Origin of the sequence: Streptococcus salivarius (genome assembly GCF_009738225.1) — a bacterium.
Classification (GTDB): Bacteria; Bacillota; Bacilli; order Lactobacillales; family Streptococcaceae; genus Streptococcus.
In genome coordinates this window covers 762,605-877,947 of the sequence record NZ_CP018187.1, presented here as the reverse complement: position 1 = coordinate 877,947, position 115,343 = coordinate 762,605, and the positions used below count along the sequence as shown (strand labels likewise).

108 protein-coding genes, 2 pseudogenes and 1 other annotated feature (2 of these 111 running past the window's edge) are annotated in these 115,343 nt (G+C 40.0%); of the genes and pseudogenes, 19 read left to right on the top strand and 91 right to left on the bottom strand.

The features are described 5' to 3' along the window. The 3 genes from BSR19_RS04495 to BSR19_RS04485 form a co-directional block, all read right to left on the bottom strand. Positions 1 to 264, bottom strand: the beginning of a protein-coding gene (locus BSR19_RS04495; RefSeq protein WP_156246644.1) for a glycoside hydrolase family 70 protein. It extends 4,212 nt beyond the left edge of the window; only the first 264 of its 4,476 coding nucleotides appear in the window; the start codon lies at positions 262 to 264; its stop codon lies beyond the left edge, outside the window. 266 nt (positions 265 to 530) lie between these two features. After that, positions 531 to 1,553 carry a glycosyltransferase gene (locus tag BSR19_RS04490; RefSeq protein WP_156246643.1) on the bottom strand — a complete coding sequence of 341 codons (1,023 nt, stop codon included), beginning with the start codon at positions 1,551 to 1,553 and terminating at the stop codon, positions 531 to 533. Between the two features lie 33 nt (positions 1,554 to 1,586). Further along, positions 1,587 to 2,861: a carbohydrate-binding domain-containing protein gene (locus BSR19_RS04485; protein WP_148512640.1), complete on the bottom strand. Its 1,275-nt coding sequence runs from the start codon at positions 2,859 to 2,861 to the stop codon at positions 1,587 to 1,589. 381 nt (positions 2,862 to 3,242) lie between these two features. Here BSR19_RS04485 and BSR19_RS04480 point away from each other — a divergent pair. Together BSR19_RS04480 and BSR19_RS04475 are read left to right on the top strand one after the other, a co-directional pair. Beyond that, positions 3,243 to 4,022: pseudogene (locus BSR19_RS04480) on the top strand (polyphosphate polymerase domain-containing protein). Further along, a complete protein-coding gene (locus tag BSR19_RS04475) occupies positions 4,015 to 4,698 on the top strand; it encodes a DUF4956 domain-containing protein (protein ID WP_156246642.1) in 684 nt (227 codons plus the stop codon). Before BSR19_RS04480 ends, BSR19_RS04475 begins: the two are co-directional and overlap by 8 nt. Before the next feature lie 137 nt (positions 4,699 to 4,835). On the opposite strand, the gene BSR19_RS04470 is transcribed toward BSR19_RS04475, so the two are convergent. From BSR19_RS04470 to cdaA, 32 genes are all read right to left on the bottom strand, one after another. Continuing rightward, on the bottom strand, positions 4,836 to 5,630 hold the full coding sequence (locus BSR19_RS04470) for a hypothetical protein (protein ID WP_060972717.1): 795 nt from the start codon (positions 5,628 to 5,630) through the stop codon (positions 4,836 to 4,838). A 207-nt stretch (positions 5,631 to 5,837) separates the two neighbouring features. Continuing rightward, positions 5,838 to 6,152 carry a phosphoribosyl-ATP diphosphatase gene (gene hisE, locus BSR19_RS04465; RefSeq protein ID WP_002884043.1) on the bottom strand — a complete coding sequence of 105 codons (315 nt, stop codon included), beginning with the start codon at positions 6,150 to 6,152 and terminating at the stop codon, positions 5,838 to 5,840. An 8-nt stretch (positions 6,153 to 6,160) separates the two neighbouring features. Further along, positions 6,161 to 6,499: a phosphoribosyl-AMP cyclohydrolase gene (hisI, locus tag BSR19_RS04460; RefSeq protein ID WP_060972718.1), complete on the bottom strand. Its 339-nt coding sequence runs from the start codon at positions 6,497 to 6,499 to the stop codon at positions 6,161 to 6,163. Next, positions 6,496 to 7,254: an imidazole glycerol phosphate synthase subunit HisF gene (hisF, locus tag BSR19_RS04455; protein ID WP_002890735.1), complete on the bottom strand. Its 759-nt coding sequence runs from the start codon at positions 7,252 to 7,254 to the stop codon at positions 6,496 to 6,498. The genes hisI and hisF overlap by 4 nt, the downstream gene beginning before the upstream one ends. Before the next feature lies 1 nt (position 7,255). Next, the gene (gene hisA, locus BSR19_RS04450) at positions 7,256 to 7,975 is read right to left on the bottom strand and encodes a 1-(5-phosphoribosyl)-5-[(5-phosphoribosylamino)methylideneamino]imidazole-4-carboxamide isomerase (protein ID WP_060972719.1); all 720 of its coding nucleotides are present in this window, start codon (positions 7,973 to 7,975) and stop codon (positions 7,256 to 7,258) included. A gap of 48 nt (positions 7,976 to 8,023) precedes the next feature. Then, positions 8,024 to 8,632, bottom strand: a complete 609-nt coding sequence (gene hisH, locus BSR19_RS04445) for an imidazole glycerol phosphate synthase subunit HisH (RefSeq protein ID WP_060972720.1) — start codon at positions 8,630 to 8,632, stop codon at positions 8,024 to 8,026. Then, a complete protein-coding gene (gene hisB / locus BSR19_RS04440; protein WP_002888923.1) occupies positions 8,629 to 9,213 on the bottom strand; it encodes an imidazoleglycerol-phosphate dehydratase HisB in 585 nt (194 codons plus the stop codon). The genes hisH and hisB overlap by 4 nt, the downstream gene beginning before the upstream one ends. A gap of 19 nt (positions 9,214 to 9,232) precedes the next feature. Further along, positions 9,233 to 10,516, bottom strand: coding sequence for a histidinol dehydrogenase (gene hisD / locus BSR19_RS04435; protein WP_060972721.1), 1,284 nt, complete (start codon positions 10,514 to 10,516; stop codon positions 9,233 to 9,235). Beyond that, on the bottom strand, positions 10,513 to 11,163 hold the full coding sequence (gene hisG, locus BSR19_RS04430) for an ATP phosphoribosyltransferase (protein WP_021144333.1): 651 nt from the start codon (positions 11,161 to 11,163) through the stop codon (positions 10,513 to 10,515). The genes hisD and hisG overlap by 4 nt, the downstream gene beginning before the upstream one ends. Further along, positions 11,156 to 12,136 carry an ATP phosphoribosyltransferase regulatory subunit gene (locus BSR19_RS04425; protein ID WP_037601023.1) on the bottom strand — a complete coding sequence of 327 codons (981 nt, stop codon included), beginning with the start codon at positions 12,134 to 12,136 and terminating at the stop codon, positions 11,156 to 11,158. Before BSR19_RS04425 ends, hisG begins: the two co-directional genes overlap by 8 nt. Then, the gene (hisC, locus tag BSR19_RS04420) at positions 12,133 to 13,185 is read right to left on the bottom strand and encodes a histidinol-phosphate transaminase (RefSeq protein ID WP_156246641.1); all 1,053 of its coding nucleotides are present in this window, start codon (positions 13,183 to 13,185) and stop codon (positions 12,133 to 12,135) included. Before hisC ends, BSR19_RS04425 begins: the two co-directional genes overlap by 4 nt. Positions 13,186 to 13,933: 748 nt before the next feature. Further along, the gene (locus tag BSR19_RS04415; RefSeq protein ID WP_155124278.1) at positions 13,934 to 14,323 is read right to left on the bottom strand and encodes a hypothetical protein; all 390 of its coding nucleotides are present in this window, start codon (positions 14,321 to 14,323) and stop codon (positions 13,934 to 13,936) included. Continuing rightward, positions 14,304 to 15,227 (bottom strand): phosphodiester glycosidase family protein, encoded by a 924-nt coding sequence (locus BSR19_RS04410; RefSeq protein ID WP_156246640.1) that lies wholly within the window; start codon positions 15,225 to 15,227, stop codon positions 14,304 to 14,306. Before BSR19_RS04410 ends, BSR19_RS04415 begins: the two co-directional genes overlap by 20 nt. Positions 15,228 to 15,388: 161 nt before the next feature. Continuing rightward, entirely contained in the window at positions 15,389 to 16,123 is a 735-nt protein-coding gene (locus BSR19_RS04405; protein WP_156247080.1) for a PHP domain-containing protein, read from the bottom strand. Positions 16,124 to 16,131: 8 nt separating this feature from the next. Further along, on the bottom strand, positions 16,132 to 16,776 hold the full coding sequence (locus BSR19_RS04400) for a TIGR01906 family membrane protein (protein ID WP_156246639.1): 645 nt from the start codon (positions 16,774 to 16,776) through the stop codon (positions 16,132 to 16,134). Then, complete coding sequence (locus BSR19_RS04395; protein WP_156246638.1) at positions 16,766 to 17,539, bottom strand: TIGR01457 family HAD-type hydrolase; 774 nt, start codon at positions 17,537 to 17,539, stop codon at positions 16,766 to 16,768. Before BSR19_RS04395 ends, BSR19_RS04400 begins: the two co-directional genes overlap by 11 nt. Before the next feature lies 1 nt (position 17,540). Next, the gene (locus BSR19_RS04390; RefSeq protein WP_156246637.1) at positions 17,541 to 18,284 is read right to left on the bottom strand and encodes an acyl-ACP thioesterase domain-containing protein; all 744 of its coding nucleotides are present in this window, start codon (positions 18,282 to 18,284) and stop codon (positions 17,541 to 17,543) included. Continuing rightward, a complete protein-coding gene (gene hemW / locus BSR19_RS04385; protein WP_004182690.1) occupies positions 18,285 to 19,421 on the bottom strand; it encodes a radical SAM family heme chaperone HemW in 1,137 nt (378 codons plus the stop codon). A 95-nt stretch (positions 19,422 to 19,516) separates the two neighbouring features. Next, complete coding sequence (locus BSR19_RS04380) at positions 19,517 to 20,257, bottom strand: hypothetical protein (protein WP_156246636.1); 741 nt, start codon at positions 20,255 to 20,257, stop codon at positions 19,517 to 19,519. A 208-nt stretch (positions 20,258 to 20,465) separates the two neighbouring features. Then, positions 20,466 to 21,581 carry a hypothetical protein gene (locus tag BSR19_RS04375; protein ID WP_156246635.1) on the bottom strand — a complete coding sequence of 372 codons (1,116 nt, stop codon included), beginning with the start codon at positions 21,579 to 21,581 and terminating at the stop codon, positions 20,466 to 20,468. 64 nt (positions 21,582 to 21,645) lie between these two features. Further along, positions 21,646 to 22,692 carry a dTDP-glucose 4,6-dehydratase gene (gene rfbB / locus BSR19_RS04370; protein ID WP_002884100.1) on the bottom strand — a complete coding sequence of 349 codons (1,047 nt, stop codon included), beginning with the start codon at positions 22,690 to 22,692 and terminating at the stop codon, positions 21,646 to 21,648. A gap of 202 nt (positions 22,693 to 22,894) precedes the next feature. Next, the gene (locus BSR19_RS04365; RefSeq protein WP_014633275.1) at positions 22,895 to 23,488 is read right to left on the bottom strand and encodes a dTDP-4-dehydrorhamnose 3,5-epimerase family protein; all 594 of its coding nucleotides are present in this window, start codon (positions 23,486 to 23,488) and stop codon (positions 22,895 to 22,897) included. Next, positions 23,488 to 24,357, bottom strand: coding sequence for a glucose-1-phosphate thymidylyltransferase RfbA (gene rfbA / locus BSR19_RS04360; RefSeq protein WP_002883992.1), 870 nt, complete (start codon positions 24,355 to 24,357; stop codon positions 23,488 to 23,490). Before rfbA ends, BSR19_RS04365 begins: the two co-directional genes overlap by 1 nt. Positions 24,358 to 24,569: 212 nt before the next feature. Further along, on the bottom strand, positions 24,570 to 25,916 hold the full coding sequence (locus BSR19_RS04355) for an acyl-CoA thioester hydrolase/BAAT C-terminal domain-containing protein (RefSeq protein ID WP_156246634.1): 1,347 nt from the start codon (positions 25,914 to 25,916) through the stop codon (positions 24,570 to 24,572). A 186-nt stretch (positions 25,917 to 26,102) separates the two neighbouring features. Then, positions 26,103 to 27,191 (bottom strand): NAD(P)/FAD-dependent oxidoreductase, encoded by a 1,089-nt coding sequence (locus tag BSR19_RS04350; protein ID WP_156246633.1) that lies wholly within the window; start codon positions 27,189 to 27,191, stop codon positions 26,103 to 26,105. 66 nt (positions 27,192 to 27,257) lie between these two features. After that, positions 27,258 to 28,085, bottom strand: a complete 828-nt coding sequence (locus BSR19_RS04345) for a ZIP family metal transporter (RefSeq protein WP_156246632.1) — start codon at positions 28,083 to 28,085, stop codon at positions 27,258 to 27,260. A 12-nt stretch (positions 28,086 to 28,097) separates the two neighbouring features. After that, complete coding sequence (locus tag BSR19_RS04340) at positions 28,098 to 28,886, bottom strand: Nif3-like dinuclear metal center hexameric protein (protein ID WP_156246631.1); 789 nt, start codon at positions 28,884 to 28,886, stop codon at positions 28,098 to 28,100. Then, positions 28,876 to 29,562 carry a tRNA (adenine(22)-N(1))-methyltransferase gene (locus BSR19_RS04335; RefSeq protein ID WP_156246630.1) on the bottom strand — a complete coding sequence of 229 codons (687 nt, stop codon included), beginning with the start codon at positions 29,560 to 29,562 and terminating at the stop codon, positions 28,876 to 28,878. Before BSR19_RS04335 ends, BSR19_RS04340 begins: the two co-directional genes overlap by 11 nt. Before the next feature lie 98 nt (positions 29,563 to 29,660). Next, positions 29,661 to 30,101 carry a GtrA family protein gene (locus tag BSR19_RS04330; RefSeq protein ID WP_156246629.1) on the bottom strand — a complete coding sequence of 147 codons (441 nt, stop codon included), beginning with the start codon at positions 30,099 to 30,101 and terminating at the stop codon, positions 29,661 to 29,663. A gap of 2 nt (positions 30,102 to 30,103) precedes the next feature. After that, entirely contained in the window at positions 30,104 to 31,456 is a 1,353-nt protein-coding gene (gene glmM / locus BSR19_RS04325) for a phosphoglucosamine mutase (protein ID WP_048790754.1), read from the bottom strand. Between the two features lie 220 nt (positions 31,457 to 31,676). Then, positions 31,677 to 32,642 (bottom strand): CdaR family protein, encoded by a 966-nt coding sequence (locus BSR19_RS04320; protein WP_064520533.1) that lies wholly within the window; start codon positions 32,640 to 32,642, stop codon positions 31,677 to 31,679. Beyond that, positions 32,639 to 33,490 carry a diadenylate cyclase CdaA gene (gene cdaA, locus BSR19_RS04315; RefSeq protein WP_156246628.1) on the bottom strand — a complete coding sequence of 284 codons (852 nt, stop codon included), beginning with the start codon at positions 33,488 to 33,490 and terminating at the stop codon, positions 32,639 to 32,641. Before cdaA ends, BSR19_RS04320 begins: the two co-directional genes overlap by 4 nt. 101 nt (positions 33,491 to 33,591) lie before the next feature. Here cdaA and murT point away from each other — a divergent pair, with 101 nt between their 5' ends. Together murT and gatD are read left to right on the top strand one after the other, a co-directional pair. Then, complete coding sequence (gene murT, locus BSR19_RS04310; RefSeq protein WP_013990772.1) at positions 33,592 to 34,935, top strand: lipid II isoglutaminyl synthase subunit MurT; 1,344 nt, start codon at positions 33,592 to 33,594, stop codon at positions 34,933 to 34,935. After that, positions 34,935 to 35,723, top strand: coding sequence for a lipid II isoglutaminyl synthase subunit GatD (gene gatD / locus BSR19_RS04305; RefSeq protein WP_037600521.1), 789 nt, complete (start codon positions 34,935 to 34,937; stop codon positions 35,721 to 35,723). The genes murT and gatD overlap by 1 nt, the downstream gene beginning before the upstream one ends. A 54-nt stretch (positions 35,724 to 35,777) precedes the next feature. Here gatD and mprF read toward each other — a convergent pair whose 3' ends face one another. From mprF to udk, 5 genes are all read right to left on the bottom strand, one after another. Then, complete coding sequence (gene mprF / locus BSR19_RS04300) at positions 35,778 to 38,333, bottom strand: bifunctional lysylphosphatidylglycerol flippase/synthetase MprF (RefSeq protein ID WP_060972741.1); 2,556 nt, start codon at positions 38,331 to 38,333, stop codon at positions 35,778 to 35,780. Continuing rightward, positions 38,330 to 39,049: an alpha/beta fold hydrolase gene (locus tag BSR19_RS04295; RefSeq protein ID WP_002884019.1), complete on the bottom strand. Its 720-nt coding sequence runs from the start codon at positions 39,047 to 39,049 to the stop codon at positions 38,330 to 38,332. The genes mprF and BSR19_RS04295 overlap by 4 nt, the downstream gene beginning before the upstream one ends. Positions 39,050 to 39,244: 195 nt before the next feature. Beyond that, positions 39,245 to 39,505 (bottom strand): YiaA/YiaB family inner membrane protein, encoded by a 261-nt coding sequence (locus BSR19_RS04290; protein ID WP_002883990.1) that lies wholly within the window; start codon positions 39,503 to 39,505, stop codon positions 39,245 to 39,247. Positions 39,506 to 39,594: 89 nt separating this feature from the next. After that, positions 39,595 to 41,514, bottom strand: a complete 1,920-nt coding sequence (locus tag BSR19_RS04285) for an ABC-F family ATP-binding cassette domain-containing protein (protein ID WP_155198171.1) — start codon at positions 41,512 to 41,514, stop codon at positions 39,595 to 39,597. Between the two features lie 36 nt (positions 41,515 to 41,550). Next, positions 41,551 to 42,186, bottom strand: coding sequence for a uridine kinase (udk, locus tag BSR19_RS04280; protein ID WP_002884073.1), 636 nt, complete (start codon positions 42,184 to 42,186; stop codon positions 41,551 to 41,553). 91 nt (positions 42,187 to 42,277) lie between these two features. On the opposite strand from udk, the gene BSR19_RS04275 reads away from it, so the two are divergent. Beyond that, a complete protein-coding gene (locus BSR19_RS04275) occupies positions 42,278 to 43,360 on the top strand; it encodes a DEAD/DEAH box helicase (RefSeq protein ID WP_060972743.1) in 1,083 nt (360 codons plus the stop codon). A gap of 52 nt (positions 43,361 to 43,412) precedes the next feature. On the opposite strand, the gene BSR19_RS04270 is transcribed toward BSR19_RS04275, so the two are convergent. From BSR19_RS04270 to acnA, 9 genes are all read right to left on the bottom strand, one after another. After that, positions 43,413 to 44,576, bottom strand: a complete 1,164-nt coding sequence (locus BSR19_RS04270; protein WP_022495748.1) for an ATP-grasp domain-containing protein — start codon at positions 44,574 to 44,576, stop codon at positions 43,413 to 43,415. Between the two features lie 46 nt (positions 44,577 to 44,622). Continuing rightward, positions 44,623 to 45,363, bottom strand: coding sequence for an esterase family protein (locus tag BSR19_RS04265; RefSeq protein ID WP_002884014.1), 741 nt, complete (start codon positions 45,361 to 45,363; stop codon positions 44,623 to 44,625). Between the two features lie 46 nt (positions 45,364 to 45,409). Continuing rightward, positions 45,410 to 46,237: an alpha/beta hydrolase gene (locus BSR19_RS04260; RefSeq protein ID WP_060972744.1), complete on the bottom strand. Its 828-nt coding sequence runs from the start codon at positions 46,235 to 46,237 to the stop codon at positions 45,410 to 45,412. Positions 46,238 to 46,352: 115 nt separating this feature from the next. Further along, complete coding sequence (locus BSR19_RS04255) at positions 46,353 to 47,786, bottom strand: NADP-dependent glyceraldehyde-3-phosphate dehydrogenase (RefSeq protein ID WP_002884060.1); 1,434 nt, start codon at positions 47,784 to 47,786, stop codon at positions 46,353 to 46,355. 218 nt (positions 47,787 to 48,004) lie between these two features. Further along, positions 48,005 to 49,738, bottom strand: coding sequence for a phosphoenolpyruvate--protein phosphotransferase (gene ptsP, locus BSR19_RS04250; protein ID WP_002890681.1), 1,734 nt, complete (start codon positions 49,736 to 49,738; stop codon positions 48,005 to 48,007). 4 nt (positions 49,739 to 49,742) lie between these two features. After that, positions 49,743 to 50,006 (bottom strand): phosphocarrier protein HPr, encoded by a 264-nt coding sequence (locus BSR19_RS04245; protein ID WP_045772118.1) that lies wholly within the window; start codon positions 50,004 to 50,006, stop codon positions 49,743 to 49,745. 261 nt (positions 50,007 to 50,267) lie between these two features. Next, positions 50,268 to 51,443: an NADP-dependent isocitrate dehydrogenase gene (gene icd, locus BSR19_RS04240; RefSeq protein ID WP_060972745.1), complete on the bottom strand. Its 1,176-nt coding sequence runs from the start codon at positions 51,441 to 51,443 to the stop codon at positions 50,268 to 50,270. Positions 51,444 to 51,456: 13 nt separating this feature from the next. Continuing rightward, entirely contained in the window at positions 51,457 to 52,581 is a 1,125-nt protein-coding gene (locus tag BSR19_RS04235; protein WP_002890679.1) for a citrate synthase, read from the bottom strand. A gap of 1 nt (position 52,582) precedes the next feature. After that, on the bottom strand, positions 52,583 to 55,246 hold the full coding sequence (gene acnA / locus BSR19_RS04230) for an aconitate hydratase AcnA (RefSeq protein ID WP_060972746.1): 2,664 nt from the start codon (positions 55,244 to 55,246) through the stop codon (positions 52,583 to 52,585). A 333-nt stretch (positions 55,247 to 55,579) separates the two neighbouring features. Here acnA and nrdH point away from each other — a divergent pair, with 333 nt between their 5' ends. The 3 genes from nrdH to nrdF all read left to right on the top strand — a co-directional run bounded on the left by nrdH (position 55,580) and on the right by nrdF (position 59,175). Next, a complete protein-coding gene (nrdH, locus tag BSR19_RS04225) occupies positions 55,580 to 55,804 on the top strand; it encodes a glutaredoxin-like protein NrdH (RefSeq protein ID WP_004182714.1) in 225 nt (74 codons plus the stop codon). Between the two features lie 94 nt (positions 55,805 to 55,898). Then, positions 55,899 to 58,058 (top strand): class 1b ribonucleoside-diphosphate reductase subunit alpha, encoded by a 2,160-nt coding sequence (gene nrdE, locus BSR19_RS04220; RefSeq protein WP_002890676.1) that lies wholly within the window; start codon positions 55,899 to 55,901, stop codon positions 58,056 to 58,058. Between the two features lie 157 nt (positions 58,059 to 58,215). Beyond that, positions 58,216 to 59,175, top strand: coding sequence for a class 1b ribonucleoside-diphosphate reductase subunit beta (nrdF, locus tag BSR19_RS04215; protein WP_002890675.1), 960 nt, complete (start codon positions 58,216 to 58,218; stop codon positions 59,173 to 59,175). A gap of 91 nt (positions 59,176 to 59,266) precedes the next feature. Here the strand turns inward: nrdF and ileS are convergent, their stop codons facing one another. The 17 genes from ileS to BSR19_RS04130 all read right to left on the bottom strand — a co-directional run bounded on the left by ileS (position 59,267) and on the right by BSR19_RS04130 (position 76,755). Beyond that, the gene (gene ileS, locus BSR19_RS04210; RefSeq protein ID WP_156246627.1) at positions 59,267 to 62,065 is read right to left on the bottom strand and encodes an isoleucine--tRNA ligase; all 2,799 of its coding nucleotides are present in this window, start codon (positions 62,063 to 62,065) and stop codon (positions 59,267 to 59,269) included. Positions 62,066 to 62,112: 47 nt separating this feature from the next. After that, positions 62,113 to 62,325, bottom strand: a binding site (T-box leader). Beyond that, positions 62,312 to 63,187 (bottom strand): DivIVA domain-containing protein, encoded by an 876-nt coding sequence (locus BSR19_RS04205; RefSeq protein WP_002884119.1) that lies wholly within the window; start codon positions 63,185 to 63,187, stop codon positions 62,312 to 62,314. Its footprint overlaps the feature before it by 14 nt. Positions 63,188 to 63,239: 52 nt before the next feature. After that, positions 63,240 to 64,043, bottom strand: coding sequence for a YlmH family RNA-binding protein (locus BSR19_RS04200; RefSeq protein ID WP_073685362.1), 804 nt, complete (start codon positions 64,041 to 64,043; stop codon positions 63,240 to 63,242). Then, on the bottom strand, positions 64,043 to 64,300 hold the full coding sequence (locus tag BSR19_RS04195) for a YggT family protein (RefSeq protein ID WP_002890670.1): 258 nt from the start codon (positions 64,298 to 64,300) through the stop codon (positions 64,043 to 64,045). The genes BSR19_RS04200 and BSR19_RS04195 overlap by 1 nt, the downstream gene beginning before the upstream one ends. 3 nt (positions 64,301 to 64,303) lie before the next feature. Next, positions 64,304 to 64,903 carry a cell division protein SepF gene (locus BSR19_RS04190; RefSeq protein WP_037600934.1) on the bottom strand — a complete coding sequence of 200 codons (600 nt, stop codon included), beginning with the start codon at positions 64,901 to 64,903 and terminating at the stop codon, positions 64,304 to 64,306. A 4-nt stretch (positions 64,904 to 64,907) separates the two neighbouring features. After that, a complete protein-coding gene (locus BSR19_RS04185) occupies positions 64,908 to 65,591 on the bottom strand; it encodes a YggS family pyridoxal phosphate-dependent enzyme (protein ID WP_073685361.1) in 684 nt (227 codons plus the stop codon). 2 nt (positions 65,592 to 65,593) lie between these two features. Further along, positions 65,594 to 66,916: a cell division protein FtsZ gene (gene ftsZ / locus BSR19_RS04180; protein WP_002884133.1), complete on the bottom strand. Its 1,323-nt coding sequence runs from the start codon at positions 66,914 to 66,916 to the stop codon at positions 65,594 to 65,596. Positions 66,917 to 66,944: 28 nt separating this feature from the next. Beyond that, entirely contained in the window at positions 66,945 to 68,321 is a 1,377-nt protein-coding gene (gene ftsA / locus BSR19_RS04175) for a cell division protein FtsA (RefSeq protein WP_002884067.1), read from the bottom strand. Positions 68,322 to 68,447: 126 nt separating this feature from the next. Beyond that, a complete protein-coding gene (locus BSR19_RS04170; RefSeq protein ID WP_156246626.1) occupies positions 68,448 to 69,590 on the bottom strand; it encodes a cell division protein FtsQ/DivIB in 1,143 nt (380 codons plus the stop codon). 9 nt (positions 69,591 to 69,599) lie between these two features. Then, the gene (locus tag BSR19_RS04165; RefSeq protein WP_156246625.1) at positions 69,600 to 70,670 is read right to left on the bottom strand and encodes a UDP-N-acetylglucosamine--N-acetylmuramyl-(pentapeptide) pyrophosphoryl-undecaprenol N-acetylglucosamine transferase; all 1,071 of its coding nucleotides are present in this window, start codon (positions 70,668 to 70,670) and stop codon (positions 69,600 to 69,602) included. Between the two features lie 3 nt (positions 70,671 to 70,673). Beyond that, entirely contained in the window at positions 70,674 to 72,026 is a 1,353-nt protein-coding gene (murD, locus tag BSR19_RS04160) for a UDP-N-acetylmuramoyl-L-alanine--D-glutamate ligase (protein WP_002884010.1), read from the bottom strand. Positions 72,027 to 72,153: 127 nt separating this feature from the next. Next, positions 72,154 to 72,423, bottom strand: a complete 270-nt coding sequence (locus tag BSR19_RS04155) for a DUF3165 family protein (protein WP_156246624.1) — start codon at positions 72,421 to 72,423, stop codon at positions 72,154 to 72,156. A gap of 19 nt (positions 72,424 to 72,442) precedes the next feature. Beyond that, positions 72,443 to 74,293, bottom strand: coding sequence for a translational GTPase TypA (gene typA, locus BSR19_RS04150; protein WP_002884130.1), 1,851 nt, complete (start codon positions 74,291 to 74,293; stop codon positions 72,443 to 72,445). 140 nt (positions 74,294 to 74,433) lie between these two features. Next, on the bottom strand, positions 74,434 to 75,402 hold the full coding sequence (locus BSR19_RS04145; protein WP_156246623.1) for an ROK family glucokinase: 969 nt from the start codon (positions 75,400 to 75,402) through the stop codon (positions 74,434 to 74,436). Beyond that, positions 75,395 to 75,601 (bottom strand): YqgQ family protein, encoded by a 207-nt coding sequence (locus BSR19_RS04140; RefSeq protein ID WP_002890657.1) that lies wholly within the window; start codon positions 75,599 to 75,601, stop codon positions 75,395 to 75,397. The genes BSR19_RS04145 and BSR19_RS04140 overlap by 8 nt, the downstream gene beginning before the upstream one ends. 107 nt (positions 75,602 to 75,708) lie before the next feature. Beyond that, positions 75,709 to 76,146, bottom strand: coding sequence for a Fur family transcriptional regulator (locus BSR19_RS04135; RefSeq protein WP_002884117.1), 438 nt, complete (start codon positions 76,144 to 76,146; stop codon positions 75,709 to 75,711). An 87-nt stretch (positions 76,147 to 76,233) separates the two neighbouring features. Beyond that, entirely contained in the window at positions 76,234 to 76,755 is a 522-nt protein-coding gene (locus tag BSR19_RS04130) for a Dps family protein (RefSeq protein ID WP_049545835.1), read from the bottom strand. Between the two features lie 109 nt (positions 76,756 to 76,864). Here BSR19_RS04130 and BSR19_RS04125 point away from each other — a divergent pair, with 109 nt between their 5' ends. Further along, positions 76,865 to 77,521 carry a prepilin peptidase gene (locus tag BSR19_RS04125; RefSeq protein WP_073685358.1) on the top strand — a complete coding sequence of 219 codons (657 nt, stop codon included), beginning with the start codon at positions 76,865 to 76,867 and terminating at the stop codon, positions 77,519 to 77,521. Positions 77,522 to 77,550: 29 nt separating this feature from the next. Here BSR19_RS04125 and BSR19_RS04120 read toward each other — a convergent pair whose 3' ends face one another. The 6 genes from BSR19_RS04120 to BSR19_RS04095 all read right to left on the bottom strand — a co-directional run bounded on the left by BSR19_RS04120 (position 77,551) and on the right by BSR19_RS04095 (position 84,705). Next, positions 77,551 to 78,942: a serine hydrolase gene (locus BSR19_RS04120; RefSeq protein ID WP_156246622.1), complete on the bottom strand. Its 1,392-nt coding sequence runs from the start codon at positions 78,940 to 78,942 to the stop codon at positions 77,551 to 77,553. Positions 78,943 to 79,040: 98 nt separating this feature from the next. Further along, positions 79,041 to 79,646, bottom strand: coding sequence for a superoxide dismutase SodA (sodA, locus tag BSR19_RS04115; protein ID WP_156246621.1), 606 nt, complete (start codon positions 79,644 to 79,646; stop codon positions 79,041 to 79,043). Between the two features lie 95 nt (positions 79,647 to 79,741). After that, a complete protein-coding gene (gene holA, locus BSR19_RS04110; protein ID WP_156246620.1) occupies positions 79,742 to 80,776 on the bottom strand; it encodes a DNA polymerase III subunit delta in 1,035 nt (344 codons plus the stop codon). A gap of 67 nt (positions 80,777 to 80,843) precedes the next feature. Next, the gene (gene ppc, locus BSR19_RS04105) at positions 80,844 to 83,666 is read right to left on the bottom strand and encodes a phosphoenolpyruvate carboxylase (RefSeq protein ID WP_073689706.1); all 2,823 of its coding nucleotides are present in this window, start codon (positions 83,664 to 83,666) and stop codon (positions 80,844 to 80,846) included. A gap of 173 nt (positions 83,667 to 83,839) precedes the next feature. After that, complete coding sequence (locus BSR19_RS04100) at positions 83,840 to 84,235, bottom strand: DUF4430 domain-containing protein (protein ID WP_002890648.1); 396 nt, start codon at positions 84,233 to 84,235, stop codon at positions 83,840 to 83,842. Further along, positions 84,232 to 84,705 carry a membrane protein gene (locus BSR19_RS04095; protein WP_037597654.1) on the bottom strand — a complete coding sequence of 158 codons (474 nt, stop codon included), beginning with the start codon at positions 84,703 to 84,705 and terminating at the stop codon, positions 84,232 to 84,234. Before BSR19_RS04095 ends, BSR19_RS04100 begins: the two co-directional genes overlap by 4 nt. 289 nt (positions 84,706 to 84,994) lie before the next feature. Here BSR19_RS04095 and BSR19_RS04090 point away from each other — a divergent pair, with 289 nt between their 5' ends. The 4 genes from BSR19_RS04090 to BSR19_RS04075 all read left to right on the top strand — a co-directional run bounded on the left by BSR19_RS04090 (position 84,995) and on the right by BSR19_RS04075 (position 88,225). After that, positions 84,995 to 85,723, top strand: coding sequence for a metal ABC transporter ATP-binding protein (locus BSR19_RS04090; RefSeq protein ID WP_002890643.1), 729 nt, complete (start codon positions 84,995 to 84,997; stop codon positions 85,721 to 85,723). After that, complete coding sequence (locus tag BSR19_RS04085; protein WP_002890642.1) at positions 85,713 to 86,552, top strand: metal ABC transporter permease; 840 nt, start codon at positions 85,713 to 85,715, stop codon at positions 86,550 to 86,552. The genes BSR19_RS04090 and BSR19_RS04085 overlap by 11 nt, the downstream gene beginning before the upstream one ends. 19 nt (positions 86,553 to 86,571) lie before the next feature. Then, entirely contained in the window at positions 86,572 to 87,498 is a 927-nt protein-coding gene (locus BSR19_RS04080) for a metal ABC transporter substrate-binding protein (RefSeq protein WP_002890641.1), read from the top strand. Positions 87,499 to 87,577: 79 nt separating this feature from the next. Next, the gene (locus tag BSR19_RS04075) at positions 87,578 to 88,225 is read left to right on the top strand and encodes a metal-dependent transcriptional regulator (protein WP_002890639.1); all 648 of its coding nucleotides are present in this window, start codon (positions 87,578 to 87,580) and stop codon (positions 88,223 to 88,225) included. Positions 88,226 to 88,275: 50 nt separating this feature from the next. On the opposite strand, the gene htpX is transcribed toward BSR19_RS04075, so the two are convergent. The 14 genes and pseudogenes from htpX to BSR19_RS04005 form a co-directional block, all read right to left on the bottom strand. Then, entirely contained in the window at positions 88,276 to 89,175 is a 900-nt protein-coding gene (htpX, locus tag BSR19_RS04070; RefSeq protein ID WP_002890638.1) for a zinc metalloprotease HtpX, read from the bottom strand. A gap of 1 nt (position 89,176) precedes the next feature. Beyond that, positions 89,177 to 89,737 (bottom strand): LemA family protein, encoded by a 561-nt coding sequence (locus BSR19_RS04065; RefSeq protein WP_002890636.1) that lies wholly within the window; start codon positions 89,735 to 89,737, stop codon positions 89,177 to 89,179. Positions 89,738 to 89,886: 149 nt separating this feature from the next. After that, positions 89,887 to 90,887: pseudogene (locus BSR19_RS11805) on the bottom strand (DNA/RNA non-specific endonuclease). 146 nt (positions 90,888 to 91,033) lie between these two features. Continuing rightward, positions 91,034 to 94,330: a YSIRK-type signal peptide-containing protein gene (locus BSR19_RS04055; protein ID WP_156246619.1), complete on the bottom strand. Its 3,297-nt coding sequence runs from the start codon at positions 94,328 to 94,330 to the stop codon at positions 91,034 to 91,036. A 531-nt stretch (positions 94,331 to 94,861) separates the two neighbouring features. Continuing rightward, positions 94,862 to 95,119, bottom strand: a complete 258-nt coding sequence (locus BSR19_RS04050) for an RpnC/YadD family protein (RefSeq protein ID WP_002890620.1) — start codon at positions 95,117 to 95,119, stop codon at positions 94,862 to 94,864. Between the two features lie 26 nt (positions 95,120 to 95,145). Further along, entirely contained in the window at positions 95,146 to 96,057 is a 912-nt protein-coding gene (locus BSR19_RS04045; RefSeq protein WP_037597651.1) for an Rpn family recombination-promoting nuclease/putative transposase, read from the bottom strand. 78 nt (positions 96,058 to 96,135) lie between these two features. Beyond that, positions 96,136 to 97,737: a type I restriction-modification system subunit M gene (locus tag BSR19_RS04040; RefSeq protein ID WP_156246618.1), complete on the bottom strand. Its 1,602-nt coding sequence runs from the start codon at positions 97,735 to 97,737 to the stop codon at positions 96,136 to 96,138. Between the two features lie 21 nt (positions 97,738 to 97,758). Further along, positions 97,759 to 98,052 carry a helix-turn-helix domain-containing protein gene (locus BSR19_RS04035; protein ID WP_021144391.1) on the bottom strand — a complete coding sequence of 98 codons (294 nt, stop codon included), beginning with the start codon at positions 98,050 to 98,052 and terminating at the stop codon, positions 97,759 to 97,761. Next, positions 98,042 to 98,407 carry a type II toxin-antitoxin system RelE/ParE family toxin gene (locus BSR19_RS04030; RefSeq protein WP_156247079.1) on the bottom strand — a complete coding sequence of 122 codons (366 nt, stop codon included), beginning with the start codon at positions 98,405 to 98,407 and terminating at the stop codon, positions 98,042 to 98,044. The genes BSR19_RS04035 and BSR19_RS04030 overlap by 11 nt, the downstream gene beginning before the upstream one ends. A gap of 165 nt (positions 98,408 to 98,572) precedes the next feature. Then, positions 98,573 to 99,787 (bottom strand): restriction endonuclease subunit S, encoded by a 1,215-nt coding sequence (locus BSR19_RS04025; protein WP_156246617.1) that lies wholly within the window; start codon positions 99,785 to 99,787, stop codon positions 98,573 to 98,575. A 106-nt stretch (positions 99,788 to 99,893) separates the two neighbouring features. After that, a complete protein-coding gene (locus tag BSR19_RS04020; protein ID WP_156246616.1) occupies positions 99,894 to 101,027 on the bottom strand; it encodes an AbiH family protein in 1,134 nt (377 codons plus the stop codon). 22 nt (positions 101,028 to 101,049) lie between these two features. Beyond that, positions 101,050 to 104,040, bottom strand: a complete 2,991-nt coding sequence (locus BSR19_RS04015; RefSeq protein WP_156246615.1) for a type I restriction endonuclease subunit R — start codon at positions 104,038 to 104,040, stop codon at positions 101,050 to 101,052. A 120-nt stretch (positions 104,041 to 104,160) separates the two neighbouring features. Beyond that, complete coding sequence (locus BSR19_RS04010; protein WP_156246614.1) at positions 104,161 to 104,925, bottom strand: SDR family NAD(P)-dependent oxidoreductase; 765 nt, start codon at positions 104,923 to 104,925, stop codon at positions 104,161 to 104,163. Between the two features lie 31 nt (positions 104,926 to 104,956). After that, positions 104,957 to 106,114, bottom strand: coding sequence for an Mbeg1-like protein (locus BSR19_RS04005; protein WP_156246613.1), 1,158 nt, complete (start codon positions 106,112 to 106,114; stop codon positions 104,957 to 104,959). A 110-nt stretch (positions 106,115 to 106,224) separates the two neighbouring features. On the opposite strand from BSR19_RS04005, the gene BSR19_RS04000 reads away from it, so the two are divergent. Further along, positions 106,225 to 106,851, top strand: coding sequence for a Pr6Pr family membrane protein (locus BSR19_RS04000; protein ID WP_002890606.1), 627 nt, complete (start codon positions 106,225 to 106,227; stop codon positions 106,849 to 106,851). Between the two features lie 36 nt (positions 106,852 to 106,887). Here BSR19_RS04000 and BSR19_RS03995 read toward each other — a convergent pair whose 3' ends face one another. Next, positions 106,888 to 107,730, bottom strand: coding sequence for an HAD family hydrolase (locus BSR19_RS03995; RefSeq protein ID WP_156246612.1), 843 nt, complete (start codon positions 107,728 to 107,730; stop codon positions 106,888 to 106,890). A gap of 151 nt (positions 107,731 to 107,881) precedes the next feature. On the opposite strand from BSR19_RS03995, the gene BSR19_RS03990 reads away from it, so the two are divergent. From BSR19_RS03990 to BSR19_RS03975, 4 genes are all read left to right on the top strand, one after another. After that, positions 107,882 to 108,271, top strand: coding sequence for a hypothetical protein (locus BSR19_RS03990; protein WP_061652211.1), 390 nt, complete (start codon positions 107,882 to 107,884; stop codon positions 108,269 to 108,271). Between the two features lie 190 nt (positions 108,272 to 108,461). Further along, complete coding sequence (locus BSR19_RS03985; RefSeq protein ID WP_156246611.1) at positions 108,462 to 109,364, top strand: glycoside hydrolase family 25 protein; 903 nt, start codon at positions 108,462 to 108,464, stop codon at positions 109,362 to 109,364. Between the two features lie 112 nt (positions 109,365 to 109,476). Beyond that, the gene (locus BSR19_RS03980) at positions 109,477 to 109,950 is read left to right on the top strand and encodes an aminoacyl-tRNA deacylase (protein ID WP_021144404.1); all 474 of its coding nucleotides are present in this window, start codon (positions 109,477 to 109,479) and stop codon (positions 109,948 to 109,950) included. Positions 109,951 to 109,952: 2 nt separating this feature from the next. Beyond that, the gene (locus BSR19_RS03975; RefSeq protein WP_049545946.1) at positions 109,953 to 110,591 is read left to right on the top strand and encodes a histidine phosphatase family protein; all 639 of its coding nucleotides are present in this window, start codon (positions 109,953 to 109,955) and stop codon (positions 110,589 to 110,591) included. A gap of 99 nt (positions 110,592 to 110,690) precedes the next feature. Here the strand turns inward: BSR19_RS03975 and BSR19_RS03970 are convergent, their stop codons facing one another. From BSR19_RS03970 to BSR19_RS03955, 4 genes are all read right to left on the bottom strand, one after another. Next, on the bottom strand, positions 110,691 to 111,110 hold the full coding sequence (locus BSR19_RS03970) for a hypothetical protein (RefSeq protein ID WP_156246610.1): 420 nt from the start codon (positions 111,108 to 111,110) through the stop codon (positions 110,691 to 110,693). Between the two features lie 57 nt (positions 111,111 to 111,167). Then, complete coding sequence (locus BSR19_RS03965) at positions 111,168 to 112,070, bottom strand: HAD family hydrolase (protein ID WP_037600396.1); 903 nt, start codon at positions 112,068 to 112,070, stop codon at positions 111,168 to 111,170. A 319-nt stretch (positions 112,071 to 112,389) separates the two neighbouring features. Continuing rightward, positions 112,390 to 112,869, bottom strand: a complete 480-nt coding sequence (locus BSR19_RS03960) for a hypothetical protein (RefSeq protein ID WP_002885961.1) — start codon at positions 112,867 to 112,869, stop codon at positions 112,390 to 112,392. A gap of 13 nt (positions 112,870 to 112,882) precedes the next feature. Further along, positions 112,883 to 114,190 carry a LysM peptidoglycan-binding domain-containing protein gene (locus BSR19_RS03955; protein ID WP_155212950.1) on the bottom strand — a complete coding sequence of 436 codons (1,308 nt, stop codon included), beginning with the start codon at positions 114,188 to 114,190 and terminating at the stop codon, positions 112,883 to 112,885. A 227-nt stretch (positions 114,191 to 114,417) separates the two neighbouring features. Here BSR19_RS03955 and lysS point away from each other — a divergent pair, with 227 nt between their 5' ends. Continuing rightward, positions 114,418 to 115,343: the 5' portion of a lysine--tRNA ligase gene (gene lysS / locus BSR19_RS03950; protein WP_021147031.1), read on the top strand. 565 nt of this gene lie beyond the right edge of the window; 926 of the gene's 1,491 nt are visible here — the first part of the coding sequence; the start codon lies at positions 114,418 to 114,420; its stop codon lies off the right edge, out of view.

Below are 115,343 nucleotides of genomic sequence, written 5' to 3'. Positions count from 1 at the left end.
TGCAGTATCAGCAGCCTTGTCAGTTGTTGTTGCTGTCGCATCTGTCGTAGCAGTTGCTGCAGGAGCGGCTACTTCATGCGTTTCGACGACAACATCGCTTTCAGCTGTCGTAGAGGCAACTGGTTGAGTTGTTTCATCAGCTGAAACCTTTTGATTGGCAACTGTAGCGCCACCTACGATAGAGGCAAGTGCTGCCGAAGTGACGGCAATCGTCACCCACTGCTTCTTAACTTTGTGAAGCTTATAATGTACCTTTTTTCCCATTTTAGGTCCTCTTTTCATTTTCCTAGTTTGAATGAAATCTACATAATTCAAACAATTTCATTATAGCATATTTTTTTCAGCCATTTCGAGTCTTTATCAAGTCATTTCAATTTTTAATCATAATGTAAATTGAAAAATATTTTGACAAATATTAAAAACTACCGAATCTAGAAAACGGTAGTCTTTTTCTATTTTTTAGGAAAGTTTTTAGAAGTCACTGATTAAGCTATCTCTATGCAATCAGTTGGCAATTTTCAAGCCAGCTATTAAGCAAAAACCACGTTATGTTGAACCCTGTAACTGACTAAAAAGAGCAAGGTTTCTGTGACCAATTTTGCCAGAACCAGTCCCAAACCAATGGCAACTAGACTACTAAGTAAGAAATAATTACAAGCCAAGAGGACCAGGACCAACATAAAGTAGCGAACACTCGATCTAAAGAGGGAGCTTGTCGGATTGAAGACCACATTAGCGTTTAGTAGACACTGGCTGGAAGCCGAAATCACTCGAGCTAGCACGACCGAAAGGAGGAGATTTTTCGTCAAGGCAAAGAGCACAAATAAGGCGGTTGCATCAATGACTGAGGCCAAGACAGCCGTGCCAGAGAACTTTAAAAAAGGGCTGTAAATACGGATGGAATCACGAATGGGCCGAAAGTGCGAGCTTTTATTCTCCTCCAGATAAACGGTCTCGATAGGGACTTCTGAGATTTGGTGACCTGACTTTTTGGCTTCAAGCAACATGTTAAACTCGTACTCAAAACGATTGCCATCTAGATTAAGCAACCATGGAATCAGGTCCGTTGACATGCCTCTAAGCCCCGTCTGGGTATCCGTTATCTTCTGACCTGTTACTAGACGAAAGAGCCCCGCAGTCACTTTATTTCCAAAGCGGCTTCGTGCTGGCACTTTACCAACAAAGGCACGCGCACCCAAGATAAGATGACTTGGATTTTCCTCAGTCGCCTTGGCCACACGGACAATATCCTTAATCAGATGCTGACCATCACTGTCAACTGTTACTATAGGTTGAGCAGACAGATGTTGGCTGACCACTTCTTCTTGGATATAAGCGAAAGCAGTCTTTAAAGCAGCTCCCTTTCCTTTATTAATCGGGTGTTTAAGGACCGTAGCTCCAAAAAGAGCCGTTTCGTCATAAAAGTCGTCATAGCGTGGTCCACTCCCATCATTGACAACAATAATGCGTGATTTAGGGAGTTTTAAAGTAATATCTTGAACCACCTGAATCAGGCGAGTGTCTGGTTCATAAGCTGGAATAATAATATACATAGGCACTTCCTTTCTGTTTCATCCTATGATTCTTTAGTGACCTCCGCTAAAGCCACCTGGTTGCCCACCACCTTGGGGACCACCATCACCTTGAGGGCCACCCCCACCAGGCATTGAGTTTTCAATCTTAGTTTGTTTTTCACCATTGATAGTAATGTCACCACCAGTATAGGTCGCTGAACCATCGAAGTCAAAGCCAGATTGACCAGTCAAATTAATCGTTCCCCCCGATACAATAATATCGCCGTTGGAATCGATTGGATCTGTATCTCCCTCACCGACCTCAACATTTAGGGTTCCGCCAGTCATCTTGAAGAAAATCTCACTTTGACTGGCATTACTATTAGCAGCATTGATACCGTCATCTGTCGCATAGACATCGATATTTCCGCCATTAATAGTCACAGATTTACCTTCAATACCTTCGGTTGATTTTTCAAGTTTGTAAGTACCGCTATCAATAATCAGGTCACCTGAGGCATGAATACCGTCGTCACCAGCCTTGATAGTCATGGTATTATCAGACAGATACATGGTCCCTACTGATGTGTCGTCATCATTGTCGACCTTAACGCCATCTTCTTCCGCTTCAATGGTCATGGTTGTTCCTGTGATATTAAGTTCATCATTGACATTGAAGGCATCACCGACTGAAGTAATCTTGTAGGTACCGCCATTCATATGAAGACTGTCATTTGCTTTAATACCATTGTTTTTCTTGGCATCAATGTTTAGAGTACCTGACCCATTAATGGTCAAATCTCCCTTAGAGAAAATCACGGCATCCGCATCTTCATCACTATTAGAACTTGAATCAGAGAGGGTGCTAGTGGTTCCATCTTTAAGCGTTAGGTAGACATGCCCGGCTTTTGTAGCGTTGATTGGTGCATTTGTATTTGTCATGGTAGCACCATCTAGAACAATATGGACATCATCTGAATCCCCAGCATCTACCTTGATTTGCACACCATCAGATTTTCCAGAAATGACGTAAGTCCCAGCTTTGGAGATGGTTACGGTTGAATCTGATACCATTACGCCATCACCTGAAACATCCGCAGATGAGCCTGATAGCTTAATCTTAGAGGCTGAACTTTCATCATAAGATGTGTCCGAGTCTTTTGAAGTGAAATAGTTGCTATTGTTCTTATTTGTTTTCTTACTAGTCGTTGCTGTTACAGCACTTGTTTTGGAACTTGTAGTCGTCCCAGTTACTTGACTGTTTGATTGGCTACAAGCGGTCATGACTGTTAGAGCAGTCGCACAAGTTAATAAAGTCGTCCATTTTTTTAGTTTTTTTGATTTCATATTTTTTCCTCTCGTGTTCGTTTGGATGATTACAGTTTACGGGACTTACCTAAAACATTTCTAAAGGTTAACTGAAACTTATCTTAAGTTAAGTTTGGTGAAAGTTTGGCTTAGGACTTCTTTCAGAAAAGTTCCATAGACTAATAGGCGGGCAAGTAAGTGCTTTATAAAATAGTACATTTGCCCTTAACTTAATTTTCTACTATAAAAATAAAAGCCAAATCTTAAAGTGAAGGCTTTGAATCTTATCTAATTGAACACGCCTACAACTCGGGGGAAAAAGATGGGCCCTGCTTGGAGATAAACTCCTGCGTCTCGTCCCCCTATTTCCCTGAGAGTTGCTTTACGGCTTTGTATCTTATCTATAAAAGGAGTTTTTTCATGGTTAAACAATTGGAAACACGTTTTAAACGTATTGAAACGAAATATGTGGTCTCAAAGGAAAATCTTGAAGACTTGCTCGCTGATCTTAAGGAGTATTTGGTAGAGGATGATTATCCGACATCTACCATTTCAAATATTTACTTTGATACGGATAATTTTGACGTCATCCAAGATGCCCTAGATGGTAATCACCGTCAAGAGAAAATCCGCATGCGTACCTACCTAGCCAATCCCCAAATTGATAGCAAGGTCTTTCTTGAGGTCAAAGCTAAAGATGAGGAGGGAATCGGTCATAAGTTTCGTCTCGTTTCAACACCGCTTGCCATCACTAACTTGATGACAGACGGTAAGAATCATGGTCAAATCACTGACCGCCAGCTCTTACAGGATATTCACCACTTACGTCAGCGTTATGATGAAGGTCTCAAACCTCGTATGTATATCTACTACGACCGTTTTTCAATGAAAGAAAAAGAGACTATCCAAGGCTATGCCTACAATAAAGTTCGTGTTACCCTTGACCAAAATTTGACTTACCGTGATGAAGACGTCAGTCTCTTCAAGGGAAATCATGGGTTTCCCCTTCTTGATGAAGATACGATTATCATGGAAATCAAGGCACCTGGTCAAAAGCCAGAATGACTTCAAGCTATCTTAGACAAACATGGTTTGGAAGAGCAGAAATTCTCAAAATACAGCTGTGCCTATCATAAGTCTCAAGGTCTAGACTACGGGCCACATCCTGTTCAAGAAAAAGGAGCTGCCGCCTATGTCTAATCTCTTCAATTCTATCTTTAATGATGCAACCGCAACTGCAAGTCCCCTTCAACTCATGCTGGCCTTACTGGTCAGCCTTGTTTTAGGCTTGGCCTTGACCTGGACTTACAAATATCGAACCCTCTACACCAGAGAATTCGCCATCAGTTTGACCTTGCTGCCATGCTTGATGACCCTAGTTATCTTCCTTGTCAATGGTAGTTTGGGGACCTCTATCGCCGTGGCAGGGACCTTTAGTCTCATTCGTTTTCGATCAGCGACTAGTGGTTCCAGGGAGCTAATCGCCGTCTTCATGGCCATGATTATCGGTCTGGCATCTGGGACAGGCTATTTGCTACTGGCCGTCCTCTTCACCGCCTTTCTATTGGCTGTTTGGCTCCTTTTGGAAAATCGTCAAAGTCGTACCGACAACCAACGTCGTAGACTCCTGACCATTAACGTCTCCTACCAAGACTTGATTGATCAAAAAATCACTAAAACCTTGCTCAATTTCACCAGCGAATGTGACTTGATTTCCCTTAACACCACTGGTGGGGGTGAAAGCATGCAACTGGTCTATGAAGTGGACTTGAATCCCCAAGTGGATGACTTCCAATTGACGAACCACCTTATCTCAAGTATTGAAAATTGTGACCTTGCCATAACCAAAAAAGCTAAAAAGAAAAAGAATTTGTAAGATAAAAAGACATCTCCAATTGATTTTTGGAGATGTCTTTTTGCATGTTTTGAGGTTAACATTTTCACTTAGCTATAGCCTATACTTCTATGCCACCAGTATGGAGTGCGAGATTATCGCAGGAATCAAAGTATCATCTAATCATCATCATCTTGGATAACCTTACCATCTTGTATGTTAAAGGTATAGCCAATATATACGGACTTGTCATAATTAGTGGAATTTTCTTCATCAGTTGTGAAAAAATAAAATTCGTACTCTCCGTCTGGCAGCTTGCTAGCATCCAGTTTAGTTACTGCCTCTTCTAAATCTTTCTTACTAGTATTTTCTGTATCGCCTACTTCTATTCTCATAGTGACAAGGTGTTCATCAATCATTGTTTGGTAGGGAATTTGATAATAGCCATAAAAATCATTCTTGCCATTTTTACGGTTTTCTTCAGCTAAATGAGCTTTACGATTATTAGCTTCTTGATCTATCAAAGTATTATCACTGAAGGAGAATTCTTCAATATCAAGGTCTAAAGATTGCTTTTTAAGTTCCTTGAAGAGTTTTTGCTCTTCTTTTTTTACAGATTTTTGTTGTAAATAGGTTTCCGAGTATAGACCAGGAGTCTTATATTCTTCACCATTAACTGTCCAGTCCAGGTTAAAAGTAATTTGTGAATCTAATGATATAGTTTGATTGTCGTAGGTTTCCTCTGAATAGGTATAATCGACATAAATACCTGCACTATCTAGAATCACCTTTTTGATATTCTTAACTTGGACCTTTCCCTTAAAACCATTATGAGCCAAGATTTTTTGCGTTTTTTCCCTGGCTTTTGAGTAAGCATTTGGAAGTACAACTGTACAACCAACTAAAAGACTAGAACAAAGGAGGAGAATTGCTAAACGAGAAAGAGTTATGATATAAGGAGTATTTTTCTTCATAGGACATCCTTCCTTTCCTCAATGATTTGTATAAATAAGCACACCAAATCCTTCAAATAAAACGAGCTTTCTTCACTCCTATTATAGCATTTTAAAGCGCTTTCTCATGGTAGTTAGAGGGACAAAATCATTAGAATTCCTCTAGCAAAAAAGCCTGAATCATCACTTCAGGCTTTTCATCTTAGTTCAAATCGGTTGAGATAATCCTCAATAATCTGTTACTTCTTTTCGGTCATGGACATTGCTTTGCTTGCCCTGACGTGCTTTAAGTACGGCTTCAACGTCTTCAGGGCTAACCCCTGTTTCAACGAGCATAACGGCTAGGTGATAGAGGACGTCTGCTGTCTCGTTGGCAATTTCTTCTTTATCAGCATTTTTGGCCCCAATCACAACTTCTGTCGCTTCTTCGCCAACCTTTTTAAGAATCTTGTCTAGTCCCTTGTCAAAAAGGTAATTGGTATAAGACCCTTCTTTAGGATTCTTTTTACGATCTAAGGCTTCCTTATAAAGTGTTTCTAACATAGCTACTCCTATCTGTCTTGTCTGTCATCATATATATCCGTAAAGAAACAGCTGTAGGCTCCTGTATGACAGGCTGCTCCTTCTTGTTCCACAGCGATAAGCAGAGTGTCCTGATCACAGTCAGTCTTGATGCTTTTAACATGTTGGAAATGACCAGATGTGGCTCCCTTATGCCAAAGCTCGTTTCTAGAACGGCTCCAGTAATGCATTTGTTTGGTCTCTAGTGTCAACTGATAGGACACCTCATTCATATAGGCCAACATGAGCACCTGCCCCGTCTTGTAATCGGTCACAATGACTGGTACAAGTCCCCCTTGTTTATCAAAATCAAGTTTAACCTCTGTCATCGTCTCACCTCAATTCCTGCATTTGCCAAGACTTGTTTGGTTTCGCCTATATTTACCTCACCAAAGTGGAAGATAGAGGCTGCCAGTGCACCCGTTGCTGTTGTCTTTTCAAAGACCTCTACAATGTCCTCAATATTTCCCGCGCCACCAGAAGCGATGATCGGAACATCAACGACTTCCGCCACACGATTTAGCATTTCCAAATCAAAACCAGACTTAGTGCCGTCCTTGTCCATGCTGGTTAAGAGAATTTCTCCAGCCCCCAAGGCGACGACTTCTTGAGCCCATTGGATGAGGTCCCTACCTGTATCCTTACGGCCACCCGCCACAAAAACATGCCAGCTCCCATCAGCCATCTTTTTGGCATCAATCGCAGCCACCACACACTGGTTGCCAAATTTTTGAGCACAATCAGCGATTAGTTGCGGGTTGGCAAGGGCTGAGGAATTAACCGCAACCTTGTCAGCACCAGCTTTAAGCATCTTGTTCATGTCTTCAACTGAACGGATACCACCACCAACTGTGAAGGGAATAAAGACCTGATCGGCAACGCGTCGCACCATGTCAACCGTTGTTTCACGATTGTCTGAAGTCGCTGTGATATCTAGGAAAACGAGTTCGTCACAGCCAGCCTCATAGTAAGCACGTGCAGAATCAACAGGGTCTCCAACGTCTGTCAAATTCACAAAATTGACTCCCTTAACGACACGACCGTCCTTGACATCCAAACAAGGAATAATACGTTTTTTAAGCATATTAACCTCCGAAAGACTTGAGCTGGTCTAAAGTGATATTGCCGTTATAGTAGGCTTTACCGACAATGGTTCCTGCCACACCAATCTCTTTTAGGTGATCTAAGTCAGCTACTTCTGCAATCCCACCTGAAGCAATGACTTTGGCGGTTGTGAGTTCAGATACCAAACGTTTGTAGTGATCAAGATTGGGTCCTGTCAGTGTGCCATCTCGATCAACATCTGTATAGACAAAGAGGGTTACACCCATCCTTTCCATTTCCTTGGCCAAGGTGATGTAGTCTACATTGCTTGTTTCCAACCAACCTTCAGTAGCGACAAACCCTGCCTTGGCATCAATACCCACGACAATCTTATCGGCACCAAATTCCTCTAAAGCTGCTCGAACGAAGTCAGGATTTTTAACGGCCATTGAACCGATAATGATACGGTCGATGCCAACTTCCAAATAGTCACGAATCTGCTCCAAGGTACGGATACCGCCACCAACTTCGATGCCAAGTCCAGAAACCTTCTTGACCTCTGCAATCAAGTCACGGTTAGTGGCACGACCATCAAGGGCACCGTCCAAGTCGACGACATGAATAAATTGAATGCCCGCATCCTTAAAGATCTTTGCCTGCTCAATAACATCTGGATTGACAACGGTTTGTTGGTTAAAATCTCCTTTAAAGAGACGAACAGCCTGTCCATCCTTAATATCAATTGCTGGTAGAATTTGCATCTCCCCTACCATCCTTTCTAACTAAAAAGTCTTTGTTCTCACTAGCTTCTAGGCTTTACATAACCCTGCAAACTTTTCAAGAATACCTAAGCCAATATCCCCTGATTTTTCAGGATGAAATTGGGCCCCATAAACATTGTCTTTATGAATCATGGCTGGTACCTCAATACTATAATCTGCGGTAACATCAATGTATTGACTAGGGGCATCTGTGAAATAACTGTGAACGAAGTAGACAGCTTGGCCATCTAAACCATCTGTCAAAGGGCTGGCTTGCTTAACAGCCAAATCATTCCACCCCATATGTGGGACAGGTTGCTCCTTGCTGGCTGGAATAGGACGGCAGACACCTGGAATAAAGCCAAGACCATCTGTTTCTTCATGTTCCAGTCCTTTTTCTGTTAAAATCTGCATGCCTAAACAAATTCCTAAAAGGGGAACTCCCTGTGCGACTGCCTCTTTGATAACAGCTACCAAACCTCTTCGCTCCAACTCTGCCATAGCCGTTGGATAAGCACCTACACCAGGTAAAATCAACCCATCTGCAGCTAGGATTTTTTCTTTATCGGCAGACAATTCTGCAGTCACTCCGATTTTTTCAAGGGCACGCAGAACATTTGCAGTATTCCCAGCATCGTAATCAATGACGATAATCATAGCATCCCCTTTGTCGAGTTTACGCCGTGAATGTCAGGATTGATTGTGATTGCCTCACGCAAGGCACGTCCTGTTGCCTTGAAAAGACTTTCTGACTTGTGGTGATTGTTTTTTCCGTGGAGAATCTTGAGATGGAGATTCATCTGAACATTGAAAGCCAAGGCTTGGAAAAATTCTTCTACCAGTTCTGTATCAAAATTACCCAATTTTGGATTATCGAAACTAGCATCAAAGACCAAGAAGCTACGTCCAGACAAATCTAAACTTGCCATTCCGAGGGTTTCATCCATAGGTACAAAAGCCGTTCCATAACGGTTGATTCCTGCTTTATCGCCCAAGGCCTCTTTAAGAGCTTGACCAAGGACAATACCGACATCTTCAACAGTGTGGTGACTATCAACCCAAAGGTCGCCATCAGCCTTAACCACCAAAGACATACGACCGTGGCGGGCAAACAAGGTCAACATGTGGTCAAAAAATCCGACACCTGTTTGAATATCTACTGGTTCTTGAGCATCCAAATTGAGGCTTAACTTAATTTTGGTTTCAAAGGTATTACGTTCAATTTCTGCTTGTCTCATAACTTCTTCCTCTACTCTCTCAATTATTGTCGTTTCTGACTTCAATTGCCTTGGCGTGGGCCTGCAAGCCTTCCGCATAAGCCAAGGTTGTGATATCGTGCTGAGCCTTATTAACTGCTGCCTTGTCGTATTGCGTATATTGGATACGTTTGACAAAATCATGCACGCCTAAAGCTGATGAAAAGCGGCTAGTCGCTGTCGTTGGAAGAACGTGGTTGGCACCTGCATAGTAGTCGCCAATTGGTTCGCTGGTAAAGTGACCAAGAAAGACGGAACCAGCATTTTCCACTTTTTCCAAGTAATCATAAGCATTGTCCATAGCAATTTCCAAATGTTCTGGCGCAACCAAGTTCATGAGTTCAAACATAGCATCTGTATCATTGGCAATAATAATCCGACCGTTATTTTCGATAGATGGACGAGCAATCGCCTCACGTGGCAAAAGCTTGAGTTGACGTTCAATCTCACTTTCAACTGCATCAGCCAAGGCTTGAGAATCTGTTACCAAAATGGCACGTGCACGTGTATCGTGCTCTGCTTGAGACAAGAGATCGGCTGCCACATAGGTTGGATTAGCGCTACTATCAGCAATAACACCGATTTCTGATGGTCCTGCAATCATATCAATACCGACAATACCGTAAACTTGCTTCTTAGCAGTCGCCACGAAAATATTTCCGGGACCTGTAATCTTGTCAACCTTTGGAATCGTTTCTGTACCAAAAGCCAAGGCCGCAACCCCTTGAGCCCCACCAACTTGATAAATGCTATCCACACCAGCCAATTTTGCGGCTACTAGAATTGCAGGAACAAAGTGTTCTTGTGGCGGCGTAATCATAATAATCTCTTTAACCCCAGCAATTTTAGCAGGGATGACATTCATAAGAACTGATGATGGATAAGCCGCAGTTCCTCCAGGCACATAAACACCTACACGATTGATGGGACGAATCAACTGACCACGAATAACACCCTCACTTGGTTGGTCCTCAAAACCAGCCTCCAACTGATGCTTGTGGTAAGATTCAATGTTTTCTTTGGCATTAACTAGGGCTTGGTAAACCTCTGGATCAATCTCTTTAAAGGCTTGATCAATCAAATCCTGTCCAACCTCAAAATCAGTCAAGTCAACCTTATCAAATTTAGCTGAATAGTCACGAAGGGCCTCGTCTCCTCGTTTTTTGACATCCTCAATAATGGCTTGAACCGTACTTTCAACGTCTCTATTTTCTTTTGAAAGTTCCAATTGCTCCTGATAAAGAAGCTCAGCAATTTCTTTATTTGTTCCAGTTAATCGTTTCATTCGAACGGTACCTCCTCGTTCCCTACAAGTGATTCAATCTTACGAATGAATGGCAGGACTTCCTTGTTATTTTTCAAAGAAGCCTTGTTCACAATCATTCGTGCTGAAATACGGCAAATATCTTCATAAACTTTTAGGCCATTTGCAACAAGGGTATTCCCTGTTTCTACAATATCGACAATGGCATCTGCTAGACCAATGACGGGGGCAATCTCAACGCTCCCTTGAATCGAAATGATCTCAACATCCTCACCCTTTTGATTAAAATAATCCGTCGCAATGGTTGGATACTTGGTCGCAATACGTTTACGCTTATGGTCATCAGGGTTATAGTCTTCTGTTGATGCTACGGAGAATTTACAAAGACCAAAATTAAGGTCTAACATTTCTAAATAGCCTGTCGGATGTTCGACCAAAACATCCTTACCGACAATCCCAATATCTGCGACACCGTGTCTAACATAGGTAGTCACGTCTGGAGCTTTGACCAAGAGAAAACGGAACCGGTTGTCAGGACTCTCGAAAATCAAATTACGTCCCTTATCGGCCATGAAAGACATATCAAAGCCAGCTTTTTCCAGTAATTTAACCGTATCTTTCTCAATACGTCCCTTGGTCAAGGCAATTGTGATTTGATTGCTAGTCATCCAAGTCACCTCCAAATTCCACATCGTCATGTACTGCTTGATAAACTGAGTCGATATCAATGGCCCAGCCAACCGCTGTTAACTCGGTAGCTCCAAAGCGTTCAAATAGTTTATCGTAACGGCCACCTGATACAAAGGCATCTGGTACCTTGTCACCGAAGACCTTAAACATCATACCCGTGTAGTAAGGCACTGCTGGTAATTGAGCCAAATCAAGCGTCGTCTCTGGGAGACTATCTGATAAACGATTAGTTAAAACTTCCAAACTATCCAAGGCCGTCAAAAAGGCTTCACTGTCCGTTAACTGTCTAGCCTTGGTCAGGACAGCATTTGTCTCACCAAACAAGAAGGGTAACTGCTCCAAGACCTTGTCATATTGACTTGGATTTTCTTTGGTGAACTCCTTAAGACCGGTAATCGATTTATCACGGATATAGGCCGCCAACTCTGCTTCTTTTACAGCTGGAAGGTTTAATTCTTCAAAAATGAGTTGTAGGAGGCGGGCATGTGAAAATTCAAACTTGTAATTTTTGACCCCTGCAGCATCTAGAGCCTCTTTAGCAGAAGCGATTGCTTCTTCCAATGCCTGATGAACTGGAAAACCAATGATTTCCACACCAGCCTGCGTATGCTCATTGGACAAGCCACGCATCTCCTCATTGTAGTTAAAGACTTTTCCAGAGTAAGAAAATTTAATCGGTGTATGAACTTGAGTCGAAGCAATCACGCGCCCAATTTGGCTGGTAATATCAGGACGTAAACTAACAAGATCTCCATTTTTATCAAAGAAATTATAGTTACCATTGTCCACAAGATCACTAAAGACTTCAAAATGCTCTAAGGTTGGTGTCTCAATTCGAAGGAACCCCTTTGTCATCAACAAGTCACAGATACGGTGTTCAATCTGATACATGGTACGGGCACGTTTGAAAAGTTTATCGTGCATTCCTAAGGCTAATGTCGTTTTTTTCATGCTTGTAACTCCTGTATTGTCATTAAGACGCGCTCCATCTCATCCTGCGTCCCAATAGAAATTCGTAGTCTATCTGAAATACGCTCCACTTTTGGAAAATAACGGACATAAATTTTCTTACTTTGGAGGTAGTCAAACAATTGACCTGCAGTCACTCCGTGAGGTTTGACCAAAACAAAATTAGTTTTTGAAGGTAGGATATCAAAACCAATCGCCTGCAATTCTTGGCTAAACCAGTCACGTGTTGCCATAATCTTTGCGCAAGTGTCCTCATAGTAGTCCCAGGACTTAACCGCTGCAGTCGCCAAGACTTCCGCAATGCTATCCACATTATAGGGGTTGACTGAATTCTTGACGGCATTGATTACAGCCATTAATTTAGGACTTCCGATGCCATAGCCGACACGCAAGCCAGCAAGGGAGGCGTCCTTAGAAAAGGTCCTAGTGATAAACACATTGTCATACTTTTCTAGGAGTGGTAAGGCCGTCTCCCCACCAAAGTTAATATAGGCTTCGTCAATAATCACAACTACCGACTGGTTGGCCTTTACAATCTCCTCAATTTGATCGAGCGGTTTATAAATACCTGTTGGCGCGTTCGGATTAGTAAGGACAATCCCACCATTTTCCTCCAGATAATCTTGAGTAGCTATCTCAAACGAAGAGCTCAAAGGCACTTCTCTAAAAGGGATGTGGTACAAATCTGCCCATACCTTGTAAAAACCATAGGTCAAATCTGGAAACAAAATTTCTTCCTCGCTATTAAAGAAAGCTAGAAAAGCCATTGACAGGATATCGTCTGAGCCATTTCCGATAATCACTTGATCGGCAGGCACACCCAACTGTTCAGACAAAGCCTGACGTAAAGCTGCTTGATCTAAAGTCGAATACTTTCGTAACTGATGGGCATCAAAGGATGCTAAAGCTTGATGAACTGCTGGACTTGGTCCATAAGCATTTTCATTAGTATTCAACTTAATGATATTTTCCTCAGCAGGCTGACTACCCGCTACATAGGGTTCAATCTTTCGTAATCCCTTGATTTCCATAGTTTATCCTTTCTGCTCAACTCCGACCAAGTGTACTGCTAGCTACACACTCTTAAAAAAGTGTAACAAAAAACGTCCTCGCAAAAATAACTTTTGCAAGGACGTTGGCACGTGGTTCCACCTTAATTCGAACAGGGGTCGCCCCCTCTTCCTCATGAAGTCACAAAGTATCACTTGTAACTCCCAGTCTCTAACGGAACCACCCGTCGTACACTACTGTCATCCAGAGTTCGCATACGCTCTCAAGAATGTGTCGTCTTTGATCTCATGCGTTCTCAGCTTCCCGCATTCTCTGTGAAACGATCTGACTTTTTCTATCAACGATTTAGATTTTAGTTTATTCTACCTGAAAATTCAGAACAAAGCAAGACTTTTTTGTATATTTTTATAAAAACTTTAAATTCTTGTATATTTAATAGCCAAAACAAACTGCTGTGAAATTGAGTTCAAATAAATAAAAAGTTGATGCGGTATCTTTTTACAAACCAAGTGGATACCTAAAGAGACTTCTGACTGTGATAGCTTAACTGGAAACCACTACTTTTTTCAAGTACTTTCATCACTACAGAAGATCTCGTTCTATCTAAATTCCTATCACAAAAAATCTTGCTCAGTTATTTTTTATGACAATTTCTTTGTACTATTTCCCAAATTGAAATCATTTCTTCATATTATCTTTGTATATTTATCCTAAATAATTTTTCAAAGCAAGACAAAAAGCCTGAAGCACAGCTCCAAGCTCTCATGGTTAAGCCAGTCTTTTAGGTCTGATAAATCCTGTCATAATACTCAAACAAAGTAGTCCAGCTGCCACATACCAATAGGGCATATCTACACTAGTTGTACGTCCTGAGACTTCAACAATACCTTTAACTAAACAAGCACTAGCGACAACAGCGATGGCTGAATTTAATAAGAGTTTCGAGGCACGATTCTTCACCCAAGACATTCCCATTCCTGTTAGTAGATAAATTAAAGCTCCGACCAATGGTGCGAAGAACATCATGCGCATAAACATGGATGATTCGCCATAAGAAAAGCGTTCATAGACAAAGGTAAAGACTAGGCTAAAAATAGTTAAACCAATGTAGGTGAAAAAATGCTTGCTAGCTGATTTCTTAGTAACCGATGTAAACAATATCACTCACCGCCCTTTCTGAAATTTTGTTTCCGTTTGTGGTTGGCTTGTTAATGACTTGACCATTGAAGTACATGGTAGATGAGCCACCACCGTCAAGGTTATAGGCTGTCGTCACACCATAGGATTTCATCAACTCTGCCATTTCATAAAGAGTCAATCCTGACGACTCACTGGTACGACCATCCGAGACAATGACAATATAGTGCACACTGCCGTCACTTTCTTCGATGACTCCGATGGCTGTACGTGGATTGTCAGCCATAGCTTGACCGACCTCTTCATTTTCTGATACAGCTACCTTGCCATTTTCAACCAAAGTTGGACCAAAGGCAAAGGTATTCACAACACCTGAATCAACCAATTTTTGAGCCGTTGTATCGCTCTCCTTAAAGGTCTTGAAGCTACCATCTGAGTACACGGCAAGGTCCTCGTAATCACTGTTTCGATCATTATCACGATAGACTTGACCATTCTTAATCACATAACCTGACTGATTAGCTCCATAGTAGTCACCATTGATGGCAAAGATAGCATTGTTTTGCTGGGCAATACTTGATGTCGTGTCAGTGATGTTAGTCCCGTAGGTATTTTGCGCCAAAGCTGTTTTAAGGTAGTCGGCACTTGACAACTTGATATCTGCCACATAGTAAGTGGTATCACTGGTTTTACCCGTCGTGATTTCAATTTCCATATTGTCATCTTTATAAGTCGTATCCGTCTTAGTCACCTTACCAGTGCTGGTAGATGCTGTCGACGAAGATGTGCTTGAGCTAGTCGTATTGGCTGAAACCGTTGAGACTGCTGAGGGAATGACAAAGACCTTTAAGAGAGAGTAGACATTTGCCCCCATCAGAAAAAGGGTAAAGAGTAAGGCATAGGCATGCCTTTTTAAGAATTTCATAGAAGACCTCCAATTTTAAAAGATAAGATAGAAACCATAAGTTCCTTTTACTTGACATTAGCATAACAAGCAAAGCTTAAAATCTTCTATAAATCCCACAACCACGCTTTTCCTTTAAGTTTTCCTTAAGAAAAAGACAGCTTCAGTTGAAGCCATCTTCGCTATATAATCATATCTTCAGTAATATCAAATTCTCTCAAGAGCTCCTGAATCTTATCAAAGTTCAGACGAAAATGCTCTAACTTATGCCCATCAGAGCCGATAGAATACTTGCAACATCCCAAATCCTTAACAAGCCCCAAGGCATAACGATAAAGATCTTCGTGATGATAGAGATACATGCTCTTTGCATTCAGCTCAAAAGCCAAATCATTAGCAAGCATTTTCTGGAAAATACGTTTGAGCTGCTCCTCATAGGTTTTTAACTCATCAATAGTCACGTCAAACAGGCGGAAACCATAGTCAAAATGGGCCAGAACATCTGCGTTCACACGACCAATAGCGTACTCCAACTTGTCCAGATATTCTTGAATAATGCTAGCCTTGTCCATATCAGCTACCTCATCATCAAGATAATCATTGACTCCGTTATGGTGAACAGATAAAAGTTTGAGATCATAGTCCTTACCATCCAAAAAGGCCAAAATATCGCTTTCTCTAGGCTGGTAATAACCAATCTCGATGCCACGTTTAATACGATTGCCATACTTGAGGTTAAGACTTTCGATTTCGTGACTATAAGCCTCGTACTCGGGCACATCGTCCTGTTTGGTATAAGGATTAGAGAGATCATAATGCTCTGTCGTTACAATCTCCCCATCAAAATGTGTCAAATAGTCAGTAAAGTTCGCATCCGAATCATAGGAATGATGGGTATGCAAATGGTTATCACGAATAGACATAACTACTCCTTATTTTTCAAATACATTGTAAGCTGCTTATGGGCCAACCAGGTCAAACTCACCATCAACCCCTCATAAATAATAAAGAAAATCACAAAACATTGAAGGAAATACTCTTCTGGTAAAACATTGATAATCGGATCCAAGATTGGATTAAAGAGCCAACTGCTATCTCCAGGAAAGAGGGCTTCATGAAAGAGCGTAAAAAACTCATCAAATCCGAGAAAAACTCCCACCACTCCAATAAGGATTGGTAAAACAGCTAAACTCATATAAAGCCTACGATAAAGACCAAAGGTGCTCTTCTTCACATTTCGCCAAAGAAAGGTCACAGCTGGATAAGCCAGTAGGATAACAAGCCCCTGTACCAAATGAAAGAGCCACTTCACATCATGAAAATGCTTTAGCCCACTCTCCGACGATGGAAAATCAGGCATGGCCAGATGACCAACCCAAGGAAAGGTCAAGTACTGCATGAGGACATTGAAATTATGCCAAAGCTCCGTCTTTCCGATAATGACATAGTCCATAAGATGCATCCAATCAATATCAAAATAATAGAATCCCCATGCCAGATAAATTGTCACCAGAATAGACAGGGCCAAAAGCCAAATCGGAGTCAGAACAGCCTCAATCTTAGTTCGCATCAAAATCCCACTCCGCTAGACTAGCAAGCACATGGTCTGGTTTTACAGGTAGACCTGCAACCTCTTCCGCCTTGGTAAATCCAGTTGTCACTAGAAGTGTTGGAAAGTCATTTTTAATGCCAGCTGTAATATCAGTCAAATAATTATCGCCAACTACGATTGTCTGGTTACGTTCTGTCCCGAGGATATCTAAGGCTTTATTCATGATGACTGCTTCAGGTTTACCAATAACAATTGGTTTCACACGTGTCGCTGCCTCGATGAGGGCCAAGAGGGAACCAGCACCTGGAAGTAGACCGCGTTCTGTTGGGATATTCAAATCTGGGTTTGTCCCAATAAACATAGCCCCTTTGTGGATAGCAAGGGTTGCTTTAACAAGCATTTCATAAGTGACGTCACGGTCCAATCCCACTACCACATAGGCAGGATTTTCCTCATCTACCGTATAACCCGCATCCGCAATAGCAGATTTAAGTCCAGTCTCACCAATAACATAAACCGTCTTGCCACGATTCATATCGTTCATGTAGTCAACTGTCGCCAAGGTTGCTGTATAAATCGTTTCAAGAGGTGTTTCCAATTCGCACTGATTACGTAAAAGTTCTTGGACCATTTCTGGTGTACGCATACTGTTATTCGTCACAAAAAGATAGGGAATCTGACGCTTCTGTAACTCCTTAACGAAGGCTTCTCCCTCAGGAATGCGGTCCTTCCCCTTATAAATTGTTCCATCTAAATCAATCAAATAACCTTTATATGTCATCCTACTCGTCTCCTATTTCTTTCCATTGGATAATAGCCTGAGCATGAATATTGCCATCCACACAAATCTGGTGTTGACTGCTCAAACTTTCTTGGTCAAACTCGTAGCCTGAATAAATTTCTGATCCATGATGAATTTCCTTAACATACTTGAGGTCAATATGGGCCGGTGTGTACTTGGTCAAAAAGTCCAAATCGAAAACATCCAACATCCACTCCAAGTACTTGCTATTATTAACGTGACCATTCATGTCTAGGTCAAAATAACGCACACGATATAAAGTCTCAATTGGATTTTCCAAAGCCTTATAGCGAGGTCCTCTAAGCAACTTTTTAGTCTTATCAGCTCCATAAGGTGCTACCACCTCATCTGGTACTTCTGCTACCTTACGCGTTTCATAATCCATGAGAGCAAAGGTAGTCTTAAAGAGCATAATTTGCTGACCAGTTTCATCTGTGATGTAAAAATTACGGTAACAGAAAATCTTATTATAGGAAATAGCTTCCGTTGTAATGGTCACCTTTTCATTGTAGCGAGGCAGACGGTCAATCTCAATCGCATAGTCTGTCACAATCCAAACCAGACCGTACTTATCAAAAACGTCCTTATCCGTATTTCCCAGAGATTCTGACTGCATACCAGATACTTGCAATGAAAACGCCAATAAGTGCGGTAATTTCACCTGATGCGTGATATCCGTCTCATAAAACGGAATCTGATAAGAAATACTAAATTTTAATCCCATCTAATCCTCCAAGATAAATTGCTCAGCGACACTATCACCCAAAAAGAGTCCTCGTTTGGTCATACGAACCACCTCTGGATCCTTGACCAAGAGCCCATCTTCCTGTAGTTTTTTCACAATGTCTCCATAAGTATCCGCGAATGACAAGCCAAACTTCTCTTCAAAACGTTTGATGGACACTCCCGACTTTTTACGCAAGCCAAGGAAGAACTCCTCTTCCATCATCTCCGCCTTAGTCAGATGCTCCTCGTGAAGTCTAGCATGACCATCCTCAGCTATAGCCTTTAGATAATGCTGGATAGGCCCTCTATTGCGATAACGAACACCATTAACATAACCAGAGGCTCCAGCACCCACACCATAATACTCATCATTATTCCAATACATGAGATTATGTCGACTCTCCATCCCAGGTTTGGTAAAGTTTGAAATCTCGTAGTGCTCAAAACCATTGTCTTCCAACTCTTGGATAATATAGTCAAACATCTCTGCCTCCAAGTCCTCAGTCGGAAGATTGAGCTTACCCCGACGCATCTTATTCATAAAGACCGTATGATGTTCCAATATCAAACTATAGAGACTTAGGTGTGGAATATCCAGTTCCAGTGCCTTTCTCACATTTTCCTTGACCTGATCCATAGTTTGACCAGGTAGTGCATAAATAAGGTCAATGGAAATATTATGAAAACCAGCAGCCTTTAAGCTATCAATACTTTCATAAATCTGTGCTTGATTGTGACTGCGACCAATTTGACGCAAGTGCTTGTCATCAAAGGTCTGAACCCCTAAAGATACGCGATTTACAGCTGATTTTTTGAGCACCTCAATCTTATCAACCGTCAAATCCCCAGGATTGGCCTCAATGGTAAACTCCTCCAACTTAGACAAATCCAAATTTTTCTGAAGATTACTTAAAAGGTAGTCCAATTGCTCCGCAGAAATAGCTGTCGGTGTCCCACCACCAATATAAAGGGTGCGAAGCTCCTTGATATCTAAAAGCTCCCACTCACGAATCAAAGCCCGTAGGTAGTCATCAACGGGCTGATTTTTAATAAAGACCTTAGAAAAGTCACAATAATAACAAATTTGTGTGCAAAATGGAATGTGCACATAGGCTGACGTTGGTTTTGTTTGCATGTAACTATTCTACCATTTTTTAAACAGAAATGAGACCTCGAATGATAAGAGTTTGAGCCAAAAAAGAAGCCATCTCTCCAGATAGCTTCTATTCTTTATTTTGTTAATGAGAATGGGAAAGCATTATAGTTGCTATAATCAAAGGTTGGTCCCAAGTCAGAGATGAATTGAACTGGCGTGTAAGTTCCATTTTCAAGAATAAAGCCAGGCTTAGCTTGAAAACCAGCTCCCCCTATTCCTGTAATACCAGGAAGCAAGGTAGAAAAATCGCCACCCTCCCAAACGTAGAGATTTCCAGAAATTTGAACAGCTTTTGCAGTTGTAGAGCTTTGACGATAGGGTTCGTAATCGACATTGAAATTTGCCTTTGAAGTGATGTTGCCATCAGCATCAACTGTAAAACTAATGTCTGTTGCTTGAGGACTCGTACCAGTCCAAGTTCCAACCAAACCTGCTGGGACAGGAGCGTCACTTTGGGTATCAGCTGTGGCTTGACTAGACTTGTTTGACTCAGAAGCAGCACTACTATTTGTCCCTGCTTGAGCATCATTTCCAGCTGTGGCTTGATTTTTTGATGAGCTAGCTTCAGGAGCACTCGCTTCTTCTTGACCTTGAGAATCCTTTGAAGCTGAAGCTTCTGTCTTAGCCTTTTTAGCAGACTTCTTCTCAGATGTTTTTGTTTTAGCAGAGGACTTCACTACTTTAGAAGTTGAAGTTGTAGATGATGCTGTAGTGTCTTTTTCTGACTTAGAGCCACATCCGACAAGTGCTGTAGAAACAGCTACAGACAACAAAACAAGGGAACAAACACGGATAACTTTACTTTTCATTTTCATAAACCTCTTTTCTATATGTCTATTATATCTATTTTGTTACAGAAATCAAGTATTTTATGTAACTTTTGTAACATTTATGTAATCAATTGTATCGCTGTTATAAGTTAATATCATATTTACTAGTAAAAAAAGCCCATCACTCCCAAAGGAATGATAGGCTTCTGCATCTTATCTAGGTACTTCTTACCTGCTAGAGGTATCCTAATTACTATTTGTCTTCTCTTTCAATATAACCCCCTATGGAGAGAAGGTTGAAGCTATCCTCCAAGACAATAATGCGATTACCACCATCTACAAGGACATAATAGTATGACTTTCTCGCATCGTGGTAGATGTCATTAACACTCTTAGCCTGATAACCATGTGACTTAAGAGACTTCTGTATTTTAGCAAACTCTTTTTGCACCTTATCATTATCTGCGCTGCCTGATTGATCCGCCAGATATTCTTTTAAAGGCTTAGCAATTAAGATATCTAAAGGCTTAACATTTAAGATATCTATATCATCAGAATCTGTAGTCATAACACCATTTTCAGAAATAGTCACTTCTCCTTCTGATTCATTTTCATCATCATATGTCTTCCATTTTCCAACAAAGGCTTTTGGAACCTCTGCCTTATGAAAAAGACATTTCTTTTTTAAATCTTTGGTACTTCTTGATCCGTAGTAGAGGTCTGATAAGAATAAATCTAGAACTAAGTTTGTCCCATCTTTCTGAATCAGATTATAGTAGCCAAACCATTCCCATTTCGTCTTAACCAGTATGATCTCTTTGGTCTGTAATTGATATTTCTTGTCAAAATCGGCAATCGTTTTTAGTTTTGAATTACTGACATCTTCTAAACGTGCTTCAAACTCCTGTCTAACTTTATTACCAATAGAGATTTCTTTGATTTCTTCTTCCCTATAGCCTGCAACAAGTTTTGACTTCTTCCCATTTAACTCATAAACAAGAGCGGTATTGTTACCATTTACCCACAAGCCACCCAAGTTTGTTCCTTTGGAAGAAAACAAAAAGAGGCCAAGACTTGTTGCTACAACAAGAAATAAAGCAATACCAAGACCAATAAAAGTCTTCTTGCCAAACTTTTTCTTCTTAACAAAGACCATTTGTTGTGAATGAGCTGGGTTAACCATTTGAGCAGTCATTTGATTAGGTAAAGGTCCGACTTCTCCAGTCACAGACTTTCCATTGTTGGAAAAAGTGGCTTGTTTTCCTTCCATAACAAATTCACCATTTAGAAGGGCCTGCTGACACTCCTGAATAGTGGGCTTACGATTATTAATCGCTTCAAAATATTCAATCCATTCTTTTCTATTCATCATCTCTCCTAACAGTTCTTAACAGAAAAATCTATCACTAGCTTGGAAGTGATAGATTTCCCAATTATTTAAGCACTTCTTGTGTCTTAGCGTAGTTAGCTTCAACAGCTTCTTTTTCGGCTTTCCACCAGTCTTGGTGATCTGTGTACCACTTGATTGTTTCTTCCAAACCTGATTCAAAGTTTGTGAATTGTGGTTCCCAACCAAGTTCTTCACGCAATTTTGTTGAGTCAATAGCGTAACGCAAATCATGACCAGCACGGTCTGTTACACGATCGTAAGCATCTTTGGGTTGCCCCATTTTTTCAAGGATAAGCTCGAGCACTTCCTTGTTGTTCTTTTCACCATCGGCACCAATCAAGTAAGTTTCACCGATACGGCCTTTAGTGAGGATAGCCCAAACACCAGTTGAGTGGTCGTTAGTGTGAATCCAGTCACGGACGTTTTTACCTTCACCATAAAGTTTTGGTTTAATCCCTGACAAGATGTTGGTGATTTGACGTGGAATGAATTTTTCGATGTGTTGGTATGGTCCATAGTTGTTTGAGCAGTTTGAAATAGTTGCCTTAACACCAAATGAACGCACCCATGCTTTAACGATAAGGTCTGAAGCAGCCTTAGTTGATGAGTATGGTGATGATGGGTTGTATTTTGTTTCTGCTGTGAATTTTTCACCAGGACCTTCACCGTGTCCAGGAAGATCTTCACGCAATGGAAGATCACCATAAACTTCATCTGTTGACACGTGGTGGAAACGAATATCGTATTTACGAGCAGCTTCCAAGAGTGTGTAAGTACCAATGAAGTTTGTGTGGATAAATGGTGATGGGTCGTTCAATGAATTATCGTTGTGGCTTTCAGCCGCATAGTGAACGATAGCATCAGCCTTAGCAGCCAATTTATCAACCAATTCAGCATCAGCAATATCACCAACAACCAATTCAACACGGTCACCAAGGATTTCTTCAATGTTAGCACGGTTACCAGCGTAAGTGAGTTTGTCAAGGACAGTCACATGTACGTCTGGATGGTTGTTGTAGACATAGTGTACGAAGTTTGAACCGATGAAACCTGCGCCACCAGTTACGATGATGTTTTTATATTCAGTCATTTTTTCTCCAAAAATTTTAGTTTTTTTATCGTTCCTTTCGCTAGTGAGGGACGCCAGCAACCCTTCGGTTTCATGGCTAAATCCGAAGCCGAAGTCTCCGGATTTCCCTACAAGATTCCCTACGGCAATCTTGTTATCACTAGGGCAGGAACGATACTACCAGGCTCCTTGCAGTCGCAAAAATACTGTGCAAGGTTTATTCTTACAAATCTTCTGCTCTTAGTGGTTTAACGTCTTTGAGCAATGGGTGATTTTTATCTGCTTCTGAGACTTCTGCTTCTTCCAAGTTTTCCCACTTGATATCAAGGCTTGGGTCAGCATAATTGACAAAGGCGTATTTAGGTTTAAGTTCAAGTGCCCAGTAGTCGTTTACAAGGTAGCTGTATGATACTTTGTCAGACAAAACTTGGAAACCATTAGCAACACCACGAGGAACAAAGATTCCTTTTGAGGCATCAATAACAGTTTGATAAGTATTCCCAAACGTTTCGCCTTCACGGAGGTCAACCCAAGTTCCAAGAACCTTTCCTTCATCTGCTACTGAGATGTATTTATCCCAAGGCTCAGCGTGCAAGCCACGCAAAACATTTTTACGTGAGAAAGAAACGTTATTTTGCAATTTTCCTTCTGCAAAGAATGACTCTGGAAAACCGAGTGGCAACATCTTTTCCTTTTGGAAGTTTTCCTTGAACCATCCACGGTTATCTCCATGAACAGGAATATCAAATTCAAGCAGACCTGGGATGGCATCAATCTTGCGGGCAGCTAGTTCTTTACCAAAAAATTGTTCAGTCATTATGCTTCTCCAATCAAACGGAGCAAATATTGTCCGTATTCGTTTTTCTTAAGTGGTTGTGCCAATTCAAGAACCTGTTCTTTAGTGATATAACCCATGCGATAGGCAATCTCTTCAAGGTTAGCTACTTGGACATTTTGCAAACGTTGAACTGTTTCGATGTACTGAGCAGCTTGCAAGAGACTTTCATGAGTGCCTGTATCCAACCAAGCAAAGCCACGTCCCATAAGCTCAACAGAGAGATCTCCACGTTCTAGGTAAGCCTTGTTAACATCCGTGATTTCAAGTTCGCCACGAGGGCTTGGCTTGATATTTTTGGCAATTTCCACAACATCATTGTCATAGAAATAAAGACCAGTTACAGCAAAGTTTGATTTTGGATGCTCAGGTTTTTCCTCGATAGAGATGGCATTCATATTGTCGTCAAACTCAACAACACCAAAACGTTCTGGGTCCTTAACTTGATAACCAAAGACTGTAGCACCTTTTTCCTTAGCTTCAGCACGTTGAAGCATGGCAGAAAGACCATTGCCATGGAAAATGTTATCCCCGAGGACAAGGGCAACACTATCGTCACCAATGAAGTCTTCACCAATGATAAAGGCTTGAGCCAATCCATCTGGACTTGGTTGTACTGCATAAGAAAGTGAAATACCGAACTCAGAACCATCACCAAGGAGCTCTTCAAAACGTGGAAGGTCCTGTGGCGTTGAGATGATGAGGATTTCCTTAATACCAGCCAACATAAGCGTTGAAAGTGGATAGTAAATCATTGGTTTATCGTAAATCGGCATCAGTTGTTTTGATGCAGCACGTGTCAATGGATACAAACGTGTCCCTGAACCGCCTGCAAGAATAATACCTTTCATAAGAAGGCTCCTTTTTTCTCTAATATATTACCTATATTTTAGCATTTTTCAGCCCTCTTGTCACGGTAAACCCTATGTTCTTAAGCTTTCATTAAGAAAATCACAAGTGTCCATTTTCTTAATCCAATCAAAAAAGGATTTCGATTGAAACCCTTTTCGATTGAAGACAACTTCTTGATATATTCCCCTTGGGAAGTGTAATTATCATACTCTTAGTGTCTTTGTGCACTTATCCAGTCAAAGATACTATTATAAGTTTGTCCATTGACACTGGCACGAGAGCCACCTCCATTGGTTGGATCAGTGGCTACCATACCACTGTAACCATCCCAATTTTTCGTATTTTCAGGATGCTGAACGCCAATCACCTGGTCATGGAAGAAATAAATCCAAGCCCAATGACCATCATACTCTGTGCCAGGAAGATCAGTCCCAGTCGCTGTTTCAAAGTATGAGAACCACTTGTTAGTAGCTCCAGAGGTAATCAAGCTCTTGTATAAAGGCAAGACACTATTTTCTGGTTGTACTGTTGCGTCTGCCTTTGTGTGAATCAACCACATAGGCTGGTTCTTCAGTTTATCAATTCCAGATTGGTCAACAGTTAAGGGAGCAGCAATTGGAATAAGAGCTGCAAAATAATCTGGATAGGCTGCTCCCATGGTCAAGACCATACCACCACCATTTGAAACTCCCGCAAGATAGATTCGTCCCTTATCTACCTCTGGGTGATTAGCTAGGTAGGTATCAATGGTCTCTTTGAGTTGGGCTGCATTATCCGATCCCCAAGGTGTCTGTGTTTGAACAGCTAGAACATTAACCCCACGCGCCTGATCACCAGTTGTTAAGAAATGGCCTTGAATCTCAGGCTGGGCAAGCGCATAGACGTCATTTGAAAGAAGCGGAATATTCATGTCTGTCCCTCTTTCACCAATGCCGTGTAGCCAGACAATCAAAGGTTTTGTGCTATTCCCCGTACCAGTCTGGGCACTATAAGCCGCATACTGCATGTTACCTACCTGTCCTCGATCGCCGAAAACCTCCGTCGTTGGCATCAAACGATTGTTGATGGCATCTTGCTCAGATGAAACCATCTGTGACTGACTACTACCTTCTGCCACTACTGACAAGTCTTTCATTGATACCATATAACTTTCCAGCCATTGATTGGTCCAAGTAGAAAGGTTAAAATACATAGGTTCAGCATTCCCACCCATGTTGTAGCGATTATAAGATGGTAGGCTCAATTCAAGCGTCACGTACTTGCTATTGTCATAATAGACCACATGCCCCTTATCATCAGAAACATAAGAGTTCGTTACCTGACGACTGACCCCTGCTGTTGTAACCTGAGTTGAGCTGTGGACAACCTCTGGTGTGACCTTCTGATTAAATTCAAAAATGACTTTGGTTACAGCTGGTCCAAACTCATAACTTTCTAGAACAATACTTGTCTTTGTCACAGCCAAGTCTTCTGCTGCCCCTGCTTTGACAGACAAGCCTAAACTTATGGCTAACAAGGAAACAAAGACTGTCACATATACTTTAACTTTTTGGAACATAGTCCCTCCCCATTTTTTATTAGTATTCACCTACAATCGATGAACAGTTACTATTTTATCATTTTCTAATCAAATAAGAAATAGATGTAAATAACTCTAATAAAAAAGAATCAGCCAACATCCCTCAATAGCGAGAAATAGCCAGCTGATTCTTGAGTCTAAATATCTAGAAGAACTTTAATACTATTAGTCTTTTTTCTCAATGTACTGAGCCACTGGATAGTCCGCACTATCCAAGCTACCAGGTCGATACATGGCCAAATCAACCAGATTTTTTCCAATCAGTGGCCCTGTCGTGAGCCCTGAAGATCCTAAACCAGAAGCAACAAAGACACTCTCAAGCTCTGGAACTTCTCCAAAGAAAGGAGAGAAATCACTCGTGTAGGCTCTCGTTCCCACACGTTCTGAGAAGGACTTAGCCGTACTTAAGTCAGGGAAATAGGTCTTAGCCTCTTCCTCCAGACTTGAAAGTACAGTCTCATCAACTGTCAAATCAAAGCCTTGATCATTTTCGTGGCTGGCTCCTACCGAAATCTTTCCACCAGCAAAGGGGATGACATCTAGTTCGCCCTCTGGCATCAAAACAGGCAACTTACCAGTATCTAACCCCTCAAAGAAATAGTCACGTAATTGACCTTTTTGGGGGCGAACATCTACTTCAAAACCAAGGGGTTCAAGCGTTTGACCTAGCCAGGCACCACAAGCGAGAATGACCTTATCAAAAGTTTGAGCATTAATCTCGTAAGTGCCATTGTCAAGAGGAGAGAGTGTAACTGGTCCCCCCACCTTTTCAAAACCAGAGGCTTCAATCAAGGTAGCTGTCAACTCTGCCCCTTCCACTCTGGCTCCTCCAGAAGCATAGAGATAATGGTCAAAGCCAATGAATTCAGGGAGATCCTCAGCATTTTTTATAGAGAGTTCACCAATAATGGGTGATTCTTCTAGTCTCGTTTCTGCATGCTGGTACAAAGCGTCCAATTTACTATCGTCTTTCTTGAGAAGGGCTACACCAGACTGATCATAGAAGCTCGTGTCATAACCATCCTTTTCAAGATCTGAAACTAAATCTTGGTAAAAATCGGCTCCCAAACGGGCCATGCGATACCAGGCCTTATTACGACGCTTGGAAAACCAGGGGCTGATAATACCAGCTGCTGCCTTGGTTGCTTGTCCAAGACCATGATCAAATACTGTAACTTCTACGCCTTTTTCTTTTGATAAGTAGTAGGCAGCCGTTGAACCGACGATACCTGCACCAACAATTGCAATTTTCATTTTTTACTCCATCTATTTGAAAAGAGCTGAATCCTATATCAATAGGCACAGCTTTTTATTATTCTTTTACCCCAAGGCCACGTCCATGACCATCATGACGACAAAGCCAACCATAAGGCCCAAGGTTGCTACGTCAGTATTACCATTGGTTTGTGATTCAGGAATCAATTCCTCCGTTACCACAAAAATCATGGCACCGGCCGCAAAGGCCAAAGCATAAGGAATAATCGCCATCATCCACATGACAAGAGCAGCTCCCATAACAGCCCCTATAGGCTCCACGATGGCTGACATAGATCCCCAATAAAAGGCCTTGATACGAGATTTTCCATCTGCTCGAATAGGAACTGAGAGGGCTGCACCTTCAGGGACATTCTGCAAACCAATACCTATAGCTAGACCAATGGCTCCCATAAGACCCGCAAATGTCATATTGCCACCAGCCAAGGCTCCGAAAGTCACACCGACTGCTAATCCCTCTGGAAAATTATGAATGGTGATAGCCAAAAAGAGCAGGGCTGTCTTGGACAACTTTTTCTTACGAGGTTGAATACCTTCTGCTTTAGAGATGTCATTCCCCAAATGCAAATGGGGAACGACGGCATCAATCAAACGAAGGGCAACACCGCCAAGCAAGAAACCAGCTGCCGCAGGGAACCATGACCACTTCCCATAGCCATTTTGAGTCGCATAAGTTAAAGAAGGGTCCAAAAGCGACCAAAAAGAGGCCGCAATCATGACACCTGCCGCAAAGCCCATCATGATATCTAGCAATTTACGGCTAATATTCTTGAAGAAGAAAACAATGGCCGATCCGACAATGGTACAGCCCCAAGTAAAAAGACCAGCAATCAAGGCCAAAAAGACCACATTTTGATGTAAAAGCCAAGTCACAGACACATCCTCCTACAAATGGTCAAAAGGATTGGTTGAGGACTGACTTTCAAGTATGGTCACATTCCAATCATGCTCAAGTTTCCAAGCCTCAAGTTTCTCAGCATTCTTTGAGATAAAAAGGGCTTCGATATGGTGCCCAGGATCAATTGCCAAGAGACCATTAGTAATCATTTCCTGTCCTGTATGGTAGTAAATATCACCAGTGATGAAGACTTGTGCCCCCTTTTCCAAAGCATCCTTGTAAAATCCTTGACCGCTACCCCCACAAATAGCCACACGGCTAACTAGAGGATTGTCATGATTATAACGAACCAAGCGAACACTATCTAAGCCAAAAACAGACTTGACTTTAAGAGCAAGTTCTTCAATAGTCTGAGGCACGATATCACCCACTCGACCGATTCCATGATTTCCAGAAGTCTGCGTTAAATAAGTGGTGTCTTTAATATCAAGTAAGTCACAGAACCAATCATTAAGCCCATTATTAACGACATCAATATTAGTATGACTCACATAGACTGCAATATCATGCTTAACCAGGTCAAGTAAAATATCTCGGTCAGGCGAAGACACCAAATCCTTAACTGGACGAAAAATTGGAGCATGTTTAGCAATAATGAGGTCCACACCTTTTTCAATGGCTTCGGCTACCGTATTTTCACGAACATCCAAAGTAACCATGACCTTCTGAATCTCTTTGTCCAGACTACCAATCTGCAAGCCAACCACATCACCTTCCATAGAAAGCTCCGGTGGACAAAATTCTTCATAAGTCTTAATAAGTTCACTAGCTAACATGATTCAAAACCTCCTTAATGGTTTGAATTTTATCTTCAATAGCTGTACGATCAGCCTGATTGGCCAGTGGAATGGATCCTAAAGCAATCTCTAATTTATTGATTTCGCGTTGCCATTTGAGCTGGAAAACCTGAGATTGGTCTTTCATGAGATGAGGACCAAAACGCACTTCCTTGTCCGAAAGGCTCATGTGTCCAGCTTCTGCCACCATGATTTCGTAGTATTTGCCATTTTCAGTCATGATAGACTCTGCAATAATCTCAAAACCATTTTCCATCAACCAGATACGGAGATCATCTTCACGATTATTTGGTTGTAAAATTAGGCGGTCTACGCCCTTAAGTTTGTCCGTTCCAGCATCAAGGATGTCCGCAATAAGACGTCCTCCCATACCACAAATCGTGATAGTTGTTACCTCATCAGCAGGTTCGAAGGCAGCCAAGCCATTAGCCAAGCGCACGTCGATTTTATCTTGGAAACCAGAGGCTGAGACATTAGCAAGAGCAGATTCATAGGGCCCTTTTACAACTTCACCAGCAATAGCTGAAGTAATCAGGCCTTTTTCAAGTAAATAAATCGGAAGATAGGCATGATCACTGCCTACATCCAAGAGTTTTGCGCCTTTGGGAACATAGATTGCTACATCCTTAAGGCGTTGAGATAATTGTACGTACATATTTCATCTTTCTATTTTTTTAAGTCTCTTCAATTATATCAAAAAAGGAGGTTGGTAAGAAATGCTTTTACCACATTTCCTAACAACTTCCTTTTTGCTTATACTTTCTCGCCTGTAAAGACGAAGAATTTAGAAATAATATAGTTCAATACAATGATAAGGACCTGAGAGAAGAGGCTCTCGATACCGTTTACCCAAGCATGACTATGACCAACAAATTGACCAATAATTTCTGGATAGGTATCGACCAAGAAATAGGCCAGAGCCAAATCCAAGACCAAGGTCAATAGGCGAGCACCCACGAACTTAACAAAGCGCGTAACCATACCTGTCTTTTCCTGATTAAAGACAAACATGTCATTTGTAAAAAAGGCAAAGATGATGGCAATCGCACTGGCTAAGATCGCCGAGAGTGTCCCCTGATTGGTCAACTGAAAAATCAAAATACGACTGACCATATAAACCAAAGTTGCCAAGACACCAAAGAAAAGGTACTTGAAAACTTCGGTGGCCATGAAGACTCTGAGCTTAGCTATCATACTTAGTCCAATCCAATTTCTGCACGAACAACATCAGCAATCGTATCAACGTAGTAATTCACTTCATCATCTGTTGGGGCTTCTGCCATAACACGAAGAAGAGGTTCAGTACCACTTGGACGAACCAAGATACGTCCATTTCCAGCCATCTCAGCTTCCATTTTTTCAATGATAGCGGCAATTGCAGGAACTTCCATAGCCTTATCTTTCATGCTATTTTCCACACGGATATTAACCAATTTTTGTGGATAGATGGTCACTTCTGAAGCCAATTCAGACAAGCTCTTACCTGTTTCAACCATGACTTTAGTCAATTGGATAGCTGTCAATTGACCATCACCAGTTGTGTTGTAATCCATGATAATAACGTGTCCAGACTGTTCACCACCAAGGTTGTAGCCGTTTTTACGCATTTCTTCGACAACATAACGGTCACCAACAGCAGTCACTGCCTTGTTAATACCTTCACGGTCAAGTGCCTTGTGGAAACCAAGGTTTGACATAACTGTTGTTACAATAGTATTTTTAGCCAACTCGCCTTTTTGAGACAAATGTTTACCAATGATATACATCACCTTATCACCATCAACAATATCGCCATTTTCATCAACAGCGATGAGACGGTCACTGTCACCATCAAAGGCAAGACCAATAGCTGAGCCAGTTTCTTTAACCAAGGCTTGCAACTGCTCTGGGTGTGTCGAACCAACACCAGCATTGATGTTAAGGCCATCAGGTTGGTCACCAATAACAGAGATTTCTGCGTTCAAGTCAAGGAAAATGTTACGTGCAGATACCGCAGCTGCTCCATTAGCCGCATCCAAGGCAACTTTCATGCCACCGAGGTCAACACCTGTAGCCACCAAGAATTTTTCGTATTTACGAAGACCCTCTGGATAATCAACAAGTGTTCCAAGTCCTTCAGCTGAAGGGCGTGGAAGTGTATCTTCTGCAGCATCGAGAAGGGCTTCAATTTCCGCTTCACGCGCATCATCCAATTTAAAGCCATCACCACCAAAGAACTTGATACCATTATCAAGAGCTGGATTATGGCTGGCTGAAATCATAACCCCAGCGCTTGCATTTTCTGTACGAACCAAGTATGAGACGCCAGGTGTTGCAAGTACTCCAAGTTTGTAGACTTCAATACCCACTGAGAGCAAACCTGCTACTAAGGCAGATTCCAACATCTCACCAGAGATACGTGTATCACGTGCCACAAAAACTTTAGGACGGCCAGTCTCATGTTGGCTAAGCACATAACCACCAAAACGACCTAATTTAAAGGCCAATTCAGGCGTAAGTTCAACGTTTGCTTCTCCACGAACACCGTCTGTTCCAAAATATTTACCCATAATTTTATTATTAGTGCTTGAGCACTAAATCCTCCTTAAACTGTGATGCTGTTTAGCAAGAGTCAATCTAGTGAAATCTATCTAGATAATCTAACTTTATAAGATTTCGCCAATATTTTCAACCCTTGATTTTAAATATTTTTAATTGGTTACATTTTTATGAGATTAGTCCCTCTCAATCCCATCCATTATACATGAATTTTGGGAAAATGTAACTCCCCTATTTTTGCGTGACTTTTAAGTTAACCTTAACAGTGCCAGGCTGAACCGTAACACCTTCTGCCTTAAGGTCTATTGTTTTTGAAGTGTCCTTAGTCACTTGACTAATGTCTACTGGGACTGTGATGCTATCAATCTTATCCATAGCTTCTTGGCTACCAACGATAGTCACATGTCCACGATCAAAGCTATAGCTGATACTAGACACATTGCTAGCCTTATCCCCAGTCAGTTCGACCTTGACAGGAACAGACTTGCTTAATTTTCTCAAACTAATCTTTGCATGTACCTTAGCTGGTGAGATAGAGCTTGCTAGGACTGTACCATTTGTCGAAACTGCTTGAAGGACCAAGTTACCATCATAATCTTCAGACAGGTTGGAATCACCTTCCAATACTGCTTGAACATGGTCAATCTGATTAATGATATCTTCACTCGAGGTCACTTCTACCTTGGTGTTATCCAGGCTAACCTTTTTAACCTCATAGCCATTTGCCAACTTATCAGAAGTGATGTTAGCTACTACGTCAAAGGTTTTGCTGGCTTTTTTACCAATAGTTGCCGTCAAGGTTGATGGGGATACCTGCGCAGACATGCCGGCTGGAAGATCCTTAACCTGAATAGGTACTCGACTGGTTCCTTGACCCAGGTTTGACAAATCAGCAACTAATTTAAAGTGACGTGTATCACTACTTGTCTCAGTCGTTAAAGCCAGCTGTGTTGTCGCCGTCAAATAGACTTCGGCATCATAGGAATAACCACTGATAAAGTACTTATCACTATCATATTTAATATCCACAGGGACCGACTCAACGGTTTGTGTAAAGGTATTAGATGCACTTGAACTATTGCTTTTATTTTGCGAGTTCCCCGACCAGGCTGTGAAAAAGAGTACCACAGCAAAGAAGAGTGCAACTAGTATCTGCCATAAACGATCGTTTTTAAAGAAATTTACCAAACGCTTCATTTTTTGCTACCTCCAATCCAACGTTGGAAGAATGACTGACGTGGTTCTTGTTCTTTCAACAAGACAAGACTCAACTCTTCTTCAAATTCTTGAACGGAGAGATCATGGTTGAAATTCCCCTTGTAAGCAATGGAAATCGCACCAGTCTCCTCTGACACAACAAAGGTAAGCGCATCTGTTTGTTCTGAAAGACCAATGGCAGCCCTGTGTCTAGTTCCAAATTCTTTGGAAATCTTATTAGATTCTGTCAATGGCAGATAAGAACAAGCCGTCGCAACCTTGTTATCTCTGATGATAACTGCTCCATCATGAAGCGGTGTATTTGGGATGAAAATATTAATTAATAGTTCCCCAGTCACCACCGCATCAAGCGGAATCCCAGTCGCAATCTGCTCTTGTAAGGTCTGAGTCTGTTCAATAGAAACCAATGCCCCAATCTTACGAGGACTCATGTACTTAACAGCTTTAACGTAGGCTTGAACCAACTTCTCGTCTGAGCTAACCTCTTTATTTTGCAAAAAATGCTGAGGCGTACGCCCAAAGGTTTCAAGTGCAGAACGAAGCTCTGGCGCAAAAATCACAACCGCCGCAATGGCTCCATAGTTGATGACCTGATTCATCAAATAAGAAATCGTCGTGAAGCCTATAAAATCAGAAATCAGTTTGACTAAAATAAATAAGACAACCCCTTGAACAAGGGTCATAATTTTTGTCCCTCGTAGAGCTCTAATAAAGCGATAAATTAAAAAAGCAACAATCAATATGTCCAAACTATTGACGATAACTTTCAGCGGACTATCAAAGAGTGACCGCCAAAAATCAATATCAATGGACGAAAGTATTCCCATACATATCACACTTTCTTTTAATTTTTAAACAGTTTCTATTATACCACGAATTCTAACTATTTTGAGACTACAATCACTACTTTTTGTGATAAAATAAATTCATGACTATGAAAACTACCATGGGAATTCTGGCGGGTAAAGCTAGCCATTTCGTCCTTTCAAAATTGGGACGTGGTTCAACCCTGCCTGGAAAAATTGCCCTTAAATTTGACAAAGATATTTTAGACACTTTAGCCAAGGACTACGAAATTGTCGTTGTTACTGGAACCAACGGTAAGACTCTGACAACGGCTTTGACAGTAGGTATTCTTAAAGAAGCTTTTGGTGAGATTGTGACCAATCCTAGCGGAGCCAACATGATCACAGGGATCACTTCTACTTTCCTAACAGCTAAAAAAGCCAAGTCTGGTAAGAAAATTGCTGTCTTGGAAATTGACGAGGCCAGCCTTCCAAAAATCACTGAGTACATCACTCCAAGTCTTTTTGTTTTCACAAATATTTTCCGTGACCAAATGGACCGCTATGGTGAAATCTATACCACTTATCAGATGATTTTAGATGGTGCTGCTAAGGCGCCTGAGGCTACTATTTTGGCTAATGGAGACAGTCCTCTTTTCAATTCTAAAGAGGTAGTCAATCCCGTGCGCTTCTACGGTTTTGACACTGAAAAACATGATCCTGAGCTGGCTCATTATAATACTGAAGGTATTGTCTGCCCTAAATGTGAGAGTATTCTTCAGTATCGCCTTAATACTTACGCTAACTTGGGTGACTATGTGTGCCTTAACTGCGACTTCCACCGTCCAGAATTAGATTATAAGCTGACAGAGTTGACTAAAATCACCAACACTACTTCTGAATTTGTCATTGATGGACAAGATTACAAGATTAATGTCGGTGGTCTTTATAACATCTACAATGCCCTTGCTGCTGTTTCTGTCGCTGAATTCTTCGGAGTAGCTCCAGAGCAAATCAAAGCTGGTTTTGATAAGAGCCGTGCTGTCTTTGGACGCCAAGAAACTTTTAAGATTGGTGACAAATCATGTACCCTCGTACTAATTAAGAATCCCGTAGGAGCCAGCCAAGCTCTTGACATGATTAAACTTGCAGATTATCCATTTAGCTTGTCAGTCCTTCTTAATGCTAACTATGCTGATGGTATTGACACCAGCTGGATTTGGGATGCCAACTTTGAAAGCATTCTCGAGATGGATATCCCTGAGATTAATGCTGGTGGTGTTCGCCATTCTGAAATTGCTCGCCGCCTTCGTGTGACTGGCTATCCAGAGGATAAGATTACGCAAGCAGAAAAACTTGAAGATATTATGGCTTTGATTGAAAAACAAGATTGCGACCATGCCTATATCTTGGCGACCTATACTGCCATGCTTGAATTCCGTGATATTCTTGCTCAACGTCATGCTGTTGGAAAGGAGATGAACTAATGACCTATACTTCACTCAAATCTCCAGAAAATCGTGACTACACCTACGACCTAAATGTCGCCCACCTTTATGGTAATCTGCTCAATACCTACGGTGACAACGGTAATGTCCTTATGATCAAATACGTAGGCGAAAAACTTGGTGCTAAGATGACCTTCGACATCGTTTCAGTTGGAGATGATTTCGACAAGGACCACTACGACATGGTCTTCTTTGGAGGTGGTCAAGACTACGAACAATCCATCGTTGCTAAAGACCTCCCAACTAAGCGTGAGGCTATTGGTCAATTCATCCAAGATAACAAAGTAATTCTTGCCATCTGTGGTGGTTTCCAACTTCTTGGTCAATATTACATCCAGGCTAACGGTGTCCGCATTGATGGTATCGGTGTTATGGGCCACTACACCCTCAATCAAGAAAATAATCGTTATATTGGTGACATCAAGATCCATAACGAAGAGTTCGATGAAACTTACTATGGCTTTGAGAATCACCAAGGGCGTACCTTCCTCTCTGATGATGAAAAACCACTTGGAAAAGTGGTCTACGGTAATGGTAATAACAAGGAAGATGGTTCTGAGGGTGTCCACTATAAAAATGTTTATGGTAGCTACTTCCATGGACCAATTCTTTCTCGTAACGCCAACCTAGCCTACCGTTTGGTCACTACTGCCCTTCGCAACAAATATGGCCAAGACATTAAATTGCCAAGTTACAATGACATTCTTTCAAGCGAAGTCGCTGAAGAATACGCAGATACTAAATCAAAAGCAGAATTTGAAAAATAATTCTATGACATAGCAAAATAGCGAAACCCTAAGGGTTTCGCTATTTTTTCATCTCTATTTCCAAAGTCGTCTTTTCTTCAATCTGTCTTCAATTTTACGATTATCAATCCTTAAAATGGCAATCATATCAAACAAGAGCCAAGTTCGTTTAGGATAAACAATGTATTTTGGAGACCATATTGGAGAGAACTTTTCCTTATAACGTTGGAGCCCACTAAAAGAGTAAAAACGCTGCGCAAAGACATAGACCAAATTGGCAACCTTCTCTTCCAAGAAACTATCTTCTTCAGTACCCACATTCGCGAGTGGAGCCATTCCCATATCGAAGTACTGCTTTCCTTCTGCTTGGAAATACTGGAAGAGTTTGACAAAGAGGTAATCCATGATACCTTCAGGTGCCTTTTCAAAATCATAACGCATAAGGTCAATCGTCGCCACCCGTTTGTTTTTGGTTGGCATGATATTGGCAAAGGCTACAATTTCTCCATCCTCACTCTCAACAATAGCAATCGGTGCCTGCTGCAGATAAGCTTCATCAAAGAAACCAAGAGAGAAGCCCTTCTCCTTACGACCGTTAAGCCAAATATCTGAGACAGCCTTCATTTCTTGCATCTGAGTCTCTGAAAATGGAGGATCAAGCAACTTAAACTGGAAACCTGCTTTTTCGACACGATTGGTTGGTTTACGGAACTTCTTACCATGCTTACCATCGACAGAGAATGTCGTCAAATCAACCATGGCGTTTTCCCCAAATTTCATAAAATCAAAGCCATAATCATGAAGCATCAGGGTAATACTCTCGTCTGCCTCATAAAACAAGGCTTGTAAATTCCAATCTGATAGTGTCTTCAAGAAAGATTCCCAAGCTGCTCGGTAATAGTTTTCATTACCAATTGGATTTCCCATAACCACACACTTGTTGCTGGTTTGTGCAAATTGGAAAACTACCTGGTCTTGTCCATCGACACGATACCAAAAGAGGCGTTTATCATGTAAATAAGCCAGAGCACTTTCTGATGCACCTCCGTATTTCTCAAGGAGAGCTGTGAAGCGCTCGTCATCCATACTTTGACCAAAGGGCCTACGGGGTGCCAAAATTCTCAAGACTCCCCAAACAATAGTTGCAATGATAACTGATGCCAGTAAAATATCAAACCAAATATGAACAAAATGTCCAAGAACATCCCGGTTCTTAGGTGGCAATAAATGAGACCAAAAACCGCTGCCACCCAGAACAAGAAGAACCAGAATAGTAAAGGCTAGGAAAAGGAAATCCTTTGTTTTGTCTTCCCAACTATAAACAAAGTAACGATGATACAACCTCTTTCTGATGATCAACATAAGCACCAAAGAGAGTACAATTAGGAAAGACATAGCCCAAGAAATACCATTGAGATTGACATAAATCAATGTCAAAACAAAGGTTATTAAGGAAGCAATGAAAGCTCCCTTCACCCGACGTCTGATGAGACGAGCCATGAAAATGAATAGGGTTCCAAATAGGATGCTTGGGAATTGCCAAATTAACTGTTCCTGAATAGGATCAAAACTGCTAATAAAGTAGACATTTGCCAAGCGTTCAGGGATTAAGGCTGACAAAATCAAGAAAATACCTAAGAAACGCAGCAAATACACGAGAAAACGGTGGAGAGTTCCACCAAATACTCGTGAAGAAAGTTTGAAGTATTTCTCGTTGATACGCCCTCCCATGTGTTTGAAAAAGAAGACAACACCTAACAAGAAGGGAATAACGTAGTAAGTTAAACGAAAGAGCAAGAGCAGACTAACCGCAAGAGCATTACTAACCCCCATAGAGGTCAGACCGGTAATCACAATCAAATCGAAACTACCAATCCCGCCCGGAATCATAGAGAAGATACCAATAATAACCGCTAGGAAATAAAGAGGAATCAGATTATAAAGAGGAACATGCAAGCCCATTAAATAAGCTACACTTACAAAGCTTCCAAGGGCCGTTCCCCATTCAGCTGTCGAAGCTAAAAGAAGACTTAGCCTCGTTTTCAATGGTACTTGACCAAAATAGGCTAATTTTTCACGACTAGAAACAAAGAAAATAAAAGGCAGATAAAGGAAAATACCCAATAACAGTAACCAATACTTTCTTAAATCTGGACTTAGAGGGAAGAACCAAAAGACAGCGAATACCAAACCACTTAAAAGGGATAGGCCAGACATAAAGTAAGGCAATAAACGAGAAAGTGCCTTAACACCCGTCTTTTCCTGCCCATCCTCAGAATAAAAGGAATATCTCAGACCCACATCGACCAAACCAGCAAAACCAGCTAAATTATTGATGGTGTTAACAGCCCAACTTGTTTCTAAGATATAGGATTTGGAATAATCCGTTTCTAGCTCCTTATTCAGTATGATGTCATAAAAGAGCATAGGGGAGACAGCGACTAGTCCGATGATAGCCATCAAAACAAGATGCCAAATAGACAAACCGGCCAGAGCTGACTCAAGTGACTCTAAAGTGATGGTCCGTTTGAGGCGAACCAATTCTATGACGACAAGAACCGTAATCGAGATAAAGAAGATAGATTTAACGGCCGCTTTTAAAGGTTGAAGTCTCTCTAAAAGACGCTTCATGCCACCACCTCTTTTCGACTAATTCTCACAAGCTCACGAATCATTTGATTGAAAATCTTATATTTACGTTGAGCTAGACGATGCCCTTCACGACGTTGGACATAGAGCTTATGAATCGGAAAGAGTTCTGAAATCTCCCTAGAATGCCTGATACTGATAACATCCCTTTGCCCCATAACTACCCAAACAGGATAGGCAGCCTGATGTAGACGTTCCCTATCTAGTGGCAAGTCATGAAGCATAAGCCCCGTTACCTGAGCCATGATATCCATTTTAGATGAAAATGGTGACAAGGCTTTTAAGCAAAGATATTGTAGATAGACCGCGAATCTTGAGCGTCTCGTCAACCCATTAAAGGTCATATTTCCCGCATTAAGCAAAAGCCCTGCAATCCGGTCAGGATAACGACTAGCATAAACCATAGCCAAATTGGCACCATCACTATGACCGACAAATAAGGCCTTCTTGATATTCAAATATTGCAAAATTTCCTCCAAATCGGCAGCCATCTGTTCAAAGGTCATCTTAACACTATGACGACTGGACCTGCCGTGATTACGACTATCAATGAAAATTAAACGATAGTCTCGATACAGAATTCCTTGCTTACCAAAGTAATTTCCTGACAAATTATTGCCATGCAAAAAAACAATTGGAAAGCCTTTACCGAGATCACGATAATAGATGATTTGACCATCTTTCACTTTGAATTCCATAATATTACCTACCTTTTCACTAACGCATTCTTATACGATAATTAGTCTTATAAGGCATTGAGGCTGATGAATTGGACTTATCTCATTCCAAAACCATCTAACCCTCTTCACTCCATTATAACACTTCCACTAGGAAAGAGTCAGAATATTTGTGCATTTTCTGCAAAAAGAAAAAGCCTTTTCAGGCTTCTCTTCTTATTGTTCGAAAGTTTGTTGTGCGATGAGTTTGTTATAGTTTTCTTCATCTTCTTGATTATCACGGACAACCTTAGATACTGTAAAGGAAGATGAAATCAAGCCAACACATCCCATGAGGTAGTAACCCTTAACCATCAAAGGCTCTTTAAGGGTATAGAGGCCTACCAACATCAAGATTACGAAGAAGGCAAATGATCCCCATGCCATCATGTTGAAAGATGTTGTGTTACGATACACTTTTTTCTTTACTTTGTTCATAAAGTTAGTCTCCTTTTATATACTAAGACTATTATACCAACAATATAAGCCTTTCACAACTCAAAACATGAAAAGGCTCTCATCATTCCTTAACCTTCCAACTGTTCTGATAAGTCACTCCACTCTTCCATCAGAGCTTCTTGAGAAACTGATAAGTCATCCAGCTCTTTCTGCAAGTCAGACAATTCTGCCACATCATTTGTTTCAAGCATGGCAGCAGAAATTTCCTCCAAGCGTTCCTCAATCGTCTCTAGCTCATTTTCAATTTGCTCAATGCGTCGACTTAGTTTACGCATCTCTTTTTGATTGGCTTTTTGAGCTTGATAATCACTAGCTCCCGCTGAAGCCACTTGGACTTCCTCTGATACTTGATTTTCCTCTGCCTCAAGACGTGCTAACTCTTCAAGCTCCGCCTTCTTTTCAAGGTAGTAATCGTAGTCTCCAAGATAAATGGTCGCTCCATCCTCAGAAATTTCCATCACTTTGGTTGCCACTCGGTTGATAAAGTAACGGTCGTGGCTGACAAAAAGAAGCGTTCCATCAAAGTCGATGAGGGCATTTTCCAAGACTTCCTTACTATCAATGTCCAAGTGGTTGGTCGGCTCATCTAGGATGAGGAAGTTGTTGTTTTCCATTGATAATTTAGCTAGGAGCAAGCGAGCCTTCTCACCACCCGAAAGCATGGAAACCGACTTTTTGACATCATCACCTGAGAAGAGAAAGGCTCCCAGACGGTTACGAATCTCAACTTCAGGAGTTGTCGCAAAATCATTCCACAACTCATCAAGAACAGTGTTTGACGGTGTCAAGGCAGATTGGGTTTGGTCATAGTAACCCACTTCAACATTGGCACCATAAGTTGATGTTCCCTTGATAAATGGCAGTTTACCTACTACCGACTTGATAAAGGTTGTTTTTCCGATACCATTAGGTCCCACAATGGCAATGGCATCCATCTTCTTAACATCGAGAGAAATAGGCTCTGAGAGAATCTCATCGTCATAACCAATAGCAGCATCCCTAACAGTCAAAACTACATTTCCAGAGACCTTATCCGCATGGAAAGTCATATTAGCTGACTTTTGACCTTCTGTTGGCTTATCCAGACGTTCCATTTTCTCTAGCTGTTTACGACGGGCTTGAGCACGCTTAGTTGTAGAGGCACGGACAATATTACGATTAACAAAATCCTCCAGCTTAGCAATTTCCTTTTGTTGCTTTTCGAAGTTCTTTGCTTCAGTAGCCAATTTTTCAGCCTTGAGATCCATGAATTTTGAATAGTTTCCGACATAACGATCTAAACTATGTTTGGTCAAATCCAGGGTCACTGTCGCCACCTTGTCCAAAAAATAACGGTCGTGACTGACAATGATTAGAGCTCCCTGATAATTGACCAAGTAATTTTCCAACCAGGCAATGGTCTCGATATCCAAGTGGTTGGTCGGTTCGTCCAGTACCAAGAGCTCAGGCTTCTCAAGCAGCATTTTCGCCAAAGCCAGGCGCGTGTTTTGCCCTCCAGAAAGATCTGAAATAGGCATCTCCCACATGCTTTCATCAAACTTAAAACCATTGAGAATAGCTCTGATATCAGATTCATAGGTAAATCCACCTCGCTGTCTGAAATCCTCGGAAAGTCGATCGTAGTCAGTCATTAACTTGTCCAAATCAGCCCCAGTCAACTCGGCCATCTTCATTTCCATGTCACGTAGACGTTTTTCATCTGCACGTAGGTCTGCAAAGACATTTAACATTTCCACATAGATGGTATTGCTAGACTCAAAGCGACTATCCTGAGCCAAGTAAGACAAATTCAAATCACGTTTTGTGTTGATTTCACCACTCGTCGGCGCTTCCTCTCCAACCAAGATTTTCAATAAGGTTGATTTTCCAGCACCGTTACGGCCAACCAAGGCAATACGATCGCGTTCATCTACCTGAATATTAATATTATCAAAGAGCACATCTCCTGAGAAAGAGCGCTCAATCTTGTTTCCTTGTAAAATAATCATAACGTTTCAATTATACCAAAAAAGCCAAGCTCCTGCTTAGGCTTTCTGACTTTCTTTCAAAATGCTTGCTACCTTAGTATTAATCAAATCGATAGCAACAGTATTTGTGACACCTTCAGGAATCACCACATCTGCGTAGCGTTTCGTTGGTTCGATAAACTGGTGATACATAGGTTTAACCACACTGATATATTGCTCAATGATACTATCCAAGCTACGGCCACGCTCTTCCATGTCACGCTTGATACGACGGATAATACGAATGTCATCATCAGTATCTACAAAAAGCTTGATATCCATCAAATCACGCAAACGTTTATCCTCAAGTACCAAAATCCCTTCAACAATGAAAACATCCTGTGGCTCTTGACGATAAGTCTTTTCACTACGAGTGTGTTGGGTGTAGTCATAAATGGGAATATCCACTGGACGCCCAGCAATCAGCTCATTGATGTGTTCAATCATAAGATCTGTATCGAAGGCAAAGGGATGATCGTAGTTAGTTGACACACGCTCTTCAAAAGTCAAATGTGTCTGATCCTTATAATAAGAATCATGCTCAATCATGGCAATTTTCTCATCTGGAAAATTTGATAGAATGGCACGAGAAACACTGGTCTTACCGCCACCAGAGCCACCCGTAACCCCAATAATAATCGGTTTTTTAGGCATGGTAAATTCCTATCTAATATAGTCTTTCTTATCTATTCTACACTAAATCATGATATAATAAAAGCAAATCCATATAGAAAATGAGACTTTTATGTTTAAAAACTTTACTGAACAATGGCAAGACCTCCTTAAAGAAAAAGGAATCACTACAGAGACTGCCATTCAAAAAGAACTCTTTGCACCAATCACTGAAGGAGATAATGTCCTAGGTATCAGTCCTACAGGAACAGGTAAGACCCTTGCCTACCTTCTCCCACTGCTCCTCAAACTCAAACCCAAAAAAGCTCAGCAACTGCTTATCCTAGCACCTAATTCTGAACTTGCTGGACAGATTTTCGACGTAACCAAACAGTGGGCTGAGCCACTAGGACTCACTGCCCAGCTCTTCCTTTCTGGCTCTAGTCAAAAGCGACAAATTGAACGCCTGAAGAAAGGACCGGAAATTCTCATCGGAACCCCTGGCCGTGTCTTTGAGCTGATTAAACTCAAAAAGATCAAGATGATGAACGTCAATACTATCGTCCTTGATGAATTTGATGAGCTTCTCAGTGATAGCCAATACCACTTTGTGACAAAAATCAGCCACCATGTTCCTCGTGACCATCAAATGATTTATATTTCGGCAACCAACAAAATTGACGATCAAGATCTTGTCGAAAATACTATCGTTTATGACCTATCTGATCAGGAACTAGACACCATCAAACATTATTATATCAGTGTTGATAAACGTAACCGTGTCGAACTTCTCCGTAAGTTCTCCAATATTCCTGACTTCCGTGGCCTTGTCTTTTTCAACAGTCTTTCTGACCTTGGTGCTACTGAAGAACGCCTCCAATTTAACGGAGCTTCAGCAGTATCATTGGCAAGTGACATCAACGTCAAATTCCGTAAGGTTATCTTGGAAAAATTCAAGAACCATGAGATTTCACTCTTACTAGGTACTGACCTATTGGCACGAGGCATCGATATTGAAAATCTGGAAGTGGTCATCAACTTCGATATTCCTCGAGACCGTGAAGCCTACACTCACCGTGCAGGTCGTACCGGACGTATGGGAAATGAAGGTAGCGTCATTAGCTTGGTAACCCATCCAGAAGACCTCAAAAAACTTAAAAAATTCGCTAAAGTATCAGAACTGGTTCTTAAAAACCAAGAACTCCACGAAAAATAAGCCATTACAAAAGCACTTCAGTTTACTCTGAAGTGCTTTTAACATATACAGATTAGGCTTTTTTACCAAAGTCCTCAATCATTTGTTCCATTTCCTCACGACTTGGAGTTGTCAACATATAAAGGAAGTCACCTTGCAACTCTGCAAAGGCTGCAGGCATGATTTTCTTAACTTTAAGTTGTTCACGATACTTATCAAAAAGTTCTTCTTCTGAGTAAGCATAGTGTGAGCTTGCACGACGTGAAGTTGCTAAACAGTAAAGTGGCTCAAACTGAGAAGCTGGGAATGGTTCTCCAGCAACGATATCCGCATAGCCCTTGTACAAATCGAAAGAATGAGCATAGTTATAGACGTCGATTGTGAAGCCACCTGCTGGACGGTTGTTATATTCAATAGCAATATAATCGTCACCATCACGGAAGAACTCAATATGGAAGAAACGTTCCTTCATACCAAATTCTTTGACAATTGCCTCACCATACTTACGTAACTTAGGATCCATATCCTTAAGAACGTAGTAAGAATTGTCCATCTTGTAAATCATCAAGTCAAGTGGAGTGTGAGCATAATCGAAAGTTGTTGAGAAGACAATATTACCATCATGATCAATCAAACCATCGAAAGTACAGATTTCACTTGAAGTTACAAATTTTTCAAAGAAATAAACTGTTTCATGGTCCCACTCAGCCTTGAAATGATTGATATCATCTTCTGTTTCAAGTTTGAAGGTTGCAGCTGCACCAACCCCATTATCTGGCTTAGCAATCATTGGAAGACCAATTTCTTTCACAGCTTTATCCACATCTTCGTCAGTTTTAATAACAGCACCAGGCACAACTGGAACACCAGCTTTTTGGAAGAGTTTCTTCATTTCAGACTTGAATTTAGTTTTCTTAAGGTCTTCTGGCTTAGCACCAAAAACATTGAACTGTTCACGAAGTGCTGCATCCAATTCCAACCAGTATTCATTATGAGATTCGATACGGTCGATTGGACCATGTTTGTAGAAAAGAAAGGCTACGGCACGCTTAACTTCATCCAAGTTTTCCAAATTGTCTACACGGAAGTACTCAGTCAATGCATCTTTCAAAGGTTGATCCAATTGCTCATAAGGCTCTTGACCAATACCAAGAACTGTGATTCCCTTATTTGCAAGTTCAACTGTAAACTGTTGGAAGTTTTGTGGATAGTATGGTGAAATAACAAGATAATTCATTAGTGATTCCTCTTTTATAGTTATTTAGATAGGATAGACAAAGAAATTATAGGTTCATATTGTCAAGGAAATAAGGCATTTGTTTACGCCACCATTCCCAATCGTGAGCGACATCATGGCCCCACTCAGAGAACCAAGCTGGAATGTTCTTTTGTTCAAAGGCTTCCTTGAGTTTATAGTAAGATGGAAGACCATCTTGTTCCCAAGCACCAAGACCTGTACATACGATGATCTCAGCTTGACGGTAGCGGTCGATAAACCAACCATCATTTTGGTTCCAGATATAATCTGATGGGGAATTTTGGTAAATAGCTTCATCCCCTCCAAACTCACCCACAAAGAAACGAGCATCATAGACACCACTAAGGGCTACTACTTTATTGAAAACATCAGGGTGTTGCAAGAAGAAATTAAGCGCATGGTAAGCACCCATTGAACATCCTGTTGTCATCATTGGATCAAACCAACCAGTTTTGTGTTTGATAAACGGAATAGCTTCTTCAATAACATAACGTTCATAGGCACGATGCATTTCAGCACGATCGTGTGGATTTTTCCAATCACAAAGCCAGCTTTCACTGTCCACACTTGATAGCGTAAAGAATTGTACGCGTCCTTCTTCGATAAAACGTGCACAAGCATCAATCATACCAAAGTCATAGTATTCGTTATGGCTACCACCTGATGACGCAAAAACCACAACAGGGATACCAGCGTGCCCATAACGGTTAACATACATTTCACGATTAAGTTGACCACTCCAGTGGCTAAGATGTTCGATATTCATATTTATATTCCTTTTCCTAAATTAAAATAATTTTCGTTAATATAGACTAGTCCCACTTTTCAGCGAAAAAGCGAAGACAGTCTGGTAAATTCTCGGCCCAAGCTTCTTCATTGTGTTCAGCACCAGATTGAATGTGAATCTTGATATTTTCCAAATCAACCCCACGAGCGATCAAATCATGGTAATAGCTCAATGAAGAGTCAATATAAGCCTGCTTAATGTTACCAGCCATCAAGGTCTTGTCAGTATCATCAGCTTCCTCAGTCCCTACATAAATGTAGACACGTTGATCTGCATCGAGCTTTTGACGCGACATGTAACGATCAAAGGCATCTTGATGCAACCAGTTAGCTGAAGAAAATACCCCAAGACAACCAATCTGCTCCTTATAATCAAGCCCCATAAACTGAGTGATATTACCACCAAGAGATGAACCAATCATAGCTGTATGCTGACGATCTGAGAAGGTACGGTACTCCTTGTCAATAAAGGGTTTAACCACATCCATGACAAACTCCGCATACTCTACTCCCTTGCCTCCGAACTGAACACCAGGGATATTAGATTCTTGGTACTTCCACGCAGAATACTCATTCATACGGCCAGGGCCATCATTATCGATGGCTACAACAATCATGCGCGAAATATCAGGATTACGCTTGATTGTTGGGATAATCTTCCAAGAATATCCAGAAAATGACTCCTTACTATAAAGAACATTCTGACCATCATGGAAATACACGACAGGGTAAGAACGATCTGTATCCGTTTCATAGTTCTTAGGTAGAAGAACACGCACACGACGAAGTTTACCAGTGTATGGCACCTCTAATTCATGGGTCTTCATAACCAAGTAAAAATAAGATTTATTCATTGTCAGAAAACTCTCTATATTCGAAATTTAGTTCTATTATACCATATTTTAAAAGAAAAAGAGCCCCAATAATGGGGACTCTTTACACTTTTTTAATGATTGAATAGCTAAACTCTTAGTAGTTTGCAATATCAAATACTGTTGATTTCACACGAGTCATAGCTTCGATAGAGTATTTCACACCTTGAGTTCCGGCACCAGATCCTTTAATACCAAGGAATGGGAAGTTATCTGTACCACGTTGTGTTTTGTTGTTGATGTGAACTGTACCAACTTCAAGTTGTTCAGCAATTGCAAACGCACGTGGGTAGTCTTGAGTGAAGACTGCACCTTGAAGACCAAATTCAGATTCGTTAGAAATCTTGATTGCTTCTTCAACTGAAGATACACGGATGAATGGCAATACTGGACCAAATGGTTCTTCCCAAGCAAGACGCATGTCAGTTGTCACATGGTCAAAAACAGCTGGGTAGATAAGGTTGCCTTCACGTTTCAATTCAGTTTTAGCAGTAGCACCTTGTTCAACGGCATCATCAATCAAACCTTGAACGAAGTCAGCTGCTTTTGTATCGATAAGTGGTGTAACGCTTGCGCTTTCTTCAGGCATACCAACAGTGATATTACCTACCAAAGCAGTTACTTTTTCTACCAATTCATCTGCAACGCTATCCATTACAAGGACACGTTTGATAGCTGTACAACGTTGACCTGAATAGTCAAAGGCACCAGCAACAATGTTTTTAGCAGTCAAGTCAAGGTCAGCATCTTCAAGAACGATAGCGGCATCTTTACCACCAAGTTCAAGCATGATTGGACGCATAGCTGCCAAACGACCGATGTTTTCACCAACTGGTGTTGAACCTGTAAAGTTGATGAAATCAACTGCTTTGTGCTCAACAATGTAGTCACCGATAACAGAACCACGACCTGTGATAGAGTTCAAGACACCTGCAGGGATACCAGCTTCAACAAATGCTTCAACCAAAAGAAGACCTGAGATAGAACCTTGTGTTGGTGGTTTGAAGGCAACAACGTCACCAGCAATCAAGGCAGGAGCAATTTTAGAACCAGCCAAGTTTACTGGATAGTTAAATGGTGAAATAGCAAGGACAAGACCTACTGGTTCGCGACGAACAACAGCAATTTTTTTCTTGCTACCAGCGTCAAAGGCACCACCTTCAAGTACTTCACCTTCCAAACGCAAACCTTCTTCAGCTGCATAGTGGATGATTTCAGCAGTACGAACAACTTCACCGATTGCAGATTTCAAACCTTTAGAGATTTCTTTAGAAAGAACTTGACCGATTTTTTCTGCATCACGTTCCAAGATATCTGCTGCTTTATGAAGGTAAGCTGCACGTTCAGCATATGAAAGCGCACGCCATGCTGGGAGTGCTGCTTTAGCTGCTGCGTAGACTTCGTCTACTTCAGCTTGGCTCATCGCTGGAACTGATCCAAGTTCCTCACCGTTTGCAGGTGCGTAAATAGTAATTTCGTTTTCAGATGTTTTCCACTCACCATTGACATAGTTTTTGTATTGTTTAGCCAAGATAGTAACTCCTTTTATCTATTATAAGACCTATTTTATCATTTTTTTAGAAATATTCCAAGATTTAAACGAGAATTATTCAGAAAATTTTGACAAAAAATAGTTAAAATTGTTAACCTAGGTTAGCCGTATTCTACTCCTAACTAAAGAATGAGTCAATTATTTTGTCTCCGTTTAGATATAAAAAAAGTGAAAGCCTAAGCCTCCACTTTTTATGATTAGTCTACGTTAACGTATTCTTTTGAAAGTTCAAGAACTTCTTCCATTGTTGCACATTCAGTAAGAGCACGGTTAGCGTATTCTTCCATTTTAGCTGTGTCAAGTTTCTTCATCAAGCTACGTGTACGAAGAACAGATGTCGCTGACATTGAGAACTCATCCAATCCCATTCCAACAAGAAGTGGAACAGCAGTTTGGTCACCAGCCATTTCACCACACATACCAGCCCATTTACCTTCAGCGTGAGCCGCTTTGATAACATTGTTAATCAAACGAAGGATTGATGGGTTATATGGTTGGTAAAGGTATGAAACTTGTTCGTTCATACGGTCAGCAGCCATTGTGTATTGTATAAGGTCATTTGTGCCAATTGAGAAGAAATCAACTTCCTTAGCAAATTGGTCAGCAAGCATAGCTGCAGCTGGGATTTCAATCATGATACCTACTTCGATATCGTCTGCAACGGCAACACCTTCAGCAACCAATTTAGCTTTTTCTTCTTCAAGAATACCTTTAGCAGTACGGAACTCAGTCAACAAAGCAACCATTGGGAACATGATACGCAATTTACCGTGAACAGATGCACGAAGCAAAGCACGCAATTGTGTACGGAACATTTGATTACCAGTTTCAGAGATAGAAATACGCAAAGCACGGTAACCCAAGAATGGGTTCATTTCTTTAGGAAGGTCGAAGTAAGGGAGTTCTTTATCCCCACCGATATCCATTGTACGAACGACAACAGGTTTACCGTTCATACCTTCAAGAACTGCTTTGTAAGCTTCATATTGGTCATCTTCAGTTGGGAAGTCTTGAGAATCCATATACAAGAATTCTGTACGATAGAGACCAACAGCTTCAGCACCGTTATCATTTACACCTTCAACGTCTTTAGGTGTACCGATGTTGGCAGCCAATTCGAAATGTTTTCCATCAGCAGTAACTGTTTGAGCATCTTTAAGGAGAGCCCATTCAGCTTTTTGTTTAGCGTAAGCTTCACCAGCTGCTTTGAACTCAGCAATTTGCTCTTCAGTTGGGTTGATAACAACTTCACCAGTAATACCTGAAACAGCCAAAACATCACCATCTTTGACAAGTTCTGTGATGTTATTTGTTCCAAGAACGGCTGCGATTTCAAGTGTACGCGCCATGATAGCTGAGTGACTTGTACGTCCACCGATGTTAGTAACAAAGGCTTTTACGTACTTTTTGTTCAACTGAGCTGTATCAGATGGTGTCAAGTCATGAGCAACAACGATTGATTCTTCGTTGATTGTTGCCGGGTTAGGCAATTTCTTACCAAGCAAGTTAGCAAGCACACGTTTTGTAACGTCACGAATATCCGCTGCACGTTCTTGCATGTATGGGTTATCTTCCATACCTTCAAAAATAGCGATAAACATGTCTGTTACTTCTGTCAAAGCAGCTTCAGCATTAACTTGTTTAGCACGGATAGTTTCTTTAATTTGACCAGTCATTTCTGGGTCAGCAAGAACCATCAAGTGAGCATCAAAAACGGCTGCCGCTTCTTCACCAAGGCTTTCAACTGCTTTTTCACGGATAACAGAAAGCTCGTCTTGTGACGCCGCTAGAGCAGCATCTAGACGAGCCTCTTCTGCACTTGTATCTTCAACTGTTACAGTTTCAAATGACAAGTCCGGTTGAACAAGCAGATATGCCTTAGCAACTGCAACACCATCAGATGCTGCGATTCCTTTAAGCATTTCTGTCATATTCTTATGCCAATCCTTCTTTTGTCATTGTTTCTGCGATTGCTACGATTGCATCATCAGCATCAGCACCTTCTGCAGAGATAGTTACGTCAGCACCTTGACCAACACCAAGGCTCATAACACCCATGATTGATTTAAGGTTAACTGCTTTACCTTTGTAGTCAAGAGTGATATCTGAAGCAAATTTGCTAGCTGTTTGAACAAGCAAAGTAGCTGGACGTGCGTGGATACCTGTTTCTGCAACAATGTGGAAATCTTTAGAAGCCATAATGGATTCTCCTTCTTAGTTTGGAATATTTGAGTTATCAATGATAACCCTTACAATTTAGAATTATAACATAGCTAATTGAGATTATCAAGGTTAAAACGTACTTTCTACAAGTTTTTCAAAAGCCTGTCTCTCATTTTACTGCTCATTTTCAATTTTTTAAACATAAGCAAATACTAGTCTCTAGTTATTTACAACATTTTCAGAAAATTTCTTTCATGGTGTTTTCAATCGTTAATTTTCATTTTCGAGCAAAAACAATCACATAATTGAAAGAATTTGATTGCTAAAGGCACTCGTTGAATAAGCTTGTTTCCCAAATGCCAAGTCAGCTGTAAAGATATCAGCTTTAAATGTCTTTTCAATAGCACTTGTAATCAGTTGAGCTGCCTCAGTCCAACCAATATAATCTAGAAGCATGCAGCCAGATAATAGAACTGAGCAAGGATTAGCCTTATCTTGATCCGCGATATCCGGAGCTGTTCCATGTGTTGCTTCAAAAATAGCATGGCCTGTTTGATAGTTAATATTGGCTCCAGGGGAGATGCCGATACCACCAACTTGTGCAGCTAAGGCGTCACTGGCATAATCACCATTCAAGTTGGTTAAGGCAACAACATCAAATTTTTCTGGATTTAAAAGAATCTGTTGTAGAAAGTTATCCGCGATTATATCATTAATCTCTAAACGACCAGCCAGCAATTCTTCTTTATATTCTTCCTGAGCCAATTCATAACCCCATTTACGGAAGCCACCTTCTGTAAATTTTTGAATATTCCCCTTATGAACTAAGGTCACTTTTTTTAGATTGTTCTTGAGAGCATAGTCGATAGCCGAGCGAATGAGGCGTTTACTTCCTTCTATTGAAATTGGCTTGATTCCGATACTACTTGATTCTGGGAAGCGAATTTTACTAACATTCATTTCTGTCTGGAGAAACTCAATCACGCGCTTAACATCTGTTGTTCCCGCTTCCCATTCAATTCCCGCATAAATATCTTCAGTATTTTCACGAAAAATAGTAATATTCGTTTTTTCTGGTTCCTTAAGCGGACTTGCTACTCCTTCAAAGTAACGAACCGGTCTAACACAAGCGTAGAGATCAAGTTCTTGACGTAAAGCTACATTTAAAGAACGAATCCCTCCACCTACTGGCGTCTCAAGCGGACCCTTAATAGCAACTAAACTTTCTCGAATAGTCTCCAATGTTTTTTTCGGCAACCATTCTCCTGTTTTATCATAAGCCTTCTTACCAGCTAGGAGCTCTTGCCACTCAATATGACGCGTTCCTTCATAGGCTACTTCTACTGCTTTATCAAAGATTGCTTGGGCATTCTTCCAGATATCATGTCCAACACCATCCCCTTCAATAAAAGGGATAATTGGACTATCAGAAACTTGAAGCTGTCCATTTGTCATTACGATTTTTTCTGCCATATAGCTTTCCTCCCTAGCGTTTTTCTAAAGGAATATAGGTCATATTTTCTTGTCCAATATACTGTGAGCGAGGACGAATCAATTTGTTATTTTTTTGCTGCTCTTGAATATGAGCAATCCAGCCGGCAACACGACTCATTGCAAAGATAAGTGTGAAGATATCGCTGTCAATTCCTAGAGTATGGTATACGGTGGCTGAATAGAAGTCTACATTGGGAATTAATCCCTTCTTATCTTTCATGAACTCTTCAATTTCTTGAGACATATTAAAGAATTCTTCATTCTCGGTACCCTCTGTCAACTTTTTAGCCATATCTCTTAAGAAAATTTCACGAGGATCCTGTTTCTTGTATACACGGTGCCCAAATCCCATGATTTTCTCTTTAGAGTCAAGTTTTTCCTGTAAGTAAGCATAAACATCACCTGATTCGCGGATTTCTTTAAGCATATCAAAGACGCGTTCATTAGCCCCACCATGCAGGGGACCTTTTAGAGCACCAATAGCTGTTGTAACACACGAATAAATATCTGTCAGAGTCGAAGCACAAACACGCGCTGCAAAAGTTGAAGCATTCAACTCATGATCAGCATGTAGAATTAAGGCCTTATTCATAGCCTCAACTTCAATTTCAGAAGGTTCAACACCATTCAGCATGTAAAGAAAATTAGCAGCAAAACCTAAATCTTCTCTTGGTTTGAGGGGCATTTTACCAGTGCGTAAGCGTGCAAAAGTCGTAATAATTGTTGGCAATTTAGCCATCAATTCAATACTTTGCTGATAAACGGCTTCCATGGACTTCTCCTCAGCATCCACATTGTATACCCCAAGAAGTGAAACTGTTGAACGTAAAACACTCATTGGGTGCAAATGTGGACGAGATTGGATAAGAATGCATTGTTCTACAGCATCTGAAATGTCATAGTTCTTACGCAACTCTGCTTCAAAATACTTGAGTTCCATTTGCGTAGGAAGATGACCATTCCATAAGAGATAAATCACTTCCTCAAAAGACGCTTTATTTTCCATAAACTCGGAAATATCATATCCTGCATAGGATAAATGGTCATCAATAATAGATGAAATCCTAGTATTACAGGCAATCATATCCTTAAGTCCATTAATTTCAACTGTTGTCATATTAGGCTCCCTTCAATTTTTTTCTTACAACCATTGGTAAGATACCACCATTTTTATAGTAGCGAATATCAGCATCTGCATCGAAGCGTACCAAGGCTTTAAAGGTTTTGGTTTGTTCAGGTGTTGAAGCTGTAACAGTGATAACATCATGGACACCTGGATTTTCTGAAAGATCGAAGCTAAAGGTCTCATGCCCTGTCAATCCAAGACTTTCAGCATTTTCCCCTTCCATAAATTGTACTGGTAAAATCCCCATCATAACTAGATTTGAACGGTGAATACGCTCAAAACTCTCAGCAAGCACTACTTTTACACCAAGGAGATTTGCACCTTTAGCAGCCCAGTCACGACTAGAGCCCATACCATAATCCTTACCAGCAATTACAAGCGTATCTTGATTAGCTTCTTTATATTTCATAGCAGCATCATATATAGGTAGAATATCACCATCATATTTAGTATATCCACCAATTTTTCCATCTGCTAGCTCATTCTTTATACGAATATTAGCAAAAGTTCCTCGCATCATGACTTCGTGATTTCCACGACGGCTACCATAAGAATTAAATTCTTGATAATCAACACCATTCTCAGTCAAATAACGAGCTGCTGGGCTATTTCTGGCAATATTACCCGCTGGAGAAATATGGTCTGTTGTAACCGTATCTCCAAATTTAGCCAAAACCTTCAAATCATCCAATGGTTTAATACTCAAATCATCTCCTAAAGCATCAAAGTAAGGTGGGTTTTGAATATAGGTAGAGTTTTGATTCCATTTATAATTTTGACTTTGTTCAGTAGGAATGGCATTCCACTTCTCGCTATCAGAAAAGACACTGGCATATTCATCTTGGAAGAGTTGACGGGTGACGTATTTATCAACATAAGTCTCAATGTCATCACGAGATGGCATAATCTCCTCTAAATAAACAGCTTGACCATTGTCGTCAAAGCCTAGAGGCTCAGTTGTCAAATCAATATTCGTGTTACCAGCCAAGGCATAAGCAACAACTAATGGTGGACTAGCTAAGAAATTCGCTTTAACAAGTGGATTAATACGCCCTTCAAAATTACGATTTCCTGACAACACAGCACTCGCTAAGAGATCATTGTCTACAATAGCCTTAGCCACTTCAGGACGTAAATCTCCTGAGTTACCAATACAAGTTGTGCAACCATAACCTACCAAGTTAAAGCCAAGCTTATCTAGATAGGTTTGCAAGCCTGAAGCTTTGAGATAACCAGTAACAACCTTAGAACCTGGTGCTAAAGATGTCTTCACTGTTGGAGATACTTTTAATCCTTTCTCAACAGCTTTTTTGGCTAAAAGACCGGCTGCCATAAGAACGTAAGGATTAGAGGTATTGGTACATGATGTGATTGCTGCAATGGCAACATGACCCGTTTGAATTATTTCTGAATGATCCTCAAAATCAACTTTTGCAGTTTTTGCTAACTCTTCATTATCCAAACCGAAACCACGGACACCTGCTTCACGTACCACTGCATCTTGAAATTCTTGCTTAGCATCAGATAAAAGAATCAAATCTTGTGGACGTTTAGGACCTGAGATAGAAGGTTTAATAGATGACAAATCGACTTCAACAATCTTAGTATACTTGGCTTCTTTACTTGGATCATAGAAAAGATGATTGGCTTTTGTATAGGCTTCAGTGACTTGGATATGTTCCTCATCACGATTAGTTAAACGCATGTAGTTAAGAGTCTCGTCATCAATAGGAAAATAACCACAAGTCGCACCATATTCCGGTGCCATATTAGCGACAGTAGCACGGTCAGCTAGAGATAAACTCTTCAAGCCAGGTCCAAAGTACTCAACAAATTTACCAACCACATTTTCAGAACGAAGCACCTGAGTAATCTTGAGAGCCAAATCTGTTGCTGTGGCAATTTTAGGCAGCTCACCTGTCAGATGTACACCAATAACCTCTGGAATTGGGAAATAAGACGCTTCACCTAGCATAGCTGCTTCAGCTTCAATTCCACCAACACCCCAACCAAGAACGCCAATACCATTAATCATAGTCGTGTGACTATCTGTACCAAACATAGAGTCAGGATATAGGAGCCCATCATTTTCAATAATGACATCACTCAAAAATTCAATATTAACCTGATGAATAATCCCTGTTGCTGGTGGAACAGCACGGTAATTTTCAAAAGACTGTTCGGCCCACTTAAGAAACTCATAGCGCTCGTTATTACGTTTAAACTCTAGATTGATATTATCTTCAAGAGCAGTATCACATCCATATGAATCAACTTGGACAGAGTGGTCGATGACCAAATCTACTGGAATCTCGGGATTAATAAATTCGGCTTTACCTCCATTAGCCACTATAGCATCACGCATGGAAGCTAAATCAACAACAACAGGAACCCCTGTAAAATCCTGTAAGATAACACGACTTGGTTTAAAAGGTACTTCAGAAATTGTTGGAAAATTCGGAAATTTTATTAGATCAGAAATGTGAGATTCCTTAACATCGACACCATCTTTTTTTCTGAGGAGACTTTCAAGTAGTATTCGAATGGTATAAGGTAGTTCTCCGACCTTAACATCATGAGATTTTGCTGCTTTTTCGAGATCATAGAAAGAGAATGTCTTACCATTTACAGTTAGATTTGAACAGTATTCTTGCATACTTGAACCTCCATTAGTTAAAAATTTTCTTTATTCTACACTGTTATTTTTGAAAAAACAAATAGAATCGGCATTTTGATGTTATATTACATAACATATATGGTGAGATATTTCTTTTTTAGCCATTTTCATAAACAAATTCTATTTAATTTAGAGAACTTAAAAAAGCCTTTGAAACACAAGATATAGGGTTGTGTTTCAATACTAAACACAAAATATTGTATTTCCTTAAGATATTTAGCTTGATTTTTCCCAATATTTTGGGTATTCTATTAGAGTTAAAAAAGTGGCTCTCTTGGCCACTTAAAATCTTTTTACAAAGGAGTATTTGCAATGGCAAAGATTACATTGTTTTCTAAAAACAACTGCATGCAGTGTAAAATGACTAAAAAATTCTTGGAAAAGGAAGGTGCTGATTTCGAAGAAATCAACATTGATGAACAACCAGAAAAAATCGATTACGTAAAAAGTCTTGGTTTCACTGCTGCTCCAGTTATTGAAGCAGGCGATATCGTCTTTTCAGGTTTTCAACCGACTAAACTTAAAGAAATCCTTTAATTATCAAGTTTTTAAATAGAAAGGAACTTGTCTGCTTAGTATAATGTTTTAACCTTAATATACTATTAAACTAAGTAAGCCTGGTATCTGTATTATGTCTTTAAAAAATCTTGGCGATGTCTCATACTTCCGCCTCAACAACGAAATTAACCGTCCTGTTAACGGTCAAATTCCTTTGCATAAGGACAAAGAAGCACTTCGTGCCTTCTTCCTTGAAAACGTTAAGCCAAATTCAATGGCATTCAACAGCATCACAGATAAAATTAATTATTTGATTGAGAACGATTATATCGAGTCTGAATTCATCGGTAAATACGAACCTGCTTTCATCGAAAAGTTGTCTGCAGAAATTCATTCTCAAAAATTCCGCTTCCAATCTTTCATGGCAGCCTACAAGTTCTACCAACAATATGCCCTCAAAACAAACGATGGCGAGTCTTACCTCGAAAGTATTGAAGATCGCGTTCTTTTCAACGCCCTTTACTTTGCTGATGGTGATGAAAACCTTGCTAGTGACCTTGCTAACGAAATGATTCACCAACGTTACCAACCTGCTACTCCTTCATTTCTAAATGCTGGACGTAGCCGTCGTGGTGAACTCGTGTCATGTTTCCTTATTCAAGTAACGGATGACATGAATTCAATCGGACGTTCTATCAACTCGGCCCTCCAGTTATCACGTATTGGTGGTGGGGTAGGTATTAGCCTATCCAATCTACGTGAAGCTGGTGCTCCTATCAAAGGATACGCTGGGGCAGCCTCTGGTGTCGTACCTGTTATGAAGCTTTTTGAAGATAGCTTCTCTTACTCAAACCAACTTGGCCAACGTCAAGGTGCTGGTGTTGTTTACCTGGATGTTTTCCACCCAGATATCCTTGCCTTCCTTTCTACTAAGAAAGAGAATGCCGATGAGAAGGTGCGTGTTAAGACACTATCACTTGGTGTTACAGTTCCAGATAAATTCTACGAGTTGGCACGTAATAATGAAGATATGTACCTCTTCAGCCCTTACTCAGTCGAAAAAGAGTATGGTAAACCATATAACTACATTGATATTACAGCTATGTATGATGAGTTGGTGGCCAATCCCAATATTACAAAAACCAAGATTAATGCACGTGAGCTAGAAACTGAAATTTCTAAACTCCAACAAGAATCAGGTTATCCATATATTGTCAATGTTGATACAGCCAATCGACACAACCCAATTGATGGTAAGATCGTCATGTCCAACCTCTGTTCTGAAATTCTCCAAGTTCAAACACCAAGTGAACTTAACGATGCACAAGAGTTTGTCAAACTCGGTACAGATATTTCATGTAACCTTGGATCAACTAATATCCTTAACATGATGACATCTCCTGACTTCGGACGTTCGATTAAGGCTATGACACGTGCACTTACCTTTGTTACAGATAGTTCAAGTATTGATGCTGTACCATCCATCAAAAATGGTAACCAACAAGCTCATACCTTTGGTTTAGGAGCTATGGGGCTTCACTCTTACCTTGCTAAACACCATATCGAGTATGGTAGCCCCGAATCTGTTGAATTCACTAATATCTACTTCATGCTTATGAACTACTGGACTTTGGTTGAATCTAACAATATTGCCCGCGAACGTCAAGAAACCTTTGTCGGTTTTGAAAAATCAAAATATGCTGATGGTTCTTACTTTGATAAATACGTTACAGGCCAATACGTTCCTAAATCTGACCGTATCAAAGAACTTTTCGATGGTCACTTCATTCCACAAGCCAAAGATTGGGAAGAACTACGTGAACTCGTTAAGAAAGATGGACTCTACCATCAAAACCGTTTGGCTGTTGCACCAAATGGCTCAATCTCTTATATTAATGACTGTTCTGCTTCTATCCATCCAATCACACAACGTATTGAAGAACGTCAAGAAAAGAAAATCGGAAAAATTTACTATCCGGCCAACGGTCTTTCAACAGACACAATTCCTTTCTACACTTCAGCCTACGACATGGACATGCGTAAAGTTATCGACGTCTATGCCGCTGCGACTGAACACGTTGATCAAGGTTTGTCATTAACCCTATTCTTGCGTAGTGAGTTACCAAAAGAAATTTACGAATGGAAAACAGAAAATAAACAAACAACTCGTGACCTTTCTATCCTTCGTAACTACGCCTTTAACAAAGGAATTAAATCAATCTACTACATCCGTACTTATACAGATGATGGGGAAGAGGTTGGTTCTAACCAATGTGAAAGCTGTGTCATTTAAGATAGTGATTTAACGATAGCAACTTCACTACTCTTATTTACAAAATGCATTAAAAGGTCGGTTTGCCGACTTTTTTAATAGATCAACTCAAAAAACTATATCATGATTTTGAATTATGATAAAATAGTAACGATATCAATAAAGAAAGAGGTTTCTAATGGAAACTTACTACAAAGCCATTAACTGGAATGAAATCGAAGATGCGATTGATAAATCTACCTGGGAAAAATTGACCGAGCAATTTTGGCTAGATACACGTATCCCACTTTCAAATGACCTTGATGACTGGCGTAAACTTTCCGCTGAAGAAAAAGATTTAGTTGGAAAAGTTTTCGGTGGTTTAACATTGCTAGATACCATGCAATCTCAAACGGGTGTTGAAGCCATTCGTGCAGACGTCCGTACACCTCATGAAGAAGCTGTATTGAACAACATTCAGTTCATGGAGTCTGTTCACGCCAAATCTTACTCTTCAATCTTCTCAACTTTGAATACTAAATCTGAAATTGAAGAAATTTTCGAGTGGACTAACAGTAACAAATACCTCCAAACCAAGGCGAAAATCATTAACGATATCTATGAAAATGGAACGCCTCTTCAGAAGAAGGTTGCTTCAACATATCTTGAAACATTCCTTTTCTATTCAGGGTTCTTTACTCCACTCTATTATCTTGGTAATAACAAGCTAGCTAACGTTGCTGAAATCATTAAACTTATTATCCGTGATGAATCTGTTCACGGAACCTATATTGGCTATAAATTCCAACTTGGATTCAACGAATTGCCTGAGGAAGAACAAGAAAGTTTCCGTGAATGGATGTATGATCTTCTCTACCAATTGTATGAAAATGAAGAGCTCTACACTAAATCTCTTTATGACGGTGTTGGATGGACTGAGGAAGTCATGACTTTCCTTCGTTACAACGCCAACAAAGCTCTTATGAACCTAGGACAAGATCCACTCTTCCCAGATAGTGCGAACGATGTTAACCCAATCGTTATGAATGGTATTTCTACAGGAACATCCAACCACGACTTCTTCTCTCAAGTTGGTAATGGTTACCTTCTAGGAACTGTCGAAGCCATGCAAGACGATGATTATAACTACGGACTATAATAAAAAACTAGCTCAGCTAGTTTTTTATTGTGTTCAATACTATATTCGAAAAACAAATAGAAAAAAGAGTTCACGGTGAACTCTTTTTATTTTATTTTGCTTTTACTTCAAAACCTTCTGCTACACCTTCAGCAAAGTTTTCTTCAACAATGCTAGCACAGTGATCACAGATAGTCGCGTTGTAGCTACGCTCTTTAGTAGTTGGATCGATACGACGACAACGGTCACAGACATCACCTGTAGCACGTTCTACTGTGAATGCCACACCTTCAAAGCTTACAGCAGATTCAGGTGCTTCTCCTTCAGCAATAGTCAATGCTGAAACAATCAAAAGTTGAGCAAGGTTAGTGTTCAAACCTTCAATAAGTTCTTTGACTTCATCATCAGGATAGATAGTCAAATGAGCTTCAAGCGATTTACCAATAACTTTTTCATTACGAGCTTCTTCCAAAGCTTTTTGAGCTTGGCCACGGAAATCCATGAAGGCATTCCATCTTTCAAGAAGTGCATCTTGACCCACAAAATCTTCTGCTTCTGGTAACTCTGACAATTGAACATAGTCTTCTGTTTCAAATTCAAGATATGACCAAATTTCTTCTGCAGTGTGAGGAAGGATTGGTGTCAATAGTTTTGTAATCTTGACAAGAATATCGTAGAAGACTGTTTGCATTTGACGACGTTCAAGTGATTCCGCACTCTCAATATAAACCACATCTTTGGCAAAATCAAGATAGAATGCAGATAACTCAACGTTAATAAAGTTAACCAAGGCTTTGTAGATAGTCAAGAACTCAAAGTTTGCATAGGCATCACGAATAGTCTTAACCAATTGGTTAAATCGAATAGTCATGTACTGATCTACAGAACGCAAGTCTTCAAAGGCTACTGCATCAGTTGTTGGATTGAAGTCAGATGTATTAGCAATCAAGAAACGAAGTGTGTTACGAATCTTACGATAAGATTCTGATACTTGGCTAAGGATATCCATTGAGATACGAACGTCATTAGTTGTATCAACACTTGTTACCCAAAGACGAAGAATTTCAGCACCAAATTGTTTCTCAACATCACTAGGAGCAATAGTATTACCGAGGGATTTAGACATCTTTTCACCCTTACCATCAAGCGCAAAACCTTGAGACAAGAGTTGTTTGTATGGTGCAACACCATTATTAGCAACAGATGTGATAAGTGATGAGTTAAACCATCCACGATATTGGTCTGAACCTTCAAGATAGAGGTCAGCTGGATAAGTTAACTCAGGACGGTTAACTACAACACCATTCCATGATGAACCTGAGTCAAACCATACGTCCATAATGTCAGTTTCTTTAGTGAACTCTCCGTTTGGTGAACCTGGATGTGTAAAGCCTTCTGGAAGAAGATCTTTGGCATCACGTTCCCACCAGATAACTGAACCGTGCTCTTCGAAAAGTTTAGCCACATGTTCGATTGTTTCTTCGGTCATGATTGGTGTTTTATCTTCAGCATAGAAGATTGGGAGTGGCACACCCCAGGCACGCTGACGAGAGATTACCCAGTCACCACGGTCACGAATCATGTTGTAAAGACGAACTTTACCCCACTCAGAATGGAATTTAACTTTTTCAATCTCATCCAAAATCTCTTGACGGAATTTAGAAACAGAAGCAAACCATTGTGGTACGGCACGCCAGATGATTGGTTTCTTCGTACGCCAGTCAAATGGGTATGAGTGTGAGATTTCTTCTTTAGCAAGGAGCAAATCACCGAGTTTTTCCATAACGATTGGCGCCACTTTATCGTAGAACTGACCTTCAAAATCAGGACCAGCATTTTCCATCATGATACCACGCTCATTAACGGTTACGGCAACTTCAAGGCCATTAGCAATACCTACGTTATAGTCATCCTCACCAAAACCAGGAGCCGTATGGACGATACCTGTACCTGAATCTGTAGTTACGTGATCACCAAGGATAACAAGCTCATCAACTTCTGTATCCCATGGGTGTTCAGTGACGATTTGATTCAATTCTTCACCACGGTATGACTGAAGTACTTCCACATCAGTCCAACCAAATTTCTCAGAAAGACTATTAAGTAATTCAGAAGCAACGACAAATTTTCGGTTTTCTCCGGCAGGTTTTACGAGAACGTATTCAATATCAGCACCAACAGTCAAACCACGTGAAGCTGTTACTGTAAATGGTGTTGTTGTCCAAACTACGATATATGTATCTGTGTCTAGTACTCCTTTACCATCCTTAACCTTATTGGCATAGTAAAGTGAGGTTGAAACTAAATCATGGTACTCGATTTCTGCTTCAGCAAGTGCTGACTCTGATGACCATGACCAATAAACTGGTTTTGCGCCTTGATAGATGTAACCTTTTTTAGCCATCTCACCAAAGACACGGATTTGTGCAGCTTCATAGTCTGGTGTCAAAGTAACATATGGATTATCCCAATCAGCCGAAACACCAAGACGTTTGAAATCTTCACGTTGTTTGTCAACTTGTGAAAGTGCATAATCACGACACATCTTAAGATATTCAGCACGATCAAGTTCTTTACGTTTCACACCTTGTTTTGCCAACACTTGCTCAATTGGAAGACCATGCGTATCCCAACCAGGAACGTAAGGAGCATAGAAACCAGACATTGATTTTGAACGAACAATGATATCCTTAGAAATTTTATTCATCGCATGTCCAACGTGAATATTACCATTGGCATACGGAGGACCATCATGAAGAGTGAAGTGAGGTTTACCTTGGTTCAACTCTTGACGACGTTGATACATCTTAGCATCTTCCCACTCTTTTTGCCAGATTGGTTCTTTGTTAGGAAGTCCAGCTCGCATTGGAAAAGCTGTCTTACCTAGATTTAAGGTTTCTTTGAGTTTCATTATATCTCCTCTTTAAATTAATTTACTAAATAAAAAGAGCCTTCATCAAAAAGGACGAAAGCTCGTGGTACCACCTTAATTCAGAGCAAAAAACATTTGCTCCCTCATATGTCCGTAAGGAGGACCATCCTTCTAACTTACTTAGTTCAGTTAGAATGCTTGAAAATGATAACTATCCAAATAGGGAATGTGGGACTCACACCATCTCCCACTCGCTGTTAATATACTTGGTAAGTTGTATTTTTCTTATTCGCTAATATTCAATTTAAACGTTTGTGTTTCGTTAAGATTAATTTCACCTGTTGACTCAGGTTGCAAATCAAAATCTTCATCTACTGGTGCTGAAGTTGGGAAATCTGCTACTTCACTCTCGAAAGTGTCTGGAATACCAAAATCAACTGGAGTTGAAACAACTTCGTTTGTTTCATCAACTTCTGGACTAGAGAAATCTTCAACTTGTTTATTACTTTCAGCAACACGACGTTGAAGTTCAGCCATTTCATCAGGAGTGAATTGACGAGTTGCATCAAATGAAGCTGCATCATTTGAATCAGGTACATGTTCATCCAAAACTTTTTCAACAACTTCTTTAAAGGCAGCATCTGAATTTTGAAGATAAATAGCTGTTGGTTGCAACAATTCACCCCATTCTGGAGCACTTGCCAAGCTAAGCTGACCTTCAACTGCAGCCAATAGGCGTTGGTGGAAGACACGACTTTGACGTTTAAGTTCTTCCGTTTCGATGGCAACACGTTTGGCTTCATCTGTTGCATCACGAAGAATTTCAGATGCCTTAGATTTAGCTTCTTCAACCAAATGAGTAGCATTGAAGTTAGCCTTATTAATCAAGTTAGCTGATTCGTCAGCCGCTGAAGCTTTAACTTTTTCAGCTGTTTCTTGAGCCAAAATAACTGATTGACTCAATGATTCTTTCATTTCATCAAAATAAGCCAATTTTTCTTCAAGCTCTTTTACACGAGCAGCAAGTTCACGATTGTCACGAACTAAATCTTCATAATCGTCTACAATAATATCAAGAAATTCATCAACTTCTTGCTCATTATATCCACGAAATTTAGTTGTAAACTGTTTATCTTTAATATCAAGTGCTGTAATAGCCATTACAGGCCTCCTTTATTTTTCATTACCATATTTAATGGTTTAAATTAAATAACTACTTTTTTCTCCGTCTTAACAGACTTTCAATAACGATTTTAGCTTTCCCGGACTTTGAAAATCCGTCTTGTTGAGCTAGTCGAAATCGACCATAACCTCTAACCGAAATCATATCACCAATAATAACTGCCTGATCAGCCTTCTCAACTTGTCTATAATTTAATTTTACTTTTCCAGAAGCAATAAGTTTTAAGGCGTTAGAACGAGATAAGTTTAATACCGTCGCTAACACATTATCAAGACGCATACTGGAAAGTAAGACAAAAGTTTTTGAATACTTTTCTTGATTTGAAATCCAATCGTCTTTACTTACTTCTTTTAGAGTAACCGAAGCATTACCAATCTTAGTAATAGTCATTATCGCATAACTTGCTAAATGAGAAGCAATGTAAAATTGAACGCGTCCTTCTTCATCAAGAATAATATCTCCAAATACTTGACGATCAAGACCAAGCTGATTAATCAGTGCTCCCAAAACTTTTGGGTGTGTCAATTTATTGAACTGTCTCGCATATGAGATTTCTAATCGTTTAATTTCAAAGTCATCTTCTTCAAGCTCGTAATATTCGGGAGCAAGTATCACTCTTCCATACTCTTCAGATTCAAGAGTTGAACTCACAAAAAATTTTAAATTGTAATAATGAGCCAACTCTTCAACAATCTGAATTTCACGAGGGTTCAAGAAATCAGTTAAGTAAGGACTGTACCTCTCATCAACTAAATGACAAAATCCCCTAACCTTCTCTAGAAAAGGCCGTTCATCTAACGAGTAATGCTGTTCAATTTTTTTAATATCTGACATCAGAGTAGAATAAATCTAAGAATTCTAAGTGAAAAGTTTAGTAGAAGTACAATTACGATTATTGAAAAATCAATACCAGCAAAAGCTAAATTCAAGCGACGAAATGGTGCGAGAATCGGTTGAACAATTTGTCTAATGATTCTTCCAAGGCTAGTATCATAAGCTCCTGGAAACCAGGATAACAAAGCATAGACTACAAGAAGAATCTCTATCACGTTAACAACACGTGCCCAAATAACATAAAGTAATACTGACATCACTTAACGTCTCTTCATGTCGAAGTCAAAATTAGCTTCTTGGTTGCCGTGAGCCAAACCAATCTCTTCAATGTCAACTACGACATTAATTGGCGTAAGCAAATACATTGAAGAGCCGACTTTTTGCAAGTTGCCTGTAAGTACCTTGCTAGCACCATCAATAAAGTCAAGACAACGACGAGCTTGCGCTTCCAACATATATTGAAAATCGATTAAAACACATTCATTTTCAATCAATAGTTCTACAATTTCCTGAGCATCTTCATACTTTTTAGGATATTTAATTGCAATTGTTGTTTTAGTTGTATTCATTTGTTGTGGTCCCTGATTTGCTTGTGAACGACTCAGAGGTAAACTACGAAGGACTTGAGTTTCCTGTAAGTCTGAATTAACATGTTGGCGACGAGGAGGGACTGTTGCCTGAGAACGCTCAGGTTGACGTTGCTGACGAGGAGGTGGTGTCTGCACAGGTCTCTGTGCTTTTACTGGACGTGCTTTTACTGGACGTTCTTTAGCCTCTTCTTTAGCAGCATCTTCATAATCTGTTACTTCGTCGGTATCAAAATATGAAACAATTTTATCAATTGCGTCTTTTAATGCCATAAGGTTATTCTCCGTTCTCTTTAAAGAATGCACTGCCTATTCTGACAAAGGTTGATCCATTCTGAATAGCCATGTCATAGTCTCGACTCATCCCCATGCTTAACTGATCACAAGGAACATTCTTTAGTTTTTTCTCTTGAATTGATTGTCTAAGCTTATTTGTCTCAGAAAAAATCTTATCAAGTTCTTGAGCATCTGCATCAATTGGAGCCATAGTCATTAGGCCAACGATACAAATGTTATCAAGATTTTCAATTTGTTTTAGAACAGTATCAAGTTCTTCAGCTGAAAAACCATGTTTTGATTCCTCCCCTGAAACGTTAACTTGTAGGAAGCAATTAATAGTATGATCGGCACGCTTTTGAATTTCCTCTGCTAATTTAACAGAATCCAAAGCATGAAAATAATCAACTAAATTAATAACATCCTTTACTTTACGACGTTGCAAGGTACCAATAAGGTGCCAAGTCAAATCATAATTTTTTAAAGCTTGATACTTATCTAAGAATTTATCAACGCGATTTTCAGCAATGTGCTTAATTCCCGTTTGAACCAATTCTTCAGCGACATCACTTGAAACATATTTGGTTACGGCAATAATATTGACTTCATTACTAGAGCGATTAGCCTTTTCACATGCTTCTTTTACCGCTTGATAAACATTATTTTTATTCTCTTCTATAGTCATTATTAACGATTTTTAAAGAATGGTGGTGTCTCCAATTCATCATCATCTTCAACATCACTTGAGAATGTAGACATAGTCAATTGACTATCTAGTTGACCAGTTTCAGGACGAGAAATATTATCACGTCTCAAATCCCAATTACCAAAAGCTGACTGCTCTTGTTGAGGAGCTGCCGCTGCAGGACGAACTCCTGCTTGAGGCATTGAAGGTGTTTCATTATAGTCAAAATTTGGTTGACGTTCAAATGAAGGTTGAGAAACTGGACGTTGCTCTTCTTGAACAACTTGTTGAGCAGGAGCTGATGGTTGTGAAGGAGCTGTAGTCACTTTACGTGGCTGAGCTTTCATACCAGATACTTTTTCAGCACGATCTTGACGAACTCCAGTTGCAACAACAGTTACACGGATTTCATCTTTCAATGTATCATCGATTGATGTACCAAGCCAAATGTTAACACCGCTACCAGCTGCTTGACCAACAATTTCAGATGCTTCTTCTGCTTCTGTAAGCGTCATATCAAGACCACCAGTTACGTTAACGATAACATCTTCTGCACCATCAATAGTAGTTTCAAGAAGTGGTGAATAGATTGCTTTGCGCGCAGCTTCAACAATACGTTCTTCACCTGAACCAATACCAATACCCATAAGTGCATTACCTTTATTTGCCATAACTGTTTTCACATCGGCAAAGTCGAGGTTAATCAAACCTGGGTTAGTGATAAGGTCCGTAATACCTTGGACCCCTTGACGAAGAACATTATCTGCTTCACTAAGAGCTTCAAGAAGTGGTGTTTTCTTATCAACGATTTCAAGAAGGTTATTGTTAGAGATAATAAGAAGGGTATCAACTTGCTCACGCAACTCTTGAATACCTTCGACAGCAAAGGCACCACGTTTGTTACCTTCAAATCCAAATGGACGTGTCACAACTGCAACTGTCAATGCACCCAAGCTTTTCGCAATACGTGCAATAACTGGTGCTGCCCCTGTACCAGAGCCACCACCCATACCAGCAGTGATAAAGACCATATCAGCTCCTGTAAGTGCTTCTGTAAGTGTTTCTTCACTTTCTTCAGCTGCCTTACGACCAACTTCAGGTTGACCTCCGGCACCAAGGCCACGAGTCAATTTAGGACCCAATTGGATTACTGTTTCTGCTTTAGAAGAGCTGAGTGCTTGAATATCAGTATTAGCTGCAATAAATTCAACACCAGCAAGACCTTCTTCAATCATTCGGTTGATGGCGTTTCCGCCACCTCCACCGACACCGATAACTTTAATTACCGCACCTTGAACTGATGCGCTATCAAATGAAAAACTCATTTTATTTCCTCGCTTTTACTAGATTCAATTAATCAAACATACTGCCGAAAATACCACGAACACGATCACCAAGTTTTTGTTTTTGTTCATGATTTTCTTCTTCAACTGGCAGAGGTACCTCAATGGTGTTCTCAACTGGAACAGGACTTGGCTGAGGAGCCACTCGAGGTGCTGGAGCAGGAGTTCTATCAAAACTCAAGGCAGGAGCCTCATTGTCGATTGGTTTACGACGAAGATACTCTTCACCAGACACAGCCTGTTGTGCAATGATATCAACTTCTGTAAGAAGACCAACATACTCAACAAGACTAATCACATTTGCAAACATTGGATTACGGATACCAACTTGATTTGGCACGTAAAGTTTAACATTTGTCTCAAAAATTTCTTGAGCAACTTCAACCACACCTGGCATGATAGCTGTTCCACCTACAAGGACAATGCCACCAGGCAAATCAAGTAGACGTCCTCGAGTCAAGTCTTGTTTAACTCTATCAAGGATATGCTTCACACGAGCTGAGATAATCTCAGCAAGGTATTTTTCTGTAATCTCAACTGGTGAATTCTCACCTACAACTTCTACTTGGACAGTTTCTGTTTCGCTTGCTTCTTCAATATCTGCATTACCAAAATTGAACTTAAGTGCTTCAGCAATCTGCATTGAAGTCTTCAAAACTTTTGAAATATCCTTAGTGATGTACTCGCCACCTTCAGAATAAATATTGGTAAATTGAAGTTCTTGAGCACGCATGCTTGCAACAGTTGTTTGACCGCCACCCATATCAATAACAGTAGCACCAAACTCACGTTCACCTTCATTTAGAACAGCACGTGTCATTGCAAGAGGAGAGATGATAATATTCTCTACTTGAATACCCGCACGTTCAACTGTCTTACGAAGGTTGTGAAGAATTGTTGTTGGACCTGTGTAAATGAGACCTCTCATTTCAAGACGGATTCCCATCATTCCACGAGGATCACGAATTCCTTGGAAGCCATCAACAATAAACTCTTCAGGAACTAGTGAGATAACCTCACGCTCAGGTGTAATGCTCTTTGTCAAGGCTGAGCGAACAACACTTTCAACATCTTCATCTTTGATTTCTTTTGATTCACTTGTTACAGGAATCATACCTTGTGTAGGCTCAATTTGAAGAAGATTAGCTGGAAGCCCAACGTTGACTTGCTCAATAACAATCCCAGCTTTTTCTTCTGCTTGTTCAATAGCTGTTTTGATTGATTTCGCTGCAGCGTCAATGTCAACAATGATGCCATCTTTCACACCAGAACTCTTAACATTACTTACTCCGATGACATTCATTGATCCATCAATAAACTCAGCAACAAGAACCTTAATCGAGCTAGTTCCTATATCTAATCCTGTAAAAAAGCCATCTCTAGCCATTCACTCGACCTCTCAATCTTTCCATTCAATATCTTTGTAAACTGTATAAAAACAGAATTATTCGGATACTATTGTACCATAAAAAAACGTAAAATGTCAGCATTTTACGTTTTTTATTATTCAATATTAGCCTTGAGCAGAGGAAGTCCGAAGAGTTGTTTCTTGACCAACACTTGGTTTTTCTTCTGGTTGAATACCTGAATTTTCAGAATTAGTTTCTTCTTCAGAATGCTGTTCCGTTGATGTTGTAGTATCTTGACCTTCTTCAGAAGTTGGATTTTCTTCCTTTTTATCAGTCTTATCTTTGTCTTTCTTTTTATCCCCATCAGTTTTTGATGATTCAACTTCAGGAGTCGTTGTATAAAGTCCAACTTCCATATCTACAATACTTCCATCTGAAAGTTGACTCTTAATTTTCTCGTAGTAAGGAAGCTTAACCGTTAATTGAGAAAGAGGAACACGAATGGAATTGCCATCATACAGCTCAATCGTTAGTAAATCTGAAGTTGCTTTAGTAGGCGTAAGATTAATAATTTGAATATTATTCTTGATTTTTGTATCAAGTTTATTTAATTCTTTTACTAATTCTTCGATTTTCTTCTCGTCATCCATTTTTAAAGTGATGAATTTATCAGGTAGATTGCTAGTTGAAACCGTTCCTCCTGTCTTACCACTTTGAAGAATAGAAACATAACCATTTGTAGTTTGACGATAAGCCACGATTGGGTATTCTTTTACCGCAATATTAAATTGATTTGGAAAACTATATGTAACTGTAGCCTTTTTAACCCAAACATTGGTTTTTTCAACAGTTGATGCAACCTTTCCTTGGTTGAAAAAGACATGAGTAATATAGTCTGTATCAAGAATACCACTTGCAACTTTCACATCTTCTGGTAAAGCATTTTTTGTTCCTGATACAGTGAGAACCTTTTGTTTTGACCAAGGTGAAATAAAGAAAAGTGAAAATACGATTAGGAGTGCAGCGATAAAAACAACTAGTCCTGCAAGATTTTGTTGTGCAATTGGAATATTACTAGTTGTATTACCTTTTTTTCGTTTCTTCCTTTTGGTCTTTTTTTTCTTTTTAACCTTCTTTTTCACTGGTGGCTGGCTCTCATTTGAAGTCGCTTCTTGTGAATGAACGACCTTTCCATTCGCAAATTCTTCAGAATCTTCGGTTTCTTTTTTTCTCAAAAATTCGAGGTTTCTCTTCTGCCACTCTGTGAGAACTTGTTTTTCTTGTGATTCTTGATCCTTTTTTGCCATGAAATTCCTTTATTTTTTTGAAATACTAGTCACTAATAGGTTATAAAAATCATCAGGAGAAGTGATTTCCTCAGATTTAGCCATAGCTTCTTTGTAAGTCTCTGCATGTTCAACAAGTTGTTCAAGCTCATGATTTAAGGTTTCCCAACTTAATTCTGTTTCCTGTAATTGACGTGCATAACCTTTTCGTTCAAAATAAGTAGCATTTTCAAGTTGGTCTCCTCGGCTAGCTTCTTTCCCTAAAGGAATAATTAAATGAAGTTTTTTCATAGCCAACAATTCGAAAATCGTATTTGAGCCACCACGAGTTACAACTAAATCTGCCATATCCATAAGAGGTTGGTACAATTCTGTCACATAATCAACTCTATAAAGATGACGTTCTAAGGTATTCAATGAAGAGTCCCCAGAAATATTAATGACATTATATTTTTCCGTCAGTTGTGGAGTATTACTAATAAAATCATTAAATACCTTTGCACCAGCTGAACCACCAATGAAAAGGACAGTTTTTAAGTTGTCATCAAACTGTTCTTTAATCTTTTCAAGGGCATCAGACTGATTGGATGTCGCCATTCCTACCTTTGTAATAGCACCTACATGTTTTGTCTTCGCCAATCCTTTTGATTGTTCAAAAGTCGTAAACATAGTAGTCGCAAATTTATAGGCAATTTTATTGGCCAAGCCCATAGAGAGATCAGACTCATGCACATATACAGTAACTCCTAATAATTTAGAAGCAATTACCGGTGGAACTGAGACAAATCCACCCTTTGAAAAGAGTGCTTGGGGGCGAATCTTGGCAATAATTGCAATAGACTGTAGAATCCCCCAACCAACTTTAAAGACATCCAACATATTTTGCCATGAGAAATAACGACGTAGTTTACCTGTAGCAATACTATGGAAAGTCACATCTAAGCCAGATTTATCAATCTGCTCATGTTCAATCCCGTGCTTGTCACCGATATAGTGCACTTCCCATCCATCTTTGAGAAATTTTGGAATTAAGATAAGATTTAAAGTCACATGTCCAACGGTTCCACCACCGGTAAAAACAATCTTTTTCGCTTTTGCCATAGACTATCCCTTCAATTGCTCAACAGTTGTGATAAATTCGTCACCACGCACTTCGAAATTCTTGTACATATCCCAACTTGCGTTTGCAGGGCTCAACAAGACAACATCTCCTGCACTTGCTTGATCAAAAGCAATACGTGTCGCATCTGCCACATCTTTGGCATCAAGATAAGTCACGCCCGCTTTATCAGCAGCACGTTTGACACGGGGAGCTGATTCTCCTAAAATCACCATTTTCTTAAGACCAGTAATGTCAGGAATGAGTTCATCAAATTCATTACCACGGTCCAAACCACCGGCAATCAAAATGACTTTGCTATTATCAAAACCAGAAAGTGCTTTTTGTGTCGCTAAAATGTTTGTTGACTTACTATCATTATAGAATTTCACTTCATCGATAGTGTCAACGAATTGGAGACGGTGCTTAACCCCACCAAAGCTTGCGAGAGTTTCCTTGATAGCTTGGTTTGAAATACCTGACAATTTTGCTACAGCTATAGTTGCCAAGGCATTTTCAACATTGTGACTACCAGGAACGCCAATCTCATCGGCTTGCATCACCAATTCACCTTTGAAGTAGAGACCACCATTTTCAAGATAGGCACCATCTACTTTTTCCACTGTTGAGAATGGAACTACTTGTGCTTTAGTTTGTGTAGCCAATTCCTTAGCTAAATCTTGATTGAAGTTCAAAACAACAAAATCATCCGCAGTCATCTGATTTTGAATATTCCATTTAGCAGCCACATATTCTTCAAAACTACCATGATAGTCAATATGTGTCGGCATCAAGTTAGTAATCACAGCAATATGTGGATGGAAGCTGTCAATCCCCATCAATTGGAAAGAAGACAATTCCATAACTAAGGTATCTTGAGCAGTAACTGACTGTGCAACTTCTGACGCAGGGAAACCGATATTTCCAGACAAGACACCCGATTTGCCACCATGGTTTAGGACATCAGCAATCATAGTTGTCGTTGTTGTCTTACCATTTGAGCCTGTAATACCGATAATAGGTGCTTCAGATACTAGGTAAGCTAATTCCACTTCAGTCCAAACAGGAATGCCTTTTTCAAGTGCACGAGCTACCATTGGATTGTCATAACGAATTCCAGGATTTTTCACCATTAATTCAAAATTTTCATCCAATAGTTCAAGAGGATGTCCGCCACAGACAACCTTAATCCCTTCTTCAAGAAGCGTCTGTGCTGATGGATTTTCCTCAAATGGTTTCCCATCATTTACTGTGACAATAGCACCCAACTTAGCCAATAGGCGGGCAGCTGCTTCACCAGATTTAGCCAAACCAAGGACCAAAACTTTTTTATTTTCAAATTGTGTTACTGATTTCATAATTCGTCCATTCTCTCAAATTGTATCATAATCATTTTACCCTTTATCCCAAGCTATTTCAAGGAGTTACCTCTTCTTGGCAAAAGAAAAAGCCAATCTATTCGATTGACTTTTAATCTCATGCTACTTATTTATCTTCATGTTCAGCTTTTTCATGATTAAGCTCTGACATAGCGAAAAGATCTTTCAAGGTGAAATAGCTCAATACAAGCATTCCCACCGTAACAAAGAACTCACCAGGTAAACTGAAGAATTTAATGATTGATAGCACTGCTAAAAGTAGGAGCAATGCTAAGGTAGCCATGACAAAGAGAAGATTCATGGTGTTTTTTACCGACTTTGGTGCAATAAAGAAATAGAATGATGCAATCAATATAGCAACAATCAGATAAAACATCTCTTCTCCTCTCTATATATTATTCAGCTTCTGCTGCTTTTTTCTTACGTTTATTGGCTTTATCACGCTCTGCTTTATTCAAAATTTGTTTACGCAAGCGGATAGATTCAGGCGTTACTTCCATGTACTCATCGTCATCCAAGAATTCAAGTGATTCTTCAAGAGTCAAGATACGTGGAGTCTTGATAACAGCCGTTTGGTCCTTAGTTGCTGAACGCACGTTTGTCATTTGTTTTGCTGTAGTGATATTGACACCAAGGTCATTTTCACGAGCATTTTCACCAACAATCATACCTTCATAAACTTCAGTACCTGGGTTAACAAAGATTGTACCACGTTCTTCGATACGCATAATTGAGTAAGTTGTCGCTTTACCTGTATCGATAGAAACGAGGGCACCACGGTGACGTCCACCAATTTCACCAGCAACAACTGGCAAGTATTGGTCGAAGGTATGGTTCATGATACCGTAACCACGTGTCATAGACAAGAATTCCGTAGAGAATCCGATAAGTCCACGAGCTGGTACAAGGAAGATAAGGCGAGTTTGACCGTTACCAACCATTTGCATATCAAGCATGTCACCTTTACGTTCTGAAAGGGCTTGGATGATAGAACCTTGGTACTCTTCTGGAGTATCAATTTGAACACGTTCAAATGGCTCACATTTCACGCCATCAATTTCTTTAATGATAACTTCTGGACGAGACACTTGAAGTTCGTATCCTTCACGACGCATTGTTTCAATAAGGATAGACAAGTGCAATTCACCACGACCTGATACAGTCCATTTATCTGGAGAATCAGTTGGATCAACACGAAGAGAAACGTCTGTTTGCAACTCTGCCAAAAGACGCTCTTCAACCTTACGTGATGTCACGTGTTTACCTTCACGGCCGGCAAATGGTGAGTTATTCGCCAAGAAAGTCATTTGAAGTGTTGGTTCGTCAATACGAAGAACTGGCAATGGTTCAACAGCATCAGTTGGTGTAATTGTTTCACCAACGAAGATGTCTTCCATACCTGAGATGGCAATCAAATCACCGGCTTTTGCTTCTTCAATTTCACGACGTTCCAAACCAAAGAAACCGAAAAGTTTAGTAACACGGAAGTTCTTTGTTGTTCCGTCAAGTTTTGAAAGGGTAACTTGGTCACCAACTTTTACAGTTCCACGGAAGATACGTCCAATACCGATACGACCAACGAAATCATTGTAGTCAAGAAGCGACACTTGGAATTGAAGAGGCTCATCTGAGTTATCTACAGGAGCTGGGATGTGATCAATAATAGTGTCAAAGATTGGAGCCATAGTGTGCTCTTGATCAGCAGGGTTATCTGACAATGATGATGTACCGTTAATCGCTGATGCATACACAACTGGGAATTCCAGCTGATCATCATCGGCACCAAGCTCGATGAAGAGTTCAAGAACCTCATCAACAACTTCTTCAGGACGTGCTGATGGTTTATCAATCTTGTTAACAACAACGATAGGTGTCAAGTTTTGCTCAAGCGCTTTTTTCAGCACAAAACGTGTTTGAGGCATTGTACCTTCGTAGGCATCGACAACAAGGACAACCCCATCAACCATTTTCATGATACGTTCAACTTCTCCACCAAAGTCCGCGTGACCTGGTGTATCCATGATGTTGATACGTGTACCGTTATAAGCAACGGCTGTATTTTTGGCAAGAATTGTAATTCCACGTTCTTTTTCAAGATCGTTTGAGTCCATTGCACGCTCATCAAGCTCTTTACGCTCATCAAGAGTGTGTGATTGTTTCAACAATTCATCAACAAGTGTTGTTTTACCGTGGTCAACGTGGGCAATGATGGCTACGTTACGGATATCTTCTCTAAGTTTAGTCATTTTTTCCTCTTTAATTTTTATTTCAACTTTTAAAGTATACCACATTTTCGACAAAATGGCAGAGCTCAGCTGATTGTAAACGTTTTTCAACAAGAAAAAGGTGCTGTCCACCTATAATTGGTCAGACACACCTTCTGTCATTAGTTATCAATTGTAAGTGCAAGACTAGCAGCTCCAATGATTCCAGCATCATTTCCAAGCTCTGCTAATTTCACTTTTGTTGTACGGCGAACTTGTGGGAATGCATAACGTGTAAAGTATCCTTCAACACGGCTACGCAAGAATTCACCAGCTGCTGAAACACCACCACCGATTACAACTGAATCTGGGTTAAGAATGTTTGAAATGTTTGCTGTTGCAAGTCCGAGGTATTGAGAGACTTTATCAACAATGCTATTAGCAAACTTATCACCTTCAGCAGCAGCTACGAAGATATCTTTACTTGTCACTTGCTCACCATTATCTACAGCAGCTTTAATAGAAGAGTTCCCTTCGTATCCTTCTGCCAAATGACGTGCTAAACGTACAACACCTGTTGCTGAAGCTACAGTTTCCAAACACCCCTTGTTTCCGCATGTACATTCAAATCCTGTTTCAGGTTCAACAATAATGTGACCAATTTCACCACCAGCACCGGCAACCCCATGAATTAAATTACCATCAGCGATAACACCGCCACCAACACCTGTACCCAATGTTACAAAGACAACATCTGGATTGTTAGCACCAGCACCAACCCAACGTTCCCCCAGTGCAGCCACATTAGCATCATTATCAATAGCGAATGGAATACCAAGTTCTTTTTCAATGCCAGAGCCAACTTCTTGAGTTTCTGCCCAGTTCAAGTTAAAAGCACCCGTTACTGTTTTATTTTCACGGTCAACTGCACCTGGAGAACCCATACCAATTCCAATGAAGTCTTCAGCAGTAAGTCCATACATTTCCAAACGGTGTTTCAAAGATTCTACAATGTTAGGAACGATGTGGCGACCATTTTCAAGCGTATTTGTCTCAATAGCCCATTTTTCTTGCACTTCACCTTCCGAAGTCAAAATACCAAACTTAACAGTTGTTCCACCAAGGTCAATTCCTAAGAGTTTTTTAGCCATTTTCTTTCTCCATTTCAATGCGATGTTCACGTCGTAAAATCATTTCAGCAGTAAGATAGTTGTCCTTGTCCACTAAACCATTCTGGTAGAGGGCTTCTAATTCAATCTTCATCATTTCGATATCATAGAGCCTTTTCCCTAGGTAAACCACTATGCCAAACTGTTTCAACAACTGTTGAACGTCATATAAAGTTTTCATAGCAATATTTTAGCAAAAAGCTTCTGCCATGACAAGATAGTTTTGAAAACCTTTACAGATTATTGTATACTTCAAGACTTAAAAAACCTAAGTCATTAAGACTCAGGTTATTGACAGTTTGGGCAAATCCCATGTAATATCATCTGTTCACGAGTAATGCGAAAGCCAGTTTGTGATTCTACCTCTTCCTTGAAAGACGGAATTGGTAGGTCTAAGTCGGTAATGTGACCGCATTTTTCACAAACAATATTTAAGTGATCATGTCCCATAAAATCATAATAGGTTGTATTATCATTATTAACCTTAATTTCAGAGACAATCCCTTCTTCAACCAACACCTTCAAGTTGTTATAGACCGTCGCCAAGCTCATCCCAGGATTATCAGGGAGAAGGTCATAATATATCACATCTGCACTAGGGTGTTGATCAGACATCATCAAATAACGAATAACAGCTTTACGAGATTCCGTCAACCGAATTCCCTTAGCTTTTAACTGATTTAGGACATCTTCATAAACGCCTAGACTACGTCGATGCTCAGACATATCGCCGCCTCCCTTCGTCTAAAAGTATTTTACGTTTATTATACACTTTTAGAGGAACTCTTGACAATCATCTTAACTCAAAAATGCTTATCTCAATCCAGGTGCTTGTCCAAGTTCAGCAGTCAACATCCAGATTGTCTTATCAATTTCAGATTTAGCTGCAGTGAAGATATCATTTGAAGGAGCATCTCCTTCTGCATCTGTGATATCCAAACCAACTTGGAACAATACTGACAAATATTTGTATGTATCAACCAATAATTGAATTTGATCAGACATCGGTTTATCAAATGTGCCAGTAGTTTCAGTCAAGCCTGAATTAGATGAAAATTCTACCAAAGTTGAGTATGGTTCCCCACCGATAGTAATCAAACGTTCACTAATAACATCAAGATGAGCATTCAAACTATCCATCAATTCATCCATTTTTGGATGAAGATAGAGGAAACCAGGACCACGCATATACCAATGAACTTGGTGAACAATTGAAGCTGCTACAGACAAATCAGCAACTGCTTGATTCAAAACTGCTTTAGTTTTTGTATTTGTTGGAGTTTCAGCTTGTTGGTTAACCGTTTCATTGATTGTTTCTTTAATTGAATCTACCATATTAATTCTCCTTATTTAGAATTACTATTATTTACACTTTTATTTTAGAATATTTCTAAATAATATGCAAGTGAAATGCTTTTTCTCATTCTTTTTCGAATAATTAGGTATGTTAAGCATTATTTATTTTTTTCTAGGAGCCTCTTTAGGCTCATTTATCGGACTAGTTTGTGATCGTTTTCCTGAGAACTCGATTATTTTTCCTAGTAGTCACTGTAGCCATTGCGAGCATCAGTTGCGTTTTTCCGAGATGATTCCTATCCTCTCACAACTTTTCTTAAAATCTCGATGTCGTTCATGTCAGTCTCCTATACCTTTTCGTTACCTCTTTATGGAAATATTTTGTGGGATAATATGTCTTCTATATTTCTATGACTTTTTAAATCTTGAAGTAACCTACTTTCTTTACTTCAGCCTTTGTTTATCTATTTTTGATTTGAAACAGAAATCCTATCCACTTCTGATCTGGATAGTTGGAACAGTCCCACTCCTATTCATGGGCAACTATTACCTCACATTTGCCATAGGGATAATCCTCGCTTTCCTTTCTTTTATAAAACATCTAAATATTGGGGAAGGTGATTTTCTCTACTTAGCAAGTGCCTCACTTATTTTCCCATTTTCAAAAATACTTCTAACTATCGAGCTTGCGTGCCTATTAGGGCTAGCGTACTTCCTTATACGAAGAAATCTTAAGGAATGTATCGCATTTGTCCCATTTCTTTTTCTAGGGATTGTACTTCTTACCTTTTATTCAATTGTATAGAAAAAAGCCGATAAACTCGGCTTTCTTTATTAGTTCATATTAACACGGTGCCACTCATTAATAACATAAGAGAGCATCTCTAATTGTTGTAATCCCACATTATTAACCTCTGAAGTTTCTTCGTTAGAACCTCCTAGGTAACGTGTATAAATTGCAATAAGATATGGTGTATCTTCCATTACAATAGCATCAACGTTAAGTGCTTCACGGACATAACCTGGTTTCTGATAAATAGTCAATCCTTGATTATATGTTTTATAATAATATTCTGGGAAAGACTCTCCTAAATATTTGAGAATGTCTTTATAATCCTCTTGGTGTTTCCAGAGATAATCCAAAACTTGGATGTAATAATCCGTTGTTGTCTTATTACCATGCATTTGGATAGTCTTCACTTCACCTTTTGATTTACCATATTTATCAAGCATACCATAGAATTTTTCCATACCACCAAGGCGTTCCGCCAAAGCATAGGCTGGAGTATTCTCAGAGTAAACAAGAGAATACTCTTGCATTTCTGGAATAGTCATTGAACCACCGAAAGCAGCAACATAACTATCGTGCTCAGCCTGATATTCATACTCAGTATTAGTAATATCAAAACGTTCAGTTAAAGAAAGTTTTCCTTTATTAACCTGATCCATGACAAGCATGTTTAGTGGCAATTTATAAGTTGATCCTGCAGTCATTGGCTGAGTATCATTCATAGAGAATTGCTCATTTGTCTTGGTATTTTTATATGAAAAGGCAATTTGGCTAGACTCGATACCTTGGTCAGCCATAAAAGCTTCAACCACTTGGTTCAATGTCATATTAGCATAATCATAATACAATCCATTACCATACATGGTATCTGCATCTGCTTCCATGACTGCTTGTTTAGCTTCGGCCGATTTATTAGTTGGAGTTACCTTTTCCTCTTTTTCTTTGTCTTCTTTTTTAGTGACTTTAGAACTAGAGCCGAAGATATTTCCAAGGCTACCGGTGTGTCCAGCTTGTTTCCCACGTCCTGCTAAAGCAAGCATGGCAACAAACAAAAGTATTACCAGAACACCTAGGAAGGCTAAGATAATATATGCTTTTTTATCATCACGAGATGATTTTGATTTAGATTTCTTAGAGCGTCTACTTCTAAGTGCCAAGGTTTCAGTTTTTGTTTCGTTTTCCTTGTGTTCAACTGGTACTACTGTTTCCTCAGCTGACTTCTTGTCTACTGATTTTTTAGAAGTCTTTTTAGCATCTTTTTTCGATGCTTTTTTGTTGTCTTTCTTAGCGCCTTTTTTGACATCTTTTTTAGTATCTTTAGTGTCTTTCTTGACGTCTTGTTGAAGGTCTTGTTTTACCGAATCTTTCTTTTTATCTTTAGTTTTTCGGCGACTTCCACTGTACTTCTTGCTTGAATGTTTTTTCTTTTTTTTCATAACAATAATAGTTTAAGCTATAATTCACTAAAAAGCAAGGAGATTTTACAATCATATTACAAAAAAATTATCCTCTTTTATTGAGGATAATTTTAAACTTATTTAGCTGCTGCATAAAGCTCTGCAACTTTATTCCAGTTAATGATTTCAAAGAAAGCTTTGATGTAGTTTGGACGTACGTTACGGTAGTTTAGGTAGTAAGCATGCTCCCAAACATCAAGCGCCAAGATTGGTTTCTTACCGTCTGAGATAGGAGTGTCTTGGTTAGCAGTTGAAACAACTTCAAGTTTACCTTCATCGTTAACAACAAGCCATGCCCAACCTGAACCAAAACGAGTTGTTGCTGCTGCTGTGAAAGCTTCTTGGAAGGCTTCAAATGATCCGAAAGCTTCGTTAATAGCAGCTGCTACTTCAGCAGTTGGTTCTTGTTTTTCAGGAGACAAAAGTTCCCAGAAAAGTGCGTGGTTAAGGTGTCCACCACCATTATTAATAAGTGCTTGACGAATATCAGCTGGGATTTGTTCCACATCAGCCAAAAGTGCTTCAAGATCTTCACCAATTTCTGGGTGTTTTTTAAGAGCAGCATTAGCATTTGCTACATAAGTTGCATGGTGTTTATCGTGGTGAAGAGTCATTGTTTCAGCATCAATGTATGGTTCCAAAGCATCATATGCGTAAGGAAGGTCTGGAAGAATAATTGCCATAGTAAAGGTCCTCTTTTCATTTTTTCTCCATTTTACCGCAAAGTGGTAGAGCTTTCAAAAATTTTGCTTACAAAATCATAGAAAACTCTATACCTCTAGCGGTTTGATAGAATTTTTAAAAGTGCTAAATCAAACAAGTAGTCTTTATCTAAAGTTCCTGTTTTTATCTGGTAATCTGTCTCTACTAAAATCTTAATCGTCATCTTTAAGAATGCTACTGATAAGGGACGGCTATCTCTCAGTGCGAAACGAACCTGAAACTGATTAACTTTACGCCCTAGATAATCTGATAAACTTGAAACAATTTGCTGCTCACTTTTACCCTGAGCAGATAAAAGTTTAACCTGTAAATAGGTACGAAACTGTCCCAACATAACTGCAATCAACTTAATCTCATCTTCACCCTGAAGCCGTAAATCATGAACCAATTCACGAACGCTCTGAATCTGTCCTCGTATAAGAAGTTGCGTCATATCAAAAATGTTATCTTGCAAACTTTTCGGAATGGCCTCCGCAATGTCCTGTGATGAGATATTCCCTTCAGTTTTATATCCCTTTAGAAAAGCTAAGTTTTTTTGAACATCTGAAAAATCAAAATTTGACTTGATCAAAAGTTCCTCAAAAACTCCTGTATCAAAAGTAAGCCCCTCTTGATGCGCCTGCTTTTGAAAATAAGTTCTAAGTTCTGCATCTTTTAAAGGACCAGCTTCAAGCACCATGGCATCACGTTTGAGAAGTTTGACTAAACGACGCTTTCCATCTAGCTTACCTGCAGACATTAAGACAAGAAGAGTTGTTTCAACAGGAGACTCAAGATAATTTTCAAGACGCTTCAACTCTTTCTCATCCAGATACGACTTTTTAGCAGTAGTCATATCTGCGAAATGATCAAAAATGACCACCTTCTCATCTGCAAAAAAAGGCATACTTTCTAAATCGAGCTCAGCATCTTGATAATCAGTCTCTGACATATCAAAATAAGAATAGGTCAAGTCACTGGGATCGAAACCAATTTGTTTTAAAAATTTTTCTTTAGCTTGACTATACTGTCCTAAATCCTCACCAGCCAAGACAGTTATCATGGGAAGCTTTTCTTTGGACAGCTTTTCAATCGTTTCCATAGCAATCATGGTCCTATTATAACAGAAATTTTCCCATAACAAAAAGCCCACCACTAAAGTGATGAACTTTACTTGATTAACCAGAGTTACGAAGACCTGTTGCAATACCATTGATGGTAATGTGAATAAGGCTAATTTCGTCGTCGGTCAAATCATTGTTACGAAGACGTTTAATCAATTCAATTTGGATGTAGTTCAAGACATTGAAGTATGGCAAACGGAAGTCCAAACTTGCTTTAAGTGACGGACTCTCATCTAGGAAGCCATCATGTTTTTCAATAGCAAGAATGACATCTTTAGTCAACTGCCACTCATCCAAAATAATATTGAAGACACTACGAACTTCTTCACTTTCTGCCAATTGTGCATAGTGGAAGGCGATATTCATATCTGATTTTGAAAGCACCATGTCTACGTTTGACAAAAGTGAACGGAAGAATGGCCATGTTTCAAACATATGTTGAAGTTTCTCGAGGTTGCCTTCTTCAGCTTGGATAAAGCGATTAAAGGCAGAACCCACACCATACCAACCTGGGAACATGATACGGTTTTGTGACCATGAGAATACCCAAGGAATCGCACGAAGACCAGAAATTTCAGTAATAGTCTTACGAGCAGCTGGACGAGAACCAATATTCAAACTTGACACTTCTTTGATAGGACTAGCTTCAAAGAAGTAATCGTAGAAATGTTCATTTCCAAAGACAAGGTCACGATAAATAACATTTGAATCGTGAACAATTCCGTCCATAACCTCACGGAAATCAACCAATTCTTCTGGATCGGCAATTTGACGTGTCACCATACGGTCAAGAGCAGCTGAAACAAGCATTTCAAGATTGTAGTAAGCAGCATCCTTATTACCATATTTATTACCGATAACTTCACCTTGTTCAGTCAAACGGATACGGTCTTTAATAGTACCAAATGGCTGAGACGTAATGGCATCGTATGATGGACCACCACCACGACCGACAGTACCACCACGACCATGGAAGAATGTAATCTTAATACCACGTTCTTCACCAATCTTAGTCAATTCGTTTTGAGCTTTGTAAAGCGTCCAACCTGAAGACAAGTAACCACCATCTTTGTTAGAGTCTGAGTAACCCAACATGATTTCTTGGTAGTTATTGCTATTCTTAATCCAACGTTTAACGATATCATAACCAAGGTATTGTTTCATGATATCATTAGAGTTTTCCAAGTCTTCGATAGTTTCAAAAAGTGGAACGATTTGGACACGCGCACGTTCTGTATCAACCAAGCCAACTTCTTTAAGAAGGATAGCCAACTCAAACATATCAGAAACGCTCTCAGTGTGAGAGATAATATGTTGTTTGATGACATCTTCACCAATATAGTCTTTCAAGAGACGAGCTGTACGGAAGATTGCCAATTCTTTTTCAAGAATTTCTGACTTAGGCACATTAGTTGATGACAAAGTACGAGGATCTTCTTGCAATTCTTTGAGAAGAACCGCAACCTTTTCAACCTCAGTCAATTCACTATAGTTATCAACAATATTAGCAGACTTAAGCAATTCTGCCACACAAGTTTCATGAACGCTTGAATCCTGACGCATATCGATTGTAGCAAGATAGAAACCAAAGACTTCTACAGCTTGGAGAAGCTCTTCAAAATCACCTGAAATTAAGACAGCATCGTCGTTTTCAAGAAGTGAATTTTTGATTGCCAAAAGATCATCATGGAAATCCTCAGCTGTTTCATAAAATTCAGTCGTTTGTTGTGAGACAGCTTGAAGACTTTGGCTGAGACGTTGTTGCACGTAATCAGCTACTACTTCACCCGTTGAAGCTGAGCCTAGACGAACATTTTCAGAAAGACGTTTGGCAACTCTTTCCTTGCTAAAGTTTCCTTCTTTAAAGAAAAGAAGTGTCTGAATCAACTTAGACTGGATGTAACTGAAAGCACGACGGTAAGGTTCATTTTCACGATAAACAGATGTATCTGGAGAATGTTTCGCCATCTCTGCTACTGTATCTGAAACCTCAGTCAAGCGTGATGAGAGGGAGAACGAACGGTAAAGATTATCAACTTTTTCAATATAGTAGTTAAGGATAACTTCACTTTGTACAGTGGCAGAAAGTTTAAGAGTTTCTGCTGTTACAAATGGGTTCCCGTCACGGTCACCACCAATCCACATTCCCATAGTAATAGGTGTTGGATTGTCAAGTTCGATACCTTTTTCAACTGCTAAACGTTTGAATTCATGTGATAAGTTTGTAATCGCCTTAATCAATGAGGAGTTGTAATACTCCATAACGTTAGTGATTTCGTTTTTAACTTTAAGTTTTTTCTCACGAATGATATCTGTTTGCATCATGATTTCTACATAACGACGCAAATCTGCATACCATTTATCCTTGTTGATAAGACCAGCCTTAACATCACGATGCTTACGGAGAAGTTCGTGAATGTGGTTAGTCAATTCAAGCATGGTTTTACGTTGAACCTGAGTTGGGTGGGCTGTCAATACTGGCACGACATTGACATGTTCAAGAATGTCACGTGCATTTTCACTTTCAGCGACAACATCAAAGGTTTCAGACAACTTACCTAGATAAGATTCATCAATATTGTTCTTGTGGTTGACTTCATAAGCCAAATCCACGTCTTCAGAGATATTAATCAAAAGAGGTAACAAAGAGAAATAACGTGATGCAACGACCATATCGTCATTTGTCATTTCTGAAATGGCTTGTGTAAGGGCCACATAGTCACCTTCATCATAAAGTTCAACCAAATGTTGGATAGTTGTGAGACCTTGCTCTCCAGCCATGCCTCGTGTTGCATCATCCAACAATTCTTTCAAGATACCAACTTCTTCAGAGATGATTTCCTGGTTGTTACTGCTTTCCAATTTGTTAAAAGCCAAACCTTATTCTCCTTACTTTATGTAGTACCCTCTTATCATATCACTTTTAAAACAAAAGTAAACTATTTTCCTTTAAATCGTCAGTTATTTTGCAATTTTCCGACTTTTTCAAACAAATTTTCAAGGCTATTTCCGAACTTTATAAAAAAGACTCTGAAACAGAGTTCAGAATCTTAATTATACTTTTCTTGATAGAATTTGATTTCATCGCCATCTTCAACCTTAAGTTGGTTGGCTGCTTTTTCACCAAGTTTACCATTGACATCAAACATCCAATAGATGCCCTTATCTTTATCTTGAGAAATACCATCAATCTCAGTGATGAAGCCATCGTTTTCTTGAACAGGATATACCTCTTCCAATACATCAAGCACTGTATCACCTTTTTGGATTTCTACTGATTTTTTCTTACTTTCCTTATCTGTTTTCAAAATCAAAGTCACTTGACCTTGAACCTTAGACTGATGATTATTTGTGCTGCTAGTAAGTTTAGCTGCCTCATTTTTTCCACAGGCTGCTAGAGTAACAAGTGATAAAGCAAGAAAAATATATGTCGCTAATTTTTTCATTTCAAAAACCTCCTAAAAATAGACTGGATGAATGGATAGAATAGAAGCGTCGATACTGCATGATAGGTGTCGTAAAGAAGACCAGAGATAACAAAGGTAAGACCACTCTTAAATAGGAGGCCATAACTGTAATCCATGAGAACTCCGTAGAGAAAGGACAAAAGAGTTACCAAAGCTATCTGCCAAACAAGTGATAACCTAGGTGCAATCAAACTCCAAAGAGCCATCAATACTCCGAAAGCCAGAATCTGATTAAAGACCCAGGGACCAAAACCAAAGATGAATCCTGAGATGGCCATGGTTAAAGCCATAATCAAGAGACCATCTACCAAGCCCAAATAAAGAACAGCCACAAAAAACATAGCTGTAATAGGCTGAATATTTGGCAATCCTATAAATGCTGACCGTAATCCTACTGCCAGAGCTGACAGAATGGCTATCCGAGCCATTCGTTGAATCGTTAATTTCATATATCTATTATGCCAGAAATAAGGAAATATGACTAGTTTTAAAAAATAAAAACTAAAGATTTCTTGAAATACAGAGTGAGATAGTACAAATTGTAGAAAATAACATTCCTTGTTGCCTCTCCCAAATATCAAACAGTTTGAGCAGGCTGAATATTTGATATAAAAAGTGTTCTCTCATTCACTATCCTCTGTAATCTTGATAACAGTAAATAATTAAGTTCAATTAATTATAAAAGTTAACTTGACTTAATTTTTGTTTTAAAGTATATTAAACTCAAGGAGGTAGCTAATGATTCAAATTGAAAATATTAATGTGTCTTACCAACAGACATTAGCTCTGGATAATATCACCTTAAACTTGGAGGGACCTAGTATTACTGGGATTATTGGACCAAATGGTGCTGGTAAATCAACTCTAATTAAAGCATTAATTGGTATTATTCCTCACTCTGGAAAAATCCTTTTCAATAAACAACCTATTCGTCAGCAATTGAATCGTATTTCCTATGTTGCACAGAAGGCTGATATTGATTTTAACTTTCCGATTACTGTCAGAGAGTGCATCTCTCTAGGACTCTATCCCAAAACCAAGTTCTTTAAACGTCTATCTAAGAGTGATTGGTCTAAGGTCACAGATGCTTTAACACTACTTGGTCTAAATGATTTGGCCCATCGACAAATAAGCCAATTATCAGGAGGCCAATTTCAACGTGTTCTAATCGCTCGTTGTCTTGTACAAGAGGCTGATATTATTTTATTAGATGAACCCTTTGTAGGTATTGACTCTGTTAGCGAAGATATTATCATGAACACCTTGAGAGAACTTAGGGACAAAGGTAAGCTTATTCTTATTGTCCACCATGATTTGAGCAAAGTTCCTCATTATTTTGACCAAGTTATCCTCCTAAATCGTAAACTGATTGCTAGTGGGCCTACTAATCTTGTTTTTAATGAGGATAATCTCCGTAAAACCTACGGTAACAGTTTATTTTATAAAGGAGATGTAAATGATTTCTGAATTTATTGATGGTTTGCTAAATTTCCACTTCTTACAAAATGCTCTTATAACGGCTTTAGTTATTGGAATTGTCGGGGGTGCTGTTGGTTGTTTTATTATTTTAAGAGGGATGTCACTTATGGGTGATGCAATTTCACATGCGGTTCTACCTGGGGTAGCCATTTCCTTTATCTTGGGTATTAACTTTTTCATAGGAGCCATCATCTTTGGACTTTTAGCTTCTACAATGATTACCTATATCAAAAGTAATTCCATTATTAAGAGTGACACGGCAATTGGGATTACCTTTTCGAGCTTTCTAGCTCTCGGTATTATTCTCATCGGTGTTGCTAATAGTTCCACAGATCTCTTTCATATTCTCTTCGGGAATATTCTAGCTGTACAAGACATGGATATGTGGATAACGATTATCGTTTCACTTCTCGTACTAGCAACTATTACAATCTTCTTTCGCCCTCTACTCCTAACATCCTTTGATCCAATTTTGGCCAAGTCTATGGGAGTTAAGGTCACCTTCTACCACTACTTACTTATGGTTATTCTAACTTTGGTTTCTGTAACTGCCATGCAGAGTGTTGGCACTATTCTTATTGTGGCACTTTTAATTACACCGGCTGCCACTGCCTACCTTTATGTTCATAGCCTAAAAACAATGATTATTCTCTCATCAGGATTGGGGGCTCTGGCATCTGTTCTAGGTCTTTTTATCGGCTATAGTTTTAATATTGCGGCTGGTTCGAGCATTGTATTAACGTCTGCTCTACTCTTTCTCATCAGCTTTTTCATCGCCCCAAAACAAAGTGGCATGAATAAAACTTCTAAACAATAAAAAATAGGATGAAAATAATATGAAAAAAATACTATCAACAATAGTACTACTACTTTTAGCGGTAGTTACTCTAACAGCTTGTACCAATAAACAAGGCAGTAACAAGGATAAATTACGAGTCGTTACGACCAATTCCATTATTGCTGATATCACCAAAAATATTGCCGGAGATAAAATCACTCTCCACAGTATTGTCCCCGTTGGTAAGGATCCTCACGAATACGAACCCCTTCCTGATGATGTAAAGAAGACATCGCAAGCTGACTTGATTTTTTACAACGGTATTAATTTAGAAACTGGTGGAAATGCTTGGTTTACTAAGTTAGTCAAGAATGCTCATAAAACAGAAAATAAAGATTATTTTGCAGTTAGTGATGGTGTTAAGGTAATTTACCTTGAAGGTCAATCAGAAAAAGGTAAGGAAGATCCCCACGCTTGGCTTAATCTGGAAAATGGGATTATTTATGCTCAAAATATTGCCAAGCAACTGATTGCTAAGGACCCTAAAAACAAGACCTACTACGAAAAGAATCTAAAATCCTATACTGACAAACTTAGTAAACTGGACCAAGAAGCTAAAGAAACATTTAACAAGATTCCCGATGAGAAAAAACTGATTGTCACTAGTGAAGGATGCTTCAAATACTTCTCAAAAGCCTATGGCGTACCATCTGCCTACATCTGGGAAATCAATACAGAAGAAGAAGGCACACCAGACCAAATCAAAACACTCGTGGAAAAACTACGTCAAACAAAGGTACCAGCTCTCTTTGTCGAATCTAGTGTCGATGAACGCCCTATGAAAACAGTATCTAAGGATACCAATATTCCTATCTATGCAAAGATCTTTACAGATTCTATTGCTGAAAAAGGGCAAGACGGTGACAGCTACTACAACATGATGAAATATAATCTGGATAAAATCACCCAAGGCTTGAATCAGTAAAAATCTTATCTAAGAAACATTCTGTATTCTTATGATAAATCTGTTATACTAAGGTGAGACTATTTTCAAAGGAAGAGAAATGACACCTAACAAAGAAGACTACCTCAAATGTATCTATGAGATTGGTACTGAAGAAGGCAAAATAAGCAATAAGGAAATCGCAAACCGTATGCAGGTGTCTCCACCTGCTGTGACGGAAATGATTAAGAAATTGATTTCAGAAGACCTCATCATCAAAGACAAAGTCAAGGGCTATCTTCTAACGAAAACTGGTAAAATCAATGTCGCTGAACTCTATCGGAAACATCGCCTCATCGAAGTCTTTTTGGTGGACCACTTGCAATACACTTGTGATCAAATTCATCAAGAGGCTGAAATTTTAGAGCATACTGTCTCTGATCACTTCATCGATGCGCTTGACCGCCTACTCAATTACCCTCAAACCTGTCCACACGGTGGGCAAATCCCCAAGTCAGGTCAGCTCATAGAGGAAATCTACAATCAGACTTTTACACAAGACCTAACTCCTGGAGACTATGTACTTCGTCGAGTTCAGGATCAAATTGATTTACTCCATTATTTGGAAACTGTCGGTCTTAAAATTGGAGTAACTTTTACCTTGAAAGGCTTTGACCCTTTTACACTACTATACCGCCTGAATATTGATGGAAAAGAAATTCAAATTCCAGAAACTGTTGCTAGCAATCTTTACATTGAAGCAAACTAAAAAAGCGAGGCTGATGAACACACTTAGAAGTGTCATCAGCCTCACTTTTTTTACATTTGTTTCAAGCGTTCCACCCGTTCTGAAATTGGGGGGTGGGTATAAAAGAGCTTCTGCAAACCAGATTCTTTTTTAGGGTCATTGATAAAGAGGGCTGCGCTAGCATCATCCACGTGATGTTGCATTGGCGCACTATTATCAAGTTTGAGCAGAGCGTTAATCATACCTTGTGGGTTACGTGTCAATTCGACGCTAGAAGCATCAGCTAAAAATTCACGCTGGCGTGAAATGGCCAACTGAACCAAGGTAGCTGCTAAAGGCGCCAGAATAATGGCAATCAAAGAAATAATGAGAAGAATAATCTCCAAGCCACTACTTCCATTACGATCATCATCATTTCTACGACGGCCTCCACCCCAGAACATCATATTACGAGCCATCCCAGCTAGCATGGTAATGGCAGATGCTAAGGCAACTGCTATGGTAGAGATTCGGATATCGTAGTTGCGAATATGACTCACTTCATGTCCAATAACTCCTTCAAGTTCCTCACGATTCATAACCGCAAGAAGACCTGTCGTAGCAGCCACCGCAGCATTTTTAGGGCTAGATCCCGTCGCAAAAGCATTCATTGAAGGATCATCGACAATAAAGACACGTGGCATCGGTATTTGTGCCACCATAGCCATATCCTCAACAACATGATAAAGGTTCGGAGCGGTTTGTTCGTCAACCTCTCGTGCACCATTCATAGCCATAACGACATTGGTTGATTGGAAAATCATGGTAACGGCATAGATAAAACCGATAACTAGAGCAAGAATCAGACCACCGAAGCCTGAACCTAACCAAAGATAGCCGACACCGTAACCAACAAGGCCCAACAAGAGGAAAAAGACCAGGAGCAAAAGCCAAGTCTTTCTCTTATTTCGAGCAATCTGATCAAATAACATATTAGTTACCTAGTCCACTGAAATCAACCTTAGGCACAGCTTTTTCTTCTTCTGGTGTTTCAAGGAATTCAGCAGCCTTAAAGCTAAACATTTTAGCAATAACATTGCTTGGGAAGGTTTCCAATTTCACATTGTAGTTACTTGTCACACTGTTATAAAGTTGACGTGAATAGGCAATTTTATTTTCAGTGTTCGTCAACTCTTCTTGAAGTTGGCTGAAGTTGGCACTAGCCTTAAGATCAGGGTAACTTTCAGCTACGGCAAAGATTCCAGAAACCTGACGAGTCAATTCATCACTGGCACGCATCGCTGCTGCAGGAGAAGTCGCAGCTGCTACTTGATTACGAAGTTCTGCTACTTTTTCAAGCGTTGAACCTTCATATTTAGCGTAACCTTTAACTGTTTCAATCAAGTTAGGAAGGAGATCATTACGACGTTTCAATTGAACATCAATTTGACTCCAAGCCTCCTTGGTTTGCATACGGCTTTTAACCAAGCCGTTATAACTTGTAATAACAAAAATCACAAGAACAACAATAATGGCAATAATAATCCAAATCATATTTAGTTTCCTTTCTTATACTTAAAAAGAGTCGGTACGACTTCTCTTACAAGTATTTTGATAGTCTCAGTATATCAAATTTTCAGATAAAAGTGGTAAAATGTGAGCCGTTTTACAAAAAAACTGGACATCTTGTCCAGCTTTTTTTATTACTCTTTAGACGTGTGTCGTTTGCCTTGGGCTAGGGCATCTGCTCTGTCATAGTAACGACATTTGCTTTGTTGGTGTTGCTAGGCATACTATTGATGTCATACCAATAAACATCTGCTGTTCCATGACGCGCCACATAAACTGTTCTACTCTCTTCTTGTATAGGTTGCACAGGCTCTGATTCAGAACTCGGTTGTTCAGTCACCTGTGAACTCTCAGAACTAGGCTCAGATGGTGCTTCAGTAAATTCAGTTACCGTATTTGTTGCTGTCCCATCTGCATAATTGATTTCTGCATTTGGTGATTGGTTATCTAAGACAACATGTGTAACTCCCTGACTGTCAAGAGTCTCCTTATCTCCACCAAGTTTAATTTCCAAGAGGTTTCCAGAACTATCGATACCAACATACTGAAGTTCCACTTGACGAGGCAACAACTCGTCTCCACTGTAGATAGCTGTTACCTTATAATCTAACCAATAGTTAGGGTGGAGTGCCAGCCAGTTATCCAAGCGATTCTCGTAATAAAGCATGCCTGACTGATTACCTTCGTCGGTTCCTTTATAATTTCCAGAGTTCAACCAGGCAGTCATAGGTACTAAATTTTTGCCCTCGTCATTGACACCAGAAAACTGATAGCCAATCAAATGTCCTCGATTCATTAACCAAGATTTTGATTTACCATCACCATAATAAAACTTATAGTTATGCCATCCTACAGGATCATATTTTATTTTACCGGGGCGTTTATTCTTTGGCTCGTCCTTATCTTGTAACTGTATATGAGCACTGTGGGCGCGTCCTAACTGGTCCTTTTCCTCCATGACAAACTGCTTTTGACCATTAAAAGCTAATATACCATTGTTCTCATCCGCTTGAGCTGCTTGAGAGCTTACAGTCAACGATTGTTTGCTAGTATCTACTGAAAATCCGAAACCTAAAGTAAATACTAAAACAAGAAGGGCAAATAAACGAATCCTACTATTTCTTTTTTCTTTCATTATCTTAACTCCTTAATTTTTCATCACTTTAATTATACAGGACCAAATCAAAGTGGATGATTAAAAATAAAGAATAATGATATTAGCCATCTTAGAACTTGCTTAAAAAACAAGAAACATCCATTTTCTTGGATGCTTCTTACCTATTATTTACCTGCTTTTTTACCTTGTTTTGTAAGATAAACTGTAGATATACTTAGTGCCGCAGCAAGTCCGACAAGAAGGAAGACCGTTGTCGTATTAGACTTACCTTTTTCTTTTGAGGTGCTAGCTTGACTTTCAGAACCCTTAGCAACCTGGTTTGCCTCAGTTGTTTTATCAATACGGGCGACATTCTTAGGTGTCTCATCCTTCTTGCTTTCCGCCCATTCTGACAAATCATTGCCACTCTCTTTGACAACACCTTCAGAGCTTGCAATCGAAGCTGCTTCTGAAGCTAATGTTTCAGATGCCATAACCGCCATGACTTTAATTGCGATTACATCCACAGATTTCTCATTCAAAAGAGAATTAAAGCGAATAGCTTCTGAGGCAAACTGACTGCTTGTTACAGAGGTTTTTAGGTCGTTGTTATAGGCGACCTGACTATTTGACAAAATGCTGACAACTTCTGATGTACTTGTAGTTGTTGGAGCCTCAGAGACTTTAACAGCAACCGGACTTGTTGATCCCTTTTCAATAACTTCTGAAGTAAGCTCGCTAATTGGATTTTTCTGTGTGCTCTCTGAAGTCGGAGAGTTTTCTGGACTGTCAGAAGTAATGGCTACGTCAACCTGACTGGTAGATGAAGCTACTAATGTTTGCTCACTCTTTGGTAACTCAGAGTCTGAAGTCTCTGAGTTGACTTCACTGTTAGATGCTTCAGAGACTGGAGTACTTGAATCTGCTTCACTCTTTGGTGTTTCTGATTCTGAAGTCTCGGATACCACTTCACTAGTTGATGCTTCAGAAACTGGGGTACTTGATCCTGCTTCACTCTTCGGTGTTTCTGATGCTGAAGTCTCAGATGCCACTTCACTGTTTGATGCTTCGGAAACTGGAGCTGTTGAACCTGCTTCACTTTTTGGTGTTTCTGATGCCGAAGTTTCGGATACTACTTCACTAGTTGATGCTTCAGAAACTGGGGTGCTTGATCCTGCTTCACTCTTCGGTGTTTCTGATGCCGAAGTTTCGGATACTACTTCACTATTGGATGCTTCGGAGACTGGGGCTGATGAACTTTCCTCACTCTTTGGCGTTTCCGATGCCGAAGTCTCAGATACCACTTCACTAGTTGATGCCTCGGAAACTGGGGCTGATGAACTTTCCTCACTCTTTGGCGTTTCCGATGCTGAAGTCTCAGATACCACTTCACTAGTTGATGCTTCGGAGACTGGGGCTGATGAACTTTCCTCACTCTTTGGCGTTTCCGATGCTGAAGTCTCAGAGACTGGATTATTGACTGGCTTTGGCTCAGGCTTTGTTGGAGAAACTGTTGAAACAGCTCCAACAATCATCGCCTTATTGTCAATCGTATTATTTGATATACGGATTTCTCCATTACCATTGTCACCCATCTCAAAGTTTTTGGTAATCACCGGCTCAGCCAAGGTATTCAATAGCTTATTATCGTAAACATCGACATTCTTGATTGTTCCACGAACTTGTTGGAAATCAATGGCACCACGATGGAGATTATAGAGGTCATTAGTTGTTCCTGAACGTAGAATGGTATTATCATGAATCTTAATTCCAGAATCATTGAGGTCAAAATTGTGGCCTGCAAAGACTGTGTTTACACGGATACCTGCTCCAGCAAAGACGTCCTTGATGAGGTTTCCTGAGATTTCATGACCCTTACCACCAAAAATACCGATACCAGCCGCACGCCAGCCTGATTCAATGGTGTTGTTGAGGAATTTATTATTTTCCTCGGCTGCGGCATTTGTCCCATCTGAAATACTTGACCAGATAGCCAAACCATCATCACCATTCCCACGGATGTTAGAGTTTTTTACCGTTGAATTCTTGGTTCCTTGAGCAAAGTTAATACCATCAGCCAAGTTATTACGGATACGAGCATTTTCAACGACAAGACCATCCGTATACTTCATATTTCCCGTTTGGTCATAGTCTCCAATCCACATACCAACTTCAAAATGCTGAACCCAGATGTCATGAATTTTCGAATCCTTGCCAAGTGTTCCCGAAATAGCCTTGTACTGTGCGTCTTCGTTATAACGAGAGGTCAAGTTGGAATCCATATAAAGATTGCTCAACTCAATACCATTACTGTTATGACCAAAGACAATACCACCACCATAGCGTTTGTCACTTGTGAAGTGTAGTTGCGTATGCCAAACACCGGCACCTGAAATTTTTAGATTATCCGCTTCGATATTAACTTGTTTGTCAAAATTGAAACGTCCTTCTGGAATATAGACAGATTTTCCGCTGGCTTTAGCTTCTTCAACAGCCGCAAGTAGGGCAGCTGTGTCATCACTATCATCATTAGCAGATGCACCCTTATCCACGATACTGATACTATTTTCACTTTGGGCAACTGGCGCTGGAGCCTGTTCTAGCTCAATAAAATCAATACCATAAGGGATATTGTCATCTTTCTTCTTAACCAGAGAAATCTTATCACCAGATTTCAATTGGATGTCCTTGAGGAGAAGACGTGTCTCATCAAAACGGAAACGTGCACTTGAACCATCAATAGCTTGATCATACTCATGGTCACCTTTAAGGTACTGCCATGCTGAGTGAGATGACAAATCAAGATTACCAACGCTTGATCCATTAACCTGGACATCCAGCTGACCTGACGCACCATCAGGTATTGTATAACGCACATTCAAAGCATTGGCTGGCTCAGTAACATTGAAAGTCACTGCCGCATCCTTTTTAGGAAGCTCGACATAAGTTTGATTAGTCGCCTCCACAGCCGTAGATTCCATATCCGTTGACTGTTGAATTGTAGCGCCATTTTCAACAGTCGCATTTTCTGCTTCATGAGTCGTGCAAGGCATTTTGGCACCGTAGGTATCTGTGCTATACTCCTTGCCTTGAGTTTGATCATCAGTCGCATTGGTTAAAACGTTTGCTGAGGTTTCTTGAGTTTGTGGGTTGCTTGCCTCAACCAATTGATTAATGGTAGGAGTCTGTTCAGCTGCTTGAACAGTTGTTACCTGAGGTTGAACTGGAGCAATATTGGCAGGTTGCAACGCTTGCACTGTCTCTGCTGACGCTTGCTCTGAAGTCGCCAATTGGGCCGTTGAGGCTGTTTGAGGTGTCTGTGCCTGATTTGAGGCATCAGTCAACTCACTAATCGATTGTGCCTCATCAGCCTGAGCTGCTTGCCCATTGGCAAGAGCCATGAACCCAATCAAGGCTGATGCTGCCCCAATGGAATATTTACGGATACTGTACTTTGGTTTCGTTTTTCTTTCTTTAAACAAGTCTATTCTCCTGATACTTTTTTCACAATCTCTCTATCTTAGGACCAAGCCGTCCTTTGAAAGAAAATAAAGATTCCCTCATATTAAAAATTGTTAATAATTCTGTTGTTTTTCTTATTAAAAACAAACCAAAGTAAATTATAAGGGATGAGAAAACAAAATAAAAGGCTAAGTAATCCAGTTTAACAAGGCCTTAACAAAATTGTCATATTAGAAAGTTCAGTCATTCACCTCTAAATTATAGTCTAAAAATGTCGCACAAAAAGGTAATTTCTTTCACGTGTAAGAAAGAGAAAACTCTAAACTTCCATAAAGGCTTATTTAGCAAGATTTATCGGCTAAAACAATCAAATTGTATTAAATCTGTTTTCTCAGATTTATGTCAAACGTTTGACAGTCTTTTTTAATTTTACGATTCAAAGTATTATTTTCCGAATGTTTAAGTATTACAAATGTTAAATACCCAAAAATAAAAAAAGAGACAAAAACTGCCTCTGACTTTTCAAATAAATGTTTATTCCTAACTGATTCTTACGATAACAATGTCTCTAATTCTTCAACCGATAAACCAGTCACATCCGATACTACTTCTAACGACAGACCTTTTGACAGCATCTTACGAATCAGTTCTAGTTGTCCCTCATAACGACCTCGTTCTAACCCTTGTTTAAGTCCACGCTCTAGTCCTTGCTCTAACCCTTGTTCCAAGCCTTCTTCACGTGCTTCATCGATAGCTGTTTCCATAGTCATGTCATAATTTTCTTGAATACGTATGCGTTCATCAATCATCGCCTTTTCCTCCTGTCGATTGTTTTTTACGATAACAATGCCTCTAGTTCTTCAACCGATAAACCAGTAACAGCTGACACAACTTCTAGTGATAGACCTTTTGACAGCATCTTGCGAATCATTTCTAGTTGTCCCTCATGACGGCCTCGTTCCAACCCTTGCTCTAACCCTTGTTCCAAACCTTCCTCACGTGCTTCATCGATAGCTGTTTCCATAGTCATGTCATAATTTTCTTGAATACGTATGCGTTCATCAATCATCGCCTTTTCCTCCTGTGTCCAGCTGGATGAATCCAGTAATGAATCGGCATGCGTGACCGCTTGACTAGGTTCCTTAGAAAATGGGAGATTTCCAAAAAACTCTAGCCACTGCCGCCCTTCATCCGTAATATGCTTACCTTTATTATACTTATCCAACTCTAAAAAGGCAATCTGAAGAAGGTTTTGCCGTTTCCCATCCTTGTAGTAAGAATTTAACGGATTGCTCGTCCGACTATTGGCCATCCAATAAGTATTAATCGGGGACTCCTCATCTGGCAACAAGGTCTTCTCCAAGATAGCTATGCCATAGACTGGCTCCATCTGCTCATACATCTTATGCGTCTGTCCTTGTTGGCGTAATTGTTGCACATTTTCCACCAGCTGGTTAGCCAAATAATAATGAAAACGATTGAGAAAATAATGCTGCTTACGCACCTGAATCTCAATGATAACCTCAGTTCCATCATTCAACTTGGCTCGAACATCCACCGACGTTGAAAAGAGCTCATCCTCATCAAAGTCCTTTTTATGAAGCTGCGTCCCCTCCAAAATCTGAGCATCCACAACATCCAAATCCAAAATATCTCGAATGAAAGCCACCGTCACCTCAGGCAGACTGAAAATCTTCTTAGCCATGATATCCAAGGTCGGTGAGACATGCTTGTGTCTTTTTTCCATGTACCTCTCCTTAAGAAAAAATAGAGGATTGGCCCCTCTACTACTATCTATTCGGAAAAAGTAAATGAAAGCTTGCAACTACCCCTTAAATGCTTTCACAAAAGCCTTGAGTTCTTCGTCTGCTTCTGGAGTAGTTCCATGAAGCTGGCCAAGCATATCAAGAAGGGATGCTGTCTGACTTTCGATCGTCGCATTGGTCTGATTAATCTTAGCCACAATCTCGGTCAAAGGCTCCACTTCTTCTTCCTCAAAGGTATCCACATAGCGAGGAATATTAAGGTTGTAGTCATTTTCCACAATCTCTTCAAAGCTAGCCAGATGGGCGAACTTGTCCATATCCTCACGACTCTTATAGGCATCGAGAATCTTTTCAATATGGGCGTCTGTCATGATATTCTGATTTTTCCCTTTATCAAACTCCTTAGAGGCATCGATAAAGTAAACATCACGATTGGTGCGGTTCTTTTTGAGAATGATAACCGTCGTCGGAATACTGGTGTTAAAGAAAATATTAGCAGGCAGTCCGATTACCGTATCAATGGCACCTTCTTCCAACAAAGCCTTACGAATAGTCCCTTCGGCATTACCACGGAAGAGCACACCATGAGGTAGAACGATGGCCATAACACCATTGTCTTGCTTCAAGTGATAGTAACCATGCAAGAGGAAGGCAAAATCAGCCTTAGACTTAGGTGCTAGTTTCCCAAATGGTGAGAATCGGGGGTCATCCATGAAACCTGAGCTTGCAGACCACTTGGCTGAATAAGGTGGGTTCATGAGAACACCGTCAAAGTTAGTTGGCTCTTGTGTTGGCCAATCCTCATCCAAGGTATCTGCGTTGTGTAAAAACTGGTTTTCAATCGGCACACCATGCAGAATCATGTTCATACGTGCTAGGTTATAAGTTGAGGTATTCAACTCTTGACCAAAGTAAACCACTGTCTGTGGTTGACGTGAATAGCGTTTGGCATTAAGTAAGAGCGATCCTGACCCCATAGTCGCATCGTAAAGGGTAAAGCCTTGCTTGTCCTCACGTCCTAAAAAGGCAATCTGCGTCATGAGCTTGGCAACAGGTTGCGGCGTATAAAACTCACCAGCTTTTTTACCCGAATCCGTCGCAAACTGACCAATCAGGTACTCGTAAGCATCACCAAGCATATCACCAGCATGACCTGCCACATCTAGGACAGCCAACTCTTTCATCACAGCCGCAACCGTTTGGTTTTGCTTTTGAGGAGTCGCTCCAAGTTTTTTAGAGTAGAGGTCGATGTCTTCAAAAAGGTTTTCATAGAGCTCGTCACTCTGCTCAATATCACGGAAGCCCTGAGCCAAGTCCTCTAACTGAAAGCTTCCATCGTTCACTCGCTCCACTAAGGCCGTAAAGGTTAAGTCAGGATGAATAGCATAGCTCATCTCATCAGTGATGACTGCCAAGAGGTCCTCGTGAGTCTCCTCGTCCTCGTAGTATTTGCGATAGACCGCCAGTGCCTCTTCCAAGCTTTCTGTCTCCTCCTCCATGGTCTCTGCCACGAAAAAGAGCATCTTGTCCGACAAATACTTGTAAAAGACCATGCCCAAGAGATAAGACTTGTAGTCGTTGGCATCCATCTTAGAGCGGAGCACATCCGCTGAGTTCCACAGGGCTTGATAAAGCGACTGGGACGTTTGTGTTGTTTCCATAGTAATTCTTTCTGATTTCTTTTAGACCTTTTCTTGTTCCAGTGGGACGACAGCAAGGGTCTTGCCCAGACTGGCTAAGACTTTCAAGACCGTGTCCAATTGAGGGCTGGTCTTTCCTGTCTCCATCCGAGCGATGACCGGTTGACTGACCCCACTGAGTTCTTCTAGTTTCTTTTGGCTAATGCCCTTTTCATGCCGAGCTTCGATCAGCTCAGTCATAATCGCGACCCGCAGATCACTTTCCAGGATTTCTTCCTTTGTGAAGAGCTCTGCTCTCACATCTTTCCAATTGCTGCCAATGGCACTATTCTTCATCTTTTAGCCCTCTTTCCTTCAAATCTTGCAACTCCCGCTTGGCTTTCTCGATCTCTCGTCTAGGTGTCTTTTGCGTCTTTTTGACAAAATGATGCAGTAAGACAAAGCTTCCATCCAACCAAGCCACGAATAAAATCCGATCCCGCAAGGGTCTCAACTCCCAAATCTCTGCATCCAGATGCTTGATATAGGGTTGGCCAGCACAGGTACCATGTTGACTCAAAAGTTCGATGTAGTCGTTGAGCTTGTTGAGTTTGATCCGGCTGTCCTTGCTATCGTGACGAGCTAGCTCTCTCATGTAGTCCAAGACCGGTTGATTCCCCTGTTTGTCCTTATAAAAATAAATAGCGTGCACAAAGCGACCTCTTTTCGAATTCATTATAACTCTAAAGTTATTAAAAGTAAATACTTTTAAGTTATTAAGAACTAAGAATCACCCTTTGAAAGAATCAAAGGGGCTCACTTATACTATTCGAAAAAGGCTGTGCTTAGGGTTGCTGATAAGGATCATTTTTTAAGGTTAGATAAACATATCTTGTAAGAGTTTCTTTTTCAGAGTTTCTAGCTGAAAAATTTTTTCTTGGTGAGAGTTGATAAGATTATCGAGGTTAGAGAAGTAGGTGCCGATGGCTTGTTGTTCATCTAAAGATGGTATTTTTATTTTTAAAGAAGAAACTTGTTCTAAGGATAGATTTGGTTGTGCACCTACTGTGGGATTTTTTCGGATATAATCTTTCACAACTTCCCCAGATAATACTACTAACAAAAAATATGCATCTAATTTATACCCTCTAATAATTGCAAGAGCTTGATTTGTATTAGCTGGAAGAATATTATTTTTAACAATTGCAGTTCTACCAAGAGTACCCGCAATAGAAAATAATATATCTCCTTCATACAGTATAGATCTCTTCAAACTTCCGAAATGTTCTTCCTCTGAAATTTTAACAATAGGATAGATTTCATTATCTTTTAAGTTTTCAACCTTAACAAAGTTAACCATTCCTTGTTCTGATTGCGATTTTCCTGTAGTTCCTTTTGTAATCAAATCACAAAAATCACCTAACTTAATTAGATCCCACTCCCCTTCAAATCCATCCAAACGTATCTCAGGAACTGTATGTCCAGATTTAGGAAACATCTTGGAAAGCATGCTCGCCTTGAGGGATTGGTAGTTGGCGAGATTGTCCTTGTAGCTAGCCAGAAGGTCGTCGAGGAGGCGGAAGAGGGAGCCAATGGCGGATTGTTCTTCTAGAGATGGAAAAGATATTTTAAATTTTTCTACATCATTTTTTGTAATGTTAGGATCTTTTCTACTACTCGCTGCAACATTTCTCCAACTATCTTTTCTTAAATTTAAGTAATTAAGTAGGAAATATGAATTTATTTCCTTAACTGGTAACAAACTAGCCAGAGCCTGGTTAATTGTAGCAGGGTAAGTTAGTAATCCAGTCCTCCCGATTTGATTAAAACCACCATACATTGCTATCAATATAGTATTTTTAGGTAAAGTTTTTAATTTCTTGGCTCCATGATCTGAAATCTTCTCTTCATTTACATAAATCAAGGAATTGTTTAAATCTGTTGTTTTTATCCAAGGAATCGTACCATTGTCATAATTATTTCTATCAGAACGTGATGGAGTATTACCTGAATATATTTCAAACAATTCTCCTAACTTTGATACTTTCCAAGGACTATCATATCCATAAAATCTCATTTTGGGGATTGACACTGATTACTCCTCTTTTCTAATAATTATTTATACACTTTTCTATCTATTGGATCATAATTAAATACCCCAAATATTTATTAGTTCTAGTTAACCGTCACAATAAGAACTACAATAAAACTTCTGCCATCCCACCAATATCTTGACTTTGCACAAATACAACTTCTCTCCGACCAGTTAATTCAACCAATTTATCTTTGCCTAGAATAATGGCTAAATTCTTAATTATTGATCGTTTTGTAGGATTATCATAGTATGTAAAAATGAACCGATAGTTAGAAGAGTTCTCAAGTAAATTAAAACACTTTCTAAAAATTTCCTTATCAAGTGGATCAACAGAGTGACCAAAAACTACAATGTTTAAGAGAGTTTCTGATCCCCAAGTATCTTTGCTTCTATCAATAAAAAATTTCTCGTACTTATTTCCAGTCTCTTTAACGACACGTTGATAGAATTTTTGATAAGGCATTAAATCACTATTGATTTCAGTTTCCTTATCTTCAATGCCAAAAACCATGGTATTAATTTTATGTTTTTGTCTTTTTAAATCAATTTCTCCATGTATAAAATGGGTCTTTTCTAAGTGAATTTTATAAAGTTTATTTGGGGTATGTGTATAGTTAAAACTAATCACACTAGCCTCTGAAATTCCATCTATGGCATTTAACACTGTATCACTAGGAATAATTTGTTCAACTTCAAAATCTATGTAGTCTCTATAAGAAAGGTAAATTTCTAGGAGCTCAGTCAGTAAATCAAGATGCCTAATAAACTCATTATTTAATTTCGATATGGCTAATCCTCTCTCTAGCTTATCCCATCCGGATCTATTATAAAGTTTTAAAAAAATGGTACCGATGAATATTTTTGAAGCAGAATTTCCCTCTCCATTCATCATTTTATGAAATTGGCCAACATATTGGGGGGATAAGGTACCACTTTTGTGATATAACTTGTCGGAATTTAGTTTGAAAAAATCTATTGCTTCAGCAAGTTGAGAAATCATGATTTCAAGATTTGACCAATTTTCACCAAGGCTAGATCTATTATCGTTTATAAACCTAAGGTATAAATTATCTTTATATTTCTCAATATCAATATTATTACTGTCAAGAAATGACTGCAAATGGTCATCTTTTTCTACAAATAATTTGTTAGCAAATTCTACGAAATCACTATAACTCGTTTTTCGACCCATAGCTAAATCAAAGCCATTTCCTAAAATTAATATCGTATCTGCCATTTATTCTCCCTAATTATCTCCTCTACCTCCCTACTCTCAGTGGTTCAACAACCTCTTCAATGAGTTTGGTGTAGGCTTCTCTGATGTGTTTTTTGTAGCTGAGCGGGTTGAGGGCATCAGCTGTTTCTGCTTTGTAGTCTTTGTAGCGTTGGCTCTTGGTGAGCTGGCTTTCTCCCGATTGCTTCTTAGCCCCCTTACGATAGTGTTGGACATAGTAACGAAGTTCATCCAGTCCGACATACCATTCTCTGGCAAAGCGTTTGAGATGGTCGTCTATGATGTCTTCAATCATAGTGTCCAAGACACCAGTGATAGATTGTCCTTGGTAATCTTTAGGATTGACTTGGACTTCTTTCCACAGGTTTCGGATGATTTCGGCTAGTTTAGGATTGGTGCGTTCCAGACTCTGGATATAGTTATCAACCGTTTCGATATCCTTGTCACTGAGGGCCTGTGGACTATCCTCTTCCTGCTGGATCATACTTTGAATCAGTGTCAGGATGTAAGCATAGTTAATCTCATCGACTTGGACCGATTCCAGTTCGTAGTGGATGTCAAAGAAATTATCATCACCATCGTCTTCTGCTCGGCTTTTGAGCTCTGCTAGGATATTTTGATAGATTCCTAGATAAGTTTCGAGCTTTTCATCTGACAGTCCTGTCTCTGCATAGATAGCCGCTTCATCGTATTCGCTATAGACACGGATAGATGCCAGATACTTGTCAAAGGTTTGGTAAGCCTTGGCAATTCGACGAAGTTGTGGGCTAGAGGCCTGCTCAATCGTAATGACATAGTTTTCCACATCTTCCACTTTTACTTGGAAGTCTATCCAGGCTTGGATAAAGTTAGCTTTTTCTTCGTCCCAATCTGGGGCAGTGACGTCATTTTCACCACCGTTTGAGTAGAGCTTAAGGGCATTATCCACAGCCTCTTTAAAGGCCTCTGGTCTTTGGAAGGTAATGATGTGGCCATAACGCTTTTTACTGTCAAAGATGCGGTTGGTGCGACTAAAGGCTTGAATCAAATCCTGTGGACGCATAGGCTTACGATCGATAAAGAGAGTCGACAAACATGGGGCATCAAAACCTGTCAAAAGACGGTCAACGACGATGACCAAATCCAACTGCTCATTGCGAGGAATGTATTTATCTAACTTTCTAGCTAAACGATTATTGATATCCGTGTTAAAGCCACGAAAATCAGCCATATTAAAATGGGTACCGAACTCCTGATTGTAGTCGTCCATGACCTGCTTCATGTGCTCTTGGTAGTCGATAGACTCTTCTTCATTTTCCGACACTGAGTAGGTGACTGTCATCTTTGGAAAGTCGGGTAGCACGCGCTTAGCTCGCTCTGACACCTTGACACGTTCGTGTCCTGCCTTGATACTCTTGAGCAGATTGTAATAAGACTGAGCTTGTGGAATGGACTTAACCGTTAAGATAGCCTCGTAGGTCTTGCCCACACCATTTGGAAAGCCCAACTGTTGATAACTTTTGTTTAGGATAGCATCCAAGACTTCTAGCATGTGTTCTTTATCTTCATAAACAGAGTCAGGAAGATCTTTTTCAGGAATCGGCGAAATAATAGTATTCCGATAGTCTACCTTGAATCCCAGAACTGCTCCGTCATGGATGGCTTCTTTGACCGTATACTCGTGTAGGCGTTCGCCATATTGTTGGTGGGTGGTTTGTGCCAAATCGCCTAATTGCTTGCGTTTATTTTCCTTGAAAATCGGTGTACCAGTAAAGCCATACCAGAGCGAATTGTGGAAAAAGCCCTTGATATCCTTTTGCGTCTGAGGTGTGACCGCACGGTGACATTCATCCACAACGAATGCTACACGGAGGTCCTTGATTTTTTCCGAATCCTTTTGGTAATTACCTTCTCCAAACTTGCGCATCATGGTTGTGATTTTCTGGATAGTCGTCACAATCACTCGCTTATCATTTCCTACCAAACGCTTGACCAAGTCATGAGTATTGTCTGTTTCGTCGATATCGATGACATCATTGGCCGCATAAGAGAGAAAGGACGAGGTCGTCTGCTGGTCAAGGTCCCTACGGTCGACGACAAAGATGGTCTTTTGGATAGCTGGGATCTGCAAGAGGTTGCGAGCCACCTTGTAGGAGGTCAGGGTCTTACCAGAACCCGTGGTATGCCAGATATAGCCTGATTCCTGACGGCGAGAGGCATCTTGAACAGACTCGATGGCATGGATTTGATAAGGACGTAAGAGGATGAGGGCTTTCTTACTATCATCAATAACGGAGTACTGCATCACCATCTGATGGGCACGTGGAATAGACAGGACCTCATGGGCAAAATTCATGAGACTGGTCATGGGGTTATTATCTTTATCCACCCAAGATGTCAAGAATTGTTTATTGAGCTTATCCTCTCGTGCAGCTGCGATATAACGTGTATCAACCTTATTAGTCACAACAAACATCTGAAGGGCGGAATAGATGCCACGTAACTTTCCTTCACGGTCATACTTTTTGATTTGATGAAAGGCATCCAAAAAGGCCACACGAGGACTCTTGAGCTCGATATGGATAAGAGGAAGTCCATTGATCATCAGGGTTGTATCTAAACGACGGTCCTGATCTTGAGGATAGGCCTTGTCACGTTCCACCTGATTGACCACTTCGTAACTGGATTTTCCAGCAGCAATATTGTCACGCCAGATGACAGAAAGTCGGATAGTCCCAAGGCTAGCATCCTCACGTTGCACCTCGACTTTGGCAATACCATTTTCACCAGCCAACCACTTAGCAGCTTCATAATAGTTAACGAAGTTAAGCTGATTCTTGATTTGACGCTTCTCCTGGTCGGTCAAGGGATGGTCAGCTAGTAGAGCAACGTTATTTTGCGCTAACTTCTCAAAAAAGTTGTCCCATAATTGACCTTCATTTTTTAAGTCTGGGCGATAGGTCCACTGGCTCTCACCAGAGGTTAATTGCTCGATTAATTGACGTTCTATCTCAAGTTCTGGAGTAACTGCTGGCATGACTTATCCTTTCAACATTGTCGTAATCCCTTACATTATAGCATTTTCACGGTTTCTTTCATAGTTTTGGGAAAATTCAAACAAAAAAACACGGCTTGGTGCCATGTTTTTATCTTCTATTTACTCCCCCCTATGAATCGTAAACCCTGTGGCTTGTTGGTTAGCCATGATGGTCATGTCTGAAACCTGGACGCGTCGTGGTTGCTTGGTGACATAGAGGACAGCATCCGCAATATCTTGGGCTTGGAGGGCTTCCAAACCTTGATAAACCTTGGCTGCCTTGTCCTTGTCACCGTGAAAGCGAACTTGTGAAAAGTCGGTCTCAACGATACCGGGCTGAATGGTTGTCACCTTGATATCTGTGGCAATGGTATCAATACGCAAGCCGTCGCTGAAAGTTTTCACTGCGGCTTTTGTAGCTGAATACACAGCTGCACCTGCATAGGCATAGATGCCCGCCGTAGAGCCCATATTGATGATATGACCCTCATTGGCAGCTACCATGCTTGGCAAAATCTGACGTGTCACCATCATCAAGCCCTTGACATTGGTGTCGAGCATGGTCAGCAGATCCCACTCTTCATAATCTTGATAGGCTGTTAGGCCTAGTGCCAGGCCTGCATTATTGACTAAAACATGGACTTGCCCCACACTTTTGAGAATGGCTTGGCAAACATCCTTGACCATGTCCATATCGGTAACATCCAGTGCAAAGGTCCAAATTTTTTGGTCTGGATAGGTTGCTTGGAGCTCTTCTTTCAAGGCTTGAAGACGCTCCACACGGCGACCTGTTAGGATGAGATTTTCTCCCTCTTTAGCAAAGGCACGCGCCGTTGCTTCGCCAATTCCTGATGTTGCTCCTGTAATAAGTACGTTTTTAGGCATGATATCCTCCACTCCTATAGTTCAGCTGACCCTAATCGCTGTTCGTTAATTCACTCAACTTCTTGATAAAGTCAGGAAGTTCAAGCTTGGGCAGGGTAGATTTTTTATTTCCTGACTTCCAAAATATCCAGAGTAACTGGTTGAAACCGTCTTGCAAGACCTTCTTTTGTTGGTCAGTAAGATTGCCAAATTCTTGCAACAACTGACCTAACTTAGGGAGAGTTTTGATACTAATATCGTCTAGACTCTCAATTCCTGAATCAAGGATGGTATCAAAAACCAAATCGCAAACTTGCTTGAGTTCTTGATTGGGCAAGGTCTCAATCCACTCTTGGAAGGTTTCTTCCAAACGTTGACTCAACTCTGTTGGCTGGTCCTCATAAACAAAATCATTTGCCACTAAATCAACCTCCCAAGTCAAGGCGTTATGTTGAGCAAATCCAATGCCTTCTGCTGCGACTAGCTGGGCGGGCCTATCCCAATAGAGCATAACCCCCACAACAGAATCTTGAGGTCTAATAACTGTCATCCTGGCTTTTAACTCTTGGTAAGAAGGCTTCTCTAAGAGGGACTTCATCAAGCCTGGTGAATCCAGGAGCAAGAGCTCTGCTATTTGCTCGCGTAGAGCAGTCGAGCCTTGAACAGCCGAATAGAGGGCAAGATTACCACCCTTGGAATGTCCAGAAACAGCGATATAGCCACTGAGTTTTGGCAAGTGCTCAGACAGAAAGGCAATAGCTGAGCGATGGGCTGGAATTTCTCTACTGTATGTCAGCTGAAAATCCTCCTTCCAGCCAATGACGCTATCATCTGTCCCACGAAAAACAATCTGCTGGTAGTCCAGTTCAGGCAGACTAAAAATCATGGCTGCAAACTGCTTTTCGACTTCCTTGTCCAAGACACTACAGTAGTCACTTAGATTAAGTCCAGCGAAACGCTTCGACCTGACCATGGCTTCAGCCAAATCTACCCGTTCCTTAGTCACCATGAAGGTATACTCAGGATTTAGCTCTTTACCCTCGGCATAGTCATGTAAATTGATGGTTTTCTGTAAATCACTTGCTGTGATGCATTTTTCATAAGTCAGGTAGCCAATTTCATTGATACAAACCTTATCCAAGATATTGAGAGGCTCTTGATCAAAGGTAAGTTCCTTTACCTTTTCAAGATAATCGATTAGATTGGACATAGTAATCTCCTTGAAGTCTTTCTTACTTTGATTTTACTAGAATTTTCAAAAAATTGTTAGTGAAAAATGTGATATGATAAGGGAGATTATTTATTAGGAAAAGGAAGCTTATGACTATTTCACGATTTTACCGTATTTTACTAGCTCTTTGTGGATTGGTAGGAGTCTCTATCCAAATCCATGATGATGGTTGGGGCATGTTGCTCTACTACACCGTTTTGTCCAATATCCTCGTCTTTTCTAGTTTGATTTTCTTTATCATCTATGACTTCAAAAAAGGGGATGCGACAACTAACACAAAACTCTTGCGTTACAAGGGTGGCGTAACCATGGCCATCCTCATCACTGGAGTCATCTATCACATCCTCTTGGCTCCTATTACAGAACCTGAGAAATTCTGGACCCTCCGCAATTTCTTGGTTCACTATATTGTCCCTTGGGGATTGGTGCTTGATACCCTCATTTTCGATGCTAAGAAAGCCTACCGTCTCCGTGAACCAATTTACTGGTCAGTGGTCCCTCTGTCTTACTTTGCCTTTGCCCTTCTAAATGGCTTGGTTCTAAAACTCCCAATCCCAGGTGCCAAAGATAGCCCCTTCGCCTACTTCTTTATCAATGTCAATAAATTTGGCTGGAACAAGGTCTTGGTAAATGTCCTAGTCATCAGTGCCGGGTATATCGCTGTTGGCTATCTCTTATACCTCTTGAAAAAATTTATCGGTCGTAAACCAGCATAAAACACAAACTGAGCCCCAAAAGGAACTCAGTTTTTTCTATTTCAACAAGCCTAATTTATCAAAAGCCTTATAGAGACCATCAGCTTCAACATCGTCTGTGATTAGGTCTGCCATAGCTAAGATTTCCGGCCCACCATTTCCCATGGCAACCCCAACCTCACAGTATTCCAACATAGGGATATCAATCTTGGCATCACCAAAAGCAATGGTGTTCGAACGCTCAGCCCCCAAATATTCCAAAAGGACATCGATGGCATGGGCCTTGTTAATATCCTTAACACCTAGATCACCAAATAGGGCCGTTTCACCTCGCCCTCCCCAAGTATGGGCTTCAAGCTGTGGAAAAGCTTCTTTTGAATCTAGATGGTCCTGATAGGATTCTAAAACGAAACTGACCTTGTTTAGGTCATCACGGTAGAGTTCCCCACCATACTGAAGGCCATGAAGAAAATCTTCTGGTTCCTTACCAGCGACAGACTCTTCTGACTGCCCCTTTTGAATAGCGTAAGTCTTAAGTGTCTCACGTGCCCGCTCCCGAAAATCCGGACTAGCAAATAGACCATTATTGCTCTCAAGATAAAAAGCTAGATGACGTTGGGTCAACCAATCCACAATCTTAGCCGCATCTTCCTTAGAAATCAGCTCATGCATAAGGACCTGTCCATGATGCTCCACATAAGAGCCATTACCACCAATCATCCCATCCAAGCCAATTTCCCATAATTCTGGCTGCATTTCTGCCTTGCTACGACCAGTACAAACATAGACCAGATGGCCCTTTTCACGGGCCTGACGAATAGCCTTTACTGCTGATTCTGGAATGCGGTTATGATAATCCACCAAGGTCCCATCAACATCTAGAAAAATAAGTTTTGACATGTTTTCACCTCGAGTCTTCTTTTACTTTATTATACCCTGATAATGCTACAAGAGATACTACTATCCTTGGACAAACTGATACTATCCTACGATAGTATTGTCTCCAATCCAATGCATTGCCATTTTGCATGAAAGAAGCTATGATGAAAGTATGAATGATTTAAAAACACTACTGAATCACCTGCCCTATAAATTAGCAGCCTATGATGCCCAAGGAAACTTTCTCTATGACAATGGTGGCGCTGACGGTAGTTTCTTCCCCCGTGAGTCTGAAAATCTGCCTGATTGGATCATGTCTGAAGTGCTAGCCTCTCCTACCAAAGAAAGAAGTTATCAGATTCCAACAGACAGTTTTGATCAAGTCCTCATTCAAACCTACCAAGCTGCTATAGACAAAGATGGAAATGTCTTGGGATTTTGGGAGACCATCTATGATTTGAAGCAGCCTCTCAAAACCTATCTAGATAACTCTGCTCAAGCTCTTGTAGCCTGGTCGGATGCCACTAGTGGCGCTAGTTTCAAGGAGGAAACTGACTTTTAAGCTAAATTTTTTGCTTTAATAAATGAAAAATTCACTTAATTCAAGACTAGCTCAAAACACCCTTATTCATAAAATGTGCCTAAGTCAGCACTACAAAGGCTTTTTGAACATCAGTCACTTTAATATCTCTCACAGAATTTACAAACACTCTATTTTGCATTTTTGCGCTATTTAAGGTAGAATGGGAGTAATGAGAAAAAGAATAAAACCGATCGTTGTTTACGTGGTTCTAGCTCTTTTAGGATTAGCATTAGTTATTGCAAATATTCACAATACGTCCAAACAGCAGGCGCATCTCCAAAACGTGAAATCTGCTCTTCCTTATGCTACTACACCAAAAACAACAACCAGTAGTACATCTAGCAGTTCTGACGAGGAGCTGATACTCAATCCCATTATCGACCTTTCGGGGTGGCAACTACCTCAGGATATCGATTACGATGTCTTGTCAAATCATATTTCTGGTGCTATTATCCGCGTCTTCGGTGGATCACAGATTAGTAAGGATAGCAATGCCGCTAGTTCGAATGGGGTCGACAAATCTTTTAAAACACATATCAAAGAACTCAAAAAACGTGACGTTCCAGTTGCCGTCTATTCCTACGCTCAAGGTACTTCTGTTAAAGAGATGAAGGAAGAAGCTCGTATTTTCTACAAAAATGCTTCTCCATACAAACCTACTTATTACTGGATCGACGTTGAAGAAGAAACCATGTCCAACATGGAGCAAGGTGTCCAAGCCTTTCTCGCTGAGCTCAAACGTCTAGGAGCTGAAAACGTTGGTCTCTATATTGGTGCTTATTTCATGCTTGAGCAAGAAGTTTCAACTAAAAACTTTGATGCTGTTTGGATTCCAGCCTACGGTACCGATTCTGGTTATTATGAGGCTCTACCAAATACTGAAATCGACTATGACCTTCACCAGTATACGTCACAAGGAAGCCTGCCTGGTTTCGATAATATCCTAGATCTTAACCAAATCAATCCTGAGAAAAACAAACGTAAAACCTTTGAAAAACTCTTTGGTAGGATTAAGCAAAAACCAACTAAAAATAAGAAGACTACTTCGACAAGTTCATCTAGTAGTCAGTAAAAACCAGTGTCTAAGGCACTGGTTTTCTTCTTGTCAAATTGGCTTAGGCGTGCTCGGATGAATGTGTTATAATGGATGGTAGAAATGTATAACTTTAAAAGGAGATATGACAATGGCTAAGAAAGGCAAAGTCAAGAAGACCTTGGTTGACCAAATTCTTGATAAAGCTAATATTGACCATGATAGCTTATCCTTCAATGGTTTAGAAGGGGAGCTTCCAGAAGATGTGGCGCGTGAGAGCATTTATAAAACCCTTGCCCTTAAGGGAGATAAGACAGGACCAGTCATCGGCATCGTCCCTATCACCGAACACCTGTCTGAAAAGAAATTAGCTAAAATTTCAGGGAACAAGAAGGTTCAAATGATTCCACAAAAGGATCTCCAAAAAACAACTGGCTATGTTCACGGAGCTAACAACCCAGTGGGAATTCGCCAAAAGCACAATTTCCCTATTTATATCGATCAATCCGCCCAAGAAGCTGGCTTCCTTATTGTCTCAGCGGGAGAAATTGGGCGTTCTATCCGTATCAATAGTCAAAATCTTGCTGATTTTGTTAATGCTGAATTTGCTGATATTAAGGAGTAATCATGAAACTGTATTTTGTACGTCACGGTAAAACTGAGTGGAACTTGGAAGGCCGACTTCAAGGCGCCAAGGGAGACTCGCCTTTGCTTAAAGAATCTATCGAACAAGTACGAGAGTTAGGTCACTATCTCAGTGACACACATTTTGACTTAATCTTCTCAAGTGACCTACCACGTGCTAAAAAAACCACTGAACTCATCATGGAGTCTCAAAAGCCTAAAGCTAAAGTTACCTACACTAAAGCTCTGCGTGAATGGCAACTTGGTAAACTGGAAGGGCAAAAAATTGCACTCGTTCAGGCCATCTATCCAAAAGAAATGGATGCCTTCCGTCATAACCTAGCCAACTTCCGTGCTAATGACTTCCAAGCTGAGTCTGTCTACCAGACAACCAAACGTGTGGCCGAATTTATTAAAACACTTAAAGATAGTGATGCTAAAAATGTCCTCATCGTTGGTCACGGAGCTAACTTAACGGCTTCTATCCGTACCCTCCTTGGTTTTGAACCTGGTCTTCTTCGTAAGGCAGGAGGTCTTGACAATGCTTCTGTCACTATTCTCGAAACCAATGATTTCGAGCACTTCACTCTTAAATGTTGGAATGATACGTCCTATATGGATGAACAAAACAAGATCAGCTAAATCAGCGACTGACTTCATAAGACAAGCGATCCTGAACAAGGGTCGCTTTTTAGCAGTCAAAAAGCCCCTAAATCTATTACTTTAAGAGCTTCACTTTCATTATTTCCAACTCGGTTCCTCTGGCAAACGGTCTAATTCAACACCAAATCCTCGAGCCAAATCATCTAATTCCTTTTCGAAAACATCTAGTTCCTGTAAGACAAGATCATACTGTCCTTCAGACAATAAACGCTTAAAACGAAGACCACGACTCAAAACAAATTCCATATCTATTTTGACAGTTCTATGGACATGTTCCCAATAGTTGTTAGCAAACTCTCTTTGCTTTTCTTCTGCATTAAGGTGGTCTGATAATGCATTATAGGAATCCCAGGCAAGGCACTTCATCTGCTCTGCATCTCTAACACCTTCAAAGAGATCGTCACGTTTAGCTTCGAGTGCTTCTACCTCTTTTCTCAATGCATCACGCTCAGCACTTAGTGCTTCAATATCATGTTTTAAGTTGTTGATTTCTACCATTTTCAAACTCCTTATCTCACGTTCTAGACAATAAAACGGCCATACGAGGCCGCTCTATTATCTTCCATATTTCATACGAAGGATTTTTTCCTGGTTCGCATTCAAACGAAGAAGGATAACCACTTTATCAATACTCATATTGCTCTCAAGAAGACGTTCAGCCGCCATCATAAGACCATTATTGATACCTAGTTGAAGGACTGGATTTTCATTATCATTGATATCAAAGATATATTTGTTATTTGGAAGATCGAAAAGGACTTTTACCGCTCCAAAGAGTTGCTCAAAATTGTCGATTTCCAAGTCGAAGACTGGCTTAGTACCTGGTTTGAGGCTACGTCCACGGTGGTTAAACCACATAGAATGCCAGCCACCATTGAAGGCACCCATGACATCATTGTCATAAGAATCTCCAACGTAGAGCGTCGTCGATGGATTCATATCAAATTGCTCAGCAGCGAGGTTGAAGATTTCCTTCTCAGGCTTTTGGAAACCTGTCGCCTGACTGACGATGACACGCTTAGGGTCCACATAATCATAAAGTCCCAACTTTTTGACCTTCTTAAGTTGGTGCTCTGTTGGTCCATTGGTAATAATACCCATAGGAACATTTTTTTCCTTGAGGAAATCAAGGGTCATGCGCATCTCATCAAGCATGGTGATATTTTCCAACTCATGCTCGTAAACCTCTTGGAAATGGTTACCCGTTTCTTCATCAATTTCACGGTAGCCAAACTCCAAAAGTGTCTCTTTACAGCGCCAAAAACGGAAATACTCAGTTGTCCACTCACCGGCCATTACACGTGGAAAACCAACATCAGAATAGTGGCGGAAACGAATGTAGGCTTGATTCATGTGGCTCATATCAAAGTCAGGGAAGCATTTTTCCATGGCAATACGATAAGGTGCCTGTTGGTCATAAATAGTATCGTCAACGTCAAAAACAATAGAAGTAATCATCTGTCCGTTCTTTCTTATATCATTCTCTTGTCAGAGACTTAAATAAATTAGGAAACTAACAACTAAACTACTACATGAGTCAGCTCCTAAGTTTATCTTCAGTCTTGCAAAAGTAAGCTTTTAGTCAACTGTCTAGGGCAATCTTACTCGTCTGTTTTTTAACTAAGATGCAATTGCCCAAACAGTCTTATTATACCGTTTTTACCCTTTCTTTTCAATTTTCGACCCCACTTAAGAAAAAATTATTCGTGTTTTGAAGATAGAAAAAGGTTTGGAACATTTTGTCCCAAACCTAATGCATCTTGTCATATTTAGACGCTTATTTAATTTCTTTGAAGGTCATTTTTTGTTTGACTTCACCCTGACCACCTTTGGCAATCTGGTAATAGAAATCTTTTGATGTGAAGTGGTCGCCATAAGCAAAGACCTTGTTGTACTGCCATTGTGACAATTGATCATCCTCTTTTTTACCAAGAGTCAATGTTGTTTTTGTCACACTGTATTCCCACTTAGCTGTTTGGTCATTATAGGCCTTGTCAAAATCAGTCTGACTCTTAGCAGCATTAACCACTGTCGTACGATCTTGACTCACAAGCGCCTTGTTCCCACCTTCTTGGAAGGCTACATACATGACACGATTATTGACCTCACCGTTTAGAGTACTTGAGTATTGGTAAACCTTACCAGGTACAACACTATCTAAATGGTGTGTTCCCCAGTAATAAAAAGCACCAAATCCAGCTCCCGTAACCAAGAGACAAGCAAGAACAACACTAATAATGATATTTCTCTTTGACATGTCTTGCCCCTCTCTATTCGTCACCAGTTAGGTCAGAGAAAGTTGCCTCTGAGTCTGTTTCAGTGTGGCTTGAAGAACTTGATGATGAGCGTTCAAGGCTTGATGAGCTTGAACTCATGCGTGTTTCTGTTTGAGAATCATCACTTGATGAAGCCTTAGATTCAGATGATTTTTCAGTGCTTGATGATGAACTTTCTTTTTCCTTGTAAACATCAACATTGAAAGCCCACTTATCACCTTTATAACTTACCTGAATTTGAGCATATTTTGCTTTAATAAGATCTGACATCTTACTATCACTGTTAAGAGCATCGTAAATCTTTTGAGCGAGAGCTTTGGCATTGGCTTCCGTTTTGGCACCATCTTTAGGTCCATCTACAATGTCTTTAGACTTAGGTGTTTCACCTTGTAGGTAAAGAGCTGTGCTTTCAGTGTCCTTCTTATATTCAACATTTTTACCATTCTTATCATCTGCATGTAAGAAGAAAGTCCATGCAGGACTACCTGAGCGTTTTTGTTGATATACTTGTTCGAATTCACTTTGAACCTTGTCTTGGAAAGCATCATCAGTCAATTCTTTTTCCTTAGAACTTTCTGTACTTGCTTTACTTTCACTACTGCTTGCTGTTGAGCTTGATGCAGAAGATGATGATCCACTTGTTGAACTTGATGAAGCATCTTTAGATTCTGATGATGACGAAGATGAGTCCTTGCTATCTTTAGACTCTTTAGTATCTTTGTCTTTATCGTTATTATTATTAGTCGTATTATTTGAGAATGAAACGCTATTGTCAGAATTATCTGGAGCGTAAATCACTGTATTCTTAGAATGGTCATCAGAGACAAAAGTGCTATTATTGATAATCACTCGGTTGTTATCACCGTAGTAGTTGTTGATAACAATCTTAGAATGTGCACAACGGTAACCATTACCAGTCACATGGTAACCTGCTGGAACATCACCATCACGTTTCAAGATGAGGACATCACCTGCAAAGATAAGATCAATATTCTGAATATTATTATCGTAGGCTAATTTTTCAATAGAAATTCCAGTCGCTTGAGAGATTCCCCACAAGGTATCTCCCCATTGAATCACGTACTGTTGACCATCTAACTGCTGTGGATTGATATTCTGAGTTGTCAAATTATTTGTAATTTGTTCAGGTGTGCTGGCAATCCAGTTTGTAATATCAGCAGCGTGAGCACTCGTTTGATTTTGATAAAAGCTATCTGCTAACACAGATACCGTAGGCATCCCAATAGGTGCTAGTAAAGCGCCAAGCATCACGGCTTTACTAACATAATTTTTCTTTTTCATCGTATTTCCTCCTTATATCATACGAAACTTACTTTGCTATTGTACACCCTTTTTATTATATTTGTCAATAAATTCTATAACTTTCTAATCAAAGATTAATGCTAGTTAACGATTTGTCCTAAAAATAGACAAATCCTAGCTTTATTTATCTGACATTTAATCATTTGTCCTATCTTTAGAAGGTGATTTATGATACAATAATTACGACTATTTTATGGAGGACTAACATGTCAAATCAACACATGGAAGAATTAAACGATCAACAGATTGTCCGTCGTGAAAAAATGGCGGCCTTGGCTGAACAAGGAATCGATCCTTTTGGTAAGCGATTCGAACGCACAGCTACATCTGGTCAATTAAAAGAAAAATACGCTGACAAAACAAAAGAAGAATTGCACGAAATCAACGAAACTGCTACAATCGCAGGTCGTTTGATGACTAAACGTGGTAAAGGTAAAGTTGGCTTCGCACACATCCAAGACCGCGATGGTCAAATCCAAATCTACGTACGTAAAGATGCTGTCGGTGAAGAAAACTACGACATCTTCAAGAAAGCTGACCTTGGTGACTTCCTCGGCGTCGAAGGTGAAGTTATGCGTACAGATATGGGAGAACTTTCTATCAAGGCTACTCATATCACGCACTTGTCTAAAGCCCTTCGCCCATTGCCTGAGAAATTCCACGGACTTTCAGACGTTGAAACCATCTACCGTAAACGTTACCTCGATTTGATTTCTAACCGTGAAAGCTTTGACCGCTTTGTCACACGTTCAAAAATCATTTCTGAAATCCGTCGCTACCTCGATGCTCAAGGTTTCCTTGAAGTCGAAACACCTGTTCTTCACAATGAAGCTGGTGGTGCTGCTGCTAAGCCTTTCATCACTCACCACAATGCACAAAACATCGACATGGTACTTCGTATCGCGACTGAGCTCCACCTCAAACGTCTCATTGTTGGTGGTATGGAGCGTGTTTACGAAATCGGACGTATCTTCCGTAACGAAGGTATGGATGCCACTCACAACCCTGAGTTCACATCTATCGAAGTTTACCAAGCTTACGCTGACTTCCACGATATCATGAACTTGACTGAAGGTATCATCCAACACGCTGCTAAAGCGGTTAAAGGTGATGGACCTATCAACTACCAAGG

Bases quoted from the DNA above. Each gene is read 5' to 3' on its own strand.
- BSR19_RS04490 (WP_156246643.1), bottom strand. From the start codon at position 1,553: ATGTATATTATTATTCCAGCTTATGAACCAGACACTCGCCTGATTCAG.
- BSR19_RS04485 (WP_148512640.1), bottom strand. From the start codon at position 2,861: ATGAAATCAAAAAAACTAAAAAAATGGACGACTTTATTAACTTGTGCG.
- BSR19_RS04475 (WP_156246642.1), top strand. From the start codon at position 4,015: ATGTCTAATCTCTTCAATTCTATCTTTAATGATGCAACCGCAACTGCA.
- BSR19_RS04470 (WP_060972717.1), bottom strand. From the start codon at position 5,630: ATGAAGAAAAATACTCCTTATATCATAACTCTTTCTCGTTTAGCAATT.
- hisE (WP_002884043.1), bottom strand. From the start codon at position 6,152: ATGTTAGAAACACTTTATAAGGAAGCCTTAGATCGTAAAAAGAATCCT.
- hisI (WP_060972718.1), bottom strand. From the start codon at position 6,499: ATGACAGAGGTTAAACTTGATTTTGATAAACAAGGGGGACTTGTACCA.
- hisF (WP_002890735.1), bottom strand. From the start codon at position 7,254: ATGCTTAAAAAACGTATTATTCCTTGTTTGGATGTCAAGGACGGTCGT.
- hisA (WP_060972719.1), bottom strand. From the start codon at position 7,975: ATGCAAATTCTACCAGCAATTGATATTAAGGATGGACAGGCTGTTCGT.
- hisH (WP_060972720.1), bottom strand. From the start codon at position 8,632: ATGATTATCGTCATTGATTACGATGCTGGGAATACTGCAAATGTTCTG.
- hisB (WP_002888923.1), bottom strand. From the start codon at position 9,213: ATGAGACAAGCAGAAATTGAACGTAATACCTTTGAAACCAAAATTAAG.
- hisD (WP_060972721.1), bottom strand. From the start codon at position 10,516: ATGAAACGATTAACTGGAACAAATAAAGAAATTGCTGAGCTTCTTTAT.
- hisG (WP_021144333.1), bottom strand. From the start codon at position 11,163: ATGACTAGCAATCAAATCACAATTGCCTTGACCAAGGGACGTATTGAG.
- BSR19_RS04425 (WP_037601023.1), bottom strand. From the start codon at position 12,136: ATGAAAAAAACGACATTAGCCTTAGGAATGCACGATAAACTTTTCAAA.
- hisC (WP_156246641.1), bottom strand. From the start codon at position 13,185: ATGGAAATCAAGGGATTACGAAAGATTGAACCCTATGTAGCGGGTAGT.
- BSR19_RS04410 (WP_156246640.1), bottom strand. From the start codon at position 15,227: ATGAAATTCTTAAAAAGGCATGCCTATGCCTTACTCTTTACCCTTTTT.
- BSR19_RS04400 (WP_156246639.1), bottom strand. From the start codon at position 16,776: ATGCGAACTAAGATTGAGGCTGTTCTGACTCCGATTTGGCTTTTGGCC.
- BSR19_RS04395 (WP_156246638.1), bottom strand. From the start codon at position 17,539: ATGACATATAAAGGTTATTTGATTGATTTAGATGGAACAATTTATAAG.
- BSR19_RS04390 (WP_156246637.1), bottom strand. From the start codon at position 18,284: ATGGGATTAAAATTTAGTATTTCTTATCAGATTCCGTTTTATGAGACG.
- hemW (WP_004182690.1), bottom strand. From the start codon at position 19,421: ATGCAAACAAAACCAACGTCAGCCTATGTGCACATTCCATTTTGCACA.
- BSR19_RS04380 (WP_156246636.1), bottom strand. From the start codon at position 20,257: ATGAAAATGAAAAGTAAAGTTATCCGTGTTTGTTCCCTTGTTTTGTTG.
- BSR19_RS04375 (WP_156246635.1), bottom strand. From the start codon at position 21,581: ATGAATAGAAAAGAATGGATTGAATATTTTGAAGCGATTAATAATCGT.
- rfbB (WP_002884100.1), bottom strand. From the start codon at position 22,692: ATGACTGAATATAAAAACATCATCGTAACTGGTGGCGCAGGTTTCATC.
- BSR19_RS04365 (WP_014633275.1), bottom strand. From the start codon at position 23,488: ATGACTGAACAATTTTTTGGTAAAGAACTAGCTGCCCGCAAGATTGAT.
- rfbA (WP_002883992.1), bottom strand. From the start codon at position 24,357: ATGAAAGGTATTATTCTTGCAGGCGGTTCAGGGACACGTTTGTATCCA.
- BSR19_RS04355 (WP_156246634.1), bottom strand. From the start codon at position 25,916: ATGTTCCAAAAAGTTAAAGTATATGTGACAGTCTTTGTTTCCTTGTTA.
- BSR19_RS04350 (WP_156246633.1), bottom strand. From the start codon at position 27,191: ATGAAAATTGCAATTGTTGGTGCAGGTATCGTCGGTTCAACGGCTGCC.
- BSR19_RS04340 (WP_156246631.1), bottom strand. From the start codon at position 28,886: ATGTTAGCTAGTGAACTTATTAAGACTTATGAAGAATTTTGTCCACCG.
- BSR19_RS04335 (WP_156246630.1), bottom strand. From the start codon at position 29,562: ATGTACGTACAATTATCTCAACGCCTTAAGGATGTAGCAATCTATGTT.
- BSR19_RS04330 (WP_156246629.1), bottom strand. From the start codon at position 30,101: ATGATAGCTAAGCTCAGAGTCTTCATGGCCACCGAAGTTTTCAAGTAC.
- glmM (WP_048790754.1), bottom strand. From the start codon at position 31,456: ATGGGTAAATATTTTGGAACAGACGGTGTTCGTGGAGAAGCAAACGTT.
- BSR19_RS04320 (WP_064520533.1), bottom strand. From the start codon at position 32,642: ATGAAGCGTTTGGTAAATTTCTTTAAAAACGATCGTTTATGGCAGATA.
- cdaA (WP_156246628.1), bottom strand. From the start codon at position 33,490: ATGGGAATACTTTCGTCCATTGATATTGATTTTTGGCGGTCACTCTTT.
- murT (WP_013990772.1), top strand. From the start codon at position 33,592: ATGACTATGAAAACTACCATGGGAATTCTGGCGGGTAAAGCTAGCCAT.
- gatD (WP_037600521.1), top strand. From the start codon at position 34,935: ATGACCTATACTTCACTCAAATCTCCAGAAAATCGTGACTACACCTAC.
- mprF (WP_060972741.1), bottom strand. From the start codon at position 38,333: ATGAAGCGTCTTTTAGAGAGACTTCAACCTTTAAAAGCGGCCGTTAAA.
- BSR19_RS04295 (WP_002884019.1), bottom strand. From the start codon at position 39,049: ATGGAATTCAAAGTGAAAGATGGTCAAATCATCTATTATCGTGATCTC.
- BSR19_RS04290 (WP_002883990.1), bottom strand. From the start codon at position 39,505: ATGAACAAAGTAAAGAAAAAAGTGTATCGTAACACAACATCTTTCAAC.
- BSR19_RS04285 (WP_155198171.1), bottom strand. From the start codon at position 41,514: ATGATTATTTTACAAGGAAACAAGATTGAGCGCTCTTTCTCAGGAGAT.
- udk (WP_002884073.1), bottom strand. From the start codon at position 42,186: ATGCCTAAAAAACCGATTATTATTGGGGTTACGGGTGGCTCTGGTGGC.
- BSR19_RS04275 (WP_060972743.1), top strand. From the start codon at position 42,278: ATGTTTAAAAACTTTACTGAACAATGGCAAGACCTCCTTAAAGAAAAA.
- BSR19_RS04270 (WP_022495748.1), bottom strand. From the start codon at position 44,576: ATGAATTATCTTGTTATTTCACCATACTATCCACAAAACTTCCAACAG.
- BSR19_RS04265 (WP_002884014.1), bottom strand. From the start codon at position 45,363: ATGAATATCGAACATCTTAGCCACTGGAGTGGTCAACTTAATCGTGAA.
- BSR19_RS04260 (WP_060972744.1), bottom strand. From the start codon at position 46,237: ATGAATAAATCTTATTTTTACTTGGTTATGAAGACCCATGAATTAGAG.
- ptsP (WP_002890681.1), bottom strand. From the start codon at position 49,738: ATGACAGAAATGCTTAAAGGAATCGCAGCATCTGATGGTGTTGCAGTT.
- BSR19_RS04245 (WP_045772118.1), bottom strand. From the start codon at position 50,006: ATGGCTTCTAAAGATTTCCACATTGTTGCAGAAACAGGTATCCACGCA.
- icd (WP_060972745.1), bottom strand. From the start codon at position 51,443: ATGGCAGAAAAAATCGTAATGACAAATGGACAGCTTCAAGTTTCTGAT.
- BSR19_RS04235 (WP_002890679.1), bottom strand. From the start codon at position 52,581: ATGACAACAGTTGAAATTAATGGACTTAAGGATATGATTGCCTGTAAT.
- acnA (WP_060972746.1), bottom strand. From the start codon at position 55,246: ATGCAAGAATACTGTTCAAATCTAACTGTAAATGGTAAGACATTCTCT.
- nrdH (WP_004182714.1), top strand. From the start codon at position 55,580: ATGGCAAAGATTACATTGTTTTCTAAAAACAACTGCATGCAGTGTAAA.
- nrdE (WP_002890676.1), top strand. From the start codon at position 55,899: ATGTCTTTAAAAAATCTTGGCGATGTCTCATACTTCCGCCTCAACAAC.
- nrdF (WP_002890675.1), top strand. From the start codon at position 58,216: ATGGAAACTTACTACAAAGCCATTAACTGGAATGAAATCGAAGATGCG.
- ileS (WP_156246627.1), bottom strand. From the start codon at position 62,065: ATGAAACTCAAAGAAACCTTAAATCTAGGTAAGACAGCTTTTCCAATG.
- BSR19_RS04205 (WP_002884119.1), bottom strand. From the start codon at position 63,187: ATGGCTATTACAGCACTTGATATTAAAGATAAACAGTTTACAACTAAA.
- BSR19_RS04200 (WP_073685362.1), bottom strand. From the start codon at position 64,043: ATGTCAGATATTAAAAAAATTGAACAGCATTACTCGTTAGATGAACGG.
- BSR19_RS04195 (WP_002890670.1), bottom strand. From the start codon at position 64,300: ATGTCAGTATTACTTTATGTTATTTGGGCACGTGTTGTTAACGTGATA.
- BSR19_RS04190 (WP_037600934.1), bottom strand. From the start codon at position 64,903: ATGGCATTAAAAGACGCAATTGATAAAATTGTTTCATATTTTGATACC.
- BSR19_RS04185 (WP_073685361.1), bottom strand. From the start codon at position 65,591: ATGACTATAGAAGAGAATAAAAATAATGTTTATCAAGCGGTAAAAGAA.
- ftsZ (WP_002884133.1), bottom strand. From the start codon at position 66,916: ATGAGTTTTTCATTTGATAGCGCATCAGTTCAAGGTGCGGTAATTAAA.
- ftsA (WP_002884067.1), bottom strand. From the start codon at position 68,321: ATGGCTAGAGATGGCTTTTTTACAGGATTAGATATAGGAACTAGCTCG.
- BSR19_RS04170 (WP_156246626.1), bottom strand. From the start codon at position 69,590: ATGGCAAAAAAGGATCAAGAATCACAAGAAAAACAAGTTCTCACAGAG.
- BSR19_RS04165 (WP_156246625.1), bottom strand. From the start codon at position 70,670: ATGGCAAAAGCGAAAAAGATTGTTTTTACCGGTGGTGGAACCGTTGGA.
- murD (WP_002884010.1), bottom strand. From the start codon at position 72,026: ATGAAATCAGTAACACAATTTGAAAATAAAAAAGTTTTGGTCCTTGGT.
- BSR19_RS04155 (WP_156246624.1), bottom strand. From the start codon at position 72,423: ATGTTTTATCTGATTGTTGCTATATTGATTGCATCATTCTATTTCTTT.
- typA (WP_002884130.1), bottom strand. From the start codon at position 74,293: ATGACTAAACTTAGAGAAGATATCCGTAACGTAGCCATCATTGCCCAC.
- BSR19_RS04145 (WP_156246623.1), bottom strand. From the start codon at position 75,402: ATGGCTAAAAAACTCTTAGGAATTGACCTTGGTGGAACAACTGTTAAG.
- BSR19_RS04140 (WP_002890657.1), bottom strand. From the start codon at position 75,601: ATGAAAACTTTATATGACGTTCAACAGTTGTTGAAACAGTTTGGCATA.
- BSR19_RS04135 (WP_002884117.1), bottom strand. From the start codon at position 76,146: ATGTCTGAGCATCGACGTAGTCTAGGCGTTTATGAAGATGTCCTAAAT.
- BSR19_RS04130 (WP_049545835.1), bottom strand. From the start codon at position 76,755: ATGGTAGATTCAATTAAAGAAACAATCAATGAAACGGTTAACCAACAA.
- BSR19_RS04125 (WP_073685358.1), top strand. From the start codon at position 76,865: ATGTTAAGCATTATTTATTTTTTTCTAGGAGCCTCTTTAGGCTCATTT.
- BSR19_RS04120 (WP_156246622.1), bottom strand. From the start codon at position 78,942: ATGAAAAAAAAGAAAAAACATTCAAGCAAGAAGTACAGTGGAAGTCGC.
- sodA (WP_156246621.1), bottom strand. From the start codon at position 79,646: ATGGCAATTATTCTTCCAGACCTTCCTTACGCATATGATGCTTTGGAA.
- holA (WP_156246620.1), bottom strand. From the start codon at position 80,776: ATGATTGCTATGGAAACGATTGAAAAGCTGTCCAAAGAAAAGCTTCCC.
- BSR19_RS04100 (WP_002890648.1), bottom strand. From the start codon at position 84,235: ATGAAAAAATTAGCGACATATATTTTTCTTGCTTTATCACTTGTTACT.
- BSR19_RS04095 (WP_037597654.1), bottom strand. From the start codon at position 84,705: ATGAAATTAACGATTCAACGAATGGCTCGGATAGCCATTCTGTCAGCT.
- BSR19_RS04090 (WP_002890643.1), top strand. From the start codon at position 84,995: ATGATTCAAATTGAAAATATTAATGTGTCTTACCAACAGACATTAGCT.
- BSR19_RS04085 (WP_002890642.1), top strand. From the start codon at position 85,713: ATGATTTCTGAATTTATTGATGGTTTGCTAAATTTCCACTTCTTACAA.
- BSR19_RS04080 (WP_002890641.1), top strand. From the start codon at position 86,572: ATGAAAAAAATACTATCAACAATAGTACTACTACTTTTAGCGGTAGTT.
- BSR19_RS04075 (WP_002890639.1), top strand. From the start codon at position 87,578: ATGACACCTAACAAAGAAGACTACCTCAAATGTATCTATGAGATTGGT.
- htpX (WP_002890638.1), bottom strand. From the start codon at position 89,175: ATGTTATTTGATCAGATTGCTCGAAATAAGAGAAAGACTTGGCTTTTG.
- BSR19_RS04065 (WP_002890636.1), bottom strand. From the start codon at position 89,737: ATGATTTGGATTATTATTGCCATTATTGTTGTTCTTGTGATTTTTGTT.
- BSR19_RS04050 (WP_002890620.1), bottom strand. From the start codon at position 95,119: ATGATTGATGAACGCATACGTATTCAAGAAAATTATGACATGACTATG.
- BSR19_RS04045 (WP_037597651.1), bottom strand. From the start codon at position 96,057: ATGGAAAAAAGACACAAGCATGTCTCACCGACCTTGGATATCATGGCT.
- BSR19_RS04040 (WP_156246618.1), bottom strand. From the start codon at position 97,737: ATGGAAACAACACAAACGTCCCAGTCGCTTTATCAAGCCCTGTGGAAC.
- BSR19_RS04035 (WP_021144391.1), bottom strand. From the start codon at position 98,052: ATGAAGAATAGTGCCATTGGCAGCAATTGGAAAGATGTGAGAGCAGAG.
- BSR19_RS04020 (WP_156246616.1), bottom strand. From the start codon at position 101,027: ATGGCAGATACGATATTAATTTTAGGAAATGGCTTTGATTTAGCTATG.
- BSR19_RS04015 (WP_156246615.1), bottom strand. From the start codon at position 104,040: ATGCCAGCAGTTACTCCAGAACTTGAGATAGAACGTCAATTAATCGAG.
- BSR19_RS04010 (WP_156246614.1), bottom strand. From the start codon at position 104,925: ATGCCTAAAAACGTACTTATTACAGGAGCAACATCAGGAATTGGCGAA.
- BSR19_RS04005 (WP_156246613.1), bottom strand. From the start codon at position 106,114: ATGTCCAATCTAATCGATTATCTTGAAAAGGTAAAGGAACTTACCTTT.
- BSR19_RS04000 (WP_002890606.1), top strand. From the start codon at position 106,225: ATGACTATTTCACGATTTTACCGTATTTTACTAGCTCTTTGTGGATTG.
- BSR19_RS03995 (WP_156246612.1), bottom strand. From the start codon at position 107,730: ATGTCAAAACTTATTTTTCTAGATGTTGATGGGACCTTGGTGGATTAT.
- BSR19_RS03990 (WP_061652211.1), top strand. From the start codon at position 107,882: ATGAATGATTTAAAAACACTACTGAATCACCTGCCCTATAAATTAGCA.
- BSR19_RS03985 (WP_156246611.1), top strand. From the start codon at position 108,462: ATGAGAAAAAGAATAAAACCGATCGTTGTTTACGTGGTTCTAGCTCTT.
- BSR19_RS03980 (WP_021144404.1), top strand. From the start codon at position 109,477: ATGGCTAAGAAAGGCAAAGTCAAGAAGACCTTGGTTGACCAAATTCTT.
- BSR19_RS03975 (WP_049545946.1), top strand. From the start codon at position 109,953: ATGAAACTGTATTTTGTACGTCACGGTAAAACTGAGTGGAACTTGGAA.
- BSR19_RS03970 (WP_156246610.1), bottom strand. From the start codon at position 111,110: ATGGTAGAAATCAACAACTTAAAACATGATATTGAAGCACTAAGTGCT.
- BSR19_RS03965 (WP_037600396.1), bottom strand. From the start codon at position 112,070: ATGATTACTTCTATTGTTTTTGACGTTGACGATACTATTTATGACCAA.
- BSR19_RS03960 (WP_002885961.1), bottom strand. From the start codon at position 112,869: ATGTCAAAGAGAAATATCATTATTAGTGTTGTTCTTGCTTGTCTCTTG.
- BSR19_RS03955 (WP_155212950.1), bottom strand. From the start codon at position 114,190: ATGAAAAAGAAAAATTATGTTAGTAAAGCCGTGATGCTTGGCGCTTTA.